This is a genomic window from Caballeronia ptereochthonis, assembly GCF_001545075.1.
In the GTDB taxonomy this organism is placed as follows: Bacteria; Pseudomonadota; Gammaproteobacteria; order Burkholderiales; family Burkholderiaceae; genus Caballeronia; species Caballeronia ptereochthonis.
Map to the genome: position 1 here is coordinate 56,285 of NZ_FCOB02000006.1, position 115,343 is coordinate 171,627.

Sequence of the window (115,343 nt, forward strand, 5' to 3'; positions counted from 1 at the left end):
GGACTTCGATCGTGCACCACGCCGCGGCCGGGCATTCGGCGGCAATTGCGACCGCTTCCGCGTGCGTTTCGCAGTCGATGAGGAAGAAACCGCCAATCATCTCCTTGGCTTCGGCGAACGGTCCGTCGATGATCCTGGCGTTGCCGTCGGCGCCCGTGACGCGCGCCGCGTCCTTCAGCGACGTCAACGATTCGCACGCCCGCAGCACCCCGCGCGCCTTTAATCCATCGGCAAACTGCGCCATCCGACGATAGGCCTCGCGCCCCTCTTCCTGCGTGCGCTGACCGCGCTGTTCGACCGGTTCGATCACGAGTAGCAGATAAGCCACGACGACCTCCGAAAAATTTTTTTAACGCCGTTCAAGTTAAACCGTCAGGCGCGCATCGGCAATACTGACGGGGTTTTGCAAATTCTTATGATAATTTCCGAATTTATCATACGTTACAAGTACTTACGCGCTATTACTTACCGTTACGGCTCTTTCCTAGTAGGATTCGCCTCCGAAGCTTGTCTTAACACAACGTTCGCGCGCGCACTGTGTCGCGTGTGCGTAGCTGCTAGCGATTTTCGCGGTACGCCGGCAGCGCCCGACACCCCCGGTGGTCTCGACCCGCAGCAATTCTCCGTCTTTCTTGCGAATGACGGGGCGAACGTTTGCGCCCTCATTTTCCGGCTCGATGAGTCGAACATCGCGGGGCGCGCGCGAAAAAGCCTGGCCGGATGGCTTCCGCCGTTCCCTGCCTGTCCGTCAAAAACCCTCGATGCCCGATGGCGTCGCCGGGCGTTGCTTTACGCGTCCGGTTCATGTGCGTATGACACGATGAAGAAGAATCCTTTCCTGCTTTCGACGCTCGCGCTGGCTCTCGCTGCTTGCGGCGGCGGCGGCGACGGCACGTCGCCCTCCTCGGCCACGAACGCGGCGAGTGCATCCAGCCCGTCGAACGCCAGCGCCTCAGGCAACACGTCCGGCACGACATCCGGCAGCGCGTCGAACGCCGGCGGCTCGACGTCCGCGCCTTCGTCACAGACTTCCGCCGCGCTGGCGAACGATGCCGCCGCGACCACGCAGGCGGTCGCCAACTCGACCGCGAACCTGCGTCTCACGTGCTCGTCGCCCGCAGGGTCGTCGGCTTCGGGCGGTGACGGCCAGATCACCGTCGATACGCCGAGCGACGACGGCTCGCGCATGTTCCCGACCAACACCAAGTTCAAGGTGGCGATCACGACGCGCGCCGGCTCCGCCGACACGCTCAAGTGGAGCATCGCCGATGCGCTCGGCAAGACCGTCGCGAGCGGCAGCTTCGCCGCGCCCGCCGTCGCCACGACGACCACCCTCACCTGCTCGTCGACCCTCGCCGGCTACTTCGCGGTGTCGGCCACGCTCGCCAACGGCGGCGGCCAGGTGCAGACCGCGGGCACGCGCCCCAACGGCATCGCGACCTTCGGCGTGATGCCAAACGTGTCGAGCGCGATTCCCGCGGTCACGTATTCGAAGCAGGAGCAGCATCGCTTCGGCATGCAGGGCTTCAACGAGAACGGCACCATGCTCGCGGCGCTCGGCATCACGTCGACGATCGACGACCGGCAAATGTCCGTGATGGAGCCGAACGGCCGCAACACGTTCAACCCGAGCGCGAACAACCTCGACCCGTTCTACACGTCGGGCAAGGTGATGCGCCTCGTGCGCCTCGACGGCATTCCCGGCTGGGCGAGCGGCCACGGCCTGAATCCGGACTACGCGTACGCGCCCGCCGACCTGAGCTACTTCACGAACTACATGTCCCGTGTCGGCCAGGAAACGGAAGCGATCCGCGCGAAGTACTACCCGACGATGTCGGCGAACTACTACCAGGTGACGTGGGAGCCGTACATCCAGTGGAAGGACACGGACGCGAACTTCGTCGCGCTCTACAAGGCCGCGTATCAGGGCCTGCATTCGAAGGATCCGCGCGCGGTGGTGATGGGTCCGGCCGAGCCGTTCCCGTCGCTCACGACGGACCGCCTCAAGCGTCTCGCGCCGCTCGGTCTCGCGCAGTATCTCGACGGCATCGCGACGCACGGCTATTACGACGCGGGCACCTCGCCCTCGCATCCGCCCGAGCGTCATCACACCGATCCGGATCCGGCCGACGCCGCCAACTCGCTGCTGAACGAGATGCGCAACCTGCGCGCCGAGATGGCGAAGGACTACAAGCCGAACATGAAGCTGTTCGTCACGGAAACGGGCATCAGCTATGACGTCGGCTCGAGCTACGGCCCGAACTATCCGACGCCGAACATTCTCTTCGCGCAGGGCGCGGTGGTGGCGCGCACGCACATCATCCTGCTCGGCGAAGGCGCGGATCAGACCTACGTCTTCTTTGGTCCGGACTTCCCGGGCGAAGCGGGCTACGGCACGTTCTTCGACCTCGACCATCCGCAGGCGGAATTCGGCACGACCAACATCAGCCCGAAGCCGGCCGCGATGGAGGTCGCCGCGATGACGCGCGTGCTCGACGGCACGACGACGCTCGGCCCCGTGAAGAACCTGCCCTCGGGCGTGTATGCGTACTCGTTCCAGCAGTTGAACAACGGCCGCGTGATCACCGCGCTGTGGACGCACAACAACTCGGTGTGGCCCGCTTCGAACGGCACCTTCAGCACGACGTACAGCACGAACTACAAGCTCAACGTTGACGCGGCAGGCACGAGCGGCACGGTGCAGCTGATCGACGCGATGGGCAACGTCTCGAGCGTGCCGTACACGAACGGCGCGATCACGCTCAAGCTGACCGAGTCGCCGCAATACATCGTGTCGACCAACGCGGACGTCGCGAAGAACAACGCGACCAAGCCGCAGGGTTATACGGGCATCTAAGCGTCCGCTTCGCACATGGCGGCACGAACGAACCCGGCGCAGGCCTGCCCTGCGCCGGGTTTTTTGCATCGCGCCTCTATCTCGATATTGACAAACAGAGACTCGCCACACGATACTGCGACACATGCACGCAGCCCTCATTCTCCCCATCGCCGCGATTAAAAACCGTATGCACGCCATGTTTGGCGGGTCATCGGGACTGCGTGTGCGCTAGCGAGACAGGCAAGCAATCGATTCCGAAGGCCCCGCCGCAAGACGGGGCCTTCTTGTTTTTGCGTGCCCAGCTTCCGTCTTCGGCTCACAACATGGAGAGCAAGGATGGAAGAGGTGTCGCAAGTATTCGCGCGTCATGGCGTGGCGTCGGGCCGCCTGAGTGGATTGGGCGCGCGCGTCGTGGTCTATGTCGAGGTGCATCCGCATCAGACGGTGTCGTGGCGGCTCGCGCGCGATGCCGAGCTGCGCATCGCCGATGCATCGGTGTGGCTCACGCGTCATCAGGATCCCTACGACTACTGGATGAAGCCCGGCGATGTCGTGCGCCTGTCGCGCGGCGAGCGCGTGTGGCTGTCGTCGGAGAGCGATCACGCGATCGAGGTGTCGCTCACGTCGTACCGTGACGAGCCGCGCGGCATGATCGGGCGCTGGCTCGCGAGGCACTGGCCGCGCATCGCAAACCGGCATGCGAACGCGCTCTAGCTTTCGCGGCGGGACGGCTCGTTCAAGGCTCCACGCAACGGAAGTTCGCCGCGACATTGATGCTGCCCTTGCCGATGTAGCGAGGATAGTTCGGATAACGGCATATCGGCCGGGTGCGTCCGTTGGTGGCGGGTGCGATGTCGCTGCCGACGAGCGTCTCCGGCGCGACGCCGTTGCTCACCCATTCGTCGAGCGCGCCGAGTTCGTCCCATGCCGGGATGAACACGCCGTTGCCGTGCTGAAAACCCGGCACCATGTAGAGCCGCATGAACGACTCGACGGTGTCCTTGCCGTAGCGCTCGATGAGTCCGCGATAGAACGCGATCGTCTGGTTCGGGCTGATGACTTCGTCGGCCAGGCCGTGCATCGCGATGAGCTTGCCGCCGTGCGCGATGAACGCGGAGAAATCCGGATTCATCGCGCCGACGGTGTACGCGAGCGTGGTGAGGCGCTGCCGGAAGCGGCCGGGATTGCCGATATCGAACGAGAGCGAGCTGAACGTGAGATCGCGCGTGACGAAATGGCGGATATACGCATCGCCTTGCGCGAAGAGGTAGCCGTTCGCGGCAAAGGTCGGCGGATTGAGGAGCGTCGGAGAATCGCCGAGGCCGAGCGTGCCGGAGAAGTCCACGCCCTGGAACACGTTGTAGCCGGGATATCGTTCCACGCCGTACGCGAGCGGGTACGGCATATCGAGGCCGTCGCGCAGCGTTTCGAGGGTGTCGAGCTGCGCGTCCGACAGGCAGCTGTCGCGCAGTGACGGACGCTGCCCGTTCGCGCAGCGCAGCGACGCGATGATCTGCGGCTCCAGCTTCCTGCACGCCTCCACGTTGCCCACGATGCCGTCGGCCGCGCCGTCGAGCCGGTCGCATTCGTGCACGACGGTCTCGAATACGCGCCGCTGCTGCGCGACCCCGACGAAGCCGCCCGGCTTCGCATACGACGACTGCCCGACTTTCACGCCCATCAGCCGCACGCCGGAGAAGTTGATCGCGGGCGCGTTGGCGATCACGCCGTCGTAGTCGTTCGGAAAGCGTTCGATCACCGTGAAGCCCTCGCGCCCGCCCGTCGAGCCGCCCGCGAAGTAGGTTTTCTCGGGCGCGCGTCCGTAGCCCATCTGAATGAGCGCGAGCGCCACGTCGCGCGTTTTCTTCAGATGGCCGAAGCCGAAATTGACGATGGCTTCGTCGTTCACCGCGAAGTCCGCGCGCCCCGCGTTGCCGACGTGGCCGGAATCGGAGCCGAAGGTCGCGTAGCCGCGCGCGAGCGGCGTGGAGTCCGGCGCGAAGGGCATCGGATCGGTGCCGGAGACGATCGTGCCGTTGTAGCCGCCGCCGCCCATCTGCAGCGCGCGGCCGTTCCAGCGGCTCGGCAGGTTCACTTCGAAGCGGATGTCGGGCGTCGTGTCCTGCAGCGCCTTGATGAAGCCGGTGATGCGGCAATACTCGCCGTTGCGGTTGCCGGACGCGGCCGCCTTCACGACCCACGCGGAGACGATCGTCGCGCCGCGCGTCGGCAGGCCGATGATCGAAGCGGGCAGCATCTTGCCTTCGAGGTCGTCGCAGTGTTTGGTCACGTAGGAAGCGGCGTGCGCGTGCGGGAACACCGCGAGCGCGATCACCGCGACGAGCGCGCGGAAGCGGAACAGATCGGAGGAAAGCAGGCGGAGGAGGCGAAGCACGTCTTGAAAGTGGCTACTTCAAACGCCGCACAATATATAAGAACAGATTGGCGATCGCCATTCGGGACTGCCGGCCGTTGCAGCGGCACAACCGGGTCTCTGCGACGGGCGTCTACTCCCCGTCCCATTCGCCGCGCAAGTCGCTGTTTTCCAGCAGCTGCAGCAAGGTTTCGGCCGGCCGGCTCGGATGCTTCGACGCAAACGCGATGAATTCCACTTCCGGCAGGTCCGGCAGCTCTGACCGGTTCACGGGCGGCGCAAGGCCGCGCGCCGCCAGAAAATGCGAACGAACGGTCAGCCCGAGCCCGCCGCGCGCCGCCGCGATGCAGCCCGCGTGACTGCTGCTCGTGCAGACCATCTGCCAGCTCGCGCCCGTCATCGCGAGCGTATCGAGCACCACGCCGCGCGTGACGCTCGGCTCCGCGACGAGGATGAGCGGCAGCGGCTGACTCGTATCGACGACGATGCCGGGCTTCGCGAGCCACTCGAGCCGGCCGGAGAAGAGCCGCGTGCCGCGCGCATCGCCCAGGCGCCGCTTGCCGACGGCGAGATCGAGCTCGCCCGCGTCGACCATCTGATAGAGCCGCCCCGTCATGCCGATGGTGATTTCCAGCTCCACGTCCGGGTGCGTGTCGCGAAAGGCCGCGAGCACGCTCGGCAGCGGCCCGAGCGCGAGATCGTCCGACGAGCCCAGCCGCACCCGCCCGCGCAGGCGCGGCGAACTGAACTGCGACTGCGCGTGCGCCATCGCCTCGAGAATCACGCGGGCGTGCACGAGCATCGCCTCGCCGTCGGCGGTGAGCGCGAGCGAATGCGTGTCGCGCACGAACAGCCGCCGCCCGACGCTCTCCTCCAGGCGCCGGATATGCTCGGAGACGCTCGATTGCCTGAGCCCGAGTTGCCGCCCGGCGTCGGTGAAGCTGCGCGACGCGGCCACCGTCGCGAAGGTGTTCAGCCAGACTGGATTGAGCATGCGCCATTGTGATCGGCTAACGCGATGACAGTCAATGCGGCTAGCGGTCTTCCCGATGACGCGTCGAGTCACTATCATTTCACAATCGCGCGAGAAACCGGTTTCAAACCACTTTCCGCAGGCTTCCAATCACGCGCGTCCGCACGCACCCCACCCTTCACATGACCAGACAGTCTTCGCACACGGCACTTCTATGGATCGTCGCCGTGGGCTTTTTCATGCAGGCGCTCGACACGACCATCGTGAACACGGCGCTGCCTTCGATCGCCCGCAGCCTCCACGCCGCGCCGCTCGCGCTGCAGTCGATCGTCGTCGCCTACACGCTAACGATGGCGCTGCTCACGCCCGCCTCCGGCTGGCTCGCCGATCGCTTCGGCACGCGCTGCGTCTACGCCGTGTCGATTTCGCTCTTCGTGATCGGTTCGCTCGCCTGCGCGAGCGCGCACACGCTCGATCAACTCGTGCTCGCGCGCGTGCTGCAGGGCGTCGGCGGCTCGATGCTGCTGCCGATCGGGCGTCTCGCCGTGCTGCGCGCGGTCTCCGGCGAAGCCTATGTGTCCGCGCTCGCGATGATCTCCGTCGCCGGCCAGGTCGGCCCGATTCTCGGGCCGACGCTCGGCGGCTGGTTCGTCGAGTCTTTCTCGTGGCACTGGATCTTCCTCATCAACGTGCCGATCGGCGCGCTCAGCCTCTACGCCGTGCAACGCTACCTGCCGAACGACACGATCCATGACGCCCCGCCCTTCGACTTCGTCGGCTGCGGTTTGCTGTCGATGTGCATGGTGTCGTTCTCGCTCGCGCTCGACTCGCCGGTCGAGACGCATCGCGGCGCGGTGTCCGCGGCGCTCTTCGCGCTCGCCGCGGCGTCCGCCTTCGCCTACATCCCCTACGCGCGTCACAAGCGCAATCCGCTCTTTCATCTCGCCCTGTTCAGCGAGCCGAATTTCAGCGTCGGGCTGATCGGAAATCTCCTCTGCCGTATCGGCTCGAGCGCGGTGCCCTTCCTGCTGCCGCTCCTGATGCAGCTCGAACTCGGCTACAGCCCGCTGCATTCCGGTTTGATGATGCTGCCCATCGCGATCGCCGGCACCATCAGCAAGCGCTGGATCGCGGGGCTCGTCAAGCGCCATGGCTACGACATGTTCCTGCTCGTGAACACGGCGCTCGTGGGCGCGTCGATCGTCGCGTTCGCGGCGTTCTCGCCGTCGCTGCCGCTCGTCGTCGAGATCGCGATTCTCGCCGTGTTCGGCACATGCAACTCGATGCAGTTCGCCGCGATGAACAGCGTCACGCTCAAAGGCCTGTCGATCAAGGATGCGGGCAGCGGCAACAGCCTCTTCTCGATGGTGCAGATGCTCGCGATCGGGCTCGGCGTGTCGATCGGCGGCTCGCTCGTGCAGCTGTTCCAGGGGCCGTTCTCGACGTCGACCGGCTTCAAGCTGAGCTTCGTATGCATGGGCGTGGTGACGCTGCTGTCGGGCGTCGTGTTCCGCCGGCTCGATGCGGCGCCGCGCAGCCCCGCGCCCGCCGGCGCCGGTACACGCGGCGCGTAACGGCCAACAGGGCTATCCTGTCGATCCCATCGGGTCCTTTTTCTTCTGGAGCGCAATCGTGCAATACGGCAAATTCGGCAACACCGGTCTCACTGTTTCGCGTCTCACTCTCGGCACGATGACCTTCGGCCTGCAGACCGACGAAGACGTGTCGCGCAGCATCATGGACCGCGCGGCGGATGCCGGCGTCAATTTCATCGATACCGCGAACGTGTACCCGCTCGGCAGCGGGCACGATCTCGCGGGCCGCACCGAGGAGATCGTCGGCCGCTGGCTCAAGGGCCGGCGCGACAGCTACATTCTCGCGACCAAGGCGGTGCACGAAATGGGGCCGCTCCCGTGGAACAAGGGCGCGTCGCGCAAGCACCTGCTCGATGCGATCGATGCGTCCCTCAAGCGCCTGAACACCGATTACGTCGACCTCTACCAGCTGCACAACGACGATCGCGACACGCCGCTCGACGAGACACTCGAAGCGCTCGACACCATCGTGCGTCAAGGCAAGGCGCGCTATATCGGCGTGTCGAACTTTCTGGCGTACCGGCTCGCGCGCGCGCTCGGCCGCGCGGACGTGCTGCGCACCGCGCGCTTCGTCTCCGTGCAGCCGCGCTACAACCTGCTGTTCCGCCAGATCGAGCGCGAATTGCTGCCGCTCGCCATCGAGGAAGGGCTCGCCGTCATTCCGTACAACCCGCTCGCGGGCGGCCTGCTGACCGGCAAGCACAGCTACGGCGCGGGGCCGAGCGAAGGCCGGTTCACCGGCGCGGTCGGCAAGGCGGGCGCGATGTACACACAGCGCTACTGGCACGAGCGCGAGTTCCACACCATCGAGCAGATCAACCGGATCGTCGCGCCGACCGGGCGCTCGCTCGCGAGCACGGCGCTCGCGTGGGTGCTGGCGAATCCGGCGGTGAGCTCGGCGATCATTGGCGCGAGCCGGCCCGATCAGCTGAATGAGACGCTCGCGGCGGTCGATCAGCCGATCGACCCGGAGATCAAGGCGAAGCTCGACGAGGCGACGCTCGAGTATCGCTTCGGCGACGCGCTGCGCTGAGCGAGCGTTCTGCGACGCGCCGGCCGCGTTTACATGCGGGCCGCGCGCGCCCGATAGAACCCTTCGAGCGAATACAGCGCGAGCGCGGTCCAGATCGCGCCATAGCCGATCAACTGGTCGTGGCCGAAGAACTCCTGGTAGATCACGACGCCGATCAGCAATTGCAGCGACGGCGTGATGTACTGGATGAGGCCGAGCATCGACAGCGGGATGCGCCGCGCGCCCGCCGCGAAGAGCAGGAGCGGCACGGCGGTCACGGGCCCGGCCGCCGCGAGCAGCAATTTCACGCCGAGCGAGGCGTGCGCGAAGCCGCTGCCGCCGTGCGAGCTCAGAAAAAACAGATAGAGCAGCGCGATCGGACACAGCAGCATGGTTTCGAGCGTGAGCCCTTCGAGCGCGCCGAGCGACGCGGTCTTGCGCAGGAGGCCATAGCCGCCGAAAGTCAGCGCGAGCGCGAGGCTGATCCACGGCGGCGCGCCGTTCACCCACGTCAGCCACAGGACGCCCAGCGCGGCGATCGTCACCGCGATCCATTGCACGGGCCGCAGCCGCTCGTGCAGGAACGCCATGCCGAACAGCACGTTGACGAGCGGGTTGATGAAGTAGCCGAGACTCGCCTCGACGATGCGCCCGTCGTTTACCGCCCAGATATAGATTCCCCAGTTGGCCGAGAGCAGCACGGCGCTGGCCGCGAAGCGCGCGAGCAGGCGCCGGTCGCGCAGCACGGGTCCGAGCCACTGCCACTGGCGGCGCGCCGTCATCACGATCAGCAGGAAGACCATCGACCACGCCATGCGGTGCGCGAGCATCTCGACCGCGCCGATCGAGTGCAAGGCCTTGAAGTAAATCGGAAAAAGGCCCCAGATGGCAAAGGCCGCGAATGCGTAGACGACGCCTGGATTCATTGTTCGATGCGTTGGGCGGGAATGCCGCGCACGAACGAACGGTTCGTTCGACGCAGGCCGCTTGCCGTTCGGCCGGAAAGCGTTCCGCAAGGAATGGAAGCCGGATTTTAGTCGACGCGCGGGGTTGGGCTCCAGCGGCGATCGCATCCTTTTGCGAACTGTTTCACGAACCCTTGGGGCAATTCGCGCTCGAACCCTGTGCGCGCAAGCCTTCTGAAGGGCCGTGATAGCATGGCCCGGCCTTGCCGATTGCCTTCAGCGATCCCGCCCGCCCTATCGTCCGCCAATGAATAACCACACCCTTCAACAGAATTTCTTTCATATCCTGCTGTTCGTCGTGACGCTCGCCCTCGCGTGGGTGCTGCTGCCGTTCTTCGGCGCGATCTTCTGGGGCGCGATTCTGGCCATCCTGTTCCAGCCGATGCAGCGCTATCTCGCGGCGCGCTTCGGCAAGCGCCGCAATCTCGCCGCGCTGGCCACGCTGGCGGCGGCGATTCTCATCGTCATCATTCCGCTCGCCGTCGTCGCCGTGACGCTCGTGCAGGAAATCGCCCTCGTCTATGCGCGGATCAAAAGCGGCGAGCTGAATTTCGGACTCTACTTCCAGCACGTGCTGCACGCGCTGCCGGTCTCGGCGCAACAACTGCTCGGGCGTTACGGGCTCGACGACATCGCGGGCGTGCAGCGCCGACTGATGGAAGGCGCCGCGCAGATCAGCCAGTTCGCGGCGACGCAGGCGCTGTCGATCGGGCAGAACACGTTTCAGTTCGTCGTGAGCTTCGGCGTGATGCTGTATCTCGTGTTCTTTCTGCTGCGCGACGGCGGCGAGATCGGCCGGCGCATCCGCCGCGCGATTCCGCTCGATCCCGAACCCAAGCAGCACCTGATCGCGAAGTTCACCACGGTGGTGCGCGCGACGGTCAAGGGGAATATCGCGGTCGCGGCGGTCCAGGGATTCCTCGGCGGGATGATCTTCTGGATTCTCGGCATCAACGGTTCGCTGCTCTGGGGCGTGCTGATGGCGTTTCTGTCCCTTTTGCCCGCGGTCGGTGCGGCAATCGTCTGGGCGCCCGCCGCGATCTACTTCTTCATGACGGGCCAGATTTTCAAGGGGCTGATTCTCGTCGTGTTCTGCGTTGTCGTGATCGGGCTCGTGGATAACGTGCTGCGCCCGATTCTCGTCGGCAAGGACACGAAGATGCCCGACTGGGTCGTGCTCATTTCGACGCTCGGCGGCATGGCCCTGTTCGGCATCAACGGCTTCGTGATCGGGCCCCTCGTCGCGGCGCTTTTCATGGCCAGCTGGGATCTGTTTTCGCAGGATGAGGCAGGCAACCAATAGACAAAAAAACCGGCTCTGGATCCCAGAGCCGGTTTTGATTTTGAAAGCCTGACGTTCAGCGCGAATTCAGCGCGAATTCGGCGCCACGTAACGGCACTCGAACCGCTTCCTGACCGTCCCGTTCTCGTCGACGCTTTCCAGATAGACGTCGAACTGCCACAAGCGCGCCATGTGCTTGAGCACCTCGTCGCTATCGTTCGACAGATGCCGGTTGTCGGTCATGAAGTGACGCAGCGTCAGGCTGCGGTCGCCGCGCGTGTTGACCGCATACACCTGAATGTTCGGCTCGCGATGATGAATGTCGTATTGCCGCGACAATGCCTGGCGCACATAGCGATAGCCGCTGTCGTCGTGAATGGCCGACACTTCGAGCGCATCGCGCATGTCGTCGTCGAGAATCGAGAAGAGACGCATCTCGCGGATCAGGTGCGGCGACAGATACTGCGCGATGAAGCTTTCGTCCTTGAAGTTGCGCATCGCGTAGTGCAAGGACTCGAGCCAGTCGCTGCCCGCGAGTTCCGGGAACCACTCGCGGTCCTCGTCCGTCGGGTTTTCGCAGATGCGGCGGATGTCGCTCATCATCGAAAAGCCGAGCGCGTACGGGTTGATGCCGCTGTAATACGGCTTCGTCACCGGCGGCTGATACACCACGTTCGAATGCGAGTGCAGGAACTCCATCATGAAGCCGTCTTCGAGGCGGCCTTCGTTGTAGAGCGTGTTGAGCAGGGTGTAGTGCCAGAACGTCGCCCAGCCTTCGTTCATGACCTGCGTCTGGCGCTGCGGATAGAAGTACTGGCCGATCTTGCGCACGATGCGGATGACTTCCCGCTCCCACGGCTCCAGCAGCGGCGCGTTCTTCTCCGCGAAATACAGCAGGTTCTCCTGTGGCTCCGGCGGATAGCGGCTCTCCGTTTCTTCCTGAGACGTCTCCTTGCCCTTCGGCAGCGTGCGCCAGAGCTCGTTGACCTGCGACTGCAGATACGCCTCGCGCTCGCGGCGCATCGCCGCTTCCTTCGCGAGCGACAGCTTCTGCGGACGCTTGTAGCGGTCCACACCGTAGTTCATCAGCGCGTGGCACGAATCGAGCAGTTCCTCGACGCGATCGAGGCCGTAGCGCTCCTCGCACTCCGCGATGTAATTCTTCGCGTACACGAGGTAATCGATGATCGCGTGCGCGTCCGTCCAGAGACGGAAGAGATAATTGCCCTTGAAGAAAGAGTTGTGCCCGTACGCCGCGTGAGCGATGACGAGCGCCTGCATCGTCATGGTGTTTTCTTCCATGAGATACGCGATGCAGGGATTCGAATTGATGACGATCTCGTACGCGAGGCCCATCTGCCCGCGCCGATAGCTCTTTTCCGTCGAGAGAAAGTGCTTGCCGAACGACCAGTGCCGATAGTTCACCGGCATGCCGACGGACGCGTAGGCGTCCATCATCTGCTCGGCGCTGATGATCTCGAGCTGGATCGGATAGACGTCGAGCCCGTAGCGGTTCGCGACGCGCGAGATCTCGGCGTCGTACTCCTCGATCAGCTCGACAGTCCAGTCCGACGGGCACGGCAACGGCCGCCGCTTTTCTGCAACATTCATTCTGCCTTCCTTGTGCGCCTCGTCTGCCTCGGCGGACGCATTGCGTTGCCCGGTCTCGGGCCCCAGTCTGGAAGTAACACGATCGTCCGTGCCTTCCAGCTGATACCCGCGCGTCTCGTTGTGCAAATGCCTCGCCGTCATGCGGCCGCCTGTTGCTTTTCGAACAGTTCACGGAACACCGGATAGATGTCCGCGGCCGAATCGACTTTCTTCATGGCCAGCTCGGGCGCGCCCATGGCAAGCTGAGCATACTCCAACCAGAGATTCTGCTCTTCCGGTGCAACTTGAATATAGGCAAAATACCGGACCCTCGGCAGGATGTCTTCCGCCAGAAGCTTGCGGCATTTCGGGGAATCGTCCGTCCAGTTGTCGCCGTCCGAGGCCTGGGCCCCGTAAATGTTCCATTCGGTCGGCGAATAGCGCTCGTCCATGATCTTTTTCATGAGCTCGAGCGCGCTCGACACCACCGTGCCCCCGCTTTCGGTCGAATGGAAGAAGGTGTCCTCGTCCACTTCCTCGGCGCGCGTATGGTGCCGGATGAACACGACCTCGATCTTCTCGTAGTTCCGCTGCAGGAACAGATACAGCAGGATGAAAAAGCGCTTGGACAGGTCCTTGCGCTGCTCGTCCATCGAGCCGGAGACGTCCATCAGGCAGAACATCACCGCCTTGCTCGACGGTGTCGGCTGTTTCACGCGGTTGATGTAGCGCAGGTCGAACGGATCGATGAACGGAATGCGCGTGATCCGGCCCTGCATGATGACGATATCCGCTTCCAGCCGCGCGATTTCTTCGGGATCGCCGTTGTCTTCCTTCAGCTGTTCGAGCTGGCGCTCCATTTCGCGCAGCTGCGTCGCGAGCGGCCAGCCGAGCGCGATGCGTCGCCCGAGCGCGGAGCGCAATGATCTCACCACGTCGATGTTGTTCGGCGTGCCCTCCGCCGCCCAGCCCGCGCGCACGTTCTTCCAGGTCGGCACGGCGAGCAGCTGGGTCTTGACGAGGCGCGGCAGTTCGAGATCGTCGAAGAAATACTGCATGAATTCTTCGCGTGACAGCTCGAAGACGAAATCGTCCTGCCCTTCGCCCTCGTTGCTGGCGCTCTTGCCGCCGCCGCCCGCGCCGCCCGGCGGGCGCGGGATCTTGTCGCCGCGAATGTAATCGGCGTTGCCCGGATGGACGAACTCGCGCTTCCCGCCCGGTCCGTGACGGAACGACGGCTCGGAGATGTCCTTCTTGGGAATGGTGATGCTCTGGGTGCTTTGAATGTCCTTGATGCTGCGATCGCGCACCGCGTCGGAAACCGCGCGGCGTATGTAACTCTTGACGCGTCGCAGAAAGCGCTCGCGATTGGCGATGCTCTTGTTCTTACCGGCTAACCTGCGGTCGATGATTTGGTGCAGCACATTCAGTCTCCCGCGTTATTGGCGAGGATGCGAGGCGCTGCGCGAGCCTTCGGCGTACATGCAGCGTCACGGCTCCCCGCAAAGTGCCCACTTTGCCGCCCATGCGCAATCCTCAGGCCTGGGCGGCATCGTGGCATTTCATTAACTCACATCACGACGACTTGCGCACGCGCAGATACCAGTCGCACAGGAGGCGCACCTGCTTCGGCGTGTAGCCCTTCGCGACCATGCGGTTGACGAAGTCCTCATGCTTGCGTTGCTCTTCCGCCGATCCCTTCGCGTTGAACGAAATCACCGGCAGCAGTTCTTCCGTATTGGAGAACATCTTCTTCTCGATCACCACCCGCAGCTTCTCATAGCTGATCCACGCGGGGTTCTTGCCGCCGTTGGCCGCACGCGCGCGCAACACGAAGTTCACGATCTCGTTGCGGAAGTCCTTCGGGTTGCTGATGCCCGCGGGCTTCTCGATCTTCTCCAGCTCGGCGTTCAAGGCCGCGCGGTCGAAGCTCTCGCCGGTGTCGTGGTCGCGGAACTCCTGATCCTGAATCCAGAAGTCCGCGTATGTCACGTAGCGGTCGAAGATGTTCTGTCCATACTCCGAATACGACTCCAGATAAGCGGTCTGAATCTCCTTCCCGATGAACTCGGCGTAGCGCGAAGCCAGTACGTCCTTGATGAACGACAGATACTTCTGCTCCGTTTCCGGCGGAAACTGCTCGCGCTCGATCTGCTGTTCGAGCACGTACATCAGATGCACGGGGTTCGCGGCCACTTCGGTCGAGTCGAAGTTGAAGACGCGCGACAGGATCTTGAACGCGAAGCGCGTGGAGACGCCCGTCATGCCTTCGTCGACCCCCGCGTAATCGCGATACTCCTGATACGACTTCGCTTTCGGGTCGGTGTCCTTCAGGTTCTCGCCATCGTAGACCTGCATCTTCGAAAAGAGGCTCGAGTTCTCCGGCTCGTGCAGACGCGTGAGCACGGCCATCTGCGCCATCATCTTGAGCGTGCCCGGCGCGCACACCGCTTCGGCCAGGGACGAGTTGCGCAGGAGCTTCTCGTAGATCTTGACCTCTTCGCTGTAGCGCAGGCAGTACGGCACCTTCACGACGAAGATACGGTCGAGCAAGGCCTCGTTGTTCTTGTTGTTGCGGAAGGCCTTCCACTCGGACTCGTTCGAGTGCGCGAGGATGATGCCGTCGAACGGAATGGCGCCGAAGCCTTCCGTGCCCTTGAAGTTGCCCTCCTGGGTCGCGGTAAGCAGCGGGTGCAGCACCTTGATCGGCGCCTTGAACATTTCGACGAATTCCAGCAAGCCCTGATTGGCGAGGCACAGGCCGCCGGAATAGCTGTATGCGTCCGCGTCGTCCTGCGAGTAGGTTTCGAGCTTGCGGATATCCACCTTGCCGACGAGCGAGGAGATGTCCTGGTTGTTCTCGTCGCCCGGCTCGGTCTTGGCGATGCCGATCTGACGAAGAATGGAAGGATAGCGGCGCACCACGCGGAACTTGCGGATGTCGCCGTTGTACTCGTGCAGGCGCTTGACCGCCCACGGAGAAAGAATGCTCTTCAGGTAGCGGCGCGGAATGCCGTATTGCTCTTCGAGCACCGGGCCGTCCTCGTCGTAATCGAAGAGTCCGAGCGGCGATTCGTTGACCGGCGAGCCCTTCAGCGAATAGAACGGAACGCGCTCCATGAGCTGCTTCAGTCGTTCGGCGATTGACGACTTGCCGCCGCCCACCGGACCCAGCAGATACAGGATCTGCTTCTTCTCTTCCAGACCCTGTGCCGCGTGCCGGAAATACGACACCACGTTTTCGATCACTTCCTCCATTCCGTAGAACTCACGGAATGCCGGGTACACCTTGATGACCTTGTTTGCAAACACACGCGATAAACGCGGGTCGAGGCGGGTGTCGACCATCTCGGGTTCCCCGATGGCCGTCAACATGCGTTCGCCCGCTGTTGCATATGTGGCAGGATCTTCTTTGCAGAGCGCGAGATACTCTTCGAGCGAGAATTCCTCCTCGCGGGTTTTTTCGAAGCGGGTCGCGAAACTGCTGTAGATATCCATGCTACCTCCTCGCCGAAGTCAGAAAGCTATGTCGTGCGCAACGCGCGTAATCGAAACGACATCGCTTGAAATCATCCTAAACCCTTTCGAATTTTTTTTCACGCACTTGCGTTGTTCATTTGCTTCGAAGAATTACTAGCTTGGTGAGCTATTTTCGTTCACCTACAATCCTCATCCCAATGTCGATATCGTGTTGCTCGATATCGTCCCTGCCTGTTCGCTTCCCCGCGCTCTCAGCACCTATCCGCAGCGCCTATCCGCCATTGCAAAGCGTTTTTCGCGCTTGCGCGCCTGCGCCTGGCGGCTGGCAGTCGGAGCATCGACCTGCTGCTCGCGTCATCATGTGACATACGTGCGCGCGGCGTCACCGGATGCGACAGGTTCAGCGCGCGCAACATCATCAATAACCGTTCCCAATGTGTGGTGTTTGCACGTCCCGTCGAGCGGGTCGCCAGGCGCTTCACGCGAGCACCAGTTCGAGCTCGCCGATGCGGTCGATCGCGCTATGCAGCATCGCTGGTCCGTCGACGCGGTACGCGCCCGTATAGGAGCCTGTGGTGATCGTCCAGAAAGGCTCGACGGTCAATCCCATGCGGGAACAATGGTTGACGAGCCAGGGCAGCAATTCGCGCGGGTCGCCCGCCGGGTTGCCGAGCGCGGCCGGCGCAATGGGCAATCCGTCGAGCGTGAACTCGAGGCGCGGCGTGAGAAAGTCGAAGCCGGGCGCGATGACGTCATAAGGCTCCATGCCCGAGACGACGAGCGCGCCGTTGTTCTGCGCATCGGCGAGTTGCGCGAGCGGGTCGAGATTCGGCCACTGCGCGAAACGGCTGTCGACGACTTCGAGCGCAACGGCGATGCCGCCGATCGCGTCGAACACTTCCTCGCGCGTGTAAGGTTCGCTGCGCGCGGGCAAGGCGTAGGCGAAGCGAAACGCGATCTCGAGTTCCACCAGAACGCGAAAGAACGAGTCGAAAGGCAGGCGCGCGGGCGACGGGTAGACCAGCGCGGCGTCGATGGGCGCACCGGTGGCGAGCGCATCGGGTGCGCGCGCGCCGATCTTCCATGCGCCGATGCGCGCATCCGTCGCTTTCAGCATCTCGTGCTGGATCGCGTAGGCGGTCGGCGCGTCGACGGGAATGTCGGCGGGCTCCAGTGCCTCGATCAGCTGATGCCGGCGGCGGGCCTCCGCTAGCTTCGCGGCGAGTGTCGATCCGGTCATGTCGATGTCCTCGTTGTGAACGGTGACGCATACCCATCAGTGTACGGGTTACCGGATCGACGTTGCGTGCGCGCGTGAGGATTCGTGCGCGTGTCAGGGCCGGTACGCGGCGAGACGCCGCATGCCGGCCGTTTCATGCTTCAGAACGTTTCCCAGTCGCCGTTCACGTCCGAGGCCGCTGTCGCCTTGCGTGCAGGCGCCGGCGCGGGGGCGATGCGCTTGCCCGGCACCTTCGCCGCCGGCTTCGGCGCTACGTGCGCTATGTGCGTTGCGCGCGATGCAATCGAGCCCGAGGGCACTGCGACAACCGGGGCAGCAGCAAGCGGCGCGCCATCTGTCACCTGAAACGCCGCCACCGCGTGGCGCAGGCGCGCCGCCTGATCCTCCAGCGATTGCGCGGCCGCCGCGGCTTCCTCGACGAGCGCCGCGTTCTGCTGGGTCACTTCATCCATCTGCGTGACGGCGCGCGACACCTGCTCGATGCCGCTCGACTGCTCCTGGGACGCCGCCGCGATCTCGCCCATGATGTCGGTCACGCGCTGCACCGCGCCGATGATCTCTGTCATCGTGCGGCCGGCTTCGTCGACGAGCGTCGAGCCCGTCTGCACGCGCGCCACCGACGTGTCGATCAGCTCCTTGATTTCCTTGGCCGCCGCCGACGAGCGCTGCGCGAGACTGCGCACCTCGCCCGCGACGACCGCGAAGCCGCGCCCTTCCTCGCCCGCCCGCGCGGCTTCGACCGCCGCGTTGAGCGCGAGAATGTTCGTCTGGAACGCGATGCCCTCGATGATCGTGATGATGTCCGCGATCCTCGACGAACTGCGGTTGATCTCGCCCATCGTGTCGACCACCTGCATCACGACCGAACTGCCCTTGCCGGCGATCTCCGACGCATTCGCCGCGAGCCTGCTTGCCTGCCGCGCGTTTTCGGCGTTCTGGCGGACCGTGCCGGTCAGCTCTTCCATGCTCGACGCGGTTTCCTGCAAGGCGGAGGCCTGCTCCTCGGTGCGCGAGGACAGATCGGCGTTGCCCGCCGCGATCTGCTGCGTGGCGGAGGCGATCGATTCGCTGCCCGAGCGCACGGTGCGCACGGTCGAGAGCAGGCTCGCGCGCATTTTGGCGAGGCCTTCGAGCAGAAGCCCCATTTCATCGCGCGAAGTCACGACGACTTCGCGGCGCAGATCGCCCGCCGCGATGGCCTCGAAATGGCCGAGCGCGGCTTCGAGCGGCCGCCCGATCGCGCGCCTCAGCGACACCCAGGCGAACGCGGCCGCCGCCAGGCCGAGCGCGATCGCGGAAAAGCTCAGCGCCCGGAACCACAGGAAGCGGCGCTGCGTCTCCTCGTAGCCCTGCCTCGACGCTTCGGTCAGGTACTTGCGCAGCGCGTCGTTCGCGTTGGCGAGTTCGTTGTACTTCACCTGCATCGCCTTGGCGTTCGCGATGATGTCGTCGTGATCGTTCGCCATGATCGCGGCGATGCCTTGGTCGACGATCCCCTGCAGGGCCAGGCGCTTTTCCTGCGCCGCGTCGGCGAGACGTTTCTCGCCGGGCGACTGCGGCAGCGACGTGTATTCCTTCCAGTAGGCGTCGGCGCGCCCGCGCATCATGCGCGAGCGTTCGATCGTGGAGGCCACTTCCGACGTGCCGGCGAGCAGCGCCGCGCGATCGAACACGAGCCGCTCGCGCGCCGCGTACATTTCCGCGTTGCCGACCGCGATCGCGGCGGGCATCTGCACCGAATAGGTATCGAGAAATGCGCCGTTCGAGTGGCTCATGCCAGTGAGCCCCAGCGCGCCGATCGCGATGAGCAGCGCGCCCAGAAACGCCATCGAGATGCCGAGCCGCGCCTTGATCGTCAAAGCCTTTTTCATTGAGTTGTCCCTGTGCCGCTCGTGAGCGGGTCTCCGGCCGATTGACGGCCGGCGCGCGCGGATGCCCGGCACCCGCAGCGGCCGATGACGACCGCGCGGCCGATGCGCGTCGTCCTTTCCGTCGGTTTGCAGGCGCGTCGAGACAGCGCGCGTCCGCTACTGATGTATACGGCGCGAGCGCGGGGACACTTGAGGGGATTATTTCGTATGAAGAGAGAACGGCGCGTTTTTGCGCGCCGTTCTTCTGTGTTTATTGAAGAGTTATGCCGAAATTTCGCTGCGATGCGGAATCGATGGCTGCGCGCCCTCGCGCGTCACGGCGAGCGCCGCCGCGCGCTGGCCGAACGCAATGGCGTCCCGCACGGCCGCGCCGCGCGCGAGTTCCGCCGCGAATCCGCCGATGAAGGTGTCGCCGGCGGCGGTCGTGTCGACGGCGTCGACTTTCGGCGACGGGCAATGCGCGCCGGCTTCGTTTTCGCCGTCCAGCAGCGCGAGCACGCCTTGCGCCCCGAGTGTCACGATCACGTTGCGCGCGCCCTTCGCCTTCAGCGCCTGCGCGGCGCGCCGCGCATCGTCCGGCGTGCTGATCGCGATGCCCGAGAGCGTCGCGGCTTCGAGCTCGTTCGGAATCAGGTAATCGATGAGCGCAAACCAGTCGGGCGGCAACGTGTGCGCGGCAGGCGCTGGATTGAGGATCGTCGTGCGTTTCAGGCGCCGGCCGGCGGCGAGCGCGGCGCGCACCGTGTCCGGCGGCGTCTCAAGCTGGCAGACGATGACATCGGCGCGCGCGAGCAGCGCTTCCTGCGCCTCGATGCGCGCGGGCGTCACTTCGGCGTTGCTGCCCGCGACGATGACGATCGCGTTCTGGCTCGCGTCATCGACGACGATGAGCGCCACGCCGGTCGGGGCGCTCGCGCTCGTCGCCAACGCGGCGCAGTCGATGCCTTCCGCCTCGAGGCTGCGTTTGAGCGTCGCGCCGTTCGAATCGTCGCCGACGCAGCCGATCATCGCGACCTGCGCGCCCAAGCGCGCGGCCGCGACCGCCTGATTGCCGCCCTTGCCGCCCGGCACCTGCGCGAACGCGTGTCCGGCGAGCGTTTCGCCAGGCTTCGGCAGGCGCGGCGCGCGCGCGACGAGATCCATGTTGAGGCTGCCGACCACGGTTACGCGGCCGCTTGCTTCGTCCGGTTTGGCGCTATCGCCCATCTTTGCTCGAATCCTCAAAAAAGTAGCTTTCGTTACGCCTTCGCACCGGGCGCGTGACGGCGCGATTCCGGCACCACCGCCGTCGATTCGCGGCGCACGAGCCGCGGCGGCACCACACGGCGGCGCGTCGTGCCGGTCAGCTTGCCCGTGATGCGGTCGATCAGCGTCTGCGCGGCCATTTCGCCGAGCGCGCGCACCGACTGGCCGACCGTCGACAGCGCCGGATACGTATACCGCGAGAGCTCGACATCATCGAAACCGATGATCGAGCAATCGGTCGGCACGGCGATGTGGCGCTCGGCCGCCGCCCGCAGCGCGCCGATGCCCATCATGTCGTTGCACGCGAAGATCGCGGTCGGCTTCATGTTGTCGAACAGTTGCGAGGCCGCCGCGTAACCGCCCGTCGCGGAGAAGTCGCTCTGCTGAATCGCGTTCGGCTCGATTTCGATGCCGCGCTCGGCCATCGCGCGGATGAAGCCGTGCAGGCGCATCGCGGAGACGGCTGTGGCCACCGGCCCGGTGATGCAGCCGATTTCCGAGTGCCCGAGCTGCAGCAGATGCCGCGTCGCGAGATACGCGCCCTTTTCGTGGTCGATCTGCACGAGGTCGGACTGCAGCCCCTCGATATTGCGATCGACGATCACGAGCGGCTCGCGCGCGCCAGCGAGGCACTGCGCAAGCACCGAGTCCTCCCCCGCCGAAGCGATCACCAACCCGTCGATGCGCTTTTCCTGCAGCACGCGCAGGTAGTTGCGCTGCTTGGCGGGATCGTCGTCGGAGTTGCAGAAGAACACGCAATAGCCGTTCTTCGCGCAACCGTCCTCGACGCCGCGCGCGAGCTCGGCGAAATACGGATTGGTCGCGTTCGGCACGAGCAGGCCGATGGTCGCCGTCGAACGCGCCTTCAGCGAGCGCGCCACCGCCGACGGCACGTAGTCGAGCTCACGGATCGCCCGCTCGACTTTCGCCCGCACGTCGGCCGACACCGGCCGCGAATTGTTCACTACGTGGGATACCGTCGTAAACGACACCCCGGCAATGGCTGCCACGTCTTTGATCGTCGCCATACATCGTCCTTCGCTATCTTTGTCCAACTGCTCTTATTGGCTGTAAGGCGTTCGGCGCGCCCTGCTTTTCATGCGCCGCTTTGCTGCTTTACCTGCGCCCTGCCCGCGTCCTTGCTTGCTGCCGCTTCAACCGGGCGCCCCGCCTTGCCGCTCACGTTTGCTTCCGCCGACGCGGCCCGGCAACGCCAACAGCCGCTTTTCCGCCCCGTGCGGAGCCCGTGCCGTCGCCGGCCCTCGATTGCTCGAACCATCACACCCGCTTTCTTCTGCTGCGATAGGTATCCAGCACCACCGCCACCACGATCACTGAGCCCGTGATGATGCGCTTGGTCGGCTCGTTCGCGCCGATCTGCGCCAGGCCCGCCGCCAGCACGGAAATGATCAATACGCCGAAAAACGTGCTGATCACCGAACCGCGCCCGCCCATCAGGCTCGTGCCGCCGATCACCACCGCCGCGATCACCTGCAATTCCAGCCCCGCGCCCGCGTTCGGATCGGCGGCTTCCAGGCGCGAAATCTGGAACAGCGCCGCGAGCCCGGACAGCGCGCCCATCAGTGCGAAAACGATTATCTTGTACGGCCGCGGATTGACCCCCGCGAGCCGCACGGCTTCCTCGTTCGTGCCGATCCCTACGAGATATCGGCCAAAAACCGTCCGGGTCAAGACCAGATGCGCAACTATCATCACCGCGACCGCGATCAGGAACGCGGGCGAGATGCCGAACGCGATCGGATTCGACAGGAAATCGAACGCATCGCCGATGTACGCCGTGCGCGAGTTCGTCATCTGATACGCGAGCCCGCGCGCGCCTTCCAGCACGCCGAGCGACACGATGAACGACGGAATGCGCCACGCCACCGTCACGAGCCCGGTCACGGTGCCCGTCAGCGCGGCGGCCGCGAGCCCGATCAGCGCGGCGGGAAACGCCGGCCAGTGCCACTTGAGCGCGGCCACGCTCACCACCGATGCGCCCAGCGCGAGCACCGAGCCCACCGACAGATCGATGCTCGCGATGATCAGCACGAAGGTCATGCCGACCGACATCACGACGAGATCCGGTATCTGGTTCGCGATCGTGCTGAACGTGTCGTACGTCAGAAAGTGCGAACTCAGCACCGAAAACAGCGCGATCATCGTGGCGAGCGCGCCCGCGAGACCCAGGTAATTCGAAACGCCGAGGCGCGTGCCGACGCCCTTCGTGCTCTTCTGTGCATCGGCGGGCAGATTCGCTTCGCTCATTCAATGCTCCACATTGTCTTCGGGCGCCCGGGCGTCCGGCGCGATCGGCTCGTGCAGGATCGCCTCGCGCTTCGCGTAGCCCGAGAACGCCGCGGCGAGCAGCGCATCCTGCGTCCAATCCGCGCGCTCGAACACGCCCGTCATGCGTCCGGCCGACATCACGCCGATGCGGTCGCAGATCAGCATCAGCTCGCGCAGGTCGCTCGACACGACGACCAGCGCGCGCCCTTCGCGAGCCAGCGCCCCCATCAGCCCGTAGATGTCGAACTTCGCGCCCACGTCGATGCCGCGCGTCGGCTCGTCGAACAGCAGCACGGAGCAGTCGCGCGCGAGCCAGCGGCCGATCACGACCTTCTGCTGATTGCCGCCCGACAGCTCCGACACCAGCTGCGCCGGGCCCGAGGTGCGGATGCGCATCGCCTCGATCTGACGCTGCGCGAGCGCGGCTTCCCGGCGCGTATCGACCACGCCGTGACGCGCCACCGCGCCGAGATTGCCCAGTGAAACGTTCGCGGCGATGGGCAGGCTGAGCAGCAGGCCCTCGCCCTTGCGGTCCTCCGTGATGAGCGCGATGCCTTCCTTGACCGCGTCGGCGGGCGATTGCACCGTCACGCGGCGCAACGCCTGGCCATCGCGCGCGACCGATACCGTGCCGGCATCCGCGCGATCCGCGCCGTAGATGAGCCGCATCAGCTCGGTCCGGCCGGCGCCGATCAGCCCGCTCACGCCGAAAATCTCGCCCGCGCGCACGTCGAACGACACGTCGCGCACCGCGGGCACGCGCGTCATGCCTTCCACCTTCAGCGCGACGCCGCCGATCCTGCGCTCCCCCAGATCGATGCGCTCGCCGATCTCGCGCCCGACCATCAGCGTGACGAGGCGATCACTCGGGAGTTCGTCCATCGGGCCGAGATGCACGAGCCGCCCGTCGCGCAGGACGGCCGCGCGCTCGGCAATGCGCCGCAATTCCTCCAGCCGGTGCGAGATGTAGACGAGCGCGACGCCGCGCGCCTTCAGCCGCCGGACCTGCTCGAACAGCAAGTCGACTTCGCGGGCGGTGAGCATCGCGGTCGGTTCGTCGAGGATCAGCACGCGGCAATCGCCGATCAGGTTGCGCGCGATTTCCACCATCTGCTGATGCCCGATGCCGAGACTCCCGACGAGCGTGTCCGGATCGATCGCATCGAGTCCGACCTGCGCCATCGCGTGACGCGCGTCCGCCGCCAGCCGCCTGCGGTCGATCCAGCCGACCCCGCCTTTGCGCGGCAAGCGGTTCAAAAACAGATTCTCCGCCACCGACAAGGTCGGCAGCAGGTTCAGCTCCTGCATCACCATGCGCACGCCGAGCGCCTCGGCTTCCGAGCGGCTCTTCGGCGCGTAGGGCCGCCCCGCGAGCGCCATCGTCCCCGTGGTCGGATCCGTGAGCCCGCCGATGATCTTCGACAGCGTGCTCTTGCCTGCGCCGTTCTCGCCGGTCAGGGCGAGCACCTCGCCGGGAACGAGCGCGAGCGACACGTCGGCCAGCACCGGCTCGACATAGGTCTTGCCGATGCCCGTCACGGTCAGCACGTTCGCTTCGTCCGATCCGGTCATGAGGGGCTTCAAGGCTTCGCTGTGCATCCTCGCTGGTTGTCCCGGCTGGTTGTCCTGCATGGCTTCGAAATACGGCCCGCGCCCGTTGCGGCGCGGCTCGGTGCGTTTTCGAAGCCTGTGCCCGGAGACTTTCCGCTGGCCGCGCCCGCGCCGGACTGCCTTCCGCGCTCGTCAGCGTCTTATCGGCACGCCGACCGCAAACTTGAGGTCCGATTTTTCACGCAGGACGGCGCCGGATGACGCCGCCTCGCGTAAGGCTCACGTCGTCACGCTTACTTCGTCACGAGATCGACGGGCGTTTCCACCACCTGCGAAAGCTCCGACTGCTTCTTGTGGCCGGAAATCGCCTTCAGCGCCACGTCGATGCCGAACACCGCCTGCTTCGCCGCATACTGGTCGGCGGTCGCGAGCACGCGGCCGTCCTTCAGCATCGGCTTGATCGCGTTGATGTTGTCGAAGCCGACCACCTGCACCTTGCCCGCCTTGCCGGCCGCGCGGATCGCCGACACCGCGCCGATCGCCATGTTGTCGTTGTCGCAGAGCAGCGCCTTCACGTTCGGATTCGCGTTCAGAATCTGGGATGCGACCGCGTTGCCCTTGTCGATCTCCCATTCGCCCGACTGAAGCGCGACGACCTTCATGCCGGCCGCGTCCATCGCCGCCTTGAAGCCCGCGCTGCGCGCCTGCGAGTTGGTAGTGGTCGTCACGCCTTCGATGATCGCGACTTCATCGCCTTTCTTGAGACGCGGGGCGAGATAGTCGCCGACCTTGCGCGCGCCCTTCTGGTTGTCAGGACCGACGAACGGCACGTTCAGATCCTTGGACTTGAGCACGTCGGGGTCGAGCCGGTTGTCGATGTTCACGACGATGATGCCCGCGTCCGCCGCCTTCTTGATCACCGGCACGAGCGCCTTGGAATCGGCGGGCGCGATAACGAGCGCGTCGACCTTCGAGACGATCATCTGCTCGACGATGCGGATCTGCGCGGCGGTGTCGGTTTCGTCCTTGATGCCGTTGGTGATCAGGTCGAACTGGCCGGCGTTGTGCGCCTGATAGTCCTTCGCGCCGTTTTCCATCGTCAGGAAGAACTCGTTGGCGAGCGATTTCATGACGAGCGCGACCTTCGGCTTGGCCGCCGCCTGCGCGAATGCGGATGACGATGCGAACGGCAATGCGGTGCAGGCGGCGAGCGCGACGGCGGCCGAAAGGACGCGTCGGCGAATGGTTCGGTTCATGCGGATCTCCAGTGCTTTCGTTTTGGTTTGTCTGGTCGTGCGTACCACAGCGAACGCGAGCATGGCGTGTCGATCCGCGCGGGGCGAGCGGGGAAAACAGACGCCTGCGCCCTGTCGCGCCGGCGCTGCGTCTCACACGCGGCAAGCCCTTCGCGCGCCCTTGTCGCGCGGTTTCAACGTTTGCTCGCCGTCGATTCTCGTTGGTGAGGCGCGTGAGGTCAATCGGGCTTACGTGTAGAACCGGCGCGCGAGATTCGCTCCTTTGCGCCAACCGGTGTGCTGACGGCAGGGGAAGCGGATGAATGTCAGAGGTCCTCGACGGACTGGCCCTCTATCTTGTTGTCGATGATCTGGCGCGCGTAGTCGATGCCCGCGCGTGTCGCGTCGATCGGGCTGTCGAAGGGTTCTTGCTCGGGCACGCCGAACATGACCGAGCGGCCGCTGTCGCCATGCGCGCTGCGTGCGATCGTCACCACGATGTCGAAGTGGCGTGGACCGTCGTCCGGTTCGTCGCGCTCCTTCGCGCGCCGCAATGCCTGCACCTTGATCTCGAAGCCCTTGTAATGATCGGACAGCGGCGTGGACATGAAACGTCTCCTTTGCGTTGGACGGGCATCGCACGATGATACGTCGGCTGCCTTGCGCGTGCGTGTCGGGTGAATACTTGCGATCAGCCGAAATTGACGGCGATCATGAAAGCCTCGTGCAAGCCTCGTTCCCGCATCGATGCGGATCGATACACACAGTGCCTCCTGATTTGACCTGATCCCTCACACCGTTCATATTCGGTTTGCCATAATGCGCGGGCGGCCGCTTGCCACGGGCCGCCAAAGCTACGCGCCGTCGAAGAACAACCGTCATTCAAACCAGGGAGCGTCACATGAATATTCGAGCCACCGCCTTCACCCTCATCGCCGCGCTGAGCCTGACATTCGGCGCGAACGCAGCCTTCGCCGCCAACAGCCAGCAAAGCAAGATGACCGATTGCAACAAGCAGGCCGGCGACAAGAAAGGCGACGACCGCAAGGCGTTCATGAAGAGCTGCCTGTCGGCCGCGCCGGCCGCCGCATCCGCACCGATGACGCAGCAGCAGAAGATGACCGCGTGCAATCAGCAGGCAGCCGACAAGAAAGGCGACGACCGCAAGGCGTTCATGAAGAGCTGTCTCAGCAACAAGGGCTGATTGCGTCGGCCTGCCCTCTCGCGCCGCGCCGTTCGCGCGCGGCGCGTCTCGTTTGCGTCTTGCGTATCTACGCTGCCTGCCCGCCGTTATTGCACTGCAACCAAGCTGGTGATTCGCACCGTCGTCTTTTTCTCATAAGATGGCGCGAAGGCGGCCCCCTCACGAATACAAGAAATAGCCATCGGCCGCCGCCCGCTCGAGCGAGGCGAGAAGCTTCGCATGGAGGCATCGGATGGCATGGAAGCATAAGAACCGCTGGTTCAGGCGGTGGCTCGTGACGATCACGTTCTGGTTCGTGCCGGTGCTGATCGTCGCGGTCAATGAAGTGCGCGAGGAGATGGCGTACAACAACGCGGATCTTCAGAAGTCGCTCTCCACCTGGGAGCTGACCGACGCGCAGCGCGCCGCCGGCGCGGCGTCGCGCTGCCGCGGCACGCCCGACGAAGCGCGCGCGGCCGGCTGTCCCGCCGGCGTCCTCACGGCCAACGCCGCGAAGCATCAGGAAGCACTCGACGAATATGCCCATCGCAAGGCGACGCTCGCGGATTATCTGTGGCACGCGTTCGTCGGCTACTGGATCGTGCCGGCGGTCTTCCTGCTCGCGCTCGGCATCCTGATCGGCGGAATCAGGCGCGCATTGAGGCGCCCGCCGCGCGTGACGTCCATCCCTTCCGCCGCTCCCGGCAAAGTAAAAACGACGACTCATTCCTGAGTACGAGGCGGGAACGGTCGTTGCTACACGGTACTGGCTGCGTTTCGCGAGACCGGGCGGCAGCGTCGCGAAATTTATACTTGCCGAAAGGTCGCGTTTCGGGTGAAACCTCCGTATGAGCATTGGGCAGTCGAGGCTTCGTCTATCCTTGAATACGCGGACGGAAACGGTCGAAAGTAATATGTAATTTACCGTGGCGATCGTCGTTTTGGGGCCGGATTCGGAGTAAGCTAGTACGCCAAAGTTGCTGTCCCCCAAATGTTGCGGAGCCTGAAAACCTTGCGTGGCAAGGGTTTGGACGCATGGTCGGGGCTCGCGTTTCCTGGTTGCTGTGCTATAACTTGGCGTGCCTCACCCTCCCGCTCTATGGGGTTTCCTAAATTCCACGATGGAGAACAATGATGCAAAGACGAAACTTCATGCTCAAGTCGACTGCGGTGCTGGCGCTGGGAGGCCTCGCGCTTGCCGGCTGCACGGCAAACAAGAATTCCGGCGCCGAACAGGCTGCGGGCGCCGCTGACGAGCGCCGCTCCATCGACGCAGACGTCGACAGCACCATCCAGCGTCTCTATTCCACCGTATCCGGTTCGCGCGAGCTGGTCGCGAAGTCGCGCGGCATTCTGGTGTTCCCGTCCGTGATTCAGGCAGGCCTCATTGTCGGCGCTCAATACGGCAAAGGTTCGCTGCGAGTGGGCGGCAGCACCGTCGGCTACTACAGCACGACCTCGGGCTCGTTCGGCCTGCAGGCCGGCGCGCAATCGAAGGCGCTGATCTTCCTGTTCATGACGCAGGACGCGCTCGACAAATTCCGCAATTCGGACGGCTGGTCGGCGGGTGCGGACGCATCCGTGGCGCTCGTCAAGATGGGCGCGAACGGCGCCATCGACACGACCACCGCAACCAAGCCGGTCGAGGTGATCGTGCTGACCAACGCCGGTCTGATGGCGGATGTCTCGCTCCAAGGCACGAAAATCTCGCGCCTGAAGTAGTGAGCACGCGGCAGCGAGCAGACGGCACAGCATGACCGCCGTAGGGCGCGATCTTCGGATCGCTCCCTACGGCGGTTTTTTTCTGGTTTTTCCAGCTTTGCCTCAGGTCGTCGTCGCGCGATCGATCAGCTTGAAGCGCGCACGCTTCTGCGCGCGCACCACGGCCTGATACGCATCGAGATACTGCCGGGCCATGCGATGCGACGTGAAGCGCTCCTCGAAGCGCTGGCGCACGCGTTCGCGCGGCAAGGTGTGCAGGCGGTTCACCGCGGCCACCGCGCCGATCTCATCCTCGACGATGAAGCCCGACACGCCCTCGTCCACCACTTCCGGCACCGCGCCGCGATTGAACGCGATGACCGGCGTGCCGCACGCCATCGCTTCGATCATCGCGAGACCGAAGGGCTCGGGCCAGTCGATCGGAAACAGGAGCGCGTGCGCGCCCGACAGGAATTCGGCCTTCTGAGTGTCGTTGATCTCGCCGATATATTCGACGTAAGGCAATTCGAGCAGCGGTGCGATCTCGCGTTCGAAGTATTCATGGTCGGCGACATCGACCTTCGCGGCGATCTTGATCGGCAAGCCGCAGCGGCCCGCGATGCGAATCGCCGTGTCGACGCGCTTTTCGGGCGAGATGCGTCCGAGAAACGCCAGATACTTCTGCTCGACCGCCTGCGGCATATAGAGCGTCTCGGGCAAGCCGTGATAAACGGTCGTGATCCATTTGGCCTGCGGCAGCGGATGCCGCTGCGAGTCCGAAATGGAAATGACCGGCGCCGTGTCGAACGTATCGAACACCGGCTGCTGCTCCGGCAGATCGAGCCGGCCATGCATGGTCGTGACGAACGGCGTGTCCTGCCGCTTGAAGAGCGAGAAGGAGTAATAGTCCATGTGGAAGTGCAGGACATCGAAGTCTTCCGCCCGGCGTCGCACCAGCTCCATCAGCAGCATGTGAGGCGCGATGCGGTCGCGAATCGCGGGATCGAGGCGCAATGCGCGCGGCCACACGGCTTCCAGGTTCGCCTTGGTTTGCGAATCGCCGGTTGCGAACAGCGTGACCTCATGACCGAGCTCGACGAGCGCTTCAGTGAGATACGACACGACACGCTCCGTGCCGCCATAGAGCTTCGGCGGCACCGACTCGGTGAGCGGGGCAATCTGGGCAATTCTCATCGTTCTCGTCTCCATGCGGATTTCGACGTGCGGCGCGGATTCGCGCGAGCCGCGCCGCGCATCGAGTATGACAGCGGGCCGTGAGCCCGGCCAACGAGGTTTGCCCTAACGCGTCTTTCCTTCGCGAAAGCTTGCCGATCGATGCCGCGCGCGATGCTACGCCCGCACGATGAGAGCATTATCGAGTGAGAACGCGGTCGCTGAAGCCGCTGCTTGCACTTTCATCGCTCTGTTACAGGGCCGAAACAATCGTTTCGCGCGGCGGTTAGGCCTGGCCGTCGCCGCGCAAATCCGCGAGGAAATCGTCGCGCCACACGCCGAGATCATGCTTGCGCAGCGCGGCCATGTTGGTCTGATAGCGCTGCTTGCGCTCGGCGAGCGGCATCGCCAGCGCGCGCGCGATCGCCTCGCTCATGCCGACGATATCGTGCGGATTGACCATCACCGCGCCGGTCATTTCGTCGGCGGCGCCCGCGAATTGCGAGAGCACGAGCACGCCGGGATCGTCCGGATTCTGCGCGGCGACGTATTCCTTCGCGACGAGATTCATGCCGTCGCGCAGCGGCGTGACGAGCCCGATCTGCGATTCGCGAAAGAGCGACATCAGCTTCCACCGGTCGTAACGCTGGTTCAGATAGCGGATCGGCGTGTAGTCGAGCCCGGAGTAGCGTCCGTTGATGCGCCCCGCCTCGTACTCCAGGTTCTGCCGGATCTGCTGATAGGTCTCGACATCCGAGCGCGTCGGCGGCGCGATCTGCACGAGCGTGACGTTGCCGCGCCATTCGGGCGATTTCTCCAGGAAATGCTCGAACGCGCGAAAGCGCTCGACGAGACCCTTCGAGTAATCGAGCCGGTCCACGCTCATGATGAGCTTGCGGCCTTCGAGGCTCTGCTTCAGGTCCATCACGTCCTGGCGCGCCTCGCCGCGCTCGGCCTGCTCGGCGATCTCGTCCGGAAACACGCCGATGCGATACACGTTCGTCTTCAGCTTCCGGCCGAACGCCTCGACGTGGCCATCGGGCGTCGCGGTGCCATGCGCGTGGCGGATGATGTAGTCGTGAAACGCGATCCGGTCGCTTTCGGTCTGAAATCCGACGACGTCGTAGCAGCACAGCGATTTGACCAGTTCCTCGTGCGGCGGGATGTTCAAGAGAATCTGCGGAGACGGAAACGGAATGTGCAGGAAGAAGCCGATGCGGTTGTTGATGCCCTCCGAGCGCAACGCCTCGGCGAACGGAATCAGGTGATAGTCGTGCACCCAGATGATGTCGTCGGGCTCGAGCAGCTTGATGAGCTTGTGCGCGAGCCAGGCGTTTACGCGCCGGTACCCGGCGTACTCGTCGCGATCGTAGACGGCGAGATCGTTGCGATAGTGAAAGACCGGCCACAGCATCGCGTTGGAGAAGCCGCGATAGTACTGGTCGTAGTCCTTCTTCGGCAGGCCGACGGTGGCGAAAGTGACCGCGCCGTCCTGTTCGAGCTTCGGCCCCTGGTTCGCCACGGTCTCGCTCACCACGTCCCCGCTCCAGCCGAACCAGACGCCGCCGCTGTCCTTCAGCGCGCCGAAGACGCCGACGGCGAGCCCGCCCGCGGAGCCCTTGGTTTCGGTCGGCGTGGCGACCCGGTTGGATACGACGACGAGACGACTCATATGCGTTCCTTTCCTCTTCGAATGTGTCTATTTCAGGATAACCACGAATTTTCGACCGGAAAACGCCGCGCGGGTTTCTTCGGATCCGCTCACGGCTTTCCGGCGGGCGTTGGCGCTGTCGACGCGGCCGAATGCGCCCGAGGGTCCGGCCCGGTCGGCTCGCCGCGGCTCGCGACCGGGTCCGCGGGCGTATTCGCCGTATTCGCCGTATTCGCCGTATTTGCCGTCGCCGCCGGCTCCGTCGTCGCGGGTTCGAGCGGCGGCGCGAAATCGACGTGCCGATCCGTCGACAGATCCGCCCGCGCGCGCGGCAGATATTGCGGATACGCTGCCTGCACGAAGTTCACGAGCCCCTCGCGCACGCGACAGCGCAAGTCCCAGTTGAGCGCAGAGTCGAAGGAACTGACGAGCACGCGAAGCTGCATCGCGCGATCGGTGGCGTCGGTGACTTGCAGCACCTGCACGCGGCCGTCCCATTCCGGCGCGTGCGCGAGAATGCGCGCCAGCTCCTCGCGCAGCGGCGCGATCGGCATGCGGTAATCGACGTAGAGAAACACCGTGCCGATGATCTGCGAGCTGTTCCGTGTCCAGTTCGTGAACGGATTCTCGATGAACCACTGCAACGGCACGATGAGCCGCCGCTGGTCCCAGATGCGGATCGACACATAGGTGCCCGTGATTTCCTCGACGCGCCCCCACTCGCCCTGAACGACGACGACATCGTCGAGGCGAATCGGCTGCGACAGCGCGATCTGCAGGCCCGCGATCAGGTTGCCGAGCACCGGCCGCGCCGCGATACCGGCGACGAGTCCCGCGACCCCCGCCGAAGCCAGCAGGCTCGCGCCGATCTGCCGCACGCTCGGGAACGCCATCAGCGCCGCGCCGAACCCGATGATGACGATCACGACCATCACCGAGCGCGCGAGCACGCGCGCCTGCGTATGGATGCGGCGGGCGTTGAGATTGTCGTCGGTGTCGAGCGGATGCGCCTGCACGATCGCCTCGCCCACCGCGCCCGCCGAGCGCGCCGCGAGGAACGTGAGCGCGCCGATCAGCGCGACCGTTTCGACGTCGCGCAGCACGCCGATGAACGGCAGCGTATCGGGCGCCTCGAAGATCATGAAACCGATCCCGAGGATGATGAGCAGAACGAGCGCCGGCGTGTCGATATAGCGCAACACGACGCTCATCAGTGGATACGGCCGCGCGATGCGCGTCAGGATGCGCGCGCCGACGCGATGCAGGCCCACCGCGAAGGCCACGGCGATGGCGGCGACGACGAGCGCGCCAGGCCAGCTGCCGAGCGGCCTTTCGGCCAGGTCCAGGAAGTGATCGAGTGAAAGCATGAGCGTCGCGGATCAGCCTCGTGAATGTGAACACGGCGAGGTGCTGCTTCGGTGGCCGTCCGGGACGCGGCCATCGCGCTTCTTTCGTTGGCAAAGGTGACGCCAGGGCGCGCGCCGGCGCCCTGGCGCCCCTCGCATCAGCATCGAGGCGCGGTCATCGCGCGCTCAGCGTTCCGCCTTGCAGGGAAACGCTTTGCCGAGGCCGAGCGAGACCATCGTGGTCGCGTTGAAGTCGGCCTTGTCGGGATTGTTGGCGATGTACTTGCGCACCGCATCCGTGAGTTGCTGCGGCTTCACGTCCGCGGGCAGGCAGAAGTACTGGCCGACCTGCGGCCCGGAGGTGCCGCCGATCGCTTCGATCGTGTTGTAGATGCCGTCCGCCGCGCCTTCGATATAGGCCGCGCAGGCGGTGCGCGAGTTGGTATCCGTTTTGGTGCAGAGCTTGTTCAGATCGTTGCCGGTAAACGCGAACGCGCACACGGGCGTCGCGAGAGCACAGGCGATGACGAATTCCCGCAGCATGATCTTCCTTTTCTGTTGAGCGGCGGCTTAATTGGGGCGACGGGTTCGGGGCGCGGGGCAGCCGCGCCTGGCCGCCCTTCTCCCCCGAGCGGAAAACTGCGCTGCGCTATTTTGCACCGTTTGGACCGCTTTGCGCAGCGCCGCCTTGCATCGCGTCGAGGCGCGCCTGCAGGCCCTCTGCGACATCCTTCTCGTTGTACTTGCGGGCAAAGTCCACGGCCGTCATGCCGATCTGGTTCTTGATCCGCAAATCCGCGCCTTCGTCGAGCAGCAGCTTGCAGGTCGAAAGATGGCCGCCGCGCGCTGCCATCATGAGCGGCGTCGTGCCGTTGGGCGAGCCTGCGTCGATGTAGGCCGAATGGTCGAGCAGGATCTTCACGATGTCGTCGTGGCCGTTGGTTGCCGCGTAGTGCAGCGGCGACCAGCCCTTCTTGTTCACTTCGGCATCCTTCGCGATCAGGAGATTCACAAAGGCGGCGTCGCCGTTGAGCGCGGCGAGCATCATCGCGTTTTCGCCGGCCGGGTCGAGTTTCTCCAGATCGGTCTTCGGATTGTCGGCGAGCAACTGGCCGACCTTGTCCGATTTCTCGCGCGCGGCAAGCACGATGATCGGCGTGCCGGTGTTGTCGACGGTGTTCGGGTCCGCGCCCTGAGCAAGCTGTTTCTTGACCGCCGATACGTCGTCGAACTTGACCGCCTTGATGAGCGAGTCCACGGAAGCGGCCCAGACCGGCTGCGCGACCGCGCAGGCGGCGAGCAGCGCGCCGGCGAGGAGACCGCGCACGGCCGCGCCCTTTCGTGCATGGCGTGCATGGCGCGCGTGGCCAGCGAGCAGCGCACGGGAAACGTTTGGCGCGCTCGCCGCGGAAAGGGGAGAAATCATCGACGAATTGTTCATATGAGACCTTCGGATTGCCTTGAAACAGGTTTTCGTTCGCGACGGCCGGCCGCCTGAGGCGTACGTCACGCCGGCCGCGCGATCTTGAAGAGCCGGAAGAAGTTGTCGGTGGTTGCCTGCGCGACAGCCTCCTCCGGCTGCTCGCGCAACTGCGCGATGAAACGTCCGACATAACTTACGTACGCGGGTTCATTCGGCTTGCCACGATAGGGCACCGGCGCGAGATACGGCGAGTCGGTTTCGATCAGCAGACGCTCGATCGGCACGCGCCGCGCGACGTCCTGCACATCCTTCGCATTCTTGAACGTGACGATGCCGGACAGCGAGATATGAAAGTTCTGCGCGAGCGCCGCCTGCGCGACCTCCCACGGTTCCGTGAAGCAATGCATGACGCCGCCCGGCACGCCCGCGCGCTCTTCTTCCATGATGCGCAGCGTGTCTTCCGACGACGAGCGCGTATGGATGATGAGCGGCTTGCCCGTAGCATGCGCGGCGCGAATGTGCGTGCGAAAGCGCTCGCGCTGCCATTCCATGTCGGCGAGGCTGCGCCCCTCCAGGCGATAGTAGTCGAGCCCGGTTTCGCCGATCGCGCAGACTTTCGGATGCGCGGCCAGTTCGACCAGTTCGGCGACGCTCGGCTCCTTCGCATCCTCGTGATCCGGATGCACGCCGACCGACGCGTACACGTTCTCGTGCTTCTCGGCGATCTCGAGCACCGAGGGCAGCGTCTCCAGATCGACGGACACGCACAGCGCATGCGTGACGGAGTGCGCGCGCATCCGGTCGAGCACGTCGGGCAGGCGGTCCGCGAGCCCTTCGAAGTTGATGTGGCAGTGTGAATCGACGAACATCCGGTGCTCCTTAATGCGTGTCCTGCGTCGCGGCCCGCTGCGCGTCCAGGCGCAGGCCGAGAATGACGAGGTCGCGCTCGACGCCGTCCAGTACCGCGACGCGCGGCAGCGTCCCCCATGCCTCGAAGCCGAGGCTGGCGAAGAGCTTCATGCTCGGCTCGTTGTGACCGAAGACGAAGCCGAGCACGGTATCCACGTTTAGCGACGGCGCGCGCGCGAGCGCCTCGCGCAGCAGCTGCCTGCCGAGACCCTTGCCGCGCGCACGTTCATCCAGATAGATGCTGACCTCGACCGTGTGTGCGTACGCCGGGCGCCCGTAGAAGTCCGAGAAGCTCAGCCACGCGATGACCTCTCCGCCCTCCTCGACGACCCACAGCGGCCGCGACTGCGGACTGTGCGCCTGAAACCACGCGACGCGGCTCTCGATCGTGACCGGTTCGAGATCCGCCGTGACCTCGCGCGAGGCGATCGTCGAATTGTAGATGGCGACGATGGCGGGCAAGTCGTCGGAAGTGGCGTCGCGGTAGCTGAGACTCATGGTTTTGCCGATGGATGGCGTCAGGCCGTGTAGATCCCGCGATAGCCGATGAACAGCTCCTCGAACACGAGGCGCGCATTGAGCGGGTGATTTTCCACCGCGCGCTGCCGCGTGACGGCTTTCATGTAGCGTGCGAGCGCGGCGGGATCGGCGCTCTGCGCGCATCGGGCGAGCGCCTTCGTTGCGCCGGGAAAATAGCGCGGACGGCCCGCCGTGCGCTGCGCGAGCAGATCGTAAAGCCAGCGCTGCAGCCAGCCCAGCACCAGCGGCACGGGCAGCTTCTGCAGATTTTCCCCGCAGGCGAAGGCGTCGCAGTTCGGCCCGGCGGCGAGCTGCGCGAGCGTGAAGTCGCGCAAGGCGCGGTTTTCATCGCTCGCGAGCGCAAGCGCCGCCAGCGGCGCGCCGCCCGCCTGCGCGAGCAGGCCAGCCGGGTCGTCGACGCCTTGCGCCGCGAGCCATGCGCTCGCCTCTTGCGGTTGCGGCACGCTCATCGGCCACTGGCGGCAGCGGCTGATGATGGTCGGCAAAAGCCGGTCGATGCGCGCCGACACCAGCAGGAACACGACGCCGGCGGGCGGTTCCTCGAGCGTCTTCAGCAGCGCATTGGCCGCCGCCACGTTGAGCGCCTCGGCCGGATACAGCAGCACGACGCGCATGCCGCCGCGATGCGAGCCCACGCCGCAGAAGTCCAGTAGCGCGCGGACCTGCTCGATCTTGATTTCCTTGCTGGGCGTGCGCGTTTTCCTGCCTTCGTCGCCGTCGGCCTTATCGGTGGACGTGTCGGTGGAGTCGCCGCCCGCGGCGGCCAGACCGGCGAGCGCTTCCGGCAGCAGGGCGCGATAGTCGGGGTGATTGCCCTGGGAGAACCACAGGCAAGCCGGACAGGCTCCGCACGGCTCGCCGTTCGCGGCAGGCGTCTCGCACAGGAGGCCCTGCGCCAGATGCTGCGCGAACTGGAGCTTGCCGATGCCCGCTTCTCCATGCAGCAACAGCGCATGCGGCCAGTGAGCGCGCAATTGCTGGAGGCGCTGCCAGTCGTCGGTTTGCCAAGGGTAGATCATGATATCTTTCTTGTGTAAATCAGAGGCTTGCGACTGCTTCTTCAAGTTTTTTGCGAATTTCGCCAATGGGCCGTGTCGAATCGACGACGAAAAACCGTTGCGGCGATTCCGCGGCGCGGCGCAAATATTCGTTGCGCGTGCGCTCGAAGAACGCCTCCGATTCGCTCTCGAACTTGTCCGGCGCGCGCGCGGCCGAGCGGCGCTCGCTCGCCGTTTGGGTCGGCACGTCGAAGAGTACGGTCAGATCGGGCTGAAAACCGCCCTGCACCCAGCGTTCGAGCGCCTCGAGCTTGTCGCGCGGCAGACCGCGGCCGCCGCCCTGATACGCGAACGTCGCATCCGAAAAACGGTCCGACAGCACCCAGTCGCCGCGCGCGAGCGCCGGTTCGATCACTTGGGCGAGATGCTCGCGGCGCCCCGCGAACATGAGCAGGGCTTCGGTTTCGAGGTCCATCGGCTGATTCAGCAGGATGCCGCGCAGCGTTTCGCCGAGCGGCGTGCCGCCGGGCTCGCGCGTCATGACGACTTGACGCCCGTGCGCGGCGAGCTTCGCCGCGAGTTGCTGGCGAAACCAGTCCAGATGCGTGGTCTTGCCCGCGCCGTCGATGCCTTCGAACGTGATGAACTTGCCCCGCGCCATTCATTGACCCCGGATGTATTTGTCGACGGCCTTGTTGTGGTCGCCCAGATTGTCGGAAAAGATGCTGCTGCCGTCGCCGCGGGACACGAAGTACAGGGCGTTGCTCGCGGCGGGATTTAGCGTGGCGGTAAGCGCGGCCACGCCGGGCAGCGCGATCGGAGTCGGCGGCAGGCCCATGCGCGTGTAGGTATTGTACGGAGTGTCCGTCTGCAGGTCTTTTTTCTTGAGTTTCCCGCCGTAGGCCGGACCGAGGCCGTAGATCACGCTCGGGTCCGTCTGCAGCGGCATGCCGATGCGCAGCCGGTTCGCGAACACCGCCGCCACGAGCGGCCGGTCCGTCGCGCGCCCGGTCTCCTTTTCGACGATCGACGCCATGATGAGCGCCTCGTACGGCGTCTTGTAAGGCAGGTTCTGGGCGCGCGTGTTCCACGCTTCGGTGAGGCGCGCCTGCATCAGCCGGTATGCGCGCTTGTAGACGGCGAGATCGCTCGTGCCCTTGTCGAAGAGATAGGTGTCGGGGAAAAACAGGCCTTCGGCCGAGGCCTTGTCCACTTCGGCCGCGCCGATCGCCCGGAGGAGATCCGTGTCGCTCATGCCCACCGTGTCGTGCTTGAGCGCGGGATTGCCGTCCAGCTCGCCGCGCATTTTCTGCAGCGTCCAGCCTTCGATGACGGTCGCGACATATTCGTTTACGTCGCCGCGCGCGATCTTCTGCAGCACTTCGTAAGGCGTGATGCCGGTCTTGAACGCATAATTGCCGGATTTCAGTTGCGCGGACAGGCCGAGCACGCGCGTCATCAGCACGAAAAGCTCCGGCTCGACGGGCACGCCGCCGCGATTCAACTGGGCGCTCACGCTGCGCAGGCTGCTGTGAGGCTTGATGGTGACATCGAGTTCGGGCGTCGGAAGCGCCATCGAGCGGTTGGCCCACCACCAGACGCCGCCCGCGCCGGCCGCCGCGAGCATCGCGGCGAGCACGACCGCCACGACGCATTTCTTGAAAAGGGACATGCGGAACACGCTTGAGATAAGACCAATATAATAACTTGCCGCCTGCGCCGGAGTCGCATTCGCGACCCGTCGAACGATAGGATTGACAGCCGCCCATCTTATGAATTCCCAGACCACGCCCCTCGCGCCCGCCGATTTCGACGCCGTCAAGACCGCCGGCGCATACATGCCGCTCACACAGTTCGGCGTAATCGACGTCAAAGGAGAGGACGCCGCCTCCTTCCTGCACAGCCAGGTTACGAACGACGTCCAGCATCTCGACGCCTCGAGCGCGCGTCTCGCGGGCTACTGCTCGCCCAAGGGGCGCCTGCTCGGCTCGTTCCTGATGTGGCGCACGCCCGACGCCGTGCGTCTTCTGATCGCACGGGACGTGCAGGCCGCCGTGCAGAAACGTCTGTCGATGTTCGTGCTGCGCTCGAAGGCGAAGCTCACCGACGCGACCCCCGAAGTGGCCGCGATCGGCTTCGCGGGCGACGTGCGCGCGGCGTTGTCCGGCATCTTCGATGCGCTGCCCGATGGCGTGCACGTGAAAGTCGAAGGCCCGCGCGGCGCGCTGATCCGCGTGCCGGATGCGGCGCATCGCCCGCGCTTTCTATGGGTCGGGCCGAAGGCGGAGGTCGAGGCGCAGCTCGCGAGGCTCGACGAGAAGCTGAAGCGCGTGCCCGAGCAGATGTGGGACTGGCTCGACATCCACGCCGGCGAGCCGCGCATCACGCAGGCGACAGTCGAGCAGTTCGTCCCGCAGATGGTGAACTTCGACGTCCTGGGCGGCGTGAACTTCAAGAAAGGCTGCTATCCCGGTCAGGAAGTGGTCGCGCGCAGCCAGTATCGGGGCACGATCAAGCGGCGCACGGCGCTGGCGCACGCCGACACCGCGACGCCCGGCGCCGAGCTGTTTCATTCCGACGATCCCGGCCAGCCGTGCGGGCTCGTCGTCAACGTGGCGCCCGCGGCGGGCGGCGGCGTGGATTGTCTCGTGGAGATCAAGCTGGCCGCGCTCGGCAACGGCTCGGTGCATGTCGGTTCCGCGGATGGCCCGGCGCTCGCGTTCGTGCCGCTGCCCTACGCCTTTCCCGCCGACGCGTGAGCACTCGCCCTATGTGTCTGATCGTCTTCGACTGGCAGCCCGCGGCTTCGCAGGAAAGCGGCCGCGCGCTGCTGACGCTGTCGGCCAACCGCGACGAGTTCTTTCGCCGCGACGCCGAGCCGATGCACTGGTGGGACGACGCACCGGGCGTCCTTGCGGGCCGCGATCTGACGGGCGGCGGGACCTGGCTCGGCGTCTCGCGCGACGGGCGTTTCGCCGCGCTGACCAACTATCGCGCGCCGAGCGAAATGCGCCCGAATGCGCCGACGCGCGGCACGCTCGTGAGCGCGTTTCTCGCGGGCGAGCGCATGGCGCCGCTCGACTATCTCGAACGCGTGGCGGAGGAAGGCCATCGCTATAACGGCTTCAATCTGCTTTGCGGGGATTTCACGCGCCGCGAGCTCGGCTGGTACGGCAATCGCGCCGATGCGCCGCCCGCTCTGCTCGAAGCGGGCGTGCATGGCTTGTCCAACAGCCTGTTGAACACGCCGTGGCCGAAGCTCGTCGCGCAGCGCGAGGCCTTGTGCGATCTGATTCACGCCGATGAGCATCCGTCGCTCGATGTGCTCATCGAGACCTTGCGCGATCCGCGCACCGCGAATGACGAGTCCTTGCCGTCGACGGGGATTTCGATCGAGCGTGAGCGCGTGCTGTCGGCGGCGTTCATCGAAACGCCGGAGTACGGGACGCGCAGCACGACGGCGCTGCGCGTGACGCCGGGCGCGCGCAGCTTATCGCTCGAGATCAAGGAACGCAGCGACGATGATGGATCGCATCGCATCGTGCGACCGGGGGCGTTCGAGCGTGGGTTTGGGTTTGAGATTGGTTGAATCGGATCCTGCGGTCAGCGTTTTCGATTGGTGCGGTAAAGAATCGCAGCAACGGCAAACACGGTGATTGCATCGACGGCCGCGAGCACGGGTAACGGATCGATCCACTTGTCCATGTTCGTCGTGCGCGAGTAGTACGGCGGCCCGTCCCCATAAGCTTCCTTCAGGTTGAGCACGTTGAACGCGCCGACGAGCACAACGATCAAGAACAACGCCGCATTGATCAGTGTCCGCGACGTTCCTTTATCCATCGGTTCAATACCGAATCGTCAACGGAACATAGCAATCCGACGCAGGGCCGACTGCTGCCTCCAGGTCCCGCACAAAATCTTCCATCCGCGAATGGAGATTGATGCACCCGGCGCTGCCCGCATGCGTGCCGCCATGGATAAAAAAGCCACCACGTCTGTGAGTCTCCGTGCCGGGGAAAATGTGAATCGTGATTCTGTGATCACCCCATGCCGAGCGGGCAGCCAAGTTGTACCAATGGTTGGACCACATCTCCGAAGGTTTGATCCAATACCGCCCAGGGGGAATGGGCCCCTCGCTACGCGCGCCGTATCGACTCGAAGAATAGTCGAATCTGTTGCCTTTCGAGGGGCGTCCCGAAACCGCCGAATAGGAGTGACCATGCGGTCCGTGCATTATCAGAGCGCTGCCCTTGAAAGACAGGGAGATCGCCTCTGATCTCGAACATGACGGGCTGCGGGGGATCCCATGTTCCGCTGCATATAAGTCTGACATGAATTTGATTTCGTCATGCGATTCCTCGATACTAACATTTAGATATCCGGACTAAAAGCGAGGTTCGAAAAACTCGGATATTTGCATGCTGGATAATCAACTACGGCAATATATCCAACGCCCCGCGCAACGCCCTCACCGCATCCGCATGCGCCTCGGCGACTTCCGGCACGAACCCGCCCATCTTGAAGAACTCGTGGATCATGCCTTCGTAGCGCATGAGCGTGACCGGCACGCCCGCCTTCGCGAGCTTTTCGGCAAACGCGATGTCCTCGTCATAGAGCGGATCGTGATCCGCCGCCGCGATCCACGCCGGCGCGACACCCTTGAAGTCCGGCACGCCGCCCGCCGCGTCGAGCGGCGCGAAACGCCAGTCGTCGCGGTCGCGATCGTCGCGCAGGTATTGTGCGAAGAACCACTGGATCGTCTCGCCCGACAGCAGATAGCCATCGGCCAGCCGCGCATGCGATTCGCTCCGCTGCCACGCGCTCGTGCCCGGATAGATCAGCAGTTGCAGCCGCAAATCGATGCCCGCATCGCGCGCGAGCACCGCGCATACGATCGCGAGCGTGCCGCCCGCGCTGTCGCCGCCGACCGCGAGCCGCGCCGGATCGATGCCGAGCGTCGGCGCCTCGCGCGCGAGCCATTGCAGCGCATCGAACGCATCGTTTACCGCGACGGGAAACCTGTGCTCGGGCGCCAGCCGATAATCGACCGATACGACCGCGCAGCGCGCATCGTGGGCGAGCTTGCGGCACAGCGCGTCGTGCGTCGACACGCTGCCGACGGTGAACCCGCCGCCGTGCAGATACAGGAGCGCCGCGGAAGGCTCGGCCCAGCTCGGCTCGACCGGCTGATACACGCGCACGCCGATCGTTTCGCCATCGCGCGTCGGGATGCGCAGGTCTTCGACGCTGAACATCGGCAGCGGCGCGATATCGAGGATCTGCGCGCTCATCGCATAGGCGGCGCGCGCCTCTTGCGGCGTGAGCGTGTGATACGGCGGACGATTGGCGCGCGCGACCATCTCCAGAATCTGCGCGATCTTCGGGTTGAGCGGCATCGGCGGAAAAAGCGTCAAAAGGACACGATGATGCCACGAAGCACACGCCGCTAGCGCGGGCGCTTCAACGACATCGGATCGGTCGGATTGCGCAGTTGCGCGATGTCGTCGAGCCGCAGCTGCACCGACGCCATGATGCCCGGATGCGTGATCACGTAGAAGCGCCCTTCGCGCACCGCGTCGAAGGTCAGCTCGGCGACGTCGCGCGCCGAGAGCTTGCCGCTTTCCACCGCCCTCGTCAGTTGCCTTGCGGCGAGCTTTTGCGAGGCCGTATGGGGCGCGTCGTTGGCGAGCGCCTCGGGCCGCGAGCGCTCGGCATCGGCGATGCCGGTCGGCACGAACGCGGGGCACAGGAGCGACACGCCGATCGTCGATGCGCCCGCGAGCCGCAGGTCGTGATAGAGCGTCTCCGTCAGCGCGACGACCGCGTGCTTGGACGCGTTGTAGACGCCCATCGCGGGCGCGGCCAGCAAACCCGCCACCGACGCCGTGTTGACGATATGCGCCGGCTCGTTCTGCTTCAGCATGATCGGCACGAAGGCGCGCAGACCGTTCGCGACGCCCATCACGTTCACGCCGAAGACCCATTGCCAGTCGTTCGCGCTGTTCTCCCAGACGAAGCCGCCCGCGCCGACGCCCGCGTTGTTGAAGAGCAGATGCACGCCGCCGAACGCATCGAGCGCAGCCTGGGCCAGCGCTTCGACCTGGGCGCCGTCCGACACGTCCGCCGTGACGCCGATCGCTTCGCCGCCCTGCGCGCGCACGGCATCGACGGTTGCGGCGAGCCCGGCGGCGTCCAGGTCGGCGAGCACGAGCTTCATGCCGAGCGCCGCGCCTTTCATGGCGAATTCCCGGCCGAAGCCGCTGCCCGCGCCGGTGATGACGGCGACCTTGCCTTCGAAGCGATCCACGTGCGCTCCTCGCTAGACGAGCTTCACGAGCTGCTTGCCGAAGTTCTTTCCGCGCAACAGGCCGAGAAACGCTTCGGGCGCGTTTTCGAGCCCCTGCGCGATGCTTTCGCGGAAATGCAGCTTCTTCGTTGCGACGCGCTCGCCGAGTTCCTTGAGCGCCTGCGGCCAGACATCCAGATGCTCGTAGACGATGAAACCCTGCAACTTGAGCCGTTGCGTCAGGATGAGTCTGGGCTGCTCCATCGGCAAAGGCTTGCCGTCGTAGCCGGAGATCATCCCGCACACCGCGACGCGCCCGAACGCGTTCATGCGCGCGAGCACCGCATTGAGCACTTCGCCGCCGACGTTCTCGAAGTAGCCGTCGACGCCATTGGGCGTCGCGGCCTTCAGGTCGTCGTAGAGCCTGCCCGCCTTGTAATCGACGCACGCATCGAAGCCGAGCGTCTCGACGACATAGCGGCACTTCTCCGCGCCCCCCGCGATGCCCACGGCGCGGCATCCCGCCGCCTTCGCCAGTTGCCCGACCACGCTGCCCACCGCGCCGCTCGCCGCGGACACGACCACCGTCTCGCCGGCCTTCGGCTCGATGATGCGGTTCAGGCCATACCACGCCGTCACGCCCGGCATGCCGAGCGCGCCGAGATACGCGGAAAGCGGCACATGCGAGGCATCGACCTTGTTCAGGCCTCGGCCGTCGGACGTGCCGTATTCCTGCCAGCCGAACATGCCGACGACGCTGTCGCCGGGCTTGAACGCCGGATTGCGCGACTCGGTCACGACGCCCGCGGTGCCGCCGATCATGACCTCGTTCAGCGGCTGCGGCGCGGCGTACGACTTGGCGTCCTCCATGCGTCCGCGCATGTAAGGGTCGAGCGACAGATAGTGATTGCGCACGCGCACCTCGCCGTCGCGCAGCGGCGCGAGCGGCGTCTCGACGAGCTTGAAGTTCGACACCGTCGCCTCGCCTTGCGGCCGCGAGACGAGCAGTATCTGGCGATTGATCCGTGCGTCTGCCATGCGAATTCTCCTCGGGATGAAACCGTGTCAGGCGTCGCTCGGTCCAGGCGTCGCCTTGGGATCGGAGCACATCTTCTGGCGGACGATGTCGCGCCCGACCGCGAGCCGCTTCATATACTTGAACGTGCCGAGCGCCTTCGCGACGAAGTGGCCTTCGCTGTCGCGGATCTCGCCCTCGCAATACGCCATCGTGGTCGAGCGATGCAGCACGCGGCCGTAGCAGCGCAACTCGCCGCGTCCCGGCTGCATGAAGTTCACCTTCATCTCGACGGTGACGACGCCGATGCCGTCGCCCGCGACGCTGCGCGCAGCGAGCGCGAGCGCTGCGTCGAGCAGCGTCATCGTGACGCCGCCGTGCGCGATGCCCCAGGTGTTCATGTGCGCATCCTGAAGCGGCATGTGCACTTCGCTTTCGCCGTCGGCGGCCTTGACGAGCTGCACGCCGAGCGTGTCGATGAACGGGCTTTCGATGGAAACGCGGCTTGCCGGTGTGCCGGATGTAGACATCGCGCTCACACTTCGTAGTCGACGCATTGACGGTCCTCGCGGATCGCCGCGACGAAGTCCTTGAGCGCCTGATGCTTCGGATGGACCTGATAGGCCTCGAGCGCGGCACGGTCGTCGAAATCGGAGGCGAGCACGACGTCATACGTGCATTCGAAGCCCGGCTGCGCGGTGCCGACCTCGAAATGCCCCTGGCCCTTCACGATGCTGCGGCAGGTTTCGAGCCTGGCCTTCAGCTTCTGCGCGTTCTCGGCGCGGCTCGCGCCCCCGGCGCTTTCCTTCAGCTTCCACATGACGATGTGACGTAGCACGGCGACTCCTGTGATCGATCGAGACCTGAAGCGTAGCAAAAATCGCTGCGCCCAGAATTTCAGGGAACCGTCACACGATTTCGAAGAGCCCCGCCGCGCCCTGCCCGCCGCCGATGCACATCGTCACCACGACGAACTTCGCGCCGCGCCGCTTGCCTTCGATGAGCGCGTGGCCCGTCAGGCGCGCGCCCGACACGCCGTACGGATGCCCGACAGCGATCGCGCCGCCGTTCACGTTGAGACGCTCGTCGGGAATGCCCAGCTTGTCGCGGCAATAGAGCACCTGCACGGCGAAGGCTTCGTTCAGCTCCCACAGACCGATATCGTCGACGGACAAGCCCGCGCGCCGCAGAAGCTTCGGCACCGCGAACACCGGACCGATGCCCATTTCATCCGGCTCGCAGCCCGCGACCGCGAAGCCGCGGAAGACGCCGAGCGGCGCCAAGCCCTCCTTCTCGGCGAGCGTCGCGCTCATCACGACGCATGCCGACGCGCCATCGGAGAACTGGCTCGCGTTGCCCGCCGTGATGACGCCGCCCGGCAGCGCCGTGCGAATATTCGCGACGCCTTCGAGCGTCGTGTCGGCGCGGATGCCTTCGTCGGCGGCGAGGGTCACTTCCCTGGTGGACAGGCGGCCCGTCGCCTTGTCGGCGATGCCCGCGAGCACGGTGATCGGCACGATTTCATCGTCGAACCTGCCGGCCGCCTGCGCCGCCGCCGCGCGCTGCTGGGAACGCACGCCGTACTCGTCCTGCCGCTCCTTCGAAATCTCGTAGCGCTTCGCGACGTTCTCCGCGGTCTGCAGCATCGACCAGTAGATCTCGGGCTTGTGCTCGCTGAGCCAGCCTTCGGTCAGCATGTGGCGGTTCATCTCGTTCTGCACGCACGAGATCGATTCGACGCCGCCCGCGACGAACACATCGCCTTCCCCTGCAATCACGCGCTGCGCGGCCAATGCGATCGTCTGCAGGCCCGACGAGCAGAAGCGGTTGACCGTCATGCCGGGCACGGAGACGGGCAGGCCCGCGCGCAACGCGATCTGCCGCGCGATGTTCATGCCGGTCGCGCCTTCGGGGTTCGCGCAGCCCATGATGATGTCCTCGACGCGCGCCGGGTCGATGCCCGCGCGCTCGACGACGGCCCTCGTCACGTGAGCGCCGAGCGTCGCGCCGTGGGTCATGTTCAGCGCACCGCGCCACGATTTGGCGAGCGCGGTGCGCGCCGTCGATACGATCACTGCATCGGTCATGTCGTCTCCCTGTCGATGTTCTTCAGTATGTCCTCGGAGCGCACGCGCTCGATGCCCGCCGCCTGCATGTCCTTCCATGCCTTGTCGAGCGAGCCGTTCAGATCGATCGCGCGGCATGCGTCCTCGATCACGCTCGCTTCGAAGCCCGCCGCGCGCGCATCCAGAGCGGACCACGCGACGCAATAGTCGGTCGCCAGCCCCGCGAGCCAGATGCGCTTCGCGCCGACATCGCGCAGATAGCCGGCGAGGCCGGTCGGCGTCGCGCGATCCGCTTCGAGGAACGCCGAATAGCTGTCGACGTGCTCGTGATGGCCCTTGCGCACGACGAGCCGCGCATGCGGAACATGCAGATCGCGATGCAGCGCCGCGCCGTCCGTGTCCTGCACGCAATGCACCGGCCACAGCACCTGCTCGCCGTAGGGCAGCGTCATCGTCTCGAACGGCGCACGGCCTGCGTGATTCGGCGCGAACGATACGTGCGAGCGCGGATGCCAGTCCTGCGTCAGCACGACATGCGAGAACGCGCGCGCGAGCCGGTTGATGACCGGCACGACTTCGTCGCCCTGCGCGACGGCGAGCGCCCCGCCCGGCATGAAGTCGTACTGCACGTCCACGACGAGGAATACATCTTCAACGGGTTTCATCATGTTCACTCGCTCGTTCAGGCGTTGAAGCGACCATCGGATGCCGCGAGCTCCGTCACGCGCGCGGCCGGCCGCCATGCTTCCCCGTTGGGCTGCTTCGCGTACTTGCGCATCGCGCGTTCGACGTTGTAGAGGCCGATGGTGTCCGCGTAGAGCATCGGGCCGCCGCGCCAGAGCGGGAAGCCGTAGCCTGTCAGATAGACCATGTCGATGTCCGACGCCTTCGCCGCGATGCCTTCTTCGAGAATCTTCGCGCCTTCGTTCACGAGCGACAGCACGAGACGCTCGACGATTTCCTCGTCGCCGATCCTGCGCCGCTCGATGCCCTGCTCCAACGAAAACGCGACGATCATGTCGTCGACCAGCTTCGACGGCGCCGCATCGCGCTTGCCCGGCTGATAGTCGTACCAGCCCGCGCCGGTCTTCTGCCCGAAGCGGCCCAGCTCGCAGAGGCGGTCGGCCACGCGCGAATAGCGCAGGTCCGGCTGCTCGCGATAGCGGCGCTTGCGGATCGCCCAGCCGATGTCGTTGCCCGCGAGATCGCTCATGCGGAACGGTCCCATCGCGAAGCCGAACGTCTCGATCGCGCGATCGATCTGCGCGGGCAGCGCGCCTTCTTCCAGCATGAAGAGCGCCTGGCGAATGTACTGCTCGATCATGCGATTGCCGATGAAGCCGTCGCACACGCCCGACACCACGGCCGTCTTCCCGATCTTCTTCGCGAGCTGCATGACGGTCGCGAGCACGTCCTTGTCCGTCTTCCCGCCGCGCACGACTTCGAGCAGCTTCATCACGTTCGCGGGGCTGAAGAAGTGCATGCCGATCACGTCGCCGGGACGTTTCGTGAACGAGGCGATCCTGTTCAGATCGAGCGTCGACGTGTTCGACGCGAGGATCGCGCCGGGCTTCGCGATTTCGTCGAGCTGGCGGAACACCTGTTCCTTCACGCCCAGCTCCTCGAAGACGGCTTCGATGATCAGGTCCGCTTGCGCCAGATCGCCGAACGACAGTGTCGGCTGAATGAGCGCCATGCGCTCGTCGACCTTCTCCTGTGTGAGCTTGCCTTTCCTGACCTGCGCTTCGTAATTGCGGCGGATCGTGGCGAGGCCGCGATCGAGCGCTTCCTGTTTCGTTTCGAGCAGCACGACGGGCATGCCCGCGTTGAGGAAATTCATCGCGATGCCGCCGCCCATCGTGCCCGCGCCGACCACGCCGATGCGCTCGATCTTTCTGACGGGCGTGCTCGACGGCACATCGGCGATCTTGCCCGCGGCGCGCTCGCCGAAGAACGCGTGCCGCAATGCGCGGCTCTCGGGCGTCTGCACGAGCGCGAGGAAACATTCGCGCTCGAACGCGAGACCGCGCTCGAAACCTTCCTTCACGCCCTTTTCGATCGCGTCGATGCACTTGTGCGGCGCCGGAAAGTGCTTCGCGACGGCGGCAGCGCTGTTCCGCGCGAACTGGATGAAGCCCTCGGCGTTCGGATGCTCGATCCTCCGATCGCGCACCTTCGGATACGGGCCACCCCGGTCCGCGGCCTGCTTCGCGAAGGACACCGCGGCGTCGAGCAGATCGCCGTCGGCCAGCTCGTCGAAGAGCGCGGTCTGCGCGAGCTTCTCGGACGGAACTGGCGTGCCCGAGACGATCATGTTCAGCGCCGTCTCGAGGCCGACCGCGCGCGGCAGACGCTGCGTGCCGCCCGCACCGGGCAGCAGGCCGAGCTTCACTTCCGGCAGCGCGATCTGCGCGCCGGGCGCGGCGACGCGGTAATGCGCGCCGAGCGCGAGCTCGAGACCGCCGCCCATCGCGACCGCGTGGATCGCCGCGACCACGGGCTTCGCGCTGCCCTCGACGGCCTTGATCACGGTCATGAGCGTCGGTTCCTGCGTGGCCTTCGGCGTGTTGAATTCGGTGATGTCCGCGCCGCCGGAAAACGCCTTGCCCGCGCCGATGAGGACGATGGCGCGCACGCTCGCGTCGTCGCTCGCGCGCTCGATGCCCTCGACGATGCCGAGGCGCGTCGAATGTCCAAGCCCGTTGACGGGCGGATTGTCGAGTGTGATGACGGCGACGCCGTCGCGGATCGAATAGTCCACTGCCATGAAGGTGTCTCCTGTCGACCGGATATAGCCGAATTATGGTGGGCGATTGACACAGAATACACAAAAAAGCACGAGCGTTCCAATAATCCGTTCGGCCGAGTGGAAAGGTATCAAACGGCCGGCTCATGAGCCGACGAGCCGTGAATCGCAGGCGCAGGCAACTTAAGCGACACGTCCGAAGGTATCGTCCCGCCGGCAAGGCCGATATCGTCCAGAACCAGGAGGGCTATCGCTACCTGAAATGGCGCGGCGCCAAGGGCCGCACGCTGTCGATGGATCTGATCTTCCTGGGCCCTCGTCGCAGCCGCTCGACGCTCTGCGAAGAATTGCTGCACGCGATCCAGTTCAGGAGGTATCTGCACGATGACGCCGTCGACCGGTACGGGACGCCCGGAGCGTCCACCATCATGGAGCTCCTGGCCGCTCGCACGCTCGTCACACGCGAGATGCGCTGGAAGATCGTATGAGCGTCGTTCAGGAAGGGGATCTGCTGGTTTCTGTCTGACGTGTAAGCCGGAGCATGTAACGCGGCGCAATGAGCGCCGCTTTTTTTTGAAGCGCGTCAGGCGTCGTTCTCCAACGCGCTCGGCAGCACGTAATCGCGATATTGCTCGCGCAGCCGCACCTTCTGCAGCTTGCCGGTCGCCGTGTGCGGCAACTCGTCGGCGAACACGACATCGTCGGGAATCCACCACTTCGCGATCTTGCCCTCGAAATGCGCGAGCAGTTCCTCGCGCGTCACCGTCGCGCCGGGCTTCAACACTGCGACGATCAACGGCCGCTCCGTCCACTTCGGATGCAGGCACGCGATGCACGCCGCTTCCGCCACCTGCGGATGCGACACCGCGATGTTCTCCAGATCGATCGAGCTGATCCATTCGCCGCCGGACTTGATCACGTCCTTGCTACGGTCGGTGATCTGCATGAAGCCGTCCGGATCGATCGTGGCGACGTCGCCCGTCGGAAACCAGCCGTCGACGAGCGGCGAATCGTGCCGGCGGAAATAGCGGTCGATGACCCACGGGCCGCGCACGTACAGATCGCCGAAGGACTTGCCGTCCCACGGCAGTTCGCGGCCGTCGTCGCCGACCACTTTCATGTCGACGCCGAAGAGCGCGTGGCCCTGCTTTTCGAGCGAGCGGCGCTGTTCTTCCGGCGGACGCTGCTTCTGTCTGAAGGAGAGGCGCGAGAGCGTGCCGAGCGGCGACATCTCCGTCATGCCCCACGCGTGGATCACCTGCACGCCGTAGTCTTCCTCGAAGGTGCGCAGCATCGCGGGCGGGCACGCGGAGCCGCCGATGACCGTGCGCTTCAAGGTCGAGAAGCGCACGTTCTGCTGCTTCATGTAGGCGAGCAGGCCCATCCAGACGGTGGGCACGCCCGCCGAATACGTGACGCCCTCGGCTTCCATCAGTTCGTAGAGCGACTTGCCGTCGAGGTCCTTGCCCGGAAACACGAGCTTCGCGCCGACGAGCGGCGCCGCATGCGGAATGCCCCATGCGTTGACATGGAACATCGGCACGACGGGAAGGATCGCATCGCTCGATGACGCGCCCATCGCGTCGGGCAGCGCCGCGCCGTAAGCGTGCAGCACCGTCGAGCGATGCGAATAGAGCGCGCCCTTCGGATTGCCGGTCGTGCCCGACGTGTAGCAGAGAAACGAGGCCTGACGCTCGTCGAGCATCGGCCATTCATACGCGCCGTCGTGCTCGCCGATGAGGCTCTCGTAGCTCATCACCCGCACGCTCATGCTCGACAGATGCTCCGCGATGCACGCGGCGTCGCCGAGCGCGACCCAGCCCTTCACGTTCGGGCATTGCGGCGCGATGAGCTCGACGAGCGGCCCGAAGGTCATGTCGAAGAAGACGTATGAATCGTCGGCGTGATCGATGATGAACGCGATCTGATCGGGAAAGAGGCGCGGGTTGATCGTGTGGCACACGGCGCCCATGCCGGACACGCCGTAGTAGCACTCGAGATGCCGGTAGCCGTTCCACGCCAGCGTGCCGATTCGCTCGCCCTCTTCGACGCCGAGCGCGATGAGCGCCTGCGCGAGCTGCTTCGCGCGCTTCTGGCAATCGCGGTAGGTGTAGCGGTGGATGTCGCCCTCGATGCGGCGCGACACGATCTCGGTGTCGCCGAAATGGCGCGCGGCATGGGACAGCAGCGACGACGCGAGCAACGGTACTTCCATCATCTGGCCGTAGAGCGGCGACGTCATGGGCGAGGTCCTCGAAGGAGTCGATTGCTTGCGGATGGCGCGAAGCCCGGCTCCTGCAGGGCCGCGGGCGCGGAATTACAATATCGTTTAACTCAGAGGCGCTCAATATGTCGTTTTCCCCAAGCAATGTCGTGCGCGCCGCGCGTGACGAGACGCCCGCCGGCGCGCTTTCCATGAGCGAAATCGCCCGCACGATCGAGATCGGCAAGCCCGGCTCCTTCGCCGCGCTCGGGACCGCATTCCTTACCCGGCTCCCCGCCGCGCCCGTGCCCGATCCGTACCTCGTCGGCATTTCGCGCGAGATGGCCGAATCGCTCGGATTCGATCCGCAAGCCGCCGTCGGCCCCGAAAAAGAGGCGTTCGCCGCGTACTTCGCGGGCAATCCCACGCGCGACTGGCCGAGTGACGCGCTGCCGTATGCCGCCGTGTACTCGGGTCACCAGTTCGGCGTGTGGGCGGGCCAGCTGGGCGATGGCCGCGCGCTCACGCTCGGCGAGGTCGAACACGACGGTGCGCGGCTCGAAGTGCAGCTGAAAGGCGCGGGACGCACGCCCTACTCCCGCATGGGCGACGGCCGCGCGGTGCTGCGCTCGTCGATCCGCGAGTTTCTGTGCTCGGAAGCGATGCATCATCTGGGCATCCCGACGACGCGCGCGCTCACCGTGGTCGGCTCCGATCTGCCGGTGCGCCGCGAGACCATCGAGACCGCGTCGATCGTCACGCGCGTCGCGCCGAGCTTCGTGCGCTTCGGCCACTTCGAGCATTTCTATTCGAACGATCGCATCGACGATCTGAAGCAGCTCGCCGATCACGTCATCGACCGCTTCTGTCCGCACTGCCGCGACGCCGACGACCCGTATCTCGCGCTGCTCGACGAAGCCGTACGCACCACCGCCGACCTGATGGTGCAGTGGCAAGGCGTCGGCTTCTGCCACGGCGTGATGAACACCGACAACATGTCGATCCTGGGCCTCACGATCGACTACGGCCCGTTCGGCTTCATGGACGGCTTCAACGCGCATCACATCTGCAACCACTCGGATACGCAGGGGCGCTATTCGTACAGCCGCCAGCCGCAGGTTGCCTACTGGAACCTGTTCTGTCTCGCGCAAGCGCTCGTGCCGCTGTTCGGCGAAAACCTGCCCGAGGAAGGCCGCGCCGAGCGCGTGGTCGAGGCGGCGCAGAAGGTGCTCGAGCGCTTCAAGGAGCGTTTCGCACCCGCCCTCGTGGCGAAGATGCGCGCGAAGCTCGGCCTCGAAATCGAGCGCGACGGCGACGACAGGCTCGCCAACGGGCTCTTCGAAATCATGCATGCGAATCGCGCGGATTTCACGCTCACGTTCCGGAACTTGTCGAAGCTGTCGAAATCCGACGCGAGCCATGATGCGCCGGTGCGCGATCTCTTCCTCGATCGCGCCGCGTTCGATGCGTGGGCGGCGCAGTATCGCGAGCGCCTCGCCCTCGAACCGCGCGACGACGCCGCGCGCGCGGCCGCGATGAACCGCGTGAATCCCAAATACGTGCTGCGCAATCATCTGGCGGAACAGGCGATCCGCCGGGCGAGCGAGAAGGACTTTTCGGAACTGGCGCGCCTGCTGGACGTGCTGCGCCGCCCCTACGACGAGCAGCCGGAACATGAGGCATACGCCGGTCTGCCGCCCGACTGGGCGAGCGAGCTCGAAGTGAGTTGTTCTTCGTAGCGGCGCCCCCATCTACATGGCCTCTCTCGAGGCTCGACAAAGGACCATAAAGGACCATAAAGGACCGACATGAACAGAGACGACACCCCCGACACCGCCGCCCGTCCGCTGCAAAAGGACGACGCGACCTATCGCCGCGAACTGAACGACATGCAGTACCAGGTCACGCGTCACGCGGCGACCGAGCGGCCGTTCACCGGCGAGTACTGGGACCACTTCGAGCGCGGCGTCTATGACTGCGTGTGCTGCGGCACGCCGCTTTTCGAATCGGACACGAAATTCGACGCCGGCTGCGGCTGGCCGAGCTATTTCAAGCCGATCAACGGCGAAGTGATCCAGGAAAAGACCGACCGCTCGCACGGCATGCTGCGCATCGAGGTGCAGTGCAAGAACTGCGGCGCGCACCTCGGCCACGTCTTCGAGGACGGCCCCGCGCCGACCGGATTGCGGTATTGCATCAACTCGGCTGCGCTACAATTCGAACCCAAGTAAGCGCGAGCCCGGCACGGGGCGCCCGGTAGCGCCCTGCATCCAGTCCGTATCGACGCCCGCTCCTTCCGGGCGGGCGCTCGTTGCTCGCGCGCCCCGCATCCCATCCGATGCCCATCACGTCCGGACGCCAATGAAATTTCTGTTCGATCTGTTTCCGATCATTCTCTTTTTCGTCGCATTCAAGCTCTGGGGCATCTACACGGCGACGGCTGTCGCGATCGCGGCGACGCTCGTGCAGATCGCCTGGGTGGCGTTCCGGCACCGCAAGGTCGACCCGATGCTGTGGGTGAGCCTGGGCGTGGTCGTGGTGTTCGGCGGCGCGACGCTCGTGCTGCACAACGACACCTTCATCAAGTGGAAGCCGACCGCGCTCTACTGGCTGTTCGCGCTCGCGCTGATCGTCGCGCAGACGGCGTTCAGAAAGAATCTGATCGAAGCGATGATGGGCAAGCAGATCGTATTGCCGCATCGCGTGTGGGGACAGTTGAACGTCGCGTGGGCGGTGTTCTTCGCGCTGCTCGGCATCGTGAACCTCTTCGTCGCGTACAACTTCACCACCGATCAATGGGTGAACTTCAAGCTCTTCGGCGCGACGGGGTGTCTGGTCGTGTTCATCGTCGCGCAGAGTTTCTGGCTCGCGAAGTACATGAAGGAGGACGGACAATGAGCGCAGCCTTCGATTTCATGAGCGCGTCGGCGGCGGACAAGATCGCGCATCTCGAAGCGCGCCTGAATGCGGCGCTCGCGGCGCAATCGGTGCACATCGACGACGACAGCGCCGCGCACGCGGGCCATGCGGGCGCGGCTTCGGGCAGCCATTACACCGTGACGATCGTGGCGGAATGCTTCGCGGGCAAGGCGCGCGTGGCGCGGCATCGACTGGTGTATGATGCGCTGGCCGAGGAAATGCGGCGCGGCGTGCATGCGCTCGCCATCCGGGCTTACACGCCGCAGGAGTTCGCAGAACAATTCGAATAGACGCGCGCGGCCCCCGTCTTTTCCGATCAGCCTTTGCCTTTTAAATATCGCCTTTGAAGGCGTCTGTTTGCTCAGTTAGGAACCTTCGATGACTTTGAAAAAAACCCGCGTCTGGGTGTTGCTGGCTGCGTTCGCGGCGGCGCCCGCGTTCGCGCAGAACATTGCCGTCGTGAACGGCACGCCGATTCCCACGTCGCGCGCCGATGCGCTCGTGAAGCAGCTCGTCGCGCAGGGTCAGCAGGATTCGCCGCAACTTCAGCAGGCGGTGCGCGAGGAACTCATCAATCGCGAGATCCTGATGCAGGAAGCCGCGCGCGAAGGCATCGCGTCGCGTCCCGATGTGAAGGCGCAACTGGCCGTCGCGCAGCAGACCGTCGTGCTGCGCGCGCTCATCGAAGACTTCGTGAAGAAGAACACGCCGACCGACGCCGAAATCAAGGCGCGCTACGACCAGCTGGTCAAGCAGAACGGCGGCGGCACGGAACTGCATCTGCATCACATCCTCGTGGACAACGAAGCGCAGGCGAAGGAGCTGATCGCCAAGATCAAGGGCGGCGCGAGCTTCGAGGACCTCGCCAAGCAATATTCGAAGGACCCGGGATCGGGCAAGAATGGCGGCGATCTGGACTGGTCGTCGCCCTCGGCTTATGTGCCGGAATTCGGCGCGGCCGCCGAGAAGCTGAAGAAGGGCGAAGTGACGCCCGAGCCGGTGAAGACGCAGTTCGGCTGGCATGTCATCCGCATGGACGATTCCCGCGAGATCGCCCCGCCGCCGCTCGATCAGGTGAAGACGCAGATCGCGCAGCAGATTCAGCAGGAGAAGCTGCAGGGGTTCGAAGAGGGTTTGCGAAGCAAGGCGGTGGTGAAGTAAGCCAGCGCGTCCGCTAACCGCTCTTCGTAGTATCAAGCGCCCCTGACTTCGCGGTCAGGGGCGTTTTCATTTGACACCCCTCTGCCGTTCGGCTAACCGGGGCCGCTTTCAGACGAATCGAATTCCGTCGGCGGTGCACTATCCTCAAGATCGTTCAATCAAGACTGAAACGGGATACGAACGACATGAGTGGTGACAAGTTTATGGCCGACCCATCCGATGGAATGGACGCGATGATTGTGGGTGGTTGGTCTCAGCAGAAACATGAAAGACTCACCGACTATATCGTCGCGTCCCGTCTCTCGCGCGCGAAGTGGGGACACGCGTGCTACATCGACGTTTTTTGCGGTCCGGGGCGTGTCGTCGAGCGCGGAACGAACACGTTTCGGGACGGCGGTGCAATCGCTGCATGGAGAGCGTCTTGCATGGGAAACGGACGACCGTTCACTGCCATGTACATCGGCGATCTGCATCAACAGTCCGTCAGGATCTGTGAGCTTCGTCTCGAAAGACTTGGCGCTTCCGTTCAGTCATTTTTCGGTCCTGCCAAGGAAACGGTTCACGAGATCGTGTCGGAATTGCCACGCGGGCTAGACCTGGCATTTCTTGATCCGTTCAATGCGGCGCATCTCGATTTTGAAATTATTCGAGTGCTGTCTGAACGGCGTTTCATGGACATACTCGTTCATTTCAGCGTGATGGATATTCAGAGGAACATCGACTTGGAGGCGGCGACATCTGGGAGCCGACTTGAACGAATCGCACCCGGATGGCGGGAGGCCGTTGACTTAAGACATCTGCCCAAAAGCGCTTTTGTGAATGCGTTTTTGGAGCACTGGAAATCGCTTGTTTTGAGCCACACACAAATGACTGCGGCCGAAATGATGCCTCTGATAAAAAACAGTAAAAATGGGCCTTTATATCGCCTCATATTGCTGAGACGCCATCCACTTGCTGAGAAGCTGTGGAATGACGTTGGAAAGGAGGACAAAAAGCAAAAGTCCTTGTTCTAGCAAAGTGAAACTCCTACACTCCGAGCCGGGAAAACTAAGGTAGAACGCTGCGATGGCCACAAAGACCGGCATCGAATGGACCGAGATGACCTGGAATCCGGTAACCGGATGCGTGAAGATCAGCCAGGGTTGCAAGCATTGCTACGCCGAGCGAATGGCCAAGCGACTCAAAGCGATGGGATGCGTGCGCTATGAGTCCGAGTTCTCGCCCACGCTGCACGAGGATCTGATCGATCTGCCTCGCAAATGGAAGAAGCCGCGCACCGTTTTCGTCAACTCGATGAGCGACCTCTTTCAAGAGGCCGTTCCCCTCGACTTCATACAGCGGGTGTTCGAGACGATGGCGGCGACGCCTCAGCACACGTATCAGGTACTGACCAAGCGATCTGAGCGCCTGCTTGAGCTCTCGCCACTCCTGCCGTGGACGCCGAATATATGGATGGGCGTGAGCGTGGAGGATGCCAGAGTGATGAGCCGCATCGGACACCTGGCCGCCACGGCAGCGCAGGTCAAGTTCCTGTCCTGTGAACCGCTGATTGGACCGCTCGACGATCTTCCCTTGAACGGAATCGATTGGGTTATCGTGGGCGGTGAATCGGGGCGTGGTGCCCGGCCGATGGAAGAAGCCTGGGTGCATGCCATCCGTCGTCAATGCCGTGGCCACCGCGTGGCGTTCTTTTTCAAGCAATGGGGTGGTGTGCGCAAGGACATGACGGGAAGACTTCTGAACGGTCGCACATACGATGCAATGCCATGCCGCAAGGAAATCCCGCTTGCTCTTGCACCATAGCGGTTAGCAATAACCAAGTCGCGAGACCGAGCCATCTGAGGGCGGCTCGGTCGTCTCCTACCCTGCCCTCATCACCCCCTGCTCGCCATCCCGAGCCCCGTCCGCACCACCGCTCCCGCGCGCGTCAGCTTCGGCAACTCGCGGTTCTGAACCACGCTCATGAAGCCGGCCCAATCCTGTGCGAGCGCGGCCTTGTCGACCTTGTCGGTATCGCCGAGCTTGTAGCGCTCGCCTTCGCGATACGGCCGCTCCCACGGCGCCCGATGCCATGCGCGCTCCGCGAGCGCGAGCAGACGCGGATACACCATGTACTCGAACTGCTGATCGGTGCGCATCACTTCGGCCCAGGCTTGCCCCTGAATGCCCTCGATCCGGGGCGCGGAGCCCGCGCTCGTCACCTCGAACGGATTGCCGTCACGATCGGCCATGATCTCCGCGTTCTGCGGCAGATTGTCAGGCGCGAGCGAGAACGTCTTGAAGCCGTCCGTGCCATGCGACGCCCAGTAATAGCCGCGCTCACGCTGATCGAACGAATAGGGGAAGTCGAAGTACAGATAGTCCGGCAGCGCGAGCACCATCTTGTAGCCCTGATTGCCGAGCGTACGCGCGCTGTCCGATGCGCCCCAGAACATCGTGTCCCATAGCGTCACCATCATGTTCGCGGTCGCGAAATCCTGCGGGCCGTTCGCGTGCTTGATGCCGTCCTGCCACGCAGCCATCGTGCCGATGCCGTTCGCGCGCACGATCTGACTCACCTGGCGCGCGAACATCGACGGCAATTCGTCGACGGATGCCGCCTTGCCCGCGCTCAGCAGCGCCGTGCATTGCGGCGAGCGCGCCCACGGCTTGTCCTGCGCCGCGAGGTTCACGCGACCCTTGCCGGGGTCCGTGCCGTCGAGCGGCTGGAAGCCCGCGCCGAGGAGGATATTCTTCGCCTCGTCGCCGCCGAAGTGCCAGACGGAGAGCGGCGCGCCAGCCTCGCGATGCATCGCCGCGACTTCGCCGATCACCCTGGACGCAAACCGCTGCGCGCCATCCGAGCAGGGATTCAGGAAGCTGCGGCGATCGTAGAACTGCACTGTCGTTGTATTCGATGTATCGGCCGGATCGAGCAGCCGATACGCGCTTGCCGCCGCTTCGTCGCCCCGCGCGCGCAGGCGCCGGTAGCGCGCCTCCATCGACACCACCGCGGCGCGCGCGTGTCCCGGCATGTCGATCTCTGGAACGATCTCGACGAAGCGATCCGCCGCGTAACGCACCAGCGCGACATACTCTGCCCGGCTCAGATAGCCGCCGCCCGACCGGTTGTCCGGACCAGAGCCCAACTGCGGAAGCAGACAGCGCATTTCGGTGAGATCGTGGCAACGCTTCGCGCCGACCTCGGTAAGCTCGGGCAGGCCCGGAATCTCGATGCGCCAGCCTTCGTCGTCCGACAGATGAAGGTGCAGGCGATTGAGCTTATACGCGCCCATCTGGTCGATCAGGCGTCGCAGCGTCGCGGGCTGGCGGAAGTTGCGCGCCACGTCGACCATCATGCCGCGATGCGCATAGCGCGGCGCATCCTCGATCGTCATCGCGGGCACGCTGCCGCCGCCCGCCGGCGTGAGCGACAGGAGCGTCTGAACGCCGTAGAAGAGTCCAGCGGCGTCGAAGGCGTCGATGTTCACGCTGCTGGACGCGATCGTCAGGCGATAGCCGCCGCTCCTCGCGATATCGGCGGGCAGCGCTCCGCCGACGATCCGGCCGTTCACGCGCGCAGCCGGACCATCGAGGCCGAGCGTCGCCGCCCGCGAACCGAGCGCCGCCGCCTGCGACGCACTCAGACCGGACAAGGCCAAATCGATGCCGCCGATCTGCACCGTACCCTCGCCCGCCGTTTCGCGCAGCACGGCGGGCAATGCGCGCGCGGCGCTTTGTTGGGCCGAAGGGAGCGCGGCTTCCGCGCGGGCTCGCTGCACCTGCGCCGGCGTCGCGGCAAACGCCGCGACGTCGTCCGTGCTCGGCGGGATACGGTCGACATAGCGCGTTTCGTCGTCGGTATCGTTGTGTTTGAGGATCGCAGGCGTCTCGCTGCCGTCCGCCACGACGTATGCGCGCGGCAAGAGATCGCTGTAGCGCTGATACCAGTATTCGCCGACGAACGGCACTTCGACGCGCTCACCCGCGCCCAGCGTGAAGGCGCCGGCGCCCGGCGTAAGTGCATAGAGATCGCCCGTGACGTGCTTCCACGCAAAGGCCGGATGCTCGATCATCAGAATGCGCCGGATGCTATGCACGTAGAGCGTCCAGCCTCCGGCGGCGAGACTCCGGCCGCCGGTGTTTTCCAGGATCAGCTTGCCGCGCGCGCAACTGGCCCAGTCCGCGCCGAGGTCCGCGCAGTTCGTGCCGGACTTCGCGGCATCATTGGTGTCGATTTCGACACGCACCATCAGATTCTCGCCGAGCGCGGCCGCGCGCGCCGACGGCGACAGGCTGGCCGAGCCCGAGCCTGATTCCGAGCTGCCGCCGCATGCCGTCAACAGACACGACACAGCAACGATTGTCGCTGCCAATAAACTTGGTATACCTAAATATCCTGATCGAAACTGCCTCATTGCTCCTCCATTTCGGCGTCCCATGATGACGCGCCGAAGCACTATACCTGCAACTTACGGCCTGATTATTTTGAGATATTTGCCGAAAAGCAGCATTGAGGCGGCCGAAAAGCCAGCTTGAAAACACAACACCCCGAAGATTCGACTTCGGGGTGTTGTGTGGAGCGTTGCGCGATCAGCCCAGGAAGCGTCGCGCGTTCTGGAACACGCGCAGCCACGGACTGCCGTCGGTGGTCCAGTCCTCCGGCGTCCAGCTCATCTGCACGTTGCGATGCACGCGCTCCATGTGCGGCATCAGCACGGTGAAGCGGCCATCCGGCGTCGTGACGGACGTGATGCCCTGCGGCGAGCCGTTCGGGTTGAACGGATACTGCTCGGTCGCATTGCCGCGATGGTCGACGTAGCGCATCGCGACGAGCGCCTTCGACGGATCGCCCTGTTGCGAGAAATCCGCGAAGCCCTCGCCGTGCGCGACCGCCACCGGAATACGCGAGCCTTCCATGCCCGCGAAGAAGATCGACGGCGAGCGCTGCACCTCGACCAGCGAGAAACGCGCCTCGAACTGCTCCGACTTGTTGCGCGTGAATTTCGGCCAGTGCTCCGCGCCGGGGATGATCGAGGCCAGGCTCGACATCATCTGGCAGCCGTTGCAGATGCCGAGTGCGAACGTGTCGGGACGGTCGAAGAACGCGGCGAACATGTCGGCGAGACGCGGATTGAAGCGGATCGTCTTCGCCCAGCCCTCGCCCGCGCCCAGCACGTCGCCATACGAAAAGCCGCCGCACGCGACCGCGCCCGCGAAATCGGCGAGCGTCGCGCGGCCTTCGAGCAGGTCGCTCATGTGGACGTCGTGCGCGTCGAAGCCGGCGCGGTCGAACGCGTAGGCCGTCTCCAGGTGCGAATTCACGCCCTGCTCGCGCAGGATCGCGACACGCGGACGCTTGCTCGTCGCAATGAAGGGCGCGGCGACGTCCTCGCTCGGATCGAACGTGAGCACGGGCGAAAGACCGGGATCGCCCGCGTCGAGGAGCGCGTCGTATTCGGCATCGGCGCAGGCCGGGTTGTCGCGCAGGCGCGCGATGCGCCAGCTCACCTCGCTCCAGGCGCGATGCAGCTCGACGCGCGGCGCATCGAAAATCTTCTTTGCGTCGCGATAGATTTCGACGGTGTCGGCCGCGTTCGGCTTGCCGATGACATGCGCGCATGCCGACAAGCCGTGCTCGCGCAGCGCGCCCAATACTGCGTCGCGGTCCGCTGCGCGCACCTGCACCACCGCGCCCAGCTCTTCGGAAAAGAGCGCGCGGATCGTGCGATCCTCGCGGCGGCCGCTCGTCTGCTTCGCCCAGTCCTTCGCGTCGCCGTAATCGGATTCGTGCTCGGCGTCGAGCGTCAGCATGTCGACGTTCAGCGACACGCCCACGTGCCCCGCGAACGCCATCTCGCAGACCGTCGCCCACAGGCCGCCGTCCGAGCGGTCGTGGTACGCGAGCAGCTTGTCATCGGCGTTGAGCGCCTGGATTGCCGCGAAGAAGCGCTTCAGGTCTTCAGGATCGTCGACGTCGGGCACCGCGTCGCCCACTTGCTGCGTGACCTGCGCGAGAATGCTGCCGCCCAGGCGATTGCGTCCGCGGCCGAGATCGATCGCGATCAGCACCGTGTCCGTGTCATTGACGAGCTGCGGCGTCAGATGGCGGCGCACGTCCTCGACCGGCGCGAACGCCGAGATGATGAGCGACACCGGCGACACCACTTCCCGTGCGCCGCCCCGGGCGTCCTGCCATTTCGTGCGCATCGACAGCGAGTCCTTGCCGACCGGAATGCTGATGCCCAGCGCCGGGCACAGTTCCATGCCGATCGCCTTCACCGTGTCGTAGAGCGCGGCGTCTTCGCCCGCGCTGCCGCACGCGGCCATCCAGTTCGCCGACAGCTTCAGCTTGTTGAGCGATTCGATCGGCGCCGCTGCGATGTTCGTCACCGCCTCGCCCACCGCCATGCGACCGGACGCGGGGGCATCGATGACGGCGAGCGGCGTGCGCTCGGCCATCGTCATCGCTTCGCCGCGGTAGCCGACGTAGTCCATCGTCGTCACGGCGCAATCGGCGACGGGCACCTGCCACGGACCGACGAACTGGTCGCGCGCGGTCGTGCCGCCCACCGAGCGGTCGCCGATGGTGATGAGGAACGACTTGCTCGCGACAGTCGGATGCTTCAGCACGTCGAGCGCGACTTCGGACAACGGCAGGCCGGTGACGTCGACTTGCGTGAACGATGCGCTTTCACGTTTCACGTCGCGATGCATCTTGGGCGGCTTGCCGAGCAGCACGTCCATCGGCATGTCGACGGGTTCCTGGCCTTCGTTGGCGTCGTCGATCAGCTTCAGCTGACGCTCTTCCGTCGCCACGCCGACGACCGCCACCGGGCAGCGCTCGCGCTCGCAGATCGCCTGGAACGCGGGCAGATCGTTCGGCGAAATCGCCAGCACGTAGCGCTCCTGCGCTTCGTTGGACCAGATTTCCCGCGGCGACAGACCGCTCTCCTCCAGTTGCACCTTGCGCAGCTCGAAGCGCGCGCCCTTGCCCGCGCCATCGACGAGCTCCGGGAACGCATTGGAGATGCCGCCCGCGCCGACGTCGTGAATCGACAGGATCGGATTGCGCTCGCCCATCTGCCAGCAGGTGTTGATGACTTCCTGCGCGCGGCGCTGGATTTCGGGATTGCCGCGCTGGACCGAATCGAAGTCGAGCTCGGCGGTGTTCGCGCCGGTCGCCATGGAGCTCGCGGCGCCGCCCCCCATGCCGATGCGCATGCCCGGCCCGCCGATCTGAATCAGCAGCGTGCCGCCGGGAAAATCGTGCTTGTGCGTGTGCTGATCCGAAATGTTGCCGATGCCGCCCGCGATCATGATCGGCTTGTGATAGCCGCGCACGCGGCCCGCGACGTTCTGCTCGAAGGCGCGGAAGTACCCGCCGAGATTCGGGCGGCCGAACTCGTTGTTGAAGGCGGCCGCGCCGATCGGCCCGTCGATCATGATCTGCAGCGGCGACGCGATGCGGTCCGGGCGGCCATACGGCTCGCTCTTGTCGGCGGGATTGCGGGAGGACAGCGGCACGGCGGAATCGCGATCGTTCTCCCATTTCTGGCGAGCGTCGGGCAGATCGAGGTTCGATACCGTGAAGCCCGCGAGACCCGCCTTCGGACGCGCGCCGCGGCCGGTCGCGCCCTCGTCGCGGATTTCGCCGCCCGAGCCCGTCGCCGCGCCCGCAAACGGGGAAATGGCGGTCGGGTGATTGTGCGTCTCGACCTTCATCAGCGTATGGGTCATTTCTACGTGGCGCTGATACTGCTCGTCCTCGCCGCGCGGGAACCAGCGCTCGGCCATGCCGCCCTGCATGATCGCCGAGTTGTCCGAATACGCGACGATGGTGCCCGCGTGATTCAGCTTCTCGGTGTTGCGGATCATCTGGAACAGCGACATGTCCTGCTTTTCGCCGTCGATGGTCCATTCGCCGTTGAAGATCTTGTGGCGGCAGTGCTCGCTGTTGGCCTGCGCGAACATCATCAGCTCGACGTCGGTCGGATTGCGCTTCAGGCCCTCGAACGCGCTCACGAGATAGTCGATCTCGTCTTCCGCGAGCGCGAGGCCGAGCTCCATGTTCGCGGCTTCCAGCGCTTTGCGTCCCGCGCCGATGATGTCGACCGTCTGCAGCGGCTTCGCGGGCAGCTCGTCGAACAGATGCAGCGCCTGATCGCGCGACGCCGCGACGCTTTCGGTCATGCGGTCGTGCAAGGCATCCGCGACGGCCGCGCGCGCCGCGTCGGAGAGGGTCTTCTTGCCGCCGAGCAGGCCGCTTTTCATGATGACGGTGTACTCGACGCCACGCTCGATGCGCCGCACCTTATCGAGCCCGCAGTGATGCGCGATGTCGGTCGCCTTGCTCGCCCACGGCGAGACGGTGCCGAAGCGCGGCACCACCATGAACGTTTCCGTCGCGCCGCGCTCCTTCGTTTCCTCGAACGGCGCGCCGTAGTGCATGAGCGCCTCGATGCGGCTGTTGTCGTCGTCCGTGAGCGGCTCGGACGAGTTGACGAAATGCAGGAACTGGCCGCGCACGCCGACGATGTTCGCGTCGATGCGGGCGAGCGTTTCGAGAAGGCGGGTCTGACGGAAATCGGAGAGGGCCGAAGCGCCGGGGAAACACGAGAAGTGGGCCATTGTGACGGTGCGTCGATGACGTCTGTGTGCCGCTCGCGTGAGGCTCGCCCGCTTTGCAAATCCAAAAATTCGCAAATTCGGATTGGAGCACGCAATACGGCGTGAGGCGAAAGGAAGACCGCGATTATAACCCGGAAGCGTCTCGAAATCGGCCCGCGCAGCCCGCCCGGCCGCCCCCCCGCGACGGCTCGTCATCGCGCGGCGCGGCGCGCGGCATCCCGAAAATGCGCCGGGCCCGCGCCGCAAAGCGGATTGCGGCAACGGCGGCCTGTCCGTGCGCGCTGTCCGCCGTCCCCCGCAACCGATTTTGGCGCTATCATGGCGCGCTTTCTTCGGGTGCGGCCCGCTCATTGATTCAGTCCGCCGGCCCGTCGTTTCATCGTGGTGACACGCGGCGCCGGGCGCACTTGCCCGCGCCTCAGGCCGCGCAGCACTGCAATCTCGCGCCTTCGGGCACAAAAAGTCATGGATGTAATCGTCATCGGCGGAGGCATCGCCGGCATCGCCACCGCGTATCAGCTGCATGCGGCGGGCCATCGCGTCTGCGTGATCGAGCGCCACGCGACCGTCGCGCAAGGCGCCACCTACGGCCAGGGCGGCGCGCTGCTGCCCTCGCCGCTCGACGTCTGGTTCGGTCCGACGTTCATGGCGTCGAGCCGCGCGAAGCAGAGCGGCATGGTGGTCAAGACCGGTTTCGACTCCGCCGCGCGCGATTTCGTGAAACAGCTGGCGACGCTGCGCGACCCCGAGACGTTCGCCACCCGGTACGAGCGGCTGCAGCCGCTCGTCGAGCTGTCGCGGCGCGTGCTCGGCGAGATCGAAAGCCGTCTGGAGCTCGATTTCGAGCAGCGCCGCGGCATGTTGCATGTGTTCCGCCAGCCGCGCGAGCTCGAGGAAGCGCAGCCGGCCGTCGACCTGCTCAAGCGCTTCAAGGTGCCGTATCAGGTGCTCACGCCGGAGGAATGCGTCGCCGTCGAACCTTCGGTGCCCGACGATCCCGCGTTCGCCGGGGGCGTGCTGCTGCCCGAGGAGCGCACCGCGAACTGTCCGCTCTTCACCAAGCAACTGAAGCAGGCGCTCGAGGACGGCGGCGTGCAGTTCCGCATGCATCGCGCGGTCGCATCGGTGCGCCTCGACGGCGCGCGCGCCGCAGTCGAGCTCGCCGATCACAACGAGAGCAAAAAGCGCTCGGTCGAGGTCGAAACGATCGCGGCGGATGCGATCGTCGTCGCCGCGGGCACCGGCACGCTCGCGCTCATTAGCGGCATCGACGCGACGCCCGCGCTGTTCCCGTTGCGCGTGCACACGCTGACGGCGCCCGTCGCCTACGAGGAGCGCGCGCCGCATCTCACGGTCGTCGATTCGACCAAGCGCATCACGATGACGCGCGTGAACCAGCGGCTGCGCGTCGCAGGCGCGGGCGTGTTCCAGAGCGCCTCCAAGGCCGACAAGCCGCTCGACGCCGCCCTCTCGCGCCGGGCGCTCGATCTGCTCGGCCAGGGCACGCACGACTGGATTCCGGGCGCCGCGCGCGTCTCCGCCGCGCGTGCCTGGGACGGCCTGCGCCTCTTTTCCGCCGACGGGCTTCCGGTCGTCGGCGCGACGCGCCATCCGCGTCTTTTCGTCAACGCGGCGCACGGCCCCGTGGGTTGGGGGCTGGCGTGCGGGTCTGCTAAAGTGATCGCGGACCTCGTCTCCGGCATCGCGCCCGAGCTTCCTGCCGAGACCCTCGCCGCGCTGAGCCTCGAACGCGCCTAGCAGCCGGCGGACATACGCGCCGCGCCAGCGGCGTCGACGGGCACGGTGCTGCGAGCGATGCCGGGGTTTTCCGAACGATTCGATCGAAACGCCCTTCCGTCCGCCGCCATGACCGCTGCCCGCTCTCCCTATTTCACGCCCAAAGACGATCCGCTCGCGCTCCTGACGCTCGCCGAGCTGCGCACGCTCGAAGCGCGCGCAGCCGCCGCGCTGCCGCCGCACACGCTGATGGCGCGCGCGGGCGCGGCCGCCGCGCAGTGTCTCGTCGACGCGATGGAGCACGATCCCGAAACGCGCGCGCGGCCGGTATGGATCGCGGCAGGCCCCGGCAACAATGGCGGCGACGCGCTCGTGATGGCCGAGCGGCTGCATCGCGCGGGCATCGGCGTGCGCGTGTGCATGCCCATCGAGGTCAAGCCCGACGACGCGCGCTGGGCGCTCGGAGCCGCGCGCGCGGCAGGCGTGCCGATCGACGACCAGCCGCCCGCTTCGTTCGACGATTTCGGCTGGCTCGTCGACGGCATGTTCGGCATCGGCCTCTCGCGGCCGCTCGAGGGCGTGTTCGTGGACATCGCCGCGCGCCTGACGCGCCGCGCGCGCGCGTCGGGCCAGGTCCTGGCGCTCGACGTGCCGAGCGGTCTCAACAGCGACACCGGCGCGCCGGTCAACGGCTCAGAAGCCGTGCGTGCGACCGATACCATCACGTTCATCGGCGCGAAGCCGGGGCACTTCACGTCGCAGGGACGCGACCTCACCGGCCGGCTCTTCGTCGCGACGCTGGAAGTCGAGGCGAGCGCCGTGCCGTCGATCGTGCTCAACGCGCCCGCGCTCTTCGGCGCCCACATGCCGCCGCGCGACAACGCGACGAACAAGGGCACCTTCGGCACGCTCGCCGTGATCGGCGGCGACACCGGCATGTGCGGCGCGCCGGTGCTCGCCGCGCGGATGGCGCTCTACGGCGGCGCGGGCAAGGTGAACATCGCGTTTCTGGGCGAAGGCTTCCCGCCCTACGATCCGCCGCATCCCGAATTGATGCTGCATCAGGTCGACGGCTTCGCGCTCGAGAAGATGGACGCGCTCTCGATCGGCTGCGGCATGGGCACAAGCGAGCGCGCCAGGAAAGTGCTCGACGACGTGCTGAAGCTCGACGTGCCCAAGCTGCTCGATGCCGACGCGCTCAATCTCGTCGCGAGGGACGACGCGCTCGCGGCGGCGGTCGCCGCGCGCGGTGCGCAGGGCGATCCGTGCATCCTGACGCCGCATCCGCTCGAAGCGGCGCGTCTTCTGCAAACCGATGCGAAAGCGGTTCAGGCGGATCGCATCGCCGCCGCGCGCCAGCTGTCCGCGCGCTATGCGGCGATCGCCGTGCTGAAAGGCTCGGGCACCGTGATCGCTTCGCCCGACGGGCGCGTCGCGGTGAATCCGACGGGCAACGCCGGGCTGGCTATCGGCGGCACCGGCGACGTGCTCGGCGGATTGATCGGAGCATTGCTCGCGCAGCAGCTGCCTGCCTACGAGGCTGCGCTCGCGGGCGTCTACCTGCACGGGCTCGCCGCGCAGACGCTCACCGACGACGGCATCGGCCCGGCAGGTCTGACCGCGGGCGAGCTCGCGCCCGCGGTGCGCACCCTCATCAACCGCCGCTTTTACGCGGAGCACGCGCGAAGCTGAGGCATCCCGCACGCGCAGCTTGCAAAGCCGCTGTGACGCTTTGCAAGCATCCGTTCATGCATCGTCGCTATACTCTTTTTGATTCGGGCATCCGCGGCGGTTTAGTCGCGTTCACGAAACACACGACGCAAGGCAAGCCGCGCAGGATTCGCACGAACGTATTCCTCTGTCACTCTCAGACTATCGGACCGCTCATGACCCAAACCTCGACGCTCAATTCGCTTCCTGCCTGGTCGGCGCTCCAGTCGCACTACGATGCCATTTCCGGCGAGCGCCTGCGCGACTGGTTCGCGCCGCAAAACGACACCGCTCCGACGCGCGCCGAGCGCCTCACGTTCGAAGGCGGCGGCCTCACCATCGACTTCTCCAAGAACCGCGTCAACGACGAAACGCTCAAGCTGCTGATCCAGCTCGCCGAGGAAGCCGGCGTCACGAAGCGCCGCGACGCGATGTTCCGGGGCGATATCGTCAACGTCACCGAGCATCGCGCGGTGCTCCACACCGCACTGCGCGCGCAGTCGCCCGATGCGCCTTTCTACAGCCAGGTGCAGGCCGAAAAGGCCAAGATGGCCGCCTTCTCCGACAAGGTCCGCGACGGCTCGTGGAAGGGCTACACCGGCAAGCGCATCCGCCATGTGGTGAACATCGGCATCGGCGGTTCTGACCTCGGGCCGAAGATGGTCGTGCACGCGCTGCATCATCTCGCATCGAAGGAGCTCGACACGCACTTCGTGTCGAACGTCGACGGCGCGGATCTCTACAACGTGCTGCAGCAGATCGACGCCGAAGAGACGCTCGCGATCGTCGTCTCAAAAACCTTCACGACGCTCGAGACGATGACCAACGCGCACTCGATGCGCGACTGGCTCCTGAAATCCGGCTGCCCCGAAGACCAGCTCTCGAAGCATTTCGTCGGCGTGTCGGCGAACCCGGCGGAAGTCGTCAAGTTCGGCATCGCGAAGGAGAACGTGTTCGAGATGTGGGACTGGGTCGGCGGCCGTTACTCGCTGTGGTCGGCGGTCGGTCTCTCGATCATGCTCTCGGTCGGACCGAAGAACTTCGACGCGCTGCTGCAAGGCGCGGACGCGATGGACCAGCACTTCCGCACCGCGCCGCTCGACGTGAACCTGCCGGTGCTGCTGGGCATGATCGGCATCTGGTATCGCAACTTCTTCGGCTCGCAGAGCGACCTGATCGCGCCGTATTCGGAGGCGCTGCACTATCTGCCTGCGTATCTTCAGCAACTGGAGATGGAGAGCAACGGCAAGTCAGCGCGGCTCGACGGCAAGATGGTCGACTATCCGACCGCTGCCGTCATCTGGGGCGAGCCGGGCACGAACGGCCAGCACGCGTTCTTCCAGATGCTGCATCAGGGGCCGACGCTCATCCCGATCGACTTCATCGCCGTGCTGACGCCGGAGCATCCGCTCGTCGATCATCATGCGAAGCTGCTCGCGAATTGCTTCGCGCAAAGCGAAGCGCTGATGCTCGGGCGCACGCTGGAAGAAGCGAAGAAGGTCGCGGGTCCGGGCAAGGAAGCGCTCGCGACGCACCTGAGCTTCCCCGGCAACCGGCCGACCACGACCATCATGCTCGATGCGCTCACGCCGCAAGCGCTCGGCGCGCTCATCGCGCTCTACGAGCACAAGGTGCTCGTGCAGGGCACGGTGTGGGACGTCAACTCGTTCGATCAGTGGGGCGTGGAGCTCGGCAAGATTCTCGGCAAGGTCGTCGAGGCCGATATCACCGCGGCGAGCGTCGATCCGTCCAGGCACGACTCGTCGACATCGGCGTTGATCGCGCGGGCGCGCAAGGCGCTGAAACGCTGAAACGCTGAAACGCTTGATTCGGTTCAATGCGCCCGCATCCGTTCCGGCGGTGCGGGCTTTTTCATGCTCAGACGGAAAGGCCGTTGACGAGCCGTCCCGCTTCGATCGTCACGGTGGCATCGCAACGCCCGGCGAGTTCAGGATCGTGCGTGACGAGCACGAGCGTCGCGCCGTTGCGCCGGTTCATTTCGAACATGAGGTCGATGATCGCGTAGCCCGTGGCGGCGTCGAGACTGCCGGTGGGTTCGTCGGCGAAGAGCACGGCCGGATGCGTGACGAACGCGCGCGCGAGCGCGACGCGCTGTTGCTCGCCGCCGGAAAGCAGCTTCGGATAATGTCCGGTGCGCTGGGCCAGGCCCACCTGATCGAGCAGCGAGCGTGCGCGCGCCGCGATCTCCCTGTGCGGCATCTCGGCGCGCAGTTCGAGCGGCAGCATCACGTTCTCGAGCGCGGTGAGATGCGGCATCAACTGGAAGGACTGGAACACGAAGCCGACGGCGCCGCTTCGCAATGCGGCGCGCTCGTCTTCGTTCAGCGTGGACAACTCCTTGCCGAGCAGACGAACCGAGCCCGCGCTCGCGCTGTCCAAACCGGCGAGCAGGCCGAGCAGAGTCGACTTGCCCGAGCCCGATGCGCCGACGATCGCCACGCTGCTGCCCTGCGCGATCGACAGATCGATCTGATCGAGAATCGTCAGCTCGCCCGTTGCGTCCTTCACCCGCTTGCTCAATCCCCGTACTTCGATGACCGGCTCGATATCGTTTTGCATGGACACCTTGAAAAATAACTTGTGCGGTCTCGCGCGCACCATCGCGATGGCCACGACGCTGGCGGCCGCCTGCGCGACGACGGCACACGCCGCCAACGCGCAGGCGGCATCTCAACCGAAGCCCGCGATCGTCGTGCTCGGCGATAGTCTCTCGGCCGAATACGGCCTGCCGCGCGATACGGGCTGGGTGAATCTCTTGCGCGAACGGCTGGCGAAGGAGCGCTTCGATTATAGCGTCGCCAATTCGAGCATCAGCGGCGACACCACGAGCGGCGGACGCGCGCGGCTGACCGCGGTGCTCACGCGCATCAAGCCCGCGATCGTGATCGTGGAGCTCGGTGCGAACGACGCGCTGCGCGGCGTGCCGCTTGCGACTACTGAGACGAATCTGAGGAGCATCGTCGATGCCTCGCAGGCCGCGCATGCGAAGGTTTTGCTCATCGGCATGTACGTTCCACCCAATTACGGCCCCGACTACACGCAAAAGTTTCATGCGGTCTACGAGCGCATCGCCAGGGAGAAGAACGTGCCGCTCGTGCCCTTCCTGCTTGCCGGCATCGCGGACAAGCCGTCCCTGTTCCAGGCCGACCAGATTCACCCGACGGTCCAGGCCCAGCCTTTGCTATTGGATAACGTCTGGCCAACCTTGAAACCCTTGCTGGGCGCCAGCGCATCGCACTGACGAAGACGCTGGCCGCAACAGCCTTTCGGATAAACGCGGAGCACGGCCAGGATTCAGATATCTGAGACTTTCGCGTAACTCTTATAACCCCGCTCGTCTTGTGAGCGACTCTACAAGGAGGTCACGTGAAACTTTTCCCTCTTCTCGCACTGACCGTTGCGATCTCGGCCTGTGCCGCACAGCCGCCCGCGGGCGTGCAGCAAGTCGGCACGAGCCAGAAGGCGCCGAAGGCCGTCGCGCAATGCGTCGCCCAGAAGTGGGCCGACAAGTCGCAACAGCAAGTCGTGTCGCAGGACACGCTCGCGAACGATCAGGCCGTCGATATCTACGTTCCCGGCCAGCAGCCGCCGAACGGCGCAGCGGCCATCGTGCGTCCGGCATGGTCGGGGCCGGGTTCGTGGGTCGGCTTCCGCGCATCGGGCGCAGCCGGCAGCCAGGCGACCGGCGACATTCAAGCTTGCCTGTAAGGCGCGTCGCGAGTCTGCGCATCCGCGTGCCGAATGGCGCGCAGGCGTGACTGCCGCGTGACCCAAGCAAAAGCCCCGCTTCCTTTCGGCAGCGGGGCTTTTCAACATGAGCGCGTCGAAGTGCGTCAGTTCGACGATTGCGTCGGCGCGTGGCTCAGCTTGACCTTCGAGCGCGCCTTCAGCGAGTCGACATACGCTTCCATTTCGGCTTGCGCATATACCTGCGCGATCTGCCGCTGCGCCCCCGTGAGACGATCGGCCGCGACCTGCGCCGGCTTCTCGACCGCATTCACGCGATAGATCGCATAACCGTCCGCGCCGAGATCCACGCCGACATACGCCGGCAGTTTCGACGCATCCGCCTTGAAGATCGCGCTCAGCGCGGCGGGCGGCAGCCCCTGCGCATCGTTGCGCGAGACCGTGATCGGCGACGTGAAGCCGTCGGCCGACTTCGACTTCTGCAGGTCGGCCAGTTTCGCCTCGCCTTCCTTCTTCGCCATGGCGGCGGCCATATCCGCGACGGCCTTCTTGCGGACCTCGTCCTTCACCGCGTCGAACGCGGGCACGGCCGAAGCCTTGTAGTCGGTCACGCGCGCGGCGATCAGCGTGTTGTTGCCGATGTCGATGGCCTGCGTGTTGTTGCGGTCCTTCACCGAGTCGGGCGCGAACACGGCGGCGAGGAACTTCGGATTGTTGAGCGGGCTATCCTGCGGCAGTTGCGGATTCGGCTTCGGGCCGATCGTCGCCGTCTGGATCGTCAGCTTGTACTTGTCCGCCGCGGGCTGCAGCGACTTCGACTTCTCGTACACGAGGTCGGTGAAGCCTTGTGCGTCGTCGGCGAAACCCTTCGTGCCCTGCTGCGCCGCATAGTCCTTTGCGAGCGCGTCCTTCACTTCGTCGAACGGCTTCGTGACGGCAGGCTTCACATCGGTTGCCTCGATGATGTGATAGCCGAAGTCCGACTCGACGATGTTGCTCACCTCGCCCTTCTTCAGGCCGAACGCGGCGTCGTCGAAAGCCTTGCCGCCCGCGATCTGGCCGCGCGCGAAGTAGCCGAGATCGCCGCCCTTGCTCGCGGAGCCCGGATCATCCGAGTTCTTCTGCGCGATCTGAGCGAACTGATCGGGATGAGCCTTGACTTGCGCGAGCAGGTCTTCGGCCTTTTGCTTCGCTTTCGCCTTGTCGGCGGCGCTCGCGTCCTTCGGCGCGTTCACGAGAATGTGGCTCGCGCGCACTTCCGCTTCCGTGCGATAGCGCTGGATGTTTTCGTCGTAGTACTTCTTGAGATCGGCGTCGCTCGGCTTGGCTGCCGCTGCGATGATCGACGGCGACAGCAAGAGGTACTGGATCGTGGCCGTCTCGGGCGTCGCGAAGTCGTTGCGATGCGCGTCGTAATAGGCGGTGAGCTGCGCGTCGGTCGGCTGGATCTTCGCGGTGTAATCCGCCGTGCGCAGCGACAGGCCCTGCACGGAGCGCTTTTGGTCGGCCAGCTCGGTGAGGTTCTGCGCGAGCGTTTTCGACGTGAACGAGCTCGACTGGATGCTGCTCGGGATCTGATCGGTTGCGAGCGTGTAGCGCATGCGTTCGTCGTATTGCGCGGGCGTCATGCCCTGCATGGCGAGCAGTTGCTTGTAGCGGTCCACGTCGATGGTGCCGTCCGGCTTGCGCAGCGACGAGATCACCGGGTCGGCGAGCAGTGCGCGGCGCACGGCGTCATCCGACGCGGTGAGATGCAGGCGCTGCGTTTCGTCCGCCATCGCGCGCTGCTGCACGAGGCTGTCGACCATCGCGGCGCGCGTCTCGGGCGTGTCGAACATCTTGGGATCGAACTGCGCGCCGAGCATCGAGCGGGCGCGGTCCACTTGCTGCCTGAAGGCGCTGTCGAATTCGGCGCGTGTGATCTTGTGACCGTTCACGCTGGCGACATAGGCGCTTTCGTCGAAGAAGTTGCTGAAACCCTGAATACCGACGATGCCGAGGCCGGGCACGATGATCAGGATCAGCAGGGCCATCATCAGGCGCTGGTGATTTCGGAAGAAGTCGAGCATGCGTTGCGCTGCGTTATTGGAACAAAACGCTCGATATTACAACAGTGGCAGAGGAAAAGGCGAAAGGCGACGGGGATTTGGCCTGGCGCACGGCTCGCGCGGCCTGAAGGCGATTCGCCGTCGGATTCGAAATATCCTAAGAATCAGGCATTTAGGCGCCGATCGATGTGCTTTGTGCAACGCCAGTGGTGCGCAATTGCGGCGACCGTTGCGCGCGGATTTCCGTGGCGGGGCGATTCATGCGGCGCGCTCCCGATCATTAGCATTCTTAAAGAAACGTTTGCGCGACCGATCGCGCGATGCAAAACAAAAAGTCCCGCAAGCCGTGAAGCTTACGGGACTTTCATGTCGATTCTGGCGGAGCGGACGGGGCTCGAACCCGCGACCCCCGGCGTGACAGGCCGGTATTCTAACCAACTGAACTACCGCTCCTGGGTAGCGCGCAATGAACCGAGACCTGGTGGGTGCTGAGAGGCTCGAACTCCCGACCTACGCCTTGTAAGGGCGCCGCTCTACCAACTGAGCTAAGCACCCGGTCCGCATTTCATTTGATTTGCGCCGCGCTTGAATCCAGTGCTTCTTATGGGAAGCGCCGTATCCAGCGAGTCCGCTAGTTTAGCGCATCCTTCAGCGCTTTGCCAGGGCGAAATTTCGGGACCTTCGCGGCCTTGATCTTGATCGCCGCGCCCGTGCGCGGATTGCGGCCGGTACGCGCCGTGCGCTTGCCCACGGCGAACGTGCCGAAGCCGACGAGCGTCACGGTTCCGCCCTTCTTCAGCGTCGTGCGCACGCCGCCGATCACCGCGTCGAGCGCGCGGCCGGCGGCGGCCTTGGAGATATCGGCTTGCTGCGCGATATGGTCGATCAGTTCCGTCTTGTTCATTGTGATCCCCGAATCAGTAATGGCAACGTTGTCATCGATCTGGTCCTGCATCGAAGCGAATGGCATCTCGATATTGTTGGATGCGGCGCCCATTTAACTTAGCCGAAAGCGGCGTGTCAACGGGGATTGAGCCTTATTCGACGGGCCTGGCGGGCACATTAGAAGACATCTTCGGAATTATCGCGCGCACCAAACAAAAACCCGCGGGGGTGACCCGCGGGTTTTTAGCTCCGATCACGCAACACGGTAAGGAACCGTGTCGCGCGATGCGGTCAGTGCTTCACGACCTCGCCCGACGCGGGCGCATCCTTCTGCTGTTCGGCCGCGACCGGCGTCGCCTTGGCTTCGTCTTCCGGCAACGGCTCCGGTGAGCGTTCCAGCGCGAGCTCCAGCACGCGATCGATCCAGCGAACCGGTACGATCTCGATGGCGTTCTTCACGTTGTCGGGAATCTCGGCCAGATCCTTCGTGTTCTCCTCGGGGATCAGCACGAGCTTGATGCCGCCGCGATGCGCCGCCAGCAGCTTCTCCTTCAACCCGCCGATCGGCAGCACTTCGCCGCGCAGCGTGATTTCGCCCGTCATCGCGACGTCCGCGCGAACCGGAATGCCCGTCAGCACCGACACCAAGGCGGTCGTCATCGCGATGCCGGCGGACGGACCGTCCTTCGGCGTCGCGCCTTCCGGCACGTGGATGTGGATGTCCTTCTTCTCGAAGGATTCGTCCGTGATGCCGAGTCGGCGCGAGCGCGAGCGCACCACCGAGCGCGCCGCTTCGACGGATTCCTTCATCACGTCGCCGAGCGAACCCGTGCGGATGACGCCGCCCTTGCCGGGCATCACCGCCGCTTCGATCGTCAGCAGATCGCCGCCGACTTCCGTCCACGCGAGACCCGTCACCTGACCGATCTGATTTTCCTTCGCGGCCAGACCGAAGTCGTACTTGCGCACGCCGAGGAAGGTGTCCAGGTTGCTGCCATCGACCTTCACGGCGCCTTCCGCCTTCTTCAGCAGGAGCATCTTCACGACCTTGCGGCAGATCTTCGACACTTCACGTTCGAGCGAACGCACGCCCGCTTCACGCGTGTAGTAGCGAATGATGTCGCGGATCGCCTGTTCCGTGACGTCGATCTCGCCGTCCTTCAGGCCGTTGTTGCGCTTCTGCTTCGGCAACAGATACCGCTGCGCGATGCTGACTTTCTCGTCCTCGGTGTAGCCCGAGAGGCGAATGACTTCCATCCGGTCGAGCAGCGGCGGCGGAATGTTCAGCGAGTTCGACGTCGCCACGAACATCACGTCCGACAGGTCGAAGTCCACTTCGATGTAGTGGTCCGCGAACGTATGGTTCTGTTCCGGATCGAGCACTTCGAGCAGCGCGGAAGCGGGATCGCCGCGGAAATCCATGCCCATCTTGTCGACTTCGTCGAGCAGGAAGAGCGGATTGCGCACGCCGACTTTCGCGAGGCTCTGCAGGATCTTGCCGGGCATCGAGCCGATATACGTGCGGCGGTGACCGCGAATCTCCGACTCGTCGTGCACGCCACCCAAGGCCATGCGCACGAACTTGCGATTCGTCGCGCGGGCGATCGACTGCCCGAGCGAGGTCTTGCCGACGCCCGGAGGCCCGACCAGGCACAGGATCGGCGCCTTCACCTTCTCGACGCGCTGTTGAACCGCGAGATACTCGAGAATGCGTTCCTTCACCTTCTCGAGACCGAAGTGGTCTTCGTCGAGCACGCGCTCGGCGTTCGAGAGGTCGTTGTTGACCTTGCTCTTCTTGCGCCACGGCAAGCCGATCAGCGTGTCGATGTAGTTGCGCACGACGGTCGCCTCAGCCGACATCGGCGACATCAGCTTGAGCTTCTTGAGCTCGGCGTCGGCCTTCTTCTTGGCTTCCTTCGGCATGCGCGCGGCGGTGATGCGCTTCTCGAGCTCTTCGAGATCCGCGCCCTCTTCGCCTTCGCCCAGTTCCTTCTGGATGGCCTTGACCTGCTCGTTCAGGTAGTACTCGCGCTGGCTCTTCTCCATCTGGCGCTTCACGCGGCCACGGATGCGCTTCTCGACCTGAAGAATGTCGATTTCGGCCTCGAGCTGGGCGAGCAGATGCTCCAGACGCTCGATGACCGGGAACATCTCGAGGATGTGCTGCTTCTGGTCGAGCTTGAGCGGCAGATGCGCGGCGATGGTGTCGGCAAGACGACCCGCCTCGTCGATGCCCGACAGCGACGTCAGGATCTCCGGCGGAATCTTCTTGTTGAGCTTCACGTACTGATCGAACTGCGAGACGATCGCGCGGCGCAGCGCTTCGGTTTCGGCGCTGTCGGCGTGGTCGGGCTCGAGCGGCATCACGTCGCAGGAGAATTGCGTTTCCTGCTCTTCGATCGAGAGCGTCTTGGCGCGCTGCAGGCCTTCGACGAGCACCTTCACCGTGCCGTCAGGCAGCTTCAGCATTTGCAGGATGTTGGCGACACATCCTACTTCGTACATGTCCTTTTCGGTCGGCTCGTCCTTCGCCGCCGTTTTCTGGGCGACGAGCATGATGTGCTTGCCGCCTTCCATCGCGGCTTCGAGGGCCTTGATCGACTTGGGCCGCCCAACGAAGAGCGGAATCACCATATGCGGGAAAACGACTACGTCGCGCAGCGGGAGCAGCGGCAGCGTAATGCGTTCCTGCGGGAGGAGTTGGGTTCCTGACATTTCATTTCCCCATTAATGGAATCAGTTCAGTCGTAAGTAAGGCCGTTCAGAGCTATTGCAAGCCTTTATCGGAAGGGAAAAGTCGTTAGTCAAAGATCGCGTCAGTAACGTCCACAAGATAAACCGAAAAAAATAAAAGGCCGTTCACGTCGCCATGAACGGCCTCTCGCCGAGCCACAGCCTGTTTCAGTTGGAACCCGCTACCTTCGGCGCATCTTCGTAGATGAGCAGAGGCTTTCCGTCGCCGTCGATGGTGTTGTCGTCGACGATCACCTTCGAGACGCCCTTCATGGTCGGCAGTTCGTACATCACGTCGAGCAACGCCTGTTCCAGAATCGAGCGCAGGCCGCGCGCGCCGGTCTTGCGGCGAATCGCCTTCTGCGCGATGGCCTGCAGCGCCGCCGGGCGAATTTCCAGCTCCACGCGTTCCATCGCGAAGAGCTTGTGATACTGCTTCACCAGCGCGTTCTTCGGCTCGATCAGGATCTTCACGAGCGCGGCTTCGTCGAGTTTGCCGAGCGTCGCCACGACCGGCAGACGGCCGATCAGCTCCGGGATCAGGCCGAACTTGATCAGATCTTCCGGCTCCACGTCGCGCAGCACTTCGCCCGCGTCGCGGTCCTGCTTGCTCTTCACGCTCGCGCCAAAGCCGATGCCGGTCTTCTCCGTGCGATCGGTGATGACCTTCTCCAGCCCGTCGAACGCGCCGCCGCAGACGAACAGGATGTTGGTCGTATCGACCTGGATGAAATCCTGATTCGGGTGCTTGCGTCCGCCCTGGGGCGGCACCGACGCCATCGTGCCTTCGATCAGCTTGAGCAGCGCCTGCTGGACGCCCTCGCCCGACACGTCGCGCGTGATGGACGGGTTGTCCGACTTGCGGCTGATCTTGTCGATCTCGTCGATGTAGACGATTCCGCGCTGCGCCTTGTCGACTTCGTAGTTGCAGTTCTGCAGCAGCTTCTGAATGATGTTCTCGACGTCCTCGCCGACGTAGCCGGCTTCGGTGAGCGTCGTGGCATCGGCGATCACGAACGGCACGTTCAGCATGCGCGCGAGCGTCTGCGCGAGCAACGTCTTGCCCGAGCCGGTCGGCCCGATCAGGAGGATGTTGCTCTTGGACAGCTCGATGTCGTCCTTCTTGTCGAGATGCTTGAGCCGCTTGTAGTGGTTGTACACGGCCACCGCGAGAATCTTCTTCGCGCGCTCCTGGCCGATCACGTACTGATTGAGGATATCGCTGATTTCCTGCGGGCTCGGCAGGTCAGACTTGGAGAGCCCGGCCTCTTCCGCCGCGCCGGCCGCCTCGTCGCGAATGATCTCGTTGCACAAATCGATGCATTCATCGCAGATGAACACCGACGGGCCCGCAATGAGCTTTTTCACCTCATGCTGGCTTTTTCCGCAAAACGAGCAATACAGCAGCTTTTCGCTACTGGAACCTTTTTTGTCCGCCATAAATGTGTGAGCCTCCGGACACTCTTGTTACATGATACGCCCTTCGATCCGGCCACGCAGGTTCGCACCCGCGCGGCCCGGACGAAGCGCGTTTTGGCGTTGCGCCGCATGCGCGATTCGCATTTTTCGCCGGCTCCGTCTCCGTGCGCCGGCGCGGCGCCGCTCCGGACGCCTTCAAGGACGCTTGTGAAGCACCTGGTCGACGAGACCGTAAGCCTGCGCGTCGTCGCCGGACATGAAGTTGTCGCGATCCGTGTCGCGCGCGATGCGCTCGACCGGCTGACCCGTGTGATGCGACAGCAACTGATTCAAACGCTCCTTCAGGTACAGGATTTCCCGCGCCTGGATCTCGATGTCCGATGCCTGGCCGCGCGCGCCGCCGAGCGGCTGGTGAATCATCACGCGGGCGTTCGGCAGCGCGACGCGCTTGCCCTTGGCGCCTGCCGCCAGCAGGAACGCGCCCATGCTCGCGGCGAGCCCCATGCACAGCGTAGAGACGTCGGGTTTCACGAACTGCATGGTGTCGTAGATCGCCATGCCTGCCGAGACCGAACCGCCGGGACTGTTGATGTACAGGCTGATGTCCTTGTCGGGATTCTCGCTTTCGAGGAACAGCAGCTGCGCGACGACGAGATTCGCCGACTGGTCGTTCACTTCACCGACGAGAAATACCACACGCTCTTTCAGGAGACGCGAGTAGATGTCATAGGCACGCTCGCCGCGGCCGCTCGTTTCCACGACCATCGGAACGAGGCCGAGCGCCTGGGCTTCGAAGTCCCGCGGTGCGTGGGACGCCAACGTGTCGAGCAATTCAGCGCGAAAGGTCATGCAATTTCCTTGTTCGGAATAGGGATACTGAACGACAAAGGAACATCCGGTAGAACGGCATGCAAACGCTCAAACTTTAATGCAAAAAAGGCGTGGGAGCCGTCAGTCCGACGACTCCGCACGCCCTTGGCCATTCGCGTGTCAGGCTTGCGCCGTTGCGCTGGCCAGTTCCTCGAAGCTGACTTCCTTGTCGGTCACCTTGGCCTTGCCGAGGACGAAATCGACGACGTTGCTTTCCACAACGAATGCTTCCATCTCGGCGAGGCGCTGCTGGTTCGAATAATACCAGCGGACGACTTCCTTCGGGTCTTCGTAGCTCTTGGCGAATTCGTCCACTTCAGCGCGGATCTGCTCGGGTTTCGCCTGCAGCTCGTTGGCCTTCACCAGCTCGGCGAGCACGAGGCCCAGCTTCACGCGGCGCTCGGCCTGCTCGGCGAACATTTCGGCCGGAATCGGCGCGTCGGCGGCGTTCGGCACGCCGCGCTGCTGCAGGTCCTGACGGGCCATTTCGACGAGACGCTGCTGATCCTGCTCGATCAGCGCCTTCGGCACGTCGAGCTCGGAGATCTTCAGGAGCGCGTCCATGACCTGGTTCTTCACGATCTGCTGCGTGCGGCGCTTCGCTTCGCGCTCCAGGTTGTCCTTGATCTCGCCGCGCATCTTCGTGAGATCGCCGTCCTCGATGCCGAGCGATTTCGCGAAATCCGCGTCGATTTCCGGCAGGTGCGGCCACTCGACCTTCTTCAGCGTGATGGTGAACTGAGCCGTCTTGCCCGCCACTTCCTTGCCGTGGTAGTCGTCCGGAAACTTGAGGTCGAATTCGCGCGATTCGCCGACCTTCAGGCCCGTTGCGGCCTGTTCGAACTCGGGCAGCATGCGGCCTTCACCCAGCACGAACGCGAAATCCTGTGCGCTGCCGCCTTCGAACGCGACGCCGTCGATCTTGCCCACGAAGTCGAGCGTCACGCGGTCGCCGTCCTTGGCTGCGGTGTCCGCGCCGCCGTCGCCGTGCTCGCCGCCTTCGCCGCGCGCGTGGAAGTGCACGCGCTGCTTGCGCAGGATGTCCAGCGTGCGGTCGACTTCGGCTTCGGAGATGGTGGTGACCGTACGTTCGATTTCAGCGTCCGCCACATCGCCCAGCTTGACCTCCGGATAGACCTCGAAGGTCGCGTCGAACGCGTAGGCGTCGGCGGGGGTTTCCGCCTTCGGCGCGAAGCTCGGCTGGCCGGCCACGCGCAGGTTCTCGGCGCGCGTCACGTCGAAGAATTCCTTGCCGACCTTGTCGCTCAGCACTTCGGCTTCCACCTGGCCGCCGTACTGCTGCGTCACCATCTTGAGCGGCACCTTGCCCGGGCGGAAACCCGGCATGCGCACGTTCTTGGCCAGCTGGCGGATGCGCGAATCCACTTCCTTCTGCACCGTGTCTTTCGGCAGGGAAATCGTCACGCGGCGTTCGAGCTTGCCGAGGTTCTCAACTACGTTAGCCATGGCTGAAATCGTCCTAGAGTAAATCGTAAATTCGGTGTTCGGTTCTTCCGCGGTTCTAAAGGCGCGGGTCCGGATGCGGACTCTGCATGAGCCGGCCGAAATCGACGCCTGGCACCGGAAAACGCGCGCAAAACGCGTCTTGCGGGAGGGCCGGGTCGTCGCCCGACACGGTGTCAGTCAACAGAGCCGGATATTTTAGCAAACAAATCCGGGAGGACCGGGCGATCGAAACGCAAATGCCTGGTTAAAGCGGAATTTGCCCGGAAATACGCCCGTTTTCGGGGCTGAATTCGGCGTAAGTCCGCGTTTTTCCCGCGCGCGCTCGCGCGCACAATTCCCGCTATCCGCACGCGGCTATTTTGCGCCGCGCGCCGCGCTGATAAGCTTGCCGGCGCATGATTCACGCGAGGAAAGCGCTTCATGCGCAACGCATTGCCGCAAGGCATGAAGCGTATGCAACAACTGCATAGATAGGGCTTCGTTGCGACTTTTCAATCGCTCCTTCCAAACCAGAACATTCGAGACACCATGCCTAACCTCACGTCCGCTCCCGTAGTTGTCATCGCTCCCGACTCGTTCAAGGGTTCGCTCTCCGCAGAGGGCGTCGCGAACGCCATCGCGGAAGGCATCAGGCGTGCGCGGCCGGACGCCGACATCCGCATCCGCCCGATGGCCGACGGCGGCGAAGGCACGCTCGACGCGATGCTCGCGGCCGGCGGCGAGCGCCGCATGCTCAACGTGCGCGGCGCGGCGGCCGCGCGGCGCGATGCGGCCACCGGCCTGCTCGCCGATGGCGGCGCGATCATCGAGACCGCCGAAGTGGTCGGCATCACCGATCCGGACGGTATGGCGGTTCCCGTCACCGAGCGCAGCACGCTCGGCATGGGCGAGGCGATCCGCTCGCTGCTCGATTCCGGCGCGCGCAGCTTCTATGTCGCGCTCGGCGGCAGCAGCACCAACGACGGCGGCGCGGGCCTGCTCGTCGGCCTGGGGCTCAAGCTCTTCGACGCGAGCCGCAAGGAGCTCGAGCCGGTGCCGTCGGCGCTGGCGCGGGTTGCGCGCATCGACGCGTCGGGGCTCGATCCGCGCGTGAAGGAGGCCGAGTTCGTCGGCATGTCCGACGTGGACAATCCGCTCACCGGCGATCACGGCGCGACGGCGGTCTTCGGGCCGCAGAAAGGGGTGACGCCGGAACAGGTCGCGACGATCGACGCCGCCCTCGCCCATTTCGCCGATCTCCTCGAACCCGCGATGGGCGTCACGAAGCGCAACGAGCCCGGCGCGGGCGCGGCGGGCGGACTCGGTTTCGCGCTGCACATGCTGGGCGCGCGCTTCGAGACGGGCGCGGAAGTGGTCGCGCGCGAGATCGGGCTCGACGCCGCGCTCGAAGGCGCGAACTGGCTCATCACGGGCGAAGGCCGCTCCGACGTGCAGACGCTGCACGGCAAGGCGCCCTTCATCGCCTGCAAGCACGCGCGCGCGGCGGGCGTGCCGGCGTCGCTGCTCTCGGGCGCGGTGGATTCGGCGGCGCTGCCGCGGCTCTCCGAGTTCTTCAGCGGCTGCTTCTCGCCCGCGCCGGGCCCGATCACGCTCGACACCGCGATTCGCGACGCCGCGCGGCTGCTCGCGAACGAAGCCGAGCAGCTCACGCGGTTGAAGTTCGGCTCGAAGTAAATCCGAACGGCGCGCGCGATGCCTCAGGCGACCGCGCGCCTCGCGCCGAACGCGAGCCGGTCGAAGCACCAGACGGCGAGCATCGTCGCGCCCATCAACGGGAATATCACGCCGAGCAAGGTCAGGCCGCCGCGCCATGCGCGCATCGGCGGGCGCTTGACCGGCCGCGCCGGCGAGCCGAGCGTGCGCGCGGGACGACGCTTCATCCACATGATGAAGCCGGTCACGGCCAGGGACGCGAGCCCGAGCGAGATCGCCGAGCAGACGATCTGATTCGCGAATCCGAAGTAGCGCCCCATGTGCAGCGACGTGCCATACGAGATCCATTGCGCGACGCGGCCGTAGCTCGCATAGGAGATGTCGGACAGCACGCGGCCGTTGTATTGATCGATATGCAGCGTGCGCTCGTCGCGCGGGTCGGCGGGAAAGTACGACACCGTGTAGACGCCCGTCGGCTTGCCGGGCAGCGCGATGCCGTAGTCGTCGGTGACGCCCTGCTTTGCCGCGAGCGCGACCACGTCGTCGATCGACACGTGTCCGGCCGATGCCGGTGCGCTCACGCCATCCGGCACTTCCGTCGCGCCCACGGCCCACGGCGTCTGCTTGAGCGGCAGATCGTCCATCGTCATGTGCATGCCGTGCATCGCGTGTTCATCGGCGGGCTTCGCCGCCGCGCCGGGCGCCGTCGAGTGGACGTGCGCCTCGCCCCACGCGCCCTTCGGATAGCCGAGCGACGCCGATGTCGCGAGCGCCTTGAACTCCTTGCCCCACGAGCCCGACCACGGCAGCCCGGAGAGCACGAAGAAGAGCGCGCCGATCGCGAGCCAGATGCCGCCCACCGCATGCAGATCGCGCCACCACGCGCGCCCCGTCAGCGACAGACGCGGCAGCCATACGCCGCCCTTCCTCGCGTTCGTGCGATCCGGCCACCACAGCGCGACGCCCGTGCCGATCATCACGAGCGTCCAGCAGCCGGCGAGCTCCATCAGCAGTTCACCGGCCTTGCCCATCATCAGGCCGCGATGCAGATTGCGCACCTGCTTCATCAACCTGTGTTCGACCGAGAGCTTGCCGAGCACCGCGCCGTCGTAGGGATCGACGTACACGCTTTCGCTCTCGCCCGAAGGCAGGCGAAACACGAACTCCGCGCTGCGCGTGCGATCGCTCTCGATCTGCGCGAGCGTCGGCACGGCGCCACGCGGCTCGCTCGCGACGGCTTTCGCGAGCAGGACGTCGCGCGAAAGCTGCGGGCCGTGCGTATCGGCGACGACCATCCTGTCGCGATAGAGAAGCGGCTCGATCTGCGGCTGAAAACAGTAGATCGTGCCGGTGATCGCGAGCACGATGAGAAGCGGCATCACGAAGAGGCCCGCATAGAAATGCCAGCGCCAGAGCGTACGGCGATGCGCGACGACCTCCGCATTCGACGTTGCTGCTGCCGCGATTGAGTTGGGTGCAAGCATGGCGATTCTCGTTGAGTGTGTGCGTTTCGAACAAAGGGCATCAGATGCCGATGCGCCCTTCCACATAGAACGTGCGCCCGGCATACGGATGGAACACGTAGTAGCGCCGGTCGAACAGGTTGTCGACGCCGATGCCCAGCTCCGTGCGCTTGGTCGGCCTGTACGTCAGCTTCGCGTCGACCACCGTGTACGTGCTCGTGCCGCCGTACGTGTCGGGATTGACGTCGGTATTGGTGAGCGTGTTGTATTGCCGCCCCGAGTAACGTACCGCGAGCGTGGCGGCGGTATTCCCGGTCGCGCGATACGTCGCCGCGACATTCGCGCGCCACAGCGGAATGCGATAGAAGTACTTCCCGACCGACGCCGGATTGCCGCTGTTCGCGAGGATCTTCGACTGCGTGTACGCGGCGTTCGCGACGAGGTCCAGCCCGCGCACGAGCACGTCCTGCCCTTCGTAGGCGACTTCCGCGCCGCGCGAGCGCACCTTGTCGATGTTCTGGAAGTTGGTGACGTTGGGAATGACGGTCGTGTTGGTCTGGCTGAAGATGGTGTTCTTCACGTCGTCCTGAAAGAGCGTGAAGCGATACACGCCGTTGCCGCGCACCCACTCGGCGGTGAGTTCCTTCGACAGGTCGTCTTCGGGCTTGAGGTTCGGATTGTTGTTGACGATCGAGATGCCGTTGATCTGCCCTTGAAACAGCTCGCCGACCGTCGGGAAGCGATACGCGCGCCCGAGCGATGCGCGCAGCGTCAGGTCCTGCGTGAGGTCGAACGACAGCGACGCCTTCGGCGACCAGTGGCTCTCGCTCATGTCCGCATAGCCGAGCGAAGTCGCGCCGAGCGCGCGCGTGCCGTCATACGCGTTCCAGTTCTCGTAGCGCACGCCGTACGTGAACGCCCAGCGCGGCAGGAAGCGCCACGCGTCCTGCGCATAGACGGCCTGCGTGCGCGTGCGTCCGCCGAACGCGTTGGCGAACGACACGCCCGCGCCATCGCGCCACGCGCTGGTGTTCGACGTCACGTTGTCAAGAAAATAGTTGTCGTAGTGATAGCCGAACGAGAGCGCGTGCGCGGCGAGACCTGAGCGCGCGGTCGGTGTCCAGCTCGTGCGCAGATCGAGCGACTTCCAGCCCGAGCCGCTTCCGTCGGTGAGCGTGCCGGGGCCGTCGCCGGGCACGCCGGAGTTCGCCGTGCGCGCGATGCTCTGCGTGATGTCGAAGTACGACGCGATCGCCTCCGCGTTCCAGCCCGTCTCGTTGTGCGTGCGCAGTGAAAGGCCGTAGAGGAAGTTTTCGCTCGACCCCATGCTCGGAGCGAAGGTCGCCGCCGGGATGTTGTACTCGTATCCGCCGATGTTCACGGGCCCGCTGTACACGGGATTGCCGGCCGCATCGCGCAGGAAGGTCTGCGTGTCGCTGTTGTACTTCTGATGCCAGTAGCCGAGCGTGAAGCCCGCCTGCAGCGTGCTCGTCAGATCGTACGCGAGCTTCACGCGCAACTGATCCTGGAACGTGCGCTCGATGCCCTCGCTCGACGTGCCGAGCACGGCGGTGCGCGCGTTGAACTGGTCGTTGCAGAAGGTCGCGCCGGTGACGGGCCTGTCGGCGGCGGTCGCGGGCGTCTTCGACTGCGCGAGCGTCGCGAACTGCAGCGGCTGGCCCGTGTTCTCCAGATGATCGACTCCGATCAGAAACGACAGCTTGCCGATGCGGTCGCCGACGGTCGCCGTCGTGTTCGTGCCGTTGAAGCTGCGGTTCACGCCGAACAGATCGAAGTGCTGCGTGAAGCCCTGCACTTTCGCGTCGGCCTGGAATTGCGTCGGCATGCGCGTCGTAATGGCGACCGTGGCGCCGATCGAGTTGCCCGGATAGAGCGCCGAGTACGGACCGTAGATGACGTCGGTGCGCTCGATGTCGTCGGCGAAGACCATCGACCAGCGCGGCGCGAAGGTCCATGTGTTGCCGAGGAAGTTGCTGAGCAAGAGGCCGTCGGCATAGACGAGCCCGCGCGCGGTCTGCGAGTTGCTCGTGCCGCGCACGGCGATCGTCGAGTTGACGTCGCCGATGAAGCGCTTGCGCACGGCCATGTTCGGCGCGTACTTGAGCACGTCTTCGGGCGTCGTCACGTTCCAGTACTGGAACTGGTCGGCGGTGACGGTCGCGACGCTCGCGGGCAGGTTCGGGTCGAGCGTCGGGCGTGGCGCCGACTGCGCGGTCACGACGATCGGCGCCAGCGCGTTATCGGTTGAATCGTTGGGCGCGGCGTGATCGGCCGGCGCGGCCGGGGCCGAAGTGTCGGCCAGTGCGGGCGACGCGGCCGCGGACAAGGCCGCGTGCGCCATCAGCGACAGCGGCAGCCATGCGCGCGAACGCGCCACGGCACGGCGGCGCGAACGTCGTCGCGCTCGCGTAGTGAGCGGAAACATCGTGAATTCCTGAAAGGGCTGACGAGCGACCGCGCGCGCCCGCTGCGCTCATGCGCGAGGCGAACGGCGAAGCGATCGGACGGAGGACGGTTTCAGGAAAGAACGGGAGGCGCGCGCGGACACGCGGCGTTGAAGGACTTCGTGCAGACGGTGTCGATGTCCGCGCGCGATGCGACCCGCGCGACGCGTTCGACTCGCTCGACGTCCCGCGCTACGTCGTTGATGACCGGCAGATTGTGCGCGAGCAGTCCGCAGTACGAGCAGGCGTCGAAGTGGCTCGCGGCGTCGTGATGGCCGGCGTGCGCGGTGTCGTCCGGTGCGAGGGCATCATGTGTCTCGTGCCCTTCGCGATATTGCGCCGCGGGCGAGTCGACCGCGCACAGCACCGCCTGCGGATCGTCCGCGGCATGACGCGCGGCGAGCGTCTGGCTGATGACCGGCGCGACAATGGCGAGCCACATGACGGCAATGCCGAGCCATGCGACGAAGCGATTGCGCGCGTTGCGGGTCATGGAGGAAGGTCCGGGTGCATGAGCGAAGGATCGAACGAGATTGTAGGCACCGCATCGGGATGCCGCAATCCTGCGCTGCGTATGACGGAGATCGGAGCGTGTCCGCGCACCCCGCGTGCACCGCGCGCGCGATTCGCTTCGCCTCAGGCGGCGACGCAAATCCGCAGACATCGCCTGACGAATCGGTTAGAATCTCGGGCTTGGCACAGTGGACCGGTGCCGGACACGGCGGCATCGCCGGGCTTCGAGAATGAGCCGCCAGCCAAGGCAGCGTCACGAATCCCGAAGCCTTCGCCGTGACGCGAGGATGGCGAAATTGGTAGACGCACCAGGTTTAGGTCCTGACGCCCGCAAGGGTGTGCGGGTTCGAGTCCCGCTCCTCGCACCACCCCAAACCCCTTTCCATCGGAAGGGGTTTTTTGTTTTGCTAGACGCTGATATCGCCCAGTTCGACCATCATCACCTCGCCTTTCGCCTGTGAGCGCCCCGCGAAGTCGACGCCCGATTGCCCCATCACCCGCCTGATCTCCTCAGGCAGGCGTTCGCTCGCGCGCTGGGCGGCGACCGGCCGGTCGACGTGCGAGAGGAACTGCCGCACGCCCGACGGCTGCCAGAACACGAAGACGTTGAGCGGATACGAGAGCCTCGCGTCGGCGTGGCGATTGGCGGTGATGTGCAGGCCTATCGTCGGCGAGACGTGCATCTGGCGCGGGCATACGCGGAAGTCGAAGCCGAAGTCCGTCGCCACGCTCCTCACGAGGAATGGCAGGCACTTGTCACCGAACTGCTTGTTCTCGGTTTTGCTAAGGGGCATGGGCGCCTCCCGACTTCGCGCGCGGATCGTGCGCGGATATGGATCGTCCCTCGGACGGATTGCGGCAGTGTTGCGCGCGCGGCGGACGCCGTCAGTGGTACGGCGCACATCCGCGCGCAGCGCCGCCGCGCAGCGAAGCCGCGCCTGGCCGGATAAAATGGGCGCCCGTGCGTTGCCCGACGCCTGGCGAAAACGCCAGACGGGAACAATCGTTGCCGTCGACGCAAGCCGTCGGCCGCGCCACCCTTCGAATCCCCACAAGCCAAGTTCGTGAATTTCGACGACTACTGCCAGCAAAAGGCCGCCCCCGACGGCTCCGGCGCGTACTACGCGCTGCGCCGCGCGCCGGCGGCGAAGCAGCCGCTTCTGACCGCCCTCTTCGCGCTCTATCGCGAGCTCGAGGCGACGGTGAAGGAAACCAGCGATCCGACCATCGGCCGCACGAAGCACGCGTGGTGGCAGAGCGAGCTCGGCAGGCTCGACGGCGGCGAACCGACGCATCCGGTGACCAAGGCACTGCAGGCGCATGCGCGCGATGCGGCGCATCCCGTTCTCGACGATGCCGGCCGCGCATCGCTCGCCGCGCTCGTCGACGGCTTCGGCATGGATCTCGATCAGGCGCGCTATCTCGACTGGCCCGGCCTCAGACGCTATCTGGAGCAGACGGGCGGTGCGTTCGCGACGGCCGTCGCACGCGCCACCGCGCGCGATCCGCAAGGCGCCGCCGCGTGGGCCGCCCCGCTCGGCTCGGCGCTGCTGCTCGCCGATCGCGTGCAGCACATCGGCGACGATGCGCGCAACGGCCGCATCTATGTCCCCATCGACGAGCTGCAGCGTTTCAACGTGACGGCCGCGGACATCATCAATCGCAAGTACGGCGACGCGTTCGCGGACCTCATGCGCTTTCAGACCGGACGCGCCCGCGGCGCGCTCGAAGACGCGCTCGCGGCCATTCCGCCGGCGGAGCGCGCCACCCAGCGCGTACTGCGCGCGCAGGCGGCGCTTTCGCTCGCGCTATTCGACGAGATCGAACGGGAAGGCTTTCAGGTGCTGCATCAACGCATTTCGCTCACGCCGATCCGCAAGCTGTGGATCACGTGGCGCACGCGCTAGATGCGCAAGAGCGGCAGCGCTTCGAAGCGCCGGCCGAGGATGGATGTGGAATCGAGCCGCCCGCCCGCGCCGAGGACGGTCGCGTAGAGCCTTCTGAAATCGATGTCGACGGGCAAGCCGCCTTCGGCGTCGAGCTGATCGAGGCGCGGCGGCATGCCGAAGAGCCCGCCGCGAACGCTCCCACCCATCAGGAAATGCGGCGCGGCCGCGCCGTGCTCCGTGCCGCCTGCGGCATTTTCGCGCGCGGATCGTCCGAAATCCGAGCGGGTCATCACGAGCGTGCGGCTCCATGCGCCCGATGCGATCGACTTCGCGCGCAGCAATGCGAGCCCCGCGGCGAATTGCGCCAATAGCGATGCGTGCCGATGCGCCTGATTCTCGTGCGTGTCGAAGCCGTGCAGCGAGAGGCGGATCACGCGCACGCTGTCCGATGCGCCCTGCCCGGCGACGAGGTGCGCGGCGGCATCGCATGAAGCGACGAACGTTCCCGCATCGATGACGCGGGGCGCGTGCACGAGCGGGTCACTGATGCGCGCAAGCCAGCCATCGCTTCGATATTCATCGGCGTCCGACGCCGTATCCCAGATCTGCCGTGATCGATAGTGCGACCGGTTCGGCGCTTCATAGCCGACGCCCTGCACGATCGCCAAATCCTTCGCGCGCCACGCGCTCATCAACGGATACAGCGACGGATGCAAGGCCGTGCGCTCGTCGATCGGCAAGGCTGGATCCCCGGATATCGCGAGACTGGGCCTGAGCGCCCGGTATAGCGGATCGGCAATTGGAATGACGGTGTTCAAGCCATCGTTGCCGCCGTCGAGATCGACGAGCACGAGCGCTCGAACGGGAGCGGAAGCATCGGGCCGAATGAAGGCAAGCGCATCGCCGGCACTGCCCGTATATCCCGCGAACGCGCCGGCCATCGAGAGGAACTGACGTCGGTTCATTGCGGCGCGCGTCGCCTACCGCTTGTAGAGATCGCGCACCGCTTCTTCGATGTGCTGTCGCAAGAGACGCCGTTCGTCTGCGGTCATCACGGTGTGGCGTGGCGGCCGCGCGGGCGGCGTCTGGTCGACCTGCTGGATGGGTTGCATCGCGGGCGCCTTGGTGTCGCCGCCCGATACGTTCGCGTTCCTGCTCGCGCGCTGCTGCGCGCGAATCATGCGGCCATCGAAGCGACCGGGCGTATGGGGTACGGTGCGACCGAATGCGTTGTCGTCGCGCATGAAACCCGTCGATTGCGCATAGGCGTGAGGCGTGCTCAGTACTGCGTAGAGCGCACTGGCAAGAAGTGTCTTTCTGAAAATGCGCTCCGTGCGCACGGGTCCGCGTTGCCGCGCTCCCTTCATGTTTTTCCCTTCGTTGCTCGACAACCGGACAGCCTCAGTCTTTTCGCGCACGTCTCGCTAGAGCTTGGTCGGGCCGCACGACGCGCTGGTCTAATGAAGTATCTACCGAATGGCGGGCTAAGGTAAAGCAGTGTACGCACCAAACCCTTAGGCCGTGCCACCGGCCCCGTAAATTTTGTAACCAACTGTTACACTCCCTTTTGTTACAAACTCGACGCTCGATCAATCGCGCTAAGATGCCGCCATGGAAACCAAAAACCCTTCAAAAATTCTGGTAGTCGACGACGACCCGCGCCTGCGCGATCTGCTGCGCCGCTATCTGGGCGAGCAGGGCTTCAACGTGTACGTCGCGGAGAACGCGCCGGCCATGAACAAGCTGTGGGTGCGCGAGCGTTTCGATCTGCTCGTGCTCGATCTGATGCTTCCCGGCGAGGACGGTCTTTCCATCTGCCGGCGTCTGCGCGGCAGCAACGACCGCACGCCGATCATCATGCTCACGGCGAAGGGCGAGGACGTCGATCGCATCGTCGGCCTCGAGATGGGCGCCGACGACTATCTGCCGAAGCCTTTCAATCCGCGCGAGCTCGTCGCGCGCATTCATGCGGTGCTGCGTCGCCAGACGCCGTCCGAGCTGCCGGGCGCGCCGTCCGAAACCACCGAAGTGTTCGAATTCGGCGAGTTCGCGCTGAACCTCGCGACGCGCACGCTCACGAAGAACGGCCAGGAAATTCCGCTGACCACCGGCGAATTCTCGGTGCTGAAGGTGTTCGCGCGTCATCCGCGCCAGCCGCTCTCGCGCGAAAAGCTGATGGAGCTCGCGCGCGGCCGTGAATACGAAGTGTTCGACCGCAGCCTCGACGTGCAGATCTCGCGTCTGCGCAAGCTGATCGAGCCCGATCCCAGCAGTCCGCGCTTCATCCAGACCGTGTGGGGTCTCGGCTACGTCTTCATTCCCGACGGCGCAGCCTGATCGATCTTTGAGCGAGTCTAGTCACGCTTTCTCCCCTCTACCGAGCTGAACCCGACAGACCCATGCGCATCGACAGGCGGCTACTGGCGCTCGCGTTCGGCGGCCTGTTCTGGCGAACCTTCGCGCTGATCGCGCTGCTCATCGCGGTCAGCCTGACGGCGTGGTTCCAGAGCTTTCGCGTGATCGAGCGCGAGCCGCGCGCGCAGCGTGTCGCGCTGCAGCTCGTCGCCGTGGTCAAGCTCACGCGCACCGCCCTGCTCTATTCGGACCCCGATCTGCGCCGCGCGCTGCTTCAGGATCTGGAGAGCAACGAGGGCGTGCGCGTCTATCCGCGCGAAACCACCGACAAATACAAGCTGCAGCCGGACGAATCGCTCAACCGGCTGATCGAGCGCGATGTGCGCGGACGGCTCGGCAACGAAACGATCATCGCGCAGTCGGTAAACGACATTCCCGGCGTGTGGATCAGCTTCAAGATCGACGACGACGACTACTGGGTCGCGCTCGACCGCGATCAGCTCGACACCGTCACCGGCCTGCAATGGGCCGGCTGGGGCGTGTTCGCGCTCGCGCTGTCGCTCTTCGGCGCAGCCTTCATCACGAGTCTCGTGAACCGGCCGTTCGCGCGCCTCGCGCTCGCGGCGCGCAAGGTCGGCTCGGGACAGTCGCCCGAGCCTCTGCCCGAGCGCGGCATGGGCGTCGCGGCGGAAACCAACCGAAGCTTCAACCAGATGGTGCAGGACCTCGAGCAGCTGGAAGCGGACCGCGCGCTGATGCTCGCGGGCATCTCGCACGATCTGCGCACGCCGCTCGCGCGCCTGCGTCTGGAAACCGAAATGAGCCCGTCGGACGAGGCGACCAAGCTCGCGATGATCGACGACATCGAGCAGATGGACATGATCATCGGGCGCTTTCTCGACTATGCGCGGCCGATGCAGCGCATGCCCGAGGCGGTGGATCTCTCGATGATCGCAAGCGAGCTCGCCGCGCGCTTCCAGGCCGACGACGGCGTCGTGATGCGCACCGATCTGGCGCAAGGCGCGGTGATCGAAGGCGATCCGACCGATGCGCGCCGCGTGCTCGGCAATCTCCTGGAGAACGCGCGCAAGTATGGACGCAGCGAACACGACGACATCGCGCGCATCACGCTGCAGACGCGCGTCGTACACGGCAGGGTCGAGCTTTCCGTGATGGACGAAGGCCGCGGCATCCCGGACGATCAGGTCGCGCTCATCACACGGCCGTTCTATCGCGTCGACGCGGCGCGCACGCAGGCGAACGGCACGGGTCTCGGCATGGCGATCGTGCAGCGGCTCGTCACGCGTCAGCGCGGCACGCTGCGCCTCCGGAACCGCACGCCTCTCCCGGGTTTCGAAGTGACGATCGACTTTCCGCAGATGAAGGGCGGCGCGCGCTTCGACGGCGCACGGGATTAACTGTCGCGTCTATCGGCGCATTCGGGAAAATCTATCCGGGTTATTAGTTAAAAACTATTGAACTGATCGTTTAAATAGAGTTAAGATGGATCGGGTTAACGCGCAGCAGGCGTGGCACGAGCGTGTCACGCGAGCGTTACGGCGATCCAGTAGTTTGATTCGAGTCTGGTGTGAGTTTGTCCTTTCAACGATTCCACAGGAGTTACCGCATGAAGACCGTTGGCGATAAAGTCGAAGCATTCACCGTCACCGCTGCAAAGCCGGGTTTCAACCATCACGAGGAAAACGGCCAGTCCGCTTTCGAGGAAATCACCGAGCAGTCCTTCCCGGGCAAGTGGAAGATCATCTACTTCTACCCGAAGGACTTCACCTTCGTATGCCCGACCGAAATCGTCGAGTTCGCCAAGCTCGCGAAGGACTTCGAGGACCGTGACGCGGTTCTGCTCGGCGGCAGCGTCGACAACGAGTTCGTGAAGCTGGCATGGCGCCGCGAGCACAAGGACTTGAACAAGCTGAACCACTATTCGTTCGGCGACGTGAAGGGCGAGCTGATCGACCAGCTCGGCGTGCGCGACAAGGAAGCCGGCGTGGCGCTGCGCGCGACCTTCATCGTCGATCCGGACAACGTCATTCAGCACGTGTCGGTCAACAACCTGAACGTGGGCCGCAGCCCCGAGGAGGTCCTGCGTATTCTCGACGGTTTGCAGACGGACGAACTGTGCCCGTGCAACCGCGCTGTCGGTGGCGCAACGCTGTAAGCGTGCTTGATGCCGCAAAGCCCGCCATTCGGCCGAGTATGAGTTCGGCGCTGGCGGGCTTTTTAACGCCGTCGAATAGGAGAAAACAATGGAATTCCTGTCTGCGATCAAGGAACTGGTGCCGGACTACGCGAAGGACATTCGCCTGAACGTCGACGGCACGATTGCCCGCTCGTCGCTCGAAGGCAATGACGCGGTCGGCGTCGCGCTGGCTGCCGCCTATGCCGCGAAGGCGACGAAGCTCGTCGGGATCATCCGAAACGCGGGCGTGCTGTCGCCGGAAGAGACGAATGCCGCGCTCACGGCCGCCGCGCTGATGGGCATGAACAACGTCTGGTATCCGTATCTGGAGATGGCCGACAACGCCGACCTGAAGACCCAGCCCGCAGGACTGCGCATGAACGCGTACGCGTCGCACGGCGGCGTCGACAAGCGGCGCTTCGAGATGTACGCGCTCGCGGCGTCGATCATCGGCAAGTGCCACTTCTGCGTGAAGTCGCACTACGAGAATCTCGTGACCGAAGGCATGTCGACGACGCAATTGCGCGACGTCGGCCGCATCGCGGCGGTGATCAACGCCGTCGCGCTGACGATCGAAGCGGAAGGGAAGTAACTTCCCCGAGAACGCCGCGCTCTGCCGCGCGGCGTTTTCTTATCGATCGATCGACGTCCGGCGCAGCAGCACGGCAGCCTGCGCTTCAATGCCCTCTTTTCGGCCGAGATAGCCGAGCTTCTCGTTGGTCTTCGCCTTCACGTTCACGCGGTCGATACTCAAGTCCAGATCGGCGGCGATGTTCGCGCGCATCGCCTCGATATGCGGTGCGAGTTTCGGCGCCTGCGCGATCACGGTGCTGTCGACATTCGCGATCGCAAAGCCCGCTTCCGTCACGCGCTTCACGGCTTCGCGCAGCAGCACGCGGCTGTCGGCGCCGGCGAATTCGGTCGCCGTGTCGGGAAAATGCCGCCCGATGTCGCCGAGCGAGGCCGCGCCGAACAGCGCATCGGTGATTGCGTGCAGCAGCACGTCGGCGTCGGAGTGGCCGAGCAGGCCGCGTTCGTAGGGAATCGTCACGCCGCCGATGATGAGCTGGCGGCCCTCGACGAGCTGGTGGACGTCGTACCCTTGTCCGATTCTGAAATCCATCATCCCAACCTTGCAGTAGAAAAGTAAGCGGCGCCTGTCAGGCGTTCCCGGACAGCATCGCGCTCGCGAGGCCGAAGTCTTCCGGATAGGTCACCTTGAAGTTGCGCAAGCTGCCCTGAACCAGCTTCGGCGAGTGCCCGAGCCATTCGATCGCGCTTGCCTCGTCCGTCAGGTCGTGGCCGTCGTGACGCGCACGCTCGATCGCCTCGCGCAGCATGCCGAGCCGGAACATCTGCGGCGTCTGCGCCTGCCACAGCCCGTCGCGCGATTCGGTGCGGGCGATGCGGGTATGGCTTTTGCCGCCCTCGCCCGCGGGTGCGGGCACATCGGGCATGTTCGGTGCGACGCGCTTCAGCGTGTCCGCGACCGGCAGTGCGAGAATGCCGCCCACTGCATCATCGCGCAGTTCCGCGACGAGCTTGCGAATCAGCTCCGGCGTGATGCCCGGGCGCGCGGCGTCGTGCACGAGCACCCAGTCGTCGTCGCGCGCGCCGAATTTCGCGAGCGCGATGAGCCCGTTGTACACCGACGCCTGCCTCGATGCCCCGCCGCAGCGCGCAACAGCGAAGCGCAGCCCGGCGAAGCGGCGGGCGTCGAAGTGATTGTCGTCCGGTGCGAGCACGACGAGCGTCTGCGAGAATTCGGAGCAGGCGTCGAACGCCGCGAGCGTGTACGCGAGCATCGGGCGGCCCGCGACAGTCTGGTATTGCTTCGGCATCGGCGCGCCGGAACGGCTGCCGGTGCCGGCGCAGGGAATCAGTGAGAACAGGCGCGAAGTCACGGGCAAATAATGTGGACAAGTCAAAGTTGAAGCCCGGATTTTATAATAGGTCTTTCGCGACCACGTCCGGCGCACGCCAGTTCGTATTCCATCTTGCGCGCCGGGCGGCTCCTTGCACACCTTATGCCCTCCAAAGCCGTCAACGCGCAGTCCAGTTCTCCCATCGCGCTCGTCAAGCCAGCTCAGCGTTTCGCCTTCGACGGCGCGACCGGCTCGTCGGATGCGCTCGCCCTCGCGCGCTATCACGCGGCGTATCGCGAGAGCGTGCCGCTTCTGACGGTCGTGACCGCGAGCGCGGTCGACGCGCAACGCCTCGCCGCCGAAATCCCCTACTTCGCGCCGGACGCGCGCGTGCGCCTCCTGCCCGACTGGGAGACGCTGCCCTACGACACGTTCTCGCCGCACCAGGATCTCGTCTCCGAGCGTCTGGCGACGCTGCACGATCTCGGCGAAGGACGCTGCGACATCCTCATCGTGCCCGCGACGACGGCGCTCTACCGCATGCCGCCCGCGTCGTTTCTCGCGGCCTACACGTTCTCGTTCACGCAAGGCGAGCGGCTCGACGAAGCGAAGCTCAAGGCGCAACTGACGCTTGCGGGCTACGAGCACGTGAGCCAGGTCGTGCGCCCGGGCGAATACTGCGTGCGCGGCTCGCTCATCGATCTCTATCCGATGGGCTCGGCGCTGCCGTACCGGATCGACCTGTTCGACGATCAGGTGGATTCGATCCGCGCGTTCGATCCCGATACGCAGCGCAGCCTTTATCCCGTGCGCGACGTGCGGCTTCTGCCGGGCCGCGAATTTCCATTCGACGAAGCCGCGCGCACGGCCTTTCGCAGCCGCTGGCGCGAGGAGTTCGAGGGCGATCCGAGCCGCTCGCAGATCTACAAGGACATCGGCAACGGCGTGCCGTCGGCGGGCATCGAATACTATCTGCCGCTCTTCTTCGACGAGACCGCGACGCTCTTCCACTATCTGCCGGAAGGCTCGCAGCTCGCGTTCGTCGGCGATCTCGATACGGCGATCAAGCGCTTCACGAGCGACACGAAGCAGCGCTACAACTTTCTCTCGCACGATCGCGAGCGGCCGCTGCTCGAGCCGCGCCGGCTCTTTCTCACCGACGACGATTTCTTCACCTTCGCCAAGCCTTTCGCGCAACTGAAATTCCCGGCGACGCCCGAGGGCGGCTGGGCCATGCCGCTGCCGGGACTGGCGATCGACCGCCACGCCGAGGAGCCGCTGCTCGCGCTGCGCCATTATCTGGAGCAGACGGACAATCGCGTGATGCTCGTCGCGGAATCCGCGGGACGGCGTGAGACGATCCAGCAATTGCTCGCGGACAACGGCCTGCGCGGCGAGTTGCGCGACACGTTCCAGGAATGGCTCGCGAGCGAGGGCAAGTTCACGCTCGGCGTCGCGCCCTTGGCGAACGGCTTCGTGTTGCCGTCGGAGAAGCTCGCGATCGTCACGGAGACGGAGCTTTACGGCCCGCTCGCGCGCCGCGCCGGGCGCCGCCGCCAGGAGCAGGCGAGCAACGTCGATTCGATGGTGCGCGATCTCGCCGAACTGAAGATCGGCGATCCGGTGGTGCATGCGCAGCATGGCATCGGCCGCTATAGGGGTCTGGTGTCGATGGATCTCGGTGAAGGCGAAACCGAATTCCTGCACCTCGAGTACCAGAACGAAGCGAAGCTCTATGTGCCGGTCGCGCAGTTGCACGTGATCTCGCGCTATAGCGGCGCGGACCCGGACAGCGCCCCGCTCCACGCGCTCGGCTCGGGCCAGTGGGAAAAGGCGAAGCGCAAGGCCGCGCAGCAGATCCGCGATACCGCCGCGGAACTGCTCAATCTCTACGCGCGCCGCGCCGCGCGCGAGGGCTTCGCGTTCAAGCTCGAACCGCGCGACTACGTGAAGTTCGCGGAAAGCTTTGGCTTCGAGGAAACGCCCGATCAGGCCGCGGCGATCGCATCGGTCATCGGCGACATGACGAGCGGCAAGCCGATGGACCGTCTCGTGTGCGGCGATGTCGGCTTCGGCAAGACGGAGGTCGCGCTGCGCGCCGCGTTCATCGCGGTGATGGCGGGCAAGCAAGTGGCGATTCTTTCGCCCACTACCCTGCTCGCCGAACAGCACACGCAGACCTTCACCGACCGCTTCGCCGACTGGCCCGTGCGCATCGCGGAGCTGTCGCGCTTCAAGACCGGCAAGGAAGTGTCGACGGCGGTGCAGCAGATCAACGAAGGCAGCGTCGATATCGTCATCGGCACGCACAAGCTGTTGTCGGGCGATGTGAAGTTCAAGCGGCTCGGGCTTGTCATCATCGACGAGGAACACCGTTTCGGCGTACGGCAGAAGGAGGCGTTGAAGGCGTTGCGCGCGGAAGTGGACGTGCTGACGCTCACCGCGACGCCGATTCCGCGCACGCTCGGCATGGCGCTCGAAGGCCTGCGCGACTTCTCCGTGATCGCGACCGCGCCGCAGAAGCGGCTCGCGATCAAGACCTTCGTGCGTCGCGAGGAAGACGGCGTGATCCGCGAGGCGATGCTGCGCGAACTGAAGCGCGGCGGCCAGGTGTACTTCCTGCACAACGAGGTCGAGACGATCGAGAATCGCCGCGCGATGCTCGAAGCGCTGGTGCCCGAGGCGCGCATCGCGGTCGCGCATGGACAGATGCACGAGCGCGAACTCGAGCGCGTGATGCGCGACTTCGTCGGTCAGCGGGCGAACGTGCTGTTGTGCACGACGATCATCGAGACCGGCATCGACGTGCCGAGTGCGAACACGATCCTCATGCATCGCGCGGACAAGTTCGGTCTTGCGCAGCTGCATCAGCTGCGGGGGCGCGTCGGGCGCTCGCATCACCAGGCGTATGCGTATCTGCTGGTGCACGATCCGGCGTCGCTCACGAAGCAGGCGCAGCGCCGGCTGGAGGCGATCCAGCAGATGGAGGAACTTGGCTCGGGCTTTTATCTTGCGATGCACGACCTCGAGATTCGCGGGACCGGCGAAGTGCTTGGCGACAAGCAATCCGGCGAGATCCAGGAGATCGGCTTCCAGCTTTACACCGACATGTTGAACGACGCCGTGCGTGCGCTGAAGGAGGGGCGCGAGCCGGATCTGAACGCGCCGCTCGCCGCGACGACCGAAATCAATCTCCATGCGCCGGCGATTCTGCCCGCCGACTACTGCGGCGATGTGCAGGAGCGTCTGTCGCTGTACAAGCGCCTTGCGAACTGCGAATCGAGCGATTCGATCGACGGCATTCTCGAAGAGCTCGTCGACCGCTTCGGCAAGCTGCCGCCGCAGGCGCATGCGCTTGTCGAGACGCATCGGTTGCGGCTGGCGGCGAAGCCGCTGGGCATTTCGAAGATCGACGCGGCGGAACAGTCGATCTCGCTGCAGTTCGTGCCGAATCCGCCTGTGGATGGCATGAAGATCATCGAGATGGTGCAGAAGCACAAGCACATCAAGCTGGCGGGGCAGGATAAGTTGCGCATCGAGACGCGTAGTCCTGATCTCGCGGTGCGGATCTCGACGGTCAAGGAGACCCTGCGGGCGTTGGGGGGGCCGGTGCGGCAACCGGCTGTGGCTGTTAGGTGAATTTCGAGGTTTTGCTTGGTTGGTTGGTTGGTTGCTTGCTTGGGCTTCTGTGGAATCCTGAATTCTTAGTGGTCTATTAGCGTTGCCCCTGTGCGGGGCAACGCTAATAGACCGACACGAACGCAGGTTTCACGAAAAACCCAAGCAAACGAACCCACCCCAAAACCAAGCCCCAAAAAGCCCCGTGCGGGCCAGCACCAACCTTTTAGGCTATGATCAAACTCTAAACCGCAGGAGCCAAAACATGTCACAGATCGCTGATACGGCGCATCTCGAAGCCTCAACTTCCGCGTCCAAGACCTCGTCGCCGATCTCCCTGCCGTGGATCGAACGGCTCGTTTCTTTCGACACTGTCAGCCGCAATCCAAATCTCGGCCTGATCGAAACCGTGCGCGACGAACTCCGCCAAGCGGGCATGGAAGCGACCATCACCACCGATCCCCGCGGCCAGTGGGCGAATCTCTTCGCCACCGTGCCGGCGCACGACGGCCAGACCAACGGCGGCATCGTGCTGTCCGGGCACACGGATGTCGTGCCCGTCGACGGCCAGGACTGGCAGAGCGACCCGTTCAAGCCCGAAGTGCGCGACGGCCTGCTCTACGGCCGCGGCTCGTGCGATATGAAAGGCTTCATCGGCGCGGCGCTTTCGATGCTGCCAAGGATGCAGGCCACGAAACTCGCCAGACCCATCCACTTCGCGCTTTCGTACGACGAAGAAATCGGCTGCGCCGGCGCGCCGCTGATGATCGCCGACCTGCAAAAGCGCGGCGTGAAGCCCGACGGCTGCATCGTCGGCGAACCGACGTCCATGCGCCCGATCATCGCGCACAAGGGCATCAACGCATACAAGTGCTGCGTGCGCGGCTTCGCGGCGCATTCGTCACTGACGCCGAAGGGCTTGAACTCGATCGAATACGCGGCGCGCCTGATCTGCTTCATCCGCGACGTCGCCGACGAATTTCGCGCCCAAGGCCCGTTCGACGAGCTCTACGACGTGCCCTTCACGACCGCGCAGACGAGCACGATCAAGGGCGGCAACGCGCTCAATACCGTCCCCGCCGAATGCACCTTCGACTTCGAATTCCGTAACCTGCCGACCATGGACCCGGAGCGCATCTTCGAGCGCATCGAGTCGTACGCGCGCGAAAACCTGCTGCCGAAGATGCTGAAGGAGCACGGCAACGCGGCGATCGAATTCTCGAAGATCGCCGCCGCGCCCGGACTCGACGCGACCGAGCAGGCCGCCATCACGCAACTCGTGCGCGCGCTCACCGAGAATCAGGAAAAGCGCAAGGTCGCCTACGGCACCGAAGCCGGCCTCTTCGCGCTCGCGGGCGTGCCGAGCATCGTGTGCGGGCCGGGCAATATCGAGCAGGCGCACAAGGCGAACGAGTACGTGTCGCTCGAACAGCTCGCCGCGTGCGAGGCGTTCCTCGGCAAGTTCATCCACAGCATGTCCGTCGAAGCACAGGCTCACTGACCAACCTAGCGCGATCGAAGCCATGTCCACCGCCACGCAGCATTCCGACAATACGATCGACGGCACGCCGATCCCGACGCTCGACGAAATCGCCGAGCAGCACATGGCCCTCACGCCCTGGGTCGCGCGCACGCCGACGTTCGAGCGCCACGACTTTCCGATGCTCGAGGGCACGCCCCTCACGTTCAAGTTCGAACTGCTGCAAGCGAGCGGCACCTTCAAGGCGCGCGGCGCATTCTCCAACATCCTCGCGCTTTCCGACAGCGAACGCTCGGCGGGTGTCACGTGCGTATCGGCGGGCAATCACGCCGTGGCCGTCGCGTATGCGGCGCAACGCATGGAGGTGGGCGCGAAGGTCGTGATCATCAGGAGCGCGAGCCCGGCGCGTGTCGCGCTGTGCCGGCGCTTCGGCGCGGAAGTCGTGTTCGCGGAGAACGTCGCGGAAGCGTTCGATGTCGTAAGGCGTGTCGAGGCGGAAGAAGGACGCGTGTTCATCCATCCGTTCAACGGCTATCGCACCGTGCTCGGCACGGCAACGCTCGGCTACGAGTGGACCTCGCAGGCGCCCGATCTCGAAGCGGTCATTCTCCCGATCGGCGGCGGCGGACTCGCCGCGGGCGTGTCGACGGCCATGCGTCTCGCGAATCCGTCGCTGCATGTGTACGGCGTCGAACCGGAAGGCTCGGACGCGATGAGCCGCAGCTTCGCGGCGAATCACACGATCAGGATGGGCGCGATGCACGGCATCGCCGATTCGCTGATGGCGCCGCACACCGAGCAGTACAGCTATGAGCTGTGCCGGCGGCATATCGACGAGATCGTCACCGTGTCCGACAACCAGCTGCGGCACGGCATGCTGCAGCTCTTCAACGAGCTCAAGCTCGCGGTCGAGCCGGCGTGCGCGGCCGCCACTGCTGCCCTGCTCGGCCCGTTGCGCGAGCGTCTGCAAGGCAAGCGCGTGGGCGTGCTGCTGTGCGGGACCAACACCGATCCGGCGACGTTCGCGCGGCATCTGGGCGCCGTCTGAATGCAACGCGGCCCCGTTCAGGGGCCGCGTTGCATTCCATCTTTCAGCGCCGGCGTTACATTACCGCCGCGAGCCTTCTGCGCTCATTGCGCTGCATGAAGTAATTCGCTGCAATCACACCCGCCGTCACGAGCGCGATGAACAAGGTCGCGAGCGCGTTCATCTCCGGATTCAGACCGAGACGCACGCGCGAGAAGACGACGAGCGGCAGCGTCGTCGATCCGGGACCGGACAGGAACGCGGACAGCACGAGATCGTCGATCGACAGCGTAAACGACAGCAGCCAGCCGGCCACGAGCGCCTGCGAGATCAGCGGCAGCGTGATCAGGAAGAACACGCGCAAGGGCGTCGCGCCGAGATCGAGCGCAGCCTCTTCCAGCGACGGATTCAGCTCGCGCACGCGCGACTCCACGATGATCGCGACATACGAGATGCACAGCATCACGTGCCCGATCCAGATCGTGAAGAGCCCGCGCCCCGCCGGCCAGCCGATCAGCTTCGCCATCTCGACGAAGAGCAGCAGCAGCGAGATGCCCTGAATGACTTCGGGAATCACGAGCGGCGCGTTGATCATGCCCGTGTACAGCGTGAAGCCCTTGAAGCGCCCCATGCGCGCGAGCACGAAGCCCGCCCACGTGCCGATCACGACCGACGCGCACGCCGTCAGAAACGCGATGCGCAGCGAGAGCCACGCGGCGTTGATGAGCTCTTCGTCGTACCAGAGCGCCTTGTACCACTTGAGCGAGAACGAAGTCCACACGGTCACGAGCTGCGACTCGTTGAACGAATAGACGATCAGGCTGATGATCGGGATATAGAGAAACGCGAAGCCGATCCCGAGCGAGGTGACTTGAAGCGGACGACTCGGCTTGATCATCGCTTCTCCTCCAGTTGCTTCGCCTGGAAATGCTGGAAAAGCGCCATCGGCACGAGCAGCAGCAGGACCATCGCGCAGGTGACGGCGGAGGCCATCGGCCAGTCGGCGTTGTCGAAGAACTCGTTCCACATGACGCGGCCGATCATCAACGTGTCGGCGCCGCCAAGCAGCTCGGGAATCACGTACTCGCCCACCGCCGGAATGAACACGAGCAGACATCCCGCGATGATGCCGTTCTTCGAGAGCGGCAGCGTGATCTGCACGAACGCCTTCCAGGGCTTCGCGCCGAGATCGTAAGCCGCTTCGAGCAAGGTCAGATCCATCTTCACGAGGTGCGCGTAGAGCGGCATCACGAGAAACGGCAGATACGAATACACCATGCCGATATACACCGCGATATTCGTGTGATACAGCTCGATCGGCGAGTGAATCAGGCCGATCGACATCAGGAAGTTGTTCAGCAAGCCGTTGTTCTTGAGAATGCCGATCCACGCATACACGCGAATCAGGAACGAGGTCCAGAACGGCAGCATCACGGCCATCATCAGCAGGTTGCGCGTAGCCGGATTCGAGCGTGCGATGTAATACGCCATCGGATAGCCGATCAGCAGGCACAGCACCGTCGAGACCGCGGCGACCAGCAGCGAGTTCATGTAGGTCGCGAAGTACAGGCTGTCGGTCAGCAGGAACGCGTAGTGCGAGAAGTCGAGCGCGATGTTCATCACGCCCTCCTTCATCGCGACCAGTTCCGTGTACGGCGGAATGCCGAGCTGGCTGTCCGCGAAGCTGATCTTCACGACGAGCAGGAACGGCACGAAGAACAGCAGCAGCAGCCACAGATACGGCCCGCCGATGACGAGCGTGCGCCCGCTGATGCCAAAGCGATTGAGCAGCTTCATCATCATGAGGTCAGCACCACGCCCGCCGACGCGCTCCAGCGCACGTACACTTCGTCATCGAAAGTGGGCGAATCGATCTCGCCGAGCGCGAGGCTCGACACGTTCGCGACCACGACCTTGCCGCTGTCGAGCGTCACGTGATAGAGCGTGTAGCCGCCCATATACGCGATGTTGCTCACCTTGCCGCGTCCCCAGTTGTACGCGCCTTCGGGCGGCTTTCTCATCAGCGCGATGCGCTCCGGCCGCACGGAGATGGTCACCGGCATGCCGAGCGGCCCGGTGATGCCGTGGTTCACATACATGCGCACCGGCAGGTCCGGCGATTCGACGAACACGTGATCCGGCTCGTCCTCCACGACATTGCCGTCGAACAGATTGGTCGAGCCGATGAACTGCGCGGAGAAGCGGGTGTTCGGATACTCGTAGACTTCATGCGGCGTGCCGAGCTGCACGATCTGCCCTTCGCTCATCACGGCGAGACGGTTGGCCATCGTCATCGCCTCTTCCTGGTCGTGCGTCACCATGATGCAGGTCACGCCCACCGTGTCGAGAATGTTGACGAGCTCGATCTGCGTGCGCTGGCGGATCTGCTTGTCGAGCGCGGACATCGGTTCGTCGAGCAGCAGGAGCTTCGGGCGCTTCACGAGGCTGCGCGCGAGCGCGACGCGCTGCTGCTGGCCGCCCGAGAGCTGATGCGGCTTGCGCTTCGCATACTTCGCCATCTGCACGAGCTCGAGCGCGTTGTGCACCCGGTCCTTCAACTCGCCGCCGCGCACGCCTTCCTGCTTCAGCCCGAACGCGACGTTCGACTCCACGCTCATGTGCGGAAAGAGCGCGTACGACTGGAACATCATGTTCACCGGCCGGTTATACGGCGGCATCTTCGCGAGGTCTTCGCCATCGATCAGGATCTGCCCTTCGGTCACGGATTCGAGCCCCGCGAGCATGCGCAGGAGCGTCGATTTGCCACAGCCCGAACTGCCGAGCAGCGCGAACAGCTCGCCCTTTTTCACCGACAGATTGACGCCCCGCACGGCCGTCGTCTCGCCGAATTTCTTCACGACGTCGACGATCTGCACGAAGTTGTCGTCCAGGCTCACGCCGGATGCGATACCGCCCGGCTCGCGCCGGCCACCAGATCCATTAGGCGCTGCCTTCAACGCGCTCGACTGCTCACTCATGATTGCCTGTTCGACTCCTGCATTTTTGCGTCTTGCGTGGCGCGCACCGATGTGCGATGCGACCCACGAACAAAGCCCCCGGCGGTCCAGGGGCTTCGTCGATTCAACAGAATAACCGGCTTCTGGAAGTCATCGGCCGGACTTGAACTCGGTCCAGAGCCGCGTTTGCAGGCGCTGGATCTCCGGCGGCAGCGGCTTCAGCAGGAACAACGTCTTGATGACGTCCTGCGGCGGGTACACGGCCGGATCGTTCGCCACGTCCTTGTCCACGTACTTGCGCGCTTCCAGGTTCGCGCTCGGGTAGTACACCGCGTTCGTGATCGCCGCATGAACCTGGGGCGTCTCGATGTAGTTGATCCACTCGTGCGCGGCGTCCTTGTTCTTCGCGTCCTTCGGAATCGCCATCACGTCGAACCACACCGGCGCGCCGCCCTTCGGAATGTAATACTCGATCTTGAACGGCTTCTTCGCGTCGACCGCGCGATGCTTCGCGATCACGACATCGCCCGACCAGCCGTAGGTGAAGCAGATGTCGCCGCCGACCATGTCGTTGATGTAGCCCGACGAGTTGAACTGCGTGATGTACGGGCGGATCTTCTTCAGCATCGCGAGCGCCTCGCGATAGTCGGCCGGGTTCGTGCTCATCGGATCCTTGCCGATGTAGTGCAGCGCGGCCGCGAACATCTGGTCCGGCGCGTCGAGCACCGAGACGCCGCACGCCTTCAGCTTCGAGATATTCTCGGGCTTGAAGAGGATGTCCCAGTTGTTCAGCTCGACGTTGGCGCCGAGAATCTGCTTCGCCTTGTCGACGTTGTAGCCGAGGCCCGTCGTTCCGTAGGCCCAAGGCACCACGTACTTGTTGCCCGGGTCCGCGCCCGCGACGAGCTTCATCAGGTCCGGGTCGAGATATTTGAGGTTGGGCAGCTTCGACTTGTCGAGCGGCGAGAAGATGTTGGCGGCGATCTGCTTGCCCGCGTAGTTGCTCGTCGGCACGACGATGTCATAGCCCGAGTTGCCGGTGAGCAGCTTGGCCTGAAGGGTGTCGTCGCTGTCGTAATTGTCGTACTTCACCTTGATGCCAGTCTGCTTGGTGAAGTTGGGGATCGTGTCCTTGGCGATGTAATCCGACCAGTTGTACACGTTCAACTGCGTATCCTTCGCCGACGCTGCGAGCGGAGTCAACAATGCGGCGCATGCCAGGGCGCCCGCCAGCTTCGCCACGGGGCTCGCCAGTTTCTGGTTCATCTCGATTCTCCCTTGTTCCGACTTGTCACGGCGTCGTGCCGCGCGGACCGGCGATCGGCACATCGTCCGACCTGCCCGCGACTCCCTTCAAAACCCCGAAAACTACCACTAAACACAAGCACGACAAAAAATAATGCGCCGCTTGTCGCGCAAAATGTACACCCCTCGCGCGGTGCGGCCTGGAGGTCCTGCCGTGCGGGCCTGACACGCGCTTCCCGGCGGCTTCACGCCGCTCACGGCAGCCGCAAGGACCGCGCATTTTAGCCCCTATTCGGCCCCGGCGGCACCTCAGAAAACCACACTCGCCGAAGTGACTCGCGAGCGCGTGGAGCCGATGCAATGTCATTATTCGTGACCGGCTGCCCGCATGCCGCCACGCCTGTCGTTTGTCCGCCCTTTGTCAGGTCTGAACGAGCGTGATCAGCGCGCTTGCGATCGGGCATCCGAACCTGACGAATAGCCAGCGGAACAGTTGTTGCGAGCCAATTCGACGTGCGCCGCGAGAAGCGGCGCGTCCTGAACCGGCAACGCACGCTCATGCCACTGATGACGCCGCCGTTGCGCCGCTATTCGAGGCCGCCTTCGCATGAACACCAATCCGTCCGCGCTCGCCCAGCTGTCCGCCGCGAAGTCCGACGCGCAGTCTCCTGCGGCGAGCCGCGAGGATCGTCAACGGGCCCCGCGCCCGCGCGGACGCTGGTATTCGTTCGCCGGTGCGGGCGCGCTCGTCGCCGTGGGCTATATGGACCCGGGCAACTGGGCGACGGCCCTCGCGAGCGGCGCGCGCTACGGCTACTCGCTCCTCTTCGTCGTCCTGCTCGCGAGCCTGACGGGCATGCTGCTGCAATGGGTCGCCTCGCGGGTGGGCGTCGTGACCGGGCGCGATCTCGCGCAACTGTGCCGCGAGCGCTTCAGCCGGCGCACGACGCTCGTGCTGTGGATCGCGTGCGAGATCGCGATCATCGCGTGCGATGTCGCGGAGGTCGTCGGCAGCGCGGTGGCGCTGCAGATGCTCTTCGGGCTTACGCTCACCGCGGGCGTGCTGATCTCGGCGGTTGCCACCTTCGCGATGCTCGCCCTGCAGAGCCGCGGCAGGCGGCCGCTGCAACGGGCCGTGACGGCGCTGATCCTCTTCGTGAGCTTTTGCTTCGTGGTCGAACTGGCGCTCGCGCATCCGATCTGGGGCGAGGCGCTGCGCGGTCTCGCGCCGTCGCGCCAGCTGCTGCGCGATGCCGGCATGCTGTGGCTCGCCGCGGGCGTGCTCGGCGCGACCGTGATGCCGCACAATCTCTATCTGCACTCCGCGCTCGTCAAGGAGCACGCGCCCGCTCGCGACGACGCCACCATCGAGCGCGCGCTGCGCGGCGTGAACATCGACACGTTCGCGTCGCTCGGGCTCGCTTTCGTGGTCAACGCGTCGCTGCTGGTGGTCGCGGCGGCGGTGTTTCATGCGAGCGGGCACATCGAAGTCGAGGATCTCGCCGATGCGCATCGGCTGATCGCGCCGCTCGTCGGCAGCCATTGGGCGGGCGTCGTGTTCGCCGTCGCCCTGCTCGCCTGCGGCCTGAATGCGACCGTCACCGGCACGCTCGCCGGACAGGCGGTGATGGAGGGCTTTCTGCGCCTCAGGATGGCGCGCTGGGCCCGGGCGCTGACGACGCGCGGCCTCGCCATCGGACCGGCGCTCGTCGCGGTCGCGAGCTTCGGCCAGCACGGCTCCAATGCGCTGCTGGTCGCCACGCAGGTCGTGCTGAGCCTGCAATTGCCGCTCGCGGTGATTCCGCTCGTGCGCTTCGCCTCCGACGCCCGGCTGATGGGCCGCTGGCGCGTCGCGCGCATGCCGCTCGCGCTGGCGTGGTCTTGCGCGGGCATCATCGTCGCGTTGAATGGCGCGATCCTGTGGCAAGCGGTGCGTTCGGGGTGAGATTTCCTGGCGGAGTATTGCGGATTTTGCGCAGTTTCCGGTCGTGCGGTGAGGTTTCGCGCCGATTTCGGGGATCGTAGCGCGGCTTTCGCTGTCACATGTTCGACGCGCGGGCGGTCTCGACCCCGCGCGCGAGCTCGCCCGGAAACAGGACACCCGCCACACATGGCCCATCGCCCACGACCGCTTTCGTCGAATTTCGCCAGCCGCCGCGCGGCACCCGCACCCGCCTTCACGCTTCTGCTCGTTGCGCTCTGCGCGAGCGGGACCGCGCACGCCACCGTCGCCGTGCTGCAACCCGCGCGCGAGGCCGCGGCTTCGCAGCCGCTCGAGCTCACGCTCCTCTATACCGACGACGACGCGACGCCCCTGACCGTCGACGTGCCGAGGCATCTGACCGTGAACCTGACCAACGGCGACCTGCCGCCCGCGCCGCTCACGCTCGCGCGCGACCCGAAGGTGCCCGACCGTCTGCGACTCGCGCCCGGACAATATCGCCGCGTGCGCTTCTCGGCGCCCTGGCCCGAGTCGGCGCGCGGCACGGTGAAGATCGATCCGGTGGGCTTCGATGCATCGCCGATGCTCGTCGCGCTCAATCGCAGCGACACGCAGACGCAGGTCGCGGCAGCGGAGCGGCGCGAAACGCAGGCGACGACGCCCGCGCAGGCGGCCAGCGCGAGCGCCGCCGCGAACACCGCCGCCGTGCCGATGACGACCAGCGACACGATGCTCTCCGGCCGTTTCTCCACCTTCGAGCCGGTCTACTTCGCCGACGGCAAGAACGGCGACAACCTCGCGAAATTCCAGTTCAGCTTCAAGTACCGGCTGCATCTGCCGGACGATCCGCGCTCGCGCGGCTTTCTGGACAACCTCTATCTGGCTTACACGCAGACGTCAATCTGGAATTTCTCGGCGCCGTCCGCGCCGTTCCGCGACACGAGCTATCAGCCGCAGATCTTCTATTACGTCGAGGATACCGGCGTGAAGAGTCCGTACTTCACCCGCATGGGGGTGACGGCGGGTTTCGGGCACGAGTCGAACGGCAAGGCCGGCGACGAGTCGCGCGCGATCAATATCGCCTTCGTGCGCCCGACCTGGGATTTCGGCGACCTGAACGGCAATCACCTGACGCTCTCGCCGAAGTTCTATTACTACCTGTCGAAAGTCGGCAACGAGGACATCGCGGACTATCGCGGCTATGTGGATTTTCTGGTGAAGTACGGCAGCCCGGACGGCTGGCAGCTCGCAACCACGCTGCGCAAAGGGACGAAGCACTGGTACGGCAGCGTCGACGCGCAACTCACCTACCCGCTCGCCAGACTGATCGGCAGCGCGTGGGGCGGCTATCTGTGGGTCGGCTACTTCAACGGCTACGGCGAGGACATCCTCGATTACAACCAGCGGCATCACTGGATCGCGCGGATAGGCTACAGTATCGCGCGCTGAGTTTTTTCACGATTTGACCGCCGCGTTATTGCCCTCTTTTCCCGGCGGCGACGCGGCCACGAGCTAGCCCACAATGTCTTCGAATCTTCACGACCTGCCCGACAGCCCCTGCATCGGCGTTTGCTCCACGCTCTTCGACGAAGTCTGCAAGGGCTGCGGCCGCACGGCCGGCGAGGTGTCCAACTGGGTCTTCCTCACCGACGAGGAAAAGCGCGCGATCTGGGAGCGCATCAAGCGTGAGGGCACGGCGATGCGCTTTCGCAACGATCATCTCTAGGATCGCCTCTAAGCCGGCCTGGGCATCCTGAGCTGCATCGACTTGTATTCCAGGAACTCCTCCAGGCCGTACTTGCCGTTCTCGCGGCCGTGACCCGATTGCTTGAAGCCGCCGAAGGGCGCGGCCGCGTTCCATGTTCCGCCGTTGATGTCGACCTGCCCGGTGCGCACGCGCCGCGCCACCGCGAGCGCGCGCGATTCATCGCCGGACCAGACCGCGCCGCCCAGCCCGTAGAGCGAGTCGTTCGCGATGCGCACCGCTTCGTCCTCGTCCTTGTAGGTGAGGATCGAGAGCACGGGGCCGAAGATTTCCTCCTGCGCGATCGTCGCCTTCGGATGCACCTTGCCGAAGACCGTCGGTTTCACGAAGAAGCCGCGCGCGAGACCTTCCGGCCGCTCGACGCCGCCCGTCACCAGTTCCGCGCCTTCGTCGATGCCGCGCTGCACGTAGCCGCGCACGCGCGCCACCTGCGCCGAGGACGCGAGCGGACCGAGGCGCGTCGTCTCGCTGCGCGGATCTCCTGGGACGAAGCTTTCCGCGACCTGCTTCGCGATGCCGCGCGCTTCTTCATAACGCGCTTCGGGCACGACGAGACGCGTGTGCGCCGAGCATGTCTGCCCCGAATTGAGGAAGCAGGCGTTGACGGTGGCCTTGATCGCCGCCGGGAAATCGGCGTCGTCGAGCACGATCGACGCGGACTTGCCGCCCAGCTCCAGCGCGACGCGCTTGACCGTCGCGGCCGCGAGTTCCGATACGCGCTTGCCCGCGCGCGTGGACCCGGTAAACGAGACCATGTCGACGAGCGGATGGCTCGCCATCACTTCGCCGACGACCGGCCCGTAGCCGCTCACGAGATTGAACACGCCCGCGGGCAGTCCGGCCTCGTCGATGGCCTCGGCCAGCACGAACGCGTTCAGCGGCGCGATTTCGGACGGCTTGAGCACGACCGTGCAGCCCGCGGCGAGCGCGGCGGCGACCTTGAGCGTGATCTGATGCAGCGGGTAGTTCCACGGCGTGATCGCCGCGACGACGCCCACCGGCTCGCGCACGACGAGCGAGTTGCCGACCTTCTCCTCGAACGGGAATTCGCCGGCGAGCTTCGCGTACGCGTTCCAGTTGTGGATCGGCGCGCCGACCTGGATCGCGCGCGCGAGCTTGATGGGCATGCCGACTTCGCCGGCGATGAGATCGGCGAGTTCGTCGGTGCGTGATTTCAGCGCGGCGGCGATTTTCGCGAGATATTCGCCGCGCGCCTGAGGCGGCGTCGCGGACCAGCTTTCGAAGGCGACGCGCGCGGCGTCGATCGCATTCTCCGCGTCGGCTTCGACGCCTTGCGGAATGCGGCCCATCGCCTCTTCAGTGCCGGAATCGATCACGTCGATGACGCCGTCGCCGCAAGGCTTGATCCACTTGCCGCCGATGTAGAGCCTGTCGAATGTTTTCATCCGCTGTCTCCGGTTGGATGAGGACATTCTACGGGCGATCGGGAAATGAAAAACGGCCCGTTCTTGCGAAACGGGCCGTCGAGTCTGGCTGGCTGGCTTGAGGCCGCGGATATTACTGAATCCCCTGACTCGTCAGGAAATCCTCGTAATTCCCGCCGAAGTCGCGCAGCGTGCCATCGGTCCTCACTTCGATGATGCGATTCGCCAGCCCGCTCACGAACTCGCGGTCGTGCGAAACGAAAATCAGCGTGCCATCGAACTTGTCCAGCGCGATCTGCAGCGACTCGATGGACTCCATGTCCATGTGATTGGTCGGCTCGTCCATCAGCAGCACGTTGTGGCGGCCGAGCATCAGCTTGCCCCAGATCATGCGGCCCTTCTCGCCGCCCGACAGCACCTTCACGTTCTTCCGGATGTCGTCCGCATTGAAGAGCAGACGGCCGAGCGTGCCGCGCACCATCTGCTCGTCGTCGCCTTCCTTGCGATACTGGTCGATCCACTCGGTCAGCGTCTCGTCCTTCGGAAACTCTTCATACGTGTCCTGCGGCATGTAGCCGACGTTCGCGTTCTCCGCCCACTTCACGGTGCCGCCGTCGAGCTCCAGCGCGCCCTTGAGCGACTTGAGCAGCGTCGTCTTGCCCGCGCCGTTCTCGCCGATGATCGCGATGCGCTCGCCCGGCTGCACGCTCAGATTGAAGTTCTCGAAGATGGTGCGGTCGTACTTCTTGGTCAGCCCTTCGGCGACCACCGCGATGTTGTGCAGCTTCTTCTCGAACTCGAAGCGGATGAACGGGTTCTGACGCGACGACGGCTTGAATTCCTCGATCTTGATCTTGTCGATCATCTTCAGGCGGCTGGTCGCCTGACGCGCCTTCGACTTGTTGGCCGAGAAGCGGCGCACGAAATCCTGCAGGTCGGCCACACGCTCCTTCGCCTTCTGGTTGGCGGCCTGCTGGCGCTCGCGCGCCTGCGTCGACGCCAGCATGTAGTCGTCGTAGTTGCCCGGCCAGACCTTCAGCGTGCCGTAATCCATGTCCGCCATGTGCGTGCAGACCTGGTTCAGGAAGTGACGATCGTGCGAGATGATGATCATCGTCGAGTTGTACTGGTTGAGGATGTCTTCCAGCCAACGAATCGAGTTGATGTCGAGGTTGTTGGTCGGCTCGTCGAGCAGCAGCACGTCGGGCTTCGAGAACAGCGCCTGCGCGAGCAGCACGCGCAGCTTCCAGCCCGGAGCGACGTTGCTCATCGGCCCGTTGTGATCGTTGATGTCGATGCCGATGCCGAGCAGCAGCTCGCCCGCGCGCGCCTCGGCCGTGTAGCCGTCGTATTCGGCGAACTTGGCTTCGAGGTCGGCGGCGCGCATGTAGTCGTCGTCGGTGGCGTCGGGGTTGGCGTAGATCGCGTCGCGCTCGGTCATCGCGGCCCACATTTCGGTGTGGCCCATCATGACGACGTCGAGCACGCGCATGTCTTCATACGCGAACTGATCCTGACGCAGCTTGCCGAGACGGACGTTCGGCTCCAGGACGACGTTGCCGGAGCTCGGCTCCAGATCGCCGCCCAGGATCTTCATGAACGTCGACTTGCCGCAGCCGTTGGCCCCGATCAGTCCATAGCGGTTTCCTTCGCCGAACTTGACCGAGATGTTCTCGAAGAGGGGCTTGGGCCCGAATTGCATGGTGATGTTGGCGGTAGACAGCACGGCGCGTCCTTTTGATTGGGTACGACGAAAAACCTGAGATTTTAACAGCTTTTGGCGGGGTTTTGCCCGACGGCGGCTTTCCCACGAGGCGTCGCATGGGCGCGCCTGCTTGCCGCATCGTGAAAAAAAGGGCGCGGCCGATGCGGCCGCGCCCCGTGCGCCCCGATGACGATCCGCACGAGGCGGCTGCGCTTCCCGTCAAGTGCGCTCGGCGATGAACGCCTTCACCACGCCAGCGTCCGCAGGCACGATATCGAACCTTTGTGGCAGTTTTTCAAGCCCCGCGAACGCCGCCGGCCGCTCCGGCTCGCGATCGAGCGCCTCGCGAATGGTCTCGCCGAACTTGATCGGTTGCGCGGTTTCCAGAACGATCATCGGCACGCCGGGCTTGAGGTTCTCGCGCGCGACCTTCACGCCGTCGGCCGTGTGGGTGTCGATCATCGTGTGATAGCGCTCGAACACGTCGCGGATGGTCTTCACGCGGTCGTCGTGATCGCTCTTGCCCGACACGAAGCCGAACGCCTTCACGCGCGCGAAATCGCCGCTCGCCGCGAGATCGAAGCCACCCTTCTCCTCGACGTCGCGGAACAGCTGCAGCACGCGCGCCGGATCGCGGCCGAGCAGGTCGTAGACGAAGCGCTCGAAATTCGACGCCTTCGAAATGTCCATGCTCGGCGACGTGGTGTGATACGTCTCCGCCGCCCCGCGCACGCGGTACACGCCGGTCTTGAAGAACTCGTCGAGCACGTCGTTCTCGTTGGTCGCGACGACGAGCTGATCGATCGGCAGGCCCATCATGCGCGCGATATGGCCCGCGCACACATTGCCGAAGTTGCCCGACGGCACCGTGAACGAGACATGCTCGTCGTTGTTCCTCGTCGCGGCGAAATAGCCCTTGAAGTAGTACACGACCTGCGCGACCACGCGCGCCCAGTTGATCGAATTGACCGTGCCGATCTTGTGCGCAGCCTTGTACGCGTGATCGTTCGACACGGCCTTGACGATGTCCTGGCAATTGTCGAAATTGCCCTCGACCGCGAGATTGAAGATGTTCGGGTCCTGCAGCGAGAACATCTGCGCGGTCTGGAACGCGCTCATCTTCCCGTGCGGCGAAAGCATGAACACGCGCACGCCGGTCTTGCCGCGCATCGCGTATTCGGCGGCGCTGCCGGTGTCGCCGGAGGTCGCGCCGAGAATGTTCAGCGTCTCGCCGTGCTTCTCGAGCGCGTACTCGAACAGGTTGCCGAGCAGCTGCATCGCCATGTCCTTGAAGGCGAGCGTCGGGCCGTTCGACAGCTCCAGGAGCGACAGCGTCGCGCCGTTCTCGACGCCGAGCGTCTTGAGCGGCGTGATCTGCGCCGCGCTCTCCTCATGGCGCACGTTGCTGTACACCTGCGCGGTGTAGGTCTTGCGCGTGAGCGAGCGCAGGTCGCCCGCGGGAATGTCGTCGCTGAACTTCGACAGCACTTCGAATGCGAGATCCGCGTACGACAGCGTGCGCCAGCGCGCGAGCTCGTCGGCCGATACGCGCGGATACTCCGCCGGCAGATACAGGCCGCCGTCCGTGGCCAGCCCGCCCAGCAGGATGTCGGAGAACGTATGGCGCTCGTTCGTGCCGGCGCCGCGCGTCGAAATGTAGTTCATCGTGCTTGCCCTTAGTTGAGCGCTTCCATGCGCAGCTTCGTCACCTTCGAGACGACCGTGGAGAGCGCTTCGATCTGCTCGATCGCCGCGTTCACGTTCTTTTCCAGCGTCTCGTGCGTGATGAGGATGATGTCCGTCTCGCCCTTGTTCGCGCCGTCGACCTCCTCGGATTCCTTCTGCAGCAAGGCATCGATGGAAATGGCCTTGTCGGCGAGAATGCGCGTGATGTTCGCGAGCACGCCCGTCACGTCCGCGACGCGCAGGCGCAGGTAGTAGCCGCTCGTCACTTCGTCGATCGGCAGGATCGGCGTGTTCGACAGGCTGTCCGGCTGGAACGCGAGGTGCGGCACGCGATGCTCCGGATCGGCCGTGTGCAGGCGCGTCACGTCGACCAGATCGGCAACCACGGCGGAGGCCGTCGGCTCCGCGCCCGCGCCCTTGCCGTAGTACAACGTGGTGCCGACCGCGTCGCCGTGCACGACGACGGCGTTCATCGCGCCTTCCACGTTGGCGAGCAGGCGCCTGGCGGGGATCAGCGTCGGATGCGTGCGCAGCTCGATGCCCTTCTCCGTGCGCCGCGCGATGCCGAGCAGCTTGATGCGATAGCCGAGGTCTTCGGCGTAGCGGATGTCGATCGCCGCGAGCTTGCTGATGCCTTCCACATACGCGCGATCGAACTGCACCGGCACGCCGAACGCGATCGCGCTCATGATCGTGACCTTGTGCGCGGCGTCCACGCCTTCGATGTCGAAGGTCGGATCGGCTTCCGCGTAGCCCAGTTCCTGCGCGGCCTTCAGCGCCGTCGCGAAGTCGAGCCCGTGGTCGCGCATCTCCGAGAGAATGTAGTTGGTCGTGCCGTTGATGATGCCCGCGATGTATTCGATGCGGTTCGCGGTCAGCCCTTCGCGCAGCGCCTTGATGATGGGAATGCCGCCCGCCACCGCGGCCTCGAACGCGACCATCACGCCCTTCGCACGCGCGGCTTCGAAGATCTCCGTGCCGTGCACCGCGAGCAGCGCCTTGTTGGCCGTCACGACGTGCTTGCCGTTCGCGATCGCGCGCAGCACGAGCTCGCGCGCGAAACCCGTGCCGCCGATCATTTCGCACACGATCGAAATTGCCGGGTCGTCGACGACGGCGTTGAAGTCGTCCGTCACCGCGACGCCTTCCCGTTTCGCGGCCTCGGCCTTCGCCGGCGTGCGCACCGCGACGCGCGCGATTTCGATGCCGCGGCCCGCCCGGCGTTTGATTTCTTCCTGGTTACGGCGCAGCACCGTGAAGGTGCCGCTGCCGACCGTGCCGAAGCCCAAGAGTCCTACTTTGATCGGTTCCATGCAGCGCGAGTCTTTAAGAGAAAAATTAAGCGGAATGCCGTTTGCGATAGCCGTCGAGGAAACGCGCGATGCGGTGGATCGAATCCGCGAGATCGTCGACGTTCGGCAGGAAGACCACGCGGAAGTGATCCGGCGTCGGCCAGTTGAAGCCCGTGCCTTGCACGAGCAGCACGCGCTCCTCGAGCAGCAGGTCGGTGATGAACTGCTGGTCGTCCTGGATCGGGTACATCTTCGGGTCGAGCTTCGGGAACATGTACAGCGCGGCCTGCGGCTTCACGCAGCTCACGCCCGGAATGGCCGTGAGCATCTCGTACGCGAGCTCGCGCTGCTTGAAGAGCCGCCCGCCCGGCACGATCAGGTCGTTGATGCTCTGATAGCCGCCGAGCGCCGTCTGAATGGCGTACTGGCCGGGCACGTTCGGGCACAGGCGCATCGAAGCGAGAATGCCGAGACCCTCCAGATAGTCCTTCGCGCGGCGGCGGTTTTCCTCGATCAGTCCGGAAATGGCCATCCAGCCCGCGCGATAACCGCACGAACGGTAGCTCTTCGACAGGCTGTTGAACGTGACGGTGGGCACGTCTTCCGAGAGGGCTGCCATCGACGTGTGCGTTTTGCCGTCGTAGATGATCTTGTCGTAGACCTCGTCCGCGAAAATGATGAGGCCATGCTCGCGCGCGATCGCGATGAGATCGAGGAGCAGCTCGTCCGAGTACAGCGCGCCGGTCGGGTTGTTCGGGTTGATGACGACGAGCGCCTTGGTGTTCGGCGTGAT

General features: G+C 64.9%; 97 protein-coding genes and 3 tRNA genes (2 of these 100 running past the window's edge). 36 read left to right on the forward strand and 64 right to left on the reverse strand.

Going from position 1 to position 115,343, the window contains the following annotated elements:
- Positions 1 to 328 carry the 5' portion of a YciI family protein gene (locus AWB83_RS07970; RefSeq protein WP_087044020.1) on the reverse strand. 26 nt of this gene lie to the left of the window's left edge, so only the first 328 of its 354 coding nucleotides appear in the window; its start codon is at positions 326 to 328; its stop codon lies off the left edge, out of view.
- A 492-nt stretch (positions 329 to 820) separates the two neighbouring features.
- Between AWB83_RS07970 and AWB83_RS07975 the strand changes: the two genes are divergently transcribed.
- Both AWB83_RS07975 and AWB83_RS07980 read left to right on the forward strand, forming a co-directional pair.
- A complete protein-coding gene (locus AWB83_RS07975) occupies positions 821 to 2,857 on the forward strand; it encodes a hypothetical protein (RefSeq protein ID WP_087044022.1) in 2,037 nt (678 codons plus the stop codon).
- A gap of 318 nt (positions 2,858 to 3,175) precedes the next feature.
- Positions 3,176 to 3,553: a DUF2917 domain-containing protein gene (locus AWB83_RS07980; protein WP_087044024.1), complete on the forward strand. Its 378-nt coding sequence runs from the start codon at positions 3,176 to 3,178 to the stop codon at positions 3,551 to 3,553.
- A 22-nt stretch (positions 3,554 to 3,575) separates the two neighbouring features.
- On the opposite strand, the gene AWB83_RS07985 is transcribed toward AWB83_RS07980, so the two are convergent.
- Together AWB83_RS07985 and AWB83_RS07990 are read right to left on the reverse strand one after the other, a co-directional pair.
- Positions 3,576 to 5,234, reverse strand: a complete 1,659-nt coding sequence (locus AWB83_RS07985; RefSeq protein ID WP_096059361.1) for a tannase/feruloyl esterase family alpha/beta hydrolase — start codon at positions 5,232 to 5,234, stop codon at positions 3,576 to 3,578.
- A 112-nt stretch (positions 5,235 to 5,346) separates the two neighbouring features.
- Positions 5,347 to 6,207 carry a LysR family transcriptional regulator gene (locus AWB83_RS07990; protein ID WP_087044026.1) on the reverse strand — a complete coding sequence of 287 codons (861 nt, stop codon included), beginning with the start codon at positions 6,205 to 6,207 and terminating at the stop codon, positions 5,347 to 5,349.
- Between the two features lie 161 nt (positions 6,208 to 6,368).
- Between AWB83_RS07990 and AWB83_RS07995 the strand changes: the two genes are divergently transcribed.
- Positions 6,369 to 7,760: a DHA2 family efflux MFS transporter permease subunit gene (locus tag AWB83_RS07995; protein ID WP_087044028.1), complete on the forward strand. Its 1,392-nt coding sequence runs from the start codon at positions 6,369 to 6,371 to the stop codon at positions 7,758 to 7,760.
- A gap of 58 nt (positions 7,761 to 7,818) precedes the next feature.
- Entirely contained in the window at positions 7,819 to 8,814 is a 996-nt protein-coding gene (locus tag AWB83_RS08000) for an aldo/keto reductase (protein ID WP_087044348.1), read from the forward strand.
- 29 nt (positions 8,815 to 8,843) lie between these two features.
- On the opposite strand, the gene rarD is transcribed toward AWB83_RS08000, so the two are convergent.
- Positions 8,844 to 9,719: an EamA family transporter RarD gene (gene rarD / locus AWB83_RS08005; RefSeq protein WP_087044029.1), complete on the reverse strand. Its 876-nt coding sequence runs from the start codon at positions 9,717 to 9,719 to the stop codon at positions 8,844 to 8,846.
- Positions 9,720 to 10,005: 286 nt separating this feature from the next.
- Between rarD and AWB83_RS08010 the strand changes: the two genes are divergently transcribed.
- Positions 10,006 to 11,061 carry an AI-2E family transporter gene (locus AWB83_RS08010; RefSeq protein WP_087044031.1) on the forward strand — a complete coding sequence of 352 codons (1,056 nt, stop codon included), beginning with the start codon at positions 10,006 to 10,008 and terminating at the stop codon, positions 11,059 to 11,061.
- 66 nt (positions 11,062 to 11,127) lie between these two features.
- Here AWB83_RS08010 and AWB83_RS08015 read toward each other — a convergent pair whose 3' ends face one another.
- The 11 genes from AWB83_RS08015 to AWB83_RS08065 all read right to left on the reverse strand — a co-directional run bounded on the left by AWB83_RS08015 (position 11,128) and on the right by AWB83_RS08065 (position 26,149).
- Positions 11,128 to 12,792, reverse strand: coding sequence for a SpoVR family protein (locus AWB83_RS08015; protein WP_087044033.1), 1,665 nt, complete (start codon positions 12,790 to 12,792; stop codon positions 11,128 to 11,130).
- Complete coding sequence (locus AWB83_RS08020) at positions 12,789 to 14,054, reverse strand: YeaH/YhbH family protein (protein ID WP_087044034.1); 1,266 nt, start codon at positions 14,052 to 14,054, stop codon at positions 12,789 to 12,791. Before AWB83_RS08020 ends, AWB83_RS08015 begins: the two co-directional genes overlap by 4 nt.
- A gap of 151 nt (positions 14,055 to 14,205) precedes the next feature.
- A complete protein-coding gene (locus tag AWB83_RS08025) occupies positions 14,206 to 16,128 on the reverse strand; it encodes a PrkA family serine protein kinase (RefSeq protein ID WP_087044036.1) in 1,923 nt (640 codons plus the stop codon).
- 460 nt (positions 16,129 to 16,588) lie between these two features.
- On the reverse strand, positions 16,589 to 17,350 hold the full coding sequence (locus AWB83_RS08030) for a hydratase (protein ID WP_087044038.1): 762 nt from the start codon (positions 17,348 to 17,350) through the stop codon (positions 16,589 to 16,591).
- A gap of 140 nt (positions 17,351 to 17,490) precedes the next feature.
- The gene (locus AWB83_RS08035) at positions 17,491 to 19,221 is read right to left on the reverse strand and encodes a methyl-accepting chemotaxis protein (protein WP_087044040.1); all 1,731 of its coding nucleotides are present in this window, start codon (positions 19,219 to 19,221) and stop codon (positions 17,491 to 17,493) included.
- A gap of 261 nt (positions 19,222 to 19,482) precedes the next feature.
- On the reverse strand, positions 19,483 to 20,427 hold the full coding sequence (gene rbsK / locus AWB83_RS08040; protein WP_087044041.1) for a ribokinase: 945 nt from the start codon (positions 20,425 to 20,427) through the stop codon (positions 19,483 to 19,485).
- A 32-nt stretch (positions 20,428 to 20,459) separates the two neighbouring features.
- Positions 20,460 to 21,494 carry a LacI family DNA-binding transcriptional regulator gene (locus AWB83_RS08045; protein ID WP_087044044.1) on the reverse strand — a complete coding sequence of 345 codons (1,035 nt, stop codon included), beginning with the start codon at positions 21,492 to 21,494 and terminating at the stop codon, positions 20,460 to 20,462.
- 250 nt (positions 21,495 to 21,744) lie between these two features.
- Positions 21,745 to 22,734, reverse strand: coding sequence for an ABC transporter permease (locus AWB83_RS08050; RefSeq protein WP_087044046.1), 990 nt, complete (start codon positions 22,732 to 22,734; stop codon positions 21,745 to 21,747).
- Positions 22,735 to 24,327: a sugar ABC transporter ATP-binding protein gene (locus AWB83_RS08055; RefSeq protein WP_087044350.1), complete on the reverse strand. Its 1,593-nt coding sequence runs from the start codon at positions 24,325 to 24,327 to the stop codon at positions 22,735 to 22,737.
- A gap of 272 nt (positions 24,328 to 24,599) precedes the next feature.
- Positions 24,600 to 25,562 (reverse strand): sugar ABC transporter substrate-binding protein, encoded by a 963-nt coding sequence (locus tag AWB83_RS08060; protein WP_087044352.1) that lies wholly within the window; start codon positions 25,560 to 25,562, stop codon positions 24,600 to 24,602.
- 305 nt (positions 25,563 to 25,867) lie between these two features.
- Positions 25,868 to 26,149, reverse strand: coding sequence for a hypothetical protein (locus AWB83_RS08065; protein ID WP_087044048.1), 282 nt, complete (start codon positions 26,147 to 26,149; stop codon positions 25,868 to 25,870).
- Positions 26,150 to 26,442: 293 nt separating this feature from the next.
- Between AWB83_RS08065 and AWB83_RS08070 the strand changes: the two genes are divergently transcribed.
- The 3 genes from AWB83_RS08070 (at position 26,443) to AWB83_RS08080 (ending at position 28,446) form a co-directional block, all read left to right on the forward strand.
- Entirely contained in the window at positions 26,443 to 26,745 is a 303-nt protein-coding gene (locus AWB83_RS08070; RefSeq protein WP_087044050.1) for a PsiF family protein, read from the forward strand.
- 232 nt (positions 26,746 to 26,977) lie between these two features.
- Entirely contained in the window at positions 26,978 to 27,457 is a 480-nt protein-coding gene (locus AWB83_RS08075; RefSeq protein WP_087044052.1) for a hypothetical protein, read from the forward strand.
- Positions 27,458 to 27,858: 401 nt separating this feature from the next.
- Positions 27,859 to 28,446: a BPSL1445 family SYLF domain-containing lipoprotein gene (locus AWB83_RS08080; protein ID WP_087044354.1), complete on the forward strand. Its 588-nt coding sequence runs from the start codon at positions 27,859 to 27,861 to the stop codon at positions 28,444 to 28,446.
- 102 nt (positions 28,447 to 28,548) lie between these two features.
- Here the strand turns inward: AWB83_RS08080 and AWB83_RS08085 are convergent, their stop codons facing one another.
- The 10 genes from AWB83_RS08085 to mltG form a co-directional block, all read right to left on the reverse strand.
- Complete coding sequence (locus AWB83_RS08085) at positions 28,549 to 29,619, reverse strand: glycosyltransferase family 4 protein (protein ID WP_087044356.1); 1,071 nt, start codon at positions 29,617 to 29,619, stop codon at positions 28,549 to 28,551.
- Between the two features lie 265 nt (positions 29,620 to 29,884).
- Complete coding sequence (otsA, locus tag AWB83_RS08090; protein WP_087044054.1) at positions 29,885 to 31,270, reverse strand: alpha,alpha-trehalose-phosphate synthase (UDP-forming); 1,386 nt, start codon at positions 31,268 to 31,270, stop codon at positions 29,885 to 29,887.
- An 89-nt stretch (positions 31,271 to 31,359) separates the two neighbouring features.
- Positions 31,360 to 32,616: a mechanosensitive ion channel family protein gene (locus AWB83_RS08095; RefSeq protein ID WP_087044056.1), complete on the reverse strand. Its 1,257-nt coding sequence runs from the start codon at positions 32,614 to 32,616 to the stop codon at positions 31,360 to 31,362.
- 165 nt (positions 32,617 to 32,781) lie between these two features.
- On the reverse strand, positions 32,782 to 33,138 hold the full coding sequence (locus tag AWB83_RS08100; RefSeq protein WP_087044058.1) for a Rap1a/Tai family immunity protein: 357 nt from the start codon (positions 33,136 to 33,138) through the stop codon (positions 32,782 to 32,784).
- A gap of 106 nt (positions 33,139 to 33,244) precedes the next feature.
- Positions 33,245 to 34,036 (reverse strand): ankyrin repeat domain-containing protein, encoded by a 792-nt coding sequence (locus tag AWB83_RS08105; protein WP_087044060.1) that lies wholly within the window; start codon positions 34,034 to 34,036, stop codon positions 33,245 to 33,247.
- Between the two features lie 65 nt (positions 34,037 to 34,101).
- A complete protein-coding gene (locus tag AWB83_RS08110; protein ID WP_087044062.1) occupies positions 34,102 to 34,887 on the reverse strand; it encodes a TatD family hydrolase in 786 nt (261 codons plus the stop codon).
- 10 nt (positions 34,888 to 34,897) lie between these two features.
- The gene (locus tag AWB83_RS08115) at positions 34,898 to 35,425 is read right to left on the reverse strand and encodes a GNAT family N-acetyltransferase (protein WP_087044064.1); all 528 of its coding nucleotides are present in this window, start codon (positions 35,423 to 35,425) and stop codon (positions 34,898 to 34,900) included.
- A 20-nt stretch (positions 35,426 to 35,445) separates the two neighbouring features.
- A complete protein-coding gene (locus tag AWB83_RS08120) occupies positions 35,446 to 36,486 on the reverse strand; it encodes a DNA polymerase III subunit delta' (protein ID WP_087044067.1) in 1,041 nt (346 codons plus the stop codon).
- A 19-nt stretch (positions 36,487 to 36,505) separates the two neighbouring features.
- Positions 36,506 to 37,126: a dTMP kinase gene (gene tmk / locus AWB83_RS08125; RefSeq protein ID WP_087044069.1), complete on the reverse strand. Its 621-nt coding sequence runs from the start codon at positions 37,124 to 37,126 to the stop codon at positions 36,506 to 36,508.
- Entirely contained in the window at positions 37,127 to 38,137 is a 1,011-nt protein-coding gene (mltG, locus tag AWB83_RS08130; RefSeq protein ID WP_087044071.1) for an endolytic transglycosylase MltG, read from the reverse strand. It abuts the gene before it with no gap.
- A gap of 100 nt (positions 38,138 to 38,237) precedes the next feature.
- Here mltG and ygfZ point away from each other — a divergent pair, with 100 nt between their 5' ends.
- Together ygfZ and AWB83_RS08140 are read left to right on the forward strand one after the other, a co-directional pair.
- Entirely contained in the window at positions 38,238 to 39,224 is a 987-nt protein-coding gene (gene ygfZ, locus AWB83_RS08135) for a CAF17-like 4Fe-4S cluster assembly/insertion protein YgfZ (protein WP_087044073.1), read from the forward strand.
- Positions 39,225 to 39,235: 11 nt separating this feature from the next.
- Positions 39,236 to 40,054, forward strand: a complete 819-nt coding sequence (locus AWB83_RS08140; RefSeq protein WP_087044075.1) for an NRDE family protein — start codon at positions 39,236 to 39,238, stop codon at positions 40,052 to 40,054.
- 14 nt (positions 40,055 to 40,068) lie between these two features.
- On the opposite strand, the gene AWB83_RS08145 is transcribed toward AWB83_RS08140, so the two are convergent.
- The 10 genes from AWB83_RS08145 to AWB83_RS08190 form a co-directional block, all read right to left on the reverse strand.
- Positions 40,069 to 40,305 (reverse strand): hypothetical protein, encoded by a 237-nt coding sequence (locus tag AWB83_RS08145; RefSeq protein WP_087044077.1) that lies wholly within the window; start codon positions 40,303 to 40,305, stop codon positions 40,069 to 40,071.
- A gap of 4 nt (positions 40,306 to 40,309) precedes the next feature.
- Positions 40,310 to 40,798, reverse strand: coding sequence for a tlde1 domain-containing protein (locus AWB83_RS08150; RefSeq protein ID WP_087044079.1), 489 nt, complete (start codon positions 40,796 to 40,798; stop codon positions 40,310 to 40,312).
- A 100-nt stretch (positions 40,799 to 40,898) separates the two neighbouring features.
- Positions 40,899 to 41,861, reverse strand: coding sequence for an alpha/beta hydrolase (locus AWB83_RS08155; RefSeq protein WP_087044358.1), 963 nt, complete (start codon positions 41,859 to 41,861; stop codon positions 40,899 to 40,901).
- A gap of 50 nt (positions 41,862 to 41,911) precedes the next feature.
- On the reverse strand, positions 41,912 to 42,772 hold the full coding sequence (locus AWB83_RS08160) for an SDR family oxidoreductase (RefSeq protein ID WP_087044081.1): 861 nt from the start codon (positions 42,770 to 42,772) through the stop codon (positions 41,912 to 41,914).
- 12 nt (positions 42,773 to 42,784) lie between these two features.
- Positions 42,785 to 43,789, reverse strand: a complete 1,005-nt coding sequence (locus AWB83_RS08165) for an NADP-dependent oxidoreductase (RefSeq protein WP_087044083.1) — start codon at positions 43,787 to 43,789, stop codon at positions 42,785 to 42,787.
- Positions 43,790 to 43,816: 27 nt separating this feature from the next.
- The gene (locus AWB83_RS08170) at positions 43,817 to 44,296 is read right to left on the reverse strand and encodes a PaaI family thioesterase (RefSeq protein ID WP_087044085.1); all 480 of its coding nucleotides are present in this window, start codon (positions 44,294 to 44,296) and stop codon (positions 43,817 to 43,819) included.
- 5 nt (positions 44,297 to 44,301) lie between these two features.
- Positions 44,302 to 44,604, reverse strand: a complete 303-nt coding sequence (locus AWB83_RS08175) for a Dabb family protein (RefSeq protein WP_087044087.1) — start codon at positions 44,602 to 44,604, stop codon at positions 44,302 to 44,304.
- A 70-nt stretch (positions 44,605 to 44,674) separates the two neighbouring features.
- Positions 44,675 to 45,853, reverse strand: a complete 1,179-nt coding sequence (locus AWB83_RS08180) for an acetyl-CoA C-acyltransferase (protein ID WP_087044089.1) — start codon at positions 45,851 to 45,853, stop codon at positions 44,675 to 44,677.
- Positions 45,850 to 46,497 (reverse strand): bifunctional nicotinamidase/pyrazinamidase, encoded by a 648-nt coding sequence (gene pncA, locus AWB83_RS08185; RefSeq protein WP_087044360.1) that lies wholly within the window; start codon positions 46,495 to 46,497, stop codon positions 45,850 to 45,852. Before pncA ends, AWB83_RS08180 begins: the two co-directional genes overlap by 4 nt.
- A gap of 17 nt (positions 46,498 to 46,514) precedes the next feature.
- Entirely contained in the window at positions 46,515 to 48,599 is a 2,085-nt protein-coding gene (locus tag AWB83_RS08190) for a 3-hydroxyacyl-CoA dehydrogenase NAD-binding domain-containing protein (protein WP_087044091.1), read from the reverse strand.
- A gap of 125 nt (positions 48,600 to 48,724) precedes the next feature.
- On the opposite strand from AWB83_RS08190, the gene AWB83_RS08195 reads away from it, so the two are divergent.
- Entirely contained in the window at positions 48,725 to 49,066 is a 342-nt protein-coding gene (locus tag AWB83_RS08195) for a hypothetical protein (protein WP_087044093.1), read from the forward strand.
- Between the two features lie 95 nt (positions 49,067 to 49,161).
- On the opposite strand, the gene AWB83_RS08200 is transcribed toward AWB83_RS08195, so the two are convergent.
- Positions 49,162 to 50,820: a 3-(methylthio)propionyl-CoA ligase gene (locus AWB83_RS08200; RefSeq protein WP_087044095.1), complete on the reverse strand. Its 1,659-nt coding sequence runs from the start codon at positions 50,818 to 50,820 to the stop codon at positions 49,162 to 49,164.
- 107 nt (positions 50,821 to 50,927) lie between these two features.
- Between AWB83_RS08200 and AWB83_RS08205 the strand changes: the two genes are divergently transcribed.
- The 7 genes from AWB83_RS08205 (at position 50,928) to AWB83_RS08235 (ending at position 56,664) form a co-directional block, all read left to right on the forward strand.
- A complete protein-coding gene (locus AWB83_RS08205; protein WP_087044097.1) occupies positions 50,928 to 52,520 on the forward strand; it encodes a protein adenylyltransferase SelO in 1,593 nt (530 codons plus the stop codon).
- A 69-nt stretch (positions 52,521 to 52,589) separates the two neighbouring features.
- The gene (gene msrB / locus AWB83_RS08210; protein ID WP_087044099.1) at positions 52,590 to 53,012 is read left to right on the forward strand and encodes a peptide-methionine (R)-S-oxide reductase MsrB; all 423 of its coding nucleotides are present in this window, start codon (positions 52,590 to 52,592) and stop codon (positions 53,010 to 53,012) included.
- Between the two features lie 130 nt (positions 53,013 to 53,142).
- Complete coding sequence (locus AWB83_RS08215; RefSeq protein ID WP_087044102.1) at positions 53,143 to 53,679, forward strand: septation protein A; 537 nt, start codon at positions 53,143 to 53,145, stop codon at positions 53,677 to 53,679.
- Positions 53,676 to 53,990 carry a BolA family protein gene (locus AWB83_RS08220; protein ID WP_087044104.1) on the forward strand — a complete coding sequence of 105 codons (315 nt, stop codon included), beginning with the start codon at positions 53,676 to 53,678 and terminating at the stop codon, positions 53,988 to 53,990. Before AWB83_RS08215 ends, AWB83_RS08220 begins: the two co-directional genes overlap by 4 nt.
- Before the next feature lie 88 nt (positions 53,991 to 54,078).
- Positions 54,079 to 54,861: a peptidylprolyl isomerase gene (locus AWB83_RS08225; protein WP_087044106.1), complete on the forward strand. Its 783-nt coding sequence runs from the start codon at positions 54,079 to 54,081 to the stop codon at positions 54,859 to 54,861.
- Positions 54,862 to 55,046: 185 nt separating this feature from the next.
- Entirely contained in the window at positions 55,047 to 55,874 is an 828-nt protein-coding gene (gene tcmP / locus AWB83_RS08230; RefSeq protein ID WP_244197627.1) for a three-Cys-motif partner protein TcmP, read from the forward strand.
- A gap of 52 nt (positions 55,875 to 55,926) precedes the next feature.
- Complete coding sequence (locus tag AWB83_RS08235) at positions 55,927 to 56,664, forward strand: DUF5131 family protein (protein WP_087044108.1); 738 nt, start codon at positions 55,927 to 55,929, stop codon at positions 56,662 to 56,664.
- 71 nt (positions 56,665 to 56,735) lie between these two features.
- Here the strand turns inward: AWB83_RS08235 and AWB83_RS08240 are convergent, their stop codons facing one another.
- Together AWB83_RS08240 and purL are read right to left on the reverse strand one after the other, a co-directional pair.
- On the reverse strand, positions 56,736 to 59,258 hold the full coding sequence (locus AWB83_RS08240) for a family 20 glycosylhydrolase (RefSeq protein ID WP_087044110.1): 2,523 nt from the start codon (positions 59,256 to 59,258) through the stop codon (positions 56,736 to 56,738).
- 175 nt (positions 59,259 to 59,433) lie between these two features.
- Entirely contained in the window at positions 59,434 to 63,471 is a 4,038-nt protein-coding gene (gene purL / locus AWB83_RS08245) for a phosphoribosylformylglycinamidine synthase (RefSeq protein ID WP_087044112.1), read from the reverse strand.
- A gap of 465 nt (positions 63,472 to 63,936) precedes the next feature.
- Between purL and AWB83_RS08250 the strand changes: the two genes are divergently transcribed.
- The 3 genes from AWB83_RS08250 to pgi all read left to right on the forward strand — a co-directional run bounded on the left by AWB83_RS08250 (position 63,937) and on the right by pgi (position 68,729).
- Positions 63,937 to 65,229, forward strand: a complete 1,293-nt coding sequence (locus AWB83_RS08250) for an FAD-dependent oxidoreductase (RefSeq protein WP_087044114.1) — start codon at positions 63,937 to 63,939, stop codon at positions 65,227 to 65,229.
- A 108-nt stretch (positions 65,230 to 65,337) separates the two neighbouring features.
- On the forward strand, positions 65,338 to 66,900 hold the full coding sequence (locus AWB83_RS08255; protein ID WP_087044116.1) for an NAD(P)H-hydrate dehydratase: 1,563 nt from the start codon (positions 65,338 to 65,340) through the stop codon (positions 66,898 to 66,900).
- Between the two features lie 194 nt (positions 66,901 to 67,094).
- Positions 67,095 to 68,729: a glucose-6-phosphate isomerase gene (gene pgi / locus AWB83_RS08260; RefSeq protein WP_087044364.1), complete on the forward strand. Its 1,635-nt coding sequence runs from the start codon at positions 67,095 to 67,097 to the stop codon at positions 68,727 to 68,729.
- A 67-nt stretch (positions 68,730 to 68,796) separates the two neighbouring features.
- On the opposite strand, the gene AWB83_RS08265 is transcribed toward pgi, so the two are convergent.
- A complete protein-coding gene (locus AWB83_RS08265) occupies positions 68,797 to 69,498 on the reverse strand; it encodes an ABC transporter ATP-binding protein (protein ID WP_087044368.1) in 702 nt (233 codons plus the stop codon).
- On the opposite strand from AWB83_RS08265, the gene AWB83_RS08270 reads away from it, so the two are divergent.
- Positions 69,497 to 70,180, forward strand: coding sequence for an arylesterase (locus tag AWB83_RS08270; protein WP_208636727.1), 684 nt, complete (start codon positions 69,497 to 69,499; stop codon positions 70,178 to 70,180). The two genes, AWB83_RS08265 and AWB83_RS08270, sit on opposite strands and share 2 nt — an antisense overlap.
- 125 nt (positions 70,181 to 70,305) lie before the next feature.
- Positions 70,306 to 70,647, forward strand: a complete 342-nt coding sequence (locus AWB83_RS08275; protein ID WP_087044118.1) for a hypothetical protein — start codon at positions 70,306 to 70,308, stop codon at positions 70,645 to 70,647.
- Positions 70,648 to 70,772: 125 nt separating this feature from the next.
- On the opposite strand, the gene AWB83_RS08280 is transcribed toward AWB83_RS08275, so the two are convergent.
- The 8 genes from AWB83_RS08280 to tig form a co-directional block, all read right to left on the reverse strand.
- On the reverse strand, positions 70,773 to 72,695 hold the full coding sequence (locus tag AWB83_RS08280) for a SurA N-terminal domain-containing protein (RefSeq protein ID WP_087044119.1): 1,923 nt from the start codon (positions 72,693 to 72,695) through the stop codon (positions 70,773 to 70,775).
- Positions 72,696 to 73,050: 355 nt separating this feature from the next.
- Positions 73,051 to 73,127 (reverse strand) — tRNA-Asp (locus tag AWB83_RS08285).
- Positions 73,128 to 73,153: 26 nt separating this feature from the next.
- A tRNA-Val gene (locus tag AWB83_RS08290) sits at positions 73,154 to 73,229 on the reverse strand.
- A 76-nt stretch (positions 73,230 to 73,305) separates the two neighbouring features.
- A complete protein-coding gene (locus AWB83_RS08295) occupies positions 73,306 to 73,629 on the reverse strand; it encodes an HU family DNA-binding protein (RefSeq protein ID WP_159463028.1) in 324 nt (107 codons plus the stop codon).
- A 221-nt stretch (positions 73,630 to 73,850) separates the two neighbouring features.
- Positions 73,851 to 76,274 (reverse strand): endopeptidase La, encoded by a 2,424-nt coding sequence (lon, locus tag AWB83_RS08300; RefSeq protein ID WP_087044121.1) that lies wholly within the window; start codon positions 76,272 to 76,274, stop codon positions 73,851 to 73,853.
- A 186-nt stretch (positions 76,275 to 76,460) separates the two neighbouring features.
- Positions 76,461 to 77,732, reverse strand: a complete 1,272-nt coding sequence (gene clpX / locus AWB83_RS08305; RefSeq protein WP_087044123.1) for an ATP-dependent Clp protease ATP-binding subunit ClpX — start codon at positions 77,730 to 77,732, stop codon at positions 76,461 to 76,463.
- A gap of 174 nt (positions 77,733 to 77,906) precedes the next feature.
- Positions 77,907 to 78,560, reverse strand: coding sequence for an ATP-dependent Clp endopeptidase proteolytic subunit ClpP (clpP, locus tag AWB83_RS08310; protein WP_008349755.1), 654 nt, complete (start codon positions 78,558 to 78,560; stop codon positions 77,907 to 77,909).
- Between the two features lie 141 nt (positions 78,561 to 78,701).
- Positions 78,702 to 80,048 (reverse strand): trigger factor, encoded by a 1,347-nt coding sequence (gene tig / locus AWB83_RS08315; RefSeq protein ID WP_087044125.1) that lies wholly within the window; start codon positions 80,046 to 80,048, stop codon positions 78,702 to 78,704.
- A gap of 528 nt (positions 80,049 to 80,576) precedes the next feature.
- Between tig and AWB83_RS08320 the strand changes: the two genes are divergently transcribed.
- On the forward strand, positions 80,577 to 81,722 hold the full coding sequence (locus AWB83_RS08320; RefSeq protein ID WP_087044128.1) for a glycerate kinase: 1,146 nt from the start codon (positions 80,577 to 80,579) through the stop codon (positions 81,720 to 81,722).
- A 23-nt stretch (positions 81,723 to 81,745) separates the two neighbouring features.
- Here the strand turns inward: AWB83_RS08320 and AWB83_RS08325 are convergent, their stop codons facing one another.
- The 3 genes from AWB83_RS08325 to AWB83_RS08335 all read right to left on the reverse strand — a co-directional run bounded on the left by AWB83_RS08325 (position 81,746) and on the right by AWB83_RS08335 (position 86,122).
- Positions 81,746 to 83,185, reverse strand: coding sequence for a PepSY-associated TM helix domain-containing protein (locus AWB83_RS08325; RefSeq protein ID WP_087044130.1), 1,440 nt, complete (start codon positions 83,183 to 83,185; stop codon positions 81,746 to 81,748).
- 40 nt (positions 83,186 to 83,225) lie between these two features.
- Positions 83,226 to 85,610, reverse strand: a complete 2,385-nt coding sequence (locus tag AWB83_RS08330; RefSeq protein ID WP_087044131.1) for a TonB-dependent receptor — start codon at positions 85,608 to 85,610, stop codon at positions 83,226 to 83,228.
- Positions 85,611 to 85,702: 92 nt separating this feature from the next.
- Positions 85,703 to 86,122 carry a DUF2946 domain-containing protein gene (locus AWB83_RS08335; protein ID WP_087044133.1) on the reverse strand — a complete coding sequence of 140 codons (420 nt, stop codon included), beginning with the start codon at positions 86,120 to 86,122 and terminating at the stop codon, positions 85,703 to 85,705.
- 301 nt (positions 86,123 to 86,423) lie between these two features.
- Here AWB83_RS08335 and AWB83_RS08340 point away from each other — a divergent pair.
- Positions 86,424 to 86,510, forward strand: a tRNA-Leu gene (locus AWB83_RS08340).
- A gap of 39 nt (positions 86,511 to 86,549) precedes the next feature.
- On the opposite strand, the gene AWB83_RS08345 is transcribed toward AWB83_RS08340, so the two are convergent.
- Positions 86,550 to 86,936, reverse strand: coding sequence for a DUF5594 family protein (locus tag AWB83_RS08345; protein ID WP_087044372.1), 387 nt, complete (start codon positions 86,934 to 86,936; stop codon positions 86,550 to 86,552).
- A gap of 270 nt (positions 86,937 to 87,206) precedes the next feature.
- Here AWB83_RS08345 and AWB83_RS08350 point away from each other — a divergent pair, with 270 nt between their 5' ends.
- Positions 87,207 to 88,049: a squalene/phytoene synthase family protein gene (locus tag AWB83_RS08350; protein WP_087044135.1), complete on the forward strand. Its 843-nt coding sequence runs from the start codon at positions 87,207 to 87,209 to the stop codon at positions 88,047 to 88,049.
- Here the strand turns inward: AWB83_RS08350 and AWB83_RS08355 are convergent.
- Together AWB83_RS08355 and AWB83_RS08360 are read right to left on the reverse strand one after the other, a co-directional pair.
- Entirely contained in the window at positions 88,046 to 88,996 is a 951-nt protein-coding gene (locus AWB83_RS08355) for a DUF1501 domain-containing protein (RefSeq protein WP_087044137.1), read from the reverse strand. The genes AWB83_RS08350 and AWB83_RS08355 overlap by 4 nt on opposite strands.
- A 15-nt stretch (positions 88,997 to 89,011) precedes the next feature.
- The gene (locus AWB83_RS08360; protein WP_087044139.1) at positions 89,012 to 89,398 is read right to left on the reverse strand and encodes a hypothetical protein; all 387 of its coding nucleotides are present in this window, start codon (positions 89,396 to 89,398) and stop codon (positions 89,012 to 89,014) included.
- Between the two features lie 244 nt (positions 89,399 to 89,642).
- Here AWB83_RS08360 and ompR point away from each other — a divergent pair, with 244 nt between their 5' ends.
- From ompR to AWB83_RS08380, 4 genes are all read left to right on the forward strand, one after another.
- Entirely contained in the window at positions 89,643 to 90,368 is a 726-nt protein-coding gene (ompR, locus tag AWB83_RS08365; protein WP_016345257.1) for a two-component system response regulator GluR, read from the forward strand.
- 62 nt (positions 90,369 to 90,430) lie between these two features.
- Positions 90,431 to 91,804, forward strand: coding sequence for a two-component system sensor histidine kinase GluS (locus tag AWB83_RS08370; protein ID WP_087044141.1), 1,374 nt, complete (start codon positions 90,431 to 90,433; stop codon positions 91,802 to 91,804).
- A gap of 209 nt (positions 91,805 to 92,013) precedes the next feature.
- Positions 92,014 to 92,562 (forward strand): peroxiredoxin, encoded by a 549-nt coding sequence (locus tag AWB83_RS08375; RefSeq protein WP_050326881.1) that lies wholly within the window; start codon positions 92,014 to 92,016, stop codon positions 92,560 to 92,562.
- 88 nt (positions 92,563 to 92,650) lie between these two features.
- On the forward strand, positions 92,651 to 93,175 hold the full coding sequence (locus AWB83_RS08380; RefSeq protein WP_087044143.1) for a carboxymuconolactone decarboxylase family protein: 525 nt from the start codon (positions 92,651 to 92,653) through the stop codon (positions 93,173 to 93,175).
- Positions 93,176 to 93,214: 39 nt separating this feature from the next.
- Here AWB83_RS08380 and ispF read toward each other — a convergent pair whose 3' ends face one another.
- Both ispF and ispD read right to left on the reverse strand, forming a co-directional pair.
- Positions 93,215 to 93,706 carry a 2-C-methyl-D-erythritol 2,4-cyclodiphosphate synthase gene (ispF, locus tag AWB83_RS08385; RefSeq protein WP_087044374.1) on the reverse strand — a complete coding sequence of 164 codons (492 nt, stop codon included), beginning with the start codon at positions 93,704 to 93,706 and terminating at the stop codon, positions 93,215 to 93,217.
- A 37-nt stretch (positions 93,707 to 93,743) separates the two neighbouring features.
- The gene (ispD, locus tag AWB83_RS08390) at positions 93,744 to 94,487 is read right to left on the reverse strand and encodes a 2-C-methyl-D-erythritol 4-phosphate cytidylyltransferase (RefSeq protein WP_087044376.1); all 744 of its coding nucleotides are present in this window, start codon (positions 94,485 to 94,487) and stop codon (positions 93,744 to 93,746) included.
- A 123-nt stretch (positions 94,488 to 94,610) separates the two neighbouring features.
- On the opposite strand from ispD, the gene mfd reads away from it, so the two are divergent.
- From mfd to AWB83_RS08405, 3 genes are all read left to right on the forward strand, one after another.
- Positions 94,611 to 98,087 (forward strand): transcription-repair coupling factor, encoded by a 3,477-nt coding sequence (gene mfd / locus AWB83_RS08395; protein WP_087044145.1) that lies wholly within the window; start codon positions 94,611 to 94,613, stop codon positions 98,085 to 98,087.
- A 244-nt stretch (positions 98,088 to 98,331) separates the two neighbouring features.
- Positions 98,332 to 99,567, forward strand: coding sequence for an acetylornithine deacetylase (gene argE, locus AWB83_RS08400; protein ID WP_087044147.1), 1,236 nt, complete (start codon positions 98,332 to 98,334; stop codon positions 99,565 to 99,567).
- A gap of 22 nt (positions 99,568 to 99,589) precedes the next feature.
- Entirely contained in the window at positions 99,590 to 100,594 is a 1,005-nt protein-coding gene (locus AWB83_RS08405; RefSeq protein ID WP_087044148.1) for a threonine/serine dehydratase family protein, read from the forward strand.
- A 55-nt stretch (positions 100,595 to 100,649) separates the two neighbouring features.
- Here AWB83_RS08405 and AWB83_RS08410 read toward each other — a convergent pair whose 3' ends face one another.
- The 4 genes from AWB83_RS08410 to AWB83_RS08425 form a co-directional block, all read right to left on the reverse strand.
- Positions 100,650 to 101,468 (reverse strand): ABC transporter permease subunit, encoded by an 819-nt coding sequence (locus AWB83_RS08410; RefSeq protein WP_087044378.1) that lies wholly within the window; start codon positions 101,466 to 101,468, stop codon positions 100,650 to 100,652.
- Positions 101,468 to 102,376 carry an ABC transporter permease subunit gene (locus tag AWB83_RS08415; RefSeq protein ID WP_087044150.1) on the reverse strand — a complete coding sequence of 303 codons (909 nt, stop codon included), beginning with the start codon at positions 102,374 to 102,376 and terminating at the stop codon, positions 101,468 to 101,470. Before AWB83_RS08415 ends, AWB83_RS08410 begins: the two co-directional genes overlap by 1 nt.
- Positions 102,373 to 103,554 (reverse strand): ABC transporter ATP-binding protein, encoded by a 1,182-nt coding sequence (locus AWB83_RS08420; RefSeq protein WP_374729097.1) that lies wholly within the window; start codon positions 103,552 to 103,554, stop codon positions 102,373 to 102,375. The genes AWB83_RS08415 and AWB83_RS08420 overlap by 4 nt, the downstream gene beginning before the upstream one ends.
- Positions 103,555 to 103,680: 126 nt before the next feature.
- Positions 103,681 to 104,796 carry a polyamine ABC transporter substrate-binding protein gene (locus AWB83_RS08425; protein WP_167389085.1) on the reverse strand — a complete coding sequence of 372 codons (1,116 nt, stop codon included), beginning with the start codon at positions 104,794 to 104,796 and terminating at the stop codon, positions 103,681 to 103,683.
- A 586-nt stretch (positions 104,797 to 105,382) separates the two neighbouring features.
- Between AWB83_RS08425 and AWB83_RS08430 the strand changes: the two genes are divergently transcribed.
- The 3 genes from AWB83_RS08430 to AWB83_RS08440 all read left to right on the forward strand — a co-directional run bounded on the left by AWB83_RS08430 (position 105,383) and on the right by AWB83_RS08440 (position 108,443).
- Complete coding sequence (locus AWB83_RS08430; protein WP_087044152.1) at positions 105,383 to 106,720, forward strand: Nramp family divalent metal transporter; 1,338 nt, start codon at positions 105,383 to 105,385, stop codon at positions 106,718 to 106,720.
- A 165-nt stretch (positions 106,721 to 106,885) separates the two neighbouring features.
- Entirely contained in the window at positions 106,886 to 108,166 is a 1,281-nt protein-coding gene (locus AWB83_RS08435; RefSeq protein ID WP_087044154.1) for a phospholipase A, read from the forward strand.
- Between the two features lie 73 nt (positions 108,167 to 108,239).
- Positions 108,240 to 108,443, forward strand: a complete 204-nt coding sequence (locus tag AWB83_RS08440) for a DUF1289 domain-containing protein (RefSeq protein WP_087044156.1) — start codon at positions 108,240 to 108,242, stop codon at positions 108,441 to 108,443.
- An 8-nt stretch (positions 108,444 to 108,451) separates the two neighbouring features.
- On the opposite strand, the gene AWB83_RS08445 is transcribed toward AWB83_RS08440, so the two are convergent.
- The 5 genes from AWB83_RS08445 to AWB83_RS08465 form a co-directional block, all read right to left on the reverse strand.
- Positions 108,452 to 109,888 carry an aldehyde dehydrogenase family protein gene (locus AWB83_RS08445; protein ID WP_087044158.1) on the reverse strand — a complete coding sequence of 479 codons (1,437 nt, stop codon included), beginning with the start codon at positions 109,886 to 109,888 and terminating at the stop codon, positions 108,452 to 108,454.
- 112 nt (positions 109,889 to 110,000) lie between these two features.
- Entirely contained in the window at positions 110,001 to 111,593 is a 1,593-nt protein-coding gene (locus AWB83_RS08450) for an ABC-F family ATPase (RefSeq protein WP_087044160.1), read from the reverse strand.
- A 198-nt stretch (positions 111,594 to 111,791) separates the two neighbouring features.
- The gene (gene thrC, locus AWB83_RS08455; RefSeq protein ID WP_087044162.1) at positions 111,792 to 113,237 is read right to left on the reverse strand and encodes a threonine synthase; all 1,446 of its coding nucleotides are present in this window, start codon (positions 113,235 to 113,237) and stop codon (positions 111,792 to 111,794) included.
- An 11-nt stretch (positions 113,238 to 113,248) separates the two neighbouring features.
- Positions 113,249 to 114,571 carry a homoserine dehydrogenase gene (locus AWB83_RS08460; protein WP_087044164.1) on the reverse strand — a complete coding sequence of 441 codons (1,323 nt, stop codon included), beginning with the start codon at positions 114,569 to 114,571 and terminating at the stop codon, positions 113,249 to 113,251.
- Positions 114,572 to 114,596: 25 nt separating this feature from the next.
- Positions 114,597 to 115,343, reverse strand: partial view of a pyridoxal phosphate-dependent aminotransferase gene (locus tag AWB83_RS08465; protein ID WP_167389086.1) — the 3' portion only. It continues 492 nt past the right edge of the window; the window shows 747 of its 1,239 coding nt (coding positions 493-1,239); its start codon lies off the right edge, out of view; its stop codon occupies positions 114,597 to 114,599.

Coding starts and splice junctions, on each gene's coding strand:
- AWB83_RS07975 (WP_087044022.1), top strand. CDS start 821: ATGAAGAAGAATCCTTTCCTGCTTTCGACGCTCGCGCTGGCTCTCGCT.
- AWB83_RS07980 (WP_087044024.1), top strand. CDS start 3,176: ATGGAAGAGGTGTCGCAAGTATTCGCGCGTCATGGCGTGGCGTCGGGC.
- AWB83_RS07990 (WP_087044026.1), bottom strand. CDS start 6,207: ATGCTCAATCCAGTCTGGCTGAACACCTTCGCGACGGTGGCCGCGTCG.
- AWB83_RS07995 (WP_087044028.1), top strand. CDS start 6,369: ATGACCAGACAGTCTTCGCACACGGCACTTCTATGGATCGTCGCCGTG.
- rarD (WP_087044029.1), bottom strand. CDS start 9,719: ATGAATCCAGGCGTCGTCTACGCATTCGCGGCCTTTGCCATCTGGGGC.
- AWB83_RS08010 (WP_087044031.1), top strand. CDS start 10,006: ATGAATAACCACACCCTTCAACAGAATTTCTTTCATATCCTGCTGTTC.
- AWB83_RS08015 (WP_087044033.1), bottom strand. CDS start 12,792: ATGACGGCGAGGCATTTGCACAACGAGACGCGCGGGTATCAGCTGGAA.
- AWB83_RS08025 (WP_087044036.1), bottom strand. CDS start 16,128: ATGGATATCTACAGCAGTTTCGCGACCCGCTTCGAAAAAACCCGCGAG.
- AWB83_RS08030 (WP_087044038.1), bottom strand. CDS start 17,350: ATGACCGGATCGACACTCGCCGCGAAGCTAGCGGAGGCCCGCCGCCGG.
- AWB83_RS08035 (WP_087044040.1), bottom strand. CDS start 19,221: ATGAAAAAGGCTTTGACGATCAAGGCGCGGCTCGGCATCTCGATGGCG.
- rbsK (WP_087044041.1), bottom strand. CDS start 20,427: ATGGGCGATAGCGCCAAACCGGACGAAGCAAGCGGCCGCGTAACCGTG.
- AWB83_RS08045 (WP_087044044.1), bottom strand. CDS start 21,494: ATGGCGACGATCAAAGACGTGGCAGCCATTGCCGGGGTGTCGTTTACG.
- AWB83_RS08050 (WP_087044046.1), bottom strand. CDS start 22,734: ATGAGCGAAGCGAATCTGCCCGCCGATGCACAGAAGAGCACGAAGGGC.
- AWB83_RS08055 (WP_087044350.1), bottom strand. CDS start 24,327: ATGACCGGATCGGACGAAGCGAACGTGCTGACCGTGACGGGCATCGGC.
- AWB83_RS08060 (WP_087044352.1), bottom strand. CDS start 25,562: ATGAACCGAACCATTCGCCGACGCGTCCTTTCGGCCGCCGTCGCGCTC.
- AWB83_RS08065 (WP_087044048.1), bottom strand. CDS start 26,149: ATGTCCACGCCGCTGTCCGATCATTACAAGGGCTTCGAGATCAAGGTG.
- AWB83_RS08070 (WP_087044050.1), top strand. CDS start 26,443: ATGAATATTCGAGCCACCGCCTTCACCCTCATCGCCGCGCTGAGCCTG.
- AWB83_RS08075 (WP_087044052.1), top strand. CDS start 26,978: ATGGCATGGAAGCATAAGAACCGCTGGTTCAGGCGGTGGCTCGTGACG.
- AWB83_RS08080 (WP_087044354.1), top strand. CDS start 27,859: ATGCAAAGACGAAACTTCATGCTCAAGTCGACTGCGGTGCTGGCGCTG.
- AWB83_RS08085 (WP_087044356.1), bottom strand. CDS start 29,619: ATGAGAATTGCCCAGATTGCCCCGCTCACCGAGTCGGTGCCGCCGAAG.
- otsA (WP_087044054.1), bottom strand. CDS start 31,270: ATGAGTCGTCTCGTCGTCGTATCCAACCGGGTCGCCACGCCGACCGAA.
- AWB83_RS08095 (WP_087044056.1), bottom strand. CDS start 32,616: ATGCTTTCACTCGATCACTTCCTGGACCTGGCCGAAAGGCCGCTCGGC.
- AWB83_RS08100 (WP_087044058.1), bottom strand. CDS start 33,138: ATGCTGCGGGAATTCGTCATCGCCTGTGCTCTCGCGACGCCCGTGTGC.
- AWB83_RS08105 (WP_087044060.1), bottom strand. CDS start 34,036: ATGAACAATTCGTCGATGATTTCTCCCCTTTCCGCGGCGAGCGCGCCA.
- AWB83_RS08110 (WP_087044062.1), bottom strand. CDS start 34,887: ATGTTCGTCGATTCACACTGCCACATCAACTTCGAAGGGCTCGCGGAC.
- AWB83_RS08115 (WP_087044064.1), bottom strand. CDS start 35,425: ATGAGTCTCAGCTACCGCGACGCCACTTCCGACGACTTGCCCGCCATC.
- AWB83_RS08120 (WP_087044067.1), bottom strand. CDS start 36,486: ATGATCTACCCTTGGCAAACCGACGACTGGCAGCGCCTCCAGCAATTG.
- tmk (WP_087044069.1), bottom strand. CDS start 37,126: ATGGCGCGGGGCAAGTTCATCACGTTCGAAGGCATCGACGGCGCGGGC.
- mltG (WP_087044071.1), bottom strand. CDS start 38,137: ATGTCCCTTTTCAAGAAATGCGTCGTGGCGGTCGTGCTCGCCGCGATG.
- ygfZ (WP_087044073.1), top strand. CDS start 38,238: ATGAATTCCCAGACCACGCCCCTCGCGCCCGCCGATTTCGACGCCGTC.
- AWB83_RS08140 (WP_087044075.1), top strand. CDS start 39,236: ATGTGTCTGATCGTCTTCGACTGGCAGCCCGCGGCTTCGCAGGAAAGC.
- AWB83_RS08145 (WP_087044077.1), bottom strand. CDS start 40,305: ATGGATAAAGGAACGTCGCGGACACTGATCAATGCGGCGTTGTTCTTG.
- AWB83_RS08150 (WP_087044079.1), bottom strand. CDS start 40,798: ATGTCAGACTTATATGCAGCGGAACATGGGATCCCCCGCAGCCCGTCA.
- AWB83_RS08155 (WP_087044358.1), bottom strand. CDS start 41,861: ATGCCGCTCAACCCGAAGATCGCGCAGATTCTGGAGATGGTCGCGCGC.
- AWB83_RS08165 (WP_087044083.1), bottom strand. CDS start 43,789: ATGGCAGACGCACGGATCAATCGCCAGATACTGCTCGTCTCGCGGCCG.
- AWB83_RS08170 (WP_087044085.1), bottom strand. CDS start 44,296: ATGTCTACATCCGGCACACCGGCAAGCCGCGTTTCCATCGAAAGCCCG.
- AWB83_RS08180 (WP_087044089.1), bottom strand. CDS start 45,853: ATGACCGATGCAGTGATCGTATCGACGGCGCGCACCGCGCTCGCCAAA.
- pncA (WP_087044360.1), bottom strand. CDS start 46,497: ATGAAACCCGTTGAAGATGTATTCCTCGTCGTGGACGTGCAGTACGAC.
- AWB83_RS08190 (WP_087044091.1), bottom strand. CDS start 48,599: ATGGCAGTGGACTATTCGATCCGCGACGGCGTCGCCGTCATCACACTC.
- AWB83_RS08195 (WP_087044093.1), top strand. CDS start 48,725: ATGAGCCGACGAGCCGTGAATCGCAGGCGCAGGCAACTTAAGCGACAC.
- AWB83_RS08200 (WP_087044095.1), bottom strand. CDS start 50,820: ATGACGTCGCCGCTCTACGGCCAGATGATGGAAGTACCGTTGCTCGCG.
- AWB83_RS08205 (WP_087044097.1), top strand. CDS start 50,928: ATGTCGTTTTCCCCAAGCAATGTCGTGCGCGCCGCGCGTGACGAGACG.
- msrB (WP_087044099.1), top strand. CDS start 52,590: ATGAACAGAGACGACACCCCCGACACCGCCGCCCGTCCGCTGCAAAAG.
- AWB83_RS08215 (WP_087044102.1), top strand. CDS start 53,143: ATGAAATTTCTGTTCGATCTGTTTCCGATCATTCTCTTTTTCGTCGCA.
- AWB83_RS08220 (WP_087044104.1), top strand. CDS start 53,676: ATGAGCGCAGCCTTCGATTTCATGAGCGCGTCGGCGGCGGACAAGATC.
- AWB83_RS08225 (WP_087044106.1), top strand. CDS start 54,079: ATGACTTTGAAAAAAACCCGCGTCTGGGTGTTGCTGGCTGCGTTCGCG.
- tcmP (WP_244197627.1), top strand. CDS start 55,047: ATGAGTGGTGACAAGTTTATGGCCGACCCATCCGATGGAATGGACGCG.
- AWB83_RS08235 (WP_087044108.1), top strand. CDS start 55,927: ATGGCCACAAAGACCGGCATCGAATGGACCGAGATGACCTGGAATCCG.
- AWB83_RS08240 (WP_087044110.1), bottom strand. CDS start 59,258: ATGAGGCAGTTTCGATCAGGATATTTAGGTATACCAAGTTTATTGGCA.
- purL (WP_087044112.1), bottom strand. CDS start 63,471: ATGGCCCACTTCTCGTGTTTCCCCGGCGCTTCGGCCCTCTCCGATTTC.
- AWB83_RS08250 (WP_087044114.1), top strand. CDS start 63,937: ATGGATGTAATCGTCATCGGCGGAGGCATCGCCGGCATCGCCACCGCG.
- AWB83_RS08255 (WP_087044116.1), top strand. CDS start 65,338: ATGACCGCTGCCCGCTCTCCCTATTTCACGCCCAAAGACGATCCGCTC.
- pgi (WP_087044364.1), top strand. CDS start 67,095: ATGACCCAAACCTCGACGCTCAATTCGCTTCCTGCCTGGTCGGCGCTC.
- AWB83_RS08270 (WP_208636727.1), top strand. CDS start 69,497: ATGGACACCTTGAAAAATAACTTGTGCGGTCTCGCGCGCACCATCGCG.
- AWB83_RS08265 (WP_087044368.1), bottom strand. CDS start 69,498: ATGCAAAACGATATCGAGCCGGTCATCGAAGTACGGGGATTGAGCAAG.
- AWB83_RS08280 (WP_087044119.1), bottom strand. CDS start 72,695: ATGCTCGACTTCTTCCGAAATCACCAGCGCCTGATGATGGCCCTGCTG.
- AWB83_RS08295 (WP_159463028.1), bottom strand. CDS start 73,629: ATGCAGGACCAGATCGATGACAACGTTGCCATTACTGATTCGGGGATC.
- lon (WP_087044121.1), bottom strand. CDS start 76,274: ATGTCAGGAACCCAACTCCTCCCGCAGGAACGCATTACGCTGCCGCTG.
- clpX (WP_087044123.1), bottom strand. CDS start 77,732: ATGGCGGACAAAAAAGGTTCCAGTAGCGAAAAGCTGCTGTATTGCTCG.
- clpP (WP_008349755.1), bottom strand. CDS start 78,560: ATGACCTTTCGCGCTGAATTGCTCGACACGTTGGCGTCCCACGCACCG.
- tig (WP_087044125.1), bottom strand. CDS start 80,048: ATGGCTAACGTAGTTGAGAACCTCGGCAAGCTCGAACGCCGCGTGACG.
- AWB83_RS08320 (WP_087044128.1), top strand. CDS start 80,577: ATGCCTAACCTCACGTCCGCTCCCGTAGTTGTCATCGCTCCCGACTCG.
- AWB83_RS08325 (WP_087044130.1), bottom strand. CDS start 83,185: ATGCTTGCACCCAACTCAATCGCGGCAGCAGCAACGTCGAATGCGGAG.
- AWB83_RS08330 (WP_087044131.1), bottom strand. CDS start 85,610: ATGTTTCCGCTCACTACGCGAGCGCGACGACGTTCGCGCCGCCGTGCC.
- AWB83_RS08335 (WP_087044133.1), bottom strand. CDS start 86,122: ATGACCCGCAACGCGCGCAATCGCTTCGTCGCATGGCTCGGCATTGCC.
- AWB83_RS08345 (WP_087044372.1), bottom strand. CDS start 86,936: ATGCCCCTTAGCAAAACCGAGAACAAGCAGTTCGGTGACAAGTGCCTG.
- AWB83_RS08355 (WP_087044137.1), bottom strand. CDS start 88,996: ATGAACCGACGTCAGTTCCTCTCGATGGCCGGCGCGTTCGCGGGATAT.
- AWB83_RS08360 (WP_087044139.1), bottom strand. CDS start 89,398: ATGAAGGGAGCGCGGCAACGCGGACCCGTGCGCACGGAGCGCATTTTC.
- ompR (WP_016345257.1), top strand. CDS start 89,643: ATGGAAACCAAAAACCCTTCAAAAATTCTGGTAGTCGACGACGACCCG.
- AWB83_RS08370 (WP_087044141.1), top strand. CDS start 90,431: ATGCGCATCGACAGGCGGCTACTGGCGCTCGCGTTCGGCGGCCTGTTC.
- AWB83_RS08375 (WP_050326881.1), top strand. CDS start 92,014: ATGAAGACCGTTGGCGATAAAGTCGAAGCATTCACCGTCACCGCTGCA.
- AWB83_RS08380 (WP_087044143.1), top strand. CDS start 92,651: ATGGAATTCCTGTCTGCGATCAAGGAACTGGTGCCGGACTACGCGAAG.
- ispF (WP_087044374.1), bottom strand. CDS start 93,706: ATGGATTTCAGAATCGGACAAGGGTACGACGTCCACCAGCTCGTCGAG.
- mfd (WP_087044145.1), top strand. CDS start 94,611: ATGCCCTCCAAAGCCGTCAACGCGCAGTCCAGTTCTCCCATCGCGCTC.
- argE (WP_087044147.1), top strand. CDS start 98,332: ATGTCACAGATCGCTGATACGGCGCATCTCGAAGCCTCAACTTCCGCG.
- AWB83_RS08405 (WP_087044148.1), top strand. CDS start 99,590: ATGTCCACCGCCACGCAGCATTCCGACAATACGATCGACGGCACGCCG.
- AWB83_RS08415 (WP_087044150.1), bottom strand. CDS start 102,376: ATGATGATGAAGCTGCTCAATCGCTTTGGCATCAGCGGGCGCACGCTC.
- AWB83_RS08425 (WP_167389085.1), bottom strand. CDS start 104,796: ATGAACCAGAAACTGGCGAGCCCCGTGGCGAAGCTGGCGGGCGCCCTG.
- AWB83_RS08430 (WP_087044152.1), top strand. CDS start 105,383: ATGAACACCAATCCGTCCGCGCTCGCCCAGCTGTCCGCCGCGAAGTCC.
- AWB83_RS08435 (WP_087044154.1), top strand. CDS start 106,886: ATGGCCCATCGCCCACGACCGCTTTCGTCGAATTTCGCCAGCCGCCGC.
- AWB83_RS08440 (WP_087044156.1), top strand. CDS start 108,240: ATGTCTTCGAATCTTCACGACCTGCCCGACAGCCCCTGCATCGGCGTT.
- AWB83_RS08445 (WP_087044158.1), bottom strand. CDS start 109,888: ATGAAAACATTCGACAGGCTCTACATCGGCGGCAAGTGGATCAAGCCT.
- thrC (WP_087044162.1), bottom strand. CDS start 113,237: ATGAACTACATTTCGACGCGCGGCGCCGGCACGAACGAGCGCCATACG.
- AWB83_RS08460 (WP_087044164.1), bottom strand. CDS start 114,571: ATGGAACCGATCAAAGTAGGACTCTTGGGCTTCGGCACGGTCGGCAGC.